General features: G+C 31.6%; 106 protein-coding genes, 3 tRNA genes, 3 rRNA genes, 2 pseudogenes and 1 riboswitch. Of the genes and pseudogenes, 30 read left to right on the forward strand and 84 right to left on the reverse strand.

Going from position 1 to position 115,343, the window contains the following annotated elements; all coding sequences use genetic code 11:
- Positions 1-494: 494 nt before the first annotated feature.
- Positions 495-1,202, reverse strand: coding sequence for a lysophospholipid acyltransferase family protein (locus ACFWTK_RS08015; protein ID WP_415875502.1), 708 nt, complete (start codon positions 1,200-1,202; stop codon positions 495-497).
- Positions 1,203-1,392: 190 nt separating this feature from the next.
- On the opposite strand from ACFWTK_RS08015, the gene ACFWTK_RS08020 reads away from it, so the two are divergent.
- Together ACFWTK_RS08020 and lgt are read left to right on the forward strand one after the other, a co-directional pair.
- Entirely contained in the window at positions 1,393-2,256 is an 864-nt protein-coding gene (locus tag ACFWTK_RS08020) for a ComEC/Rec2 family competence protein (protein WP_415875503.1), read from the forward strand.
- A gap of 5 nt (positions 2,257-2,261) precedes the next feature.
- Entirely contained in the window at positions 2,262-3,020 is a 759-nt protein-coding gene (lgt, locus tag ACFWTK_RS08025) for a prolipoprotein diacylglyceryl transferase (protein WP_415875504.1), read from the forward strand.
- 99 nt (positions 3,021-3,119) lie between these two features.
- Here lgt and ACFWTK_RS08030 read toward each other — a convergent pair whose 3' ends face one another.
- The 23 genes from ACFWTK_RS08030 to ACFWTK_RS08140 form a co-directional block, all read right to left on the reverse strand.
- A complete protein-coding gene (locus ACFWTK_RS08030; protein ID WP_415875505.1) occupies positions 3,120-5,549 on the reverse strand; it encodes an ABC transporter substrate-binding protein in 2,430 nt (809 codons plus the stop codon).
- 205 nt (positions 5,550-5,754) lie between these two features.
- Positions 5,755-5,829 (reverse strand) — tRNA-Asn (locus ACFWTK_RS08035).
- Positions 5,830-5,835: 6 nt separating this feature from the next.
- Positions 5,836-5,952, reverse strand: a 5S ribosomal RNA gene (gene rrf / locus ACFWTK_RS08040).
- A 184-nt stretch (positions 5,953-6,136) separates the two neighbouring features.
- A 23S ribosomal RNA gene (locus ACFWTK_RS08045) occupies positions 6,137-9,040 on the reverse strand.
- A 137-nt stretch (positions 9,041-9,177) separates the two neighbouring features.
- Positions 9,178-9,254, reverse strand: a tRNA-Ile gene (locus ACFWTK_RS08050).
- Between the two features lie 3 nt (positions 9,255-9,257).
- Positions 9,258-9,333, reverse strand: a tRNA-Ala gene (locus ACFWTK_RS08055).
- Between the two features lie 136 nt (positions 9,334-9,469).
- Positions 9,470-10,981 (reverse strand): 16S ribosomal RNA (locus tag ACFWTK_RS08060).
- The 16S, 23S and 5S rRNA genes sit together here with 3 tRNA genes alongside, the layout of an rRNA operon.
- Positions 10,982-11,469: 488 nt before the next feature.
- The gene (locus tag ACFWTK_RS08065) at positions 11,470-11,919 is read right to left on the reverse strand and encodes a hypothetical protein (protein ID WP_415875506.1); all 450 of its coding nucleotides are present in this window, start codon (positions 11,917-11,919) and stop codon (positions 11,470-11,472) included.
- A 133-nt stretch (positions 11,920-12,052) separates the two neighbouring features.
- A complete protein-coding gene (locus ACFWTK_RS08070) occupies positions 12,053-12,913 on the reverse strand; it encodes an undecaprenyl-diphosphate phosphatase (protein ID WP_415875507.1) in 861 nt (286 codons plus the stop codon).
- A gap of 225 nt (positions 12,914-13,138) precedes the next feature.
- Positions 13,139-14,278, reverse strand: a complete 1,140-nt coding sequence (locus ACFWTK_RS08075) for a transglutaminase domain-containing protein (protein ID WP_415875508.1) — start codon at positions 14,276-14,278, stop codon at positions 13,139-13,141.
- 323 nt (positions 14,279-14,601) lie between these two features.
- Positions 14,602-15,597 (reverse strand): LacI family DNA-binding transcriptional regulator, encoded by a 996-nt coding sequence (locus ACFWTK_RS08080; protein WP_415875509.1) that lies wholly within the window; start codon positions 15,595-15,597, stop codon positions 14,602-14,604.
- Positions 15,598-15,746: 149 nt separating this feature from the next.
- Positions 15,747-16,685 (reverse strand): ribose ABC transporter substrate-binding protein RbsB, encoded by a 939-nt coding sequence (gene rbsB / locus ACFWTK_RS08085; RefSeq protein WP_415875510.1) that lies wholly within the window; start codon positions 16,683-16,685, stop codon positions 15,747-15,749.
- 28 nt (positions 16,686-16,713) lie between these two features.
- Entirely contained in the window at positions 16,714-17,643 is a 930-nt protein-coding gene (gene rbsC, locus ACFWTK_RS08090) for a ribose ABC transporter permease (protein ID WP_415875511.1), read from the reverse strand.
- 36 nt (positions 17,644-17,679) lie between these two features.
- A complete protein-coding gene (locus tag ACFWTK_RS08095; protein WP_415875512.1) occupies positions 17,680-19,185 on the reverse strand; it encodes a sugar ABC transporter ATP-binding protein in 1,506 nt (501 codons plus the stop codon).
- An 11-nt stretch (positions 19,186-19,196) separates the two neighbouring features.
- Positions 19,197-19,592, reverse strand: coding sequence for a D-ribose pyranase (gene rbsD, locus ACFWTK_RS08100; RefSeq protein ID WP_415875513.1), 396 nt, complete (start codon positions 19,590-19,592; stop codon positions 19,197-19,199).
- Between the two features lie 2 nt (positions 19,593-19,594).
- Complete coding sequence (gene rbsK / locus ACFWTK_RS08105) at positions 19,595-20,524, reverse strand: ribokinase (RefSeq protein WP_415875514.1); 930 nt, start codon at positions 20,522-20,524, stop codon at positions 19,595-19,597.
- A 128-nt stretch (positions 20,525-20,652) separates the two neighbouring features.
- Complete coding sequence (locus ACFWTK_RS08110; RefSeq protein ID WP_415875515.1) at positions 20,653-21,759, reverse strand: GerAB/ArcD/ProY family transporter; 1,107 nt, start codon at positions 21,757-21,759, stop codon at positions 20,653-20,655.
- 32 nt (positions 21,760-21,791) lie between these two features.
- Positions 21,792-21,947 (reverse strand): hypothetical protein, encoded by a 156-nt coding sequence (locus ACFWTK_RS08115; RefSeq protein WP_156473377.1) that lies wholly within the window; start codon positions 21,945-21,947, stop codon positions 21,792-21,794.
- Between the two features lie 66 nt (positions 21,948-22,013).
- The gene (locus ACFWTK_RS08120) at positions 22,014-23,195 is read right to left on the reverse strand and encodes a Ger(x)C family spore germination protein (protein WP_415875516.1); all 1,182 of its coding nucleotides are present in this window, start codon (positions 23,193-23,195) and stop codon (positions 22,014-22,016) included.
- Position 23,196: 1 nt separating this feature from the next.
- Positions 23,197-24,837, reverse strand: a complete 1,641-nt coding sequence (locus tag ACFWTK_RS08125) for a spore germination protein (protein ID WP_415875518.1) — start codon at positions 24,835-24,837, stop codon at positions 23,197-23,199.
- 144 nt (positions 24,838-24,981) lie between these two features.
- On the reverse strand, positions 24,982-26,139 hold the full coding sequence (locus tag ACFWTK_RS08130; RefSeq protein WP_415875519.1) for an amidohydrolase: 1,158 nt from the start codon (positions 26,137-26,139) through the stop codon (positions 24,982-24,984).
- A gap of 63 nt (positions 26,140-26,202) precedes the next feature.
- Positions 26,203-26,424, reverse strand: coding sequence for a hypothetical protein (locus ACFWTK_RS08135; RefSeq protein ID WP_415875520.1), 222 nt, complete (start codon positions 26,422-26,424; stop codon positions 26,203-26,205).
- Between the two features lie 87 nt (positions 26,425-26,511).
- Positions 26,512-27,405 carry a PHP domain-containing protein gene (locus tag ACFWTK_RS08140; RefSeq protein ID WP_415875521.1) on the reverse strand — a complete coding sequence of 298 codons (894 nt, stop codon included), beginning with the start codon at positions 27,403-27,405 and terminating at the stop codon, positions 26,512-26,514.
- A gap of 277 nt (positions 27,406-27,682) precedes the next feature.
- Between ACFWTK_RS08140 and ACFWTK_RS08145 the strand changes: the two genes are divergently transcribed.
- A complete protein-coding gene (locus ACFWTK_RS08145) occupies positions 27,683-28,336 on the forward strand; it encodes an aspartate/glutamate racemase family protein (protein ID WP_061858312.1) in 654 nt (217 codons plus the stop codon).
- Positions 28,337-28,455: 119 nt separating this feature from the next.
- Here the strand turns inward: ACFWTK_RS08145 and uvsE are convergent, their stop codons facing one another.
- The 3 genes from uvsE to ACFWTK_RS08160 form a co-directional block, all read right to left on the reverse strand.
- Positions 28,456-29,415 carry a UV DNA damage repair endonuclease UvsE gene (uvsE, locus tag ACFWTK_RS08150; RefSeq protein ID WP_415875522.1) on the reverse strand — a complete coding sequence of 320 codons (960 nt, stop codon included), beginning with the start codon at positions 29,413-29,415 and terminating at the stop codon, positions 28,456-28,458.
- A 104-nt stretch (positions 29,416-29,519) separates the two neighbouring features.
- A complete protein-coding gene (locus ACFWTK_RS08155) occupies positions 29,520-29,810 on the reverse strand; it encodes a hypothetical protein (RefSeq protein WP_415875523.1) in 291 nt (96 codons plus the stop codon).
- A 111-nt stretch (positions 29,811-29,921) separates the two neighbouring features.
- Positions 29,922-31,133, reverse strand: coding sequence for a transglutaminase domain-containing protein (locus ACFWTK_RS08160; protein ID WP_415875524.1), 1,212 nt, complete (start codon positions 31,131-31,133; stop codon positions 29,922-29,924).
- Between the two features lie 217 nt (positions 31,134-31,350).
- On the opposite strand from ACFWTK_RS08160, the gene ACFWTK_RS08165 reads away from it, so the two are divergent.
- The 5 genes from ACFWTK_RS08165 to ACFWTK_RS08185 all read left to right on the forward strand — a co-directional run bounded on the left by ACFWTK_RS08165 (position 31,351) and on the right by ACFWTK_RS08185 (position 37,075).
- A complete protein-coding gene (locus tag ACFWTK_RS08165; protein WP_415875525.1) occupies positions 31,351-32,190 on the forward strand; it encodes an MBL fold metallo-hydrolase in 840 nt (279 codons plus the stop codon).
- Between the two features lie 120 nt (positions 32,191-32,310).
- Positions 32,311-32,580 (forward strand): ACT domain-containing protein, encoded by a 270-nt coding sequence (locus ACFWTK_RS08170; RefSeq protein ID WP_415875526.1) that lies wholly within the window; start codon positions 32,311-32,313, stop codon positions 32,578-32,580.
- Positions 32,581-32,593: 13 nt separating this feature from the next.
- Complete coding sequence (locus ACFWTK_RS08175; RefSeq protein WP_415875527.1) at positions 32,594-33,952, forward strand: PFL family protein; 1,359 nt, start codon at positions 32,594-32,596, stop codon at positions 33,950-33,952.
- 71 nt (positions 33,953-34,023) lie between these two features.
- The gene (locus ACFWTK_RS08180) at positions 34,024-36,279 is read left to right on the forward strand and encodes a sensor domain-containing protein (RefSeq protein WP_415875528.1); all 2,256 of its coding nucleotides are present in this window, start codon (positions 34,024-34,026) and stop codon (positions 36,277-36,279) included.
- Positions 36,280-36,430: 151 nt separating this feature from the next.
- Positions 36,431-37,075 (forward strand): undecaprenyl diphosphate synthase family protein, encoded by a 645-nt coding sequence (locus tag ACFWTK_RS08185; protein ID WP_415875529.1) that lies wholly within the window; start codon positions 36,431-36,433, stop codon positions 37,073-37,075.
- Positions 37,076-37,794: 719 nt separating this feature from the next.
- On the opposite strand, the gene ACFWTK_RS08190 is transcribed toward ACFWTK_RS08185, so the two are convergent.
- The 7 genes from ACFWTK_RS08190 to ACFWTK_RS08220 form a co-directional block, all read right to left on the reverse strand.
- Positions 37,795-38,388, reverse strand: a complete 594-nt coding sequence (locus ACFWTK_RS08190) for a protein kinase (protein ID WP_415875530.1) — start codon at positions 38,386-38,388, stop codon at positions 37,795-37,797.
- A 95-nt stretch (positions 38,389-38,483) separates the two neighbouring features.
- Positions 38,484-39,050 carry a serine/threonine protein kinase gene (locus ACFWTK_RS08195; RefSeq protein ID WP_415875531.1) on the reverse strand — a complete coding sequence of 189 codons (567 nt, stop codon included), beginning with the start codon at positions 39,048-39,050 and terminating at the stop codon, positions 38,484-38,486.
- Between the two features lie 108 nt (positions 39,051-39,158).
- Positions 39,159-39,956: an ABC transporter ATP-binding protein gene (locus ACFWTK_RS08200; protein ID WP_415875532.1), complete on the reverse strand. Its 798-nt coding sequence runs from the start codon at positions 39,954-39,956 to the stop codon at positions 39,159-39,161.
- On the reverse strand, positions 39,919-40,830 hold the full coding sequence (locus ACFWTK_RS08205) for an ABC transporter permease (protein ID WP_415875533.1): 912 nt from the start codon (positions 40,828-40,830) through the stop codon (positions 39,919-39,921). Before ACFWTK_RS08205 ends, ACFWTK_RS08200 begins: the two co-directional genes overlap by 38 nt.
- Positions 40,830-41,855 (reverse strand): ABC transporter substrate-binding protein, encoded by a 1,026-nt coding sequence (locus ACFWTK_RS08210; RefSeq protein WP_415875534.1) that lies wholly within the window; start codon positions 41,853-41,855, stop codon positions 40,830-40,832. Before ACFWTK_RS08210 ends, ACFWTK_RS08205 begins: the two co-directional genes overlap by 1 nt.
- Positions 41,856-42,351: 496 nt before the next feature.
- Positions 42,352-42,768 carry a HutP family protein gene (locus ACFWTK_RS08215; RefSeq protein WP_415875535.1) on the reverse strand — a complete coding sequence of 139 codons (417 nt, stop codon included), beginning with the start codon at positions 42,766-42,768 and terminating at the stop codon, positions 42,352-42,354.
- A 114-nt stretch (positions 42,769-42,882) separates the two neighbouring features.
- Positions 42,883-43,719, reverse strand: coding sequence for a CvfB family protein (locus tag ACFWTK_RS08220; RefSeq protein WP_415875536.1), 837 nt, complete (start codon positions 43,717-43,719; stop codon positions 42,883-42,885).
- A gap of 422 nt (positions 43,720-44,141) precedes the next feature.
- Here ACFWTK_RS08220 and ACFWTK_RS08225 point away from each other — a divergent pair, with 422 nt between their 5' ends.
- Positions 44,142-44,870 (forward strand): HAD-IB family hydrolase, encoded by a 729-nt coding sequence (locus ACFWTK_RS08225; RefSeq protein ID WP_415875537.1) that lies wholly within the window; start codon positions 44,142-44,144, stop codon positions 44,868-44,870.
- A 41-nt stretch (positions 44,871-44,911) separates the two neighbouring features.
- Here ACFWTK_RS08225 and ACFWTK_RS08230 read toward each other — a convergent pair whose 3' ends face one another.
- Complete coding sequence (locus tag ACFWTK_RS08230; protein ID WP_415875538.1) at positions 44,912-45,832, reverse strand: branched-chain amino acid transaminase; 921 nt, start codon at positions 45,830-45,832, stop codon at positions 44,912-44,914.
- Positions 45,833-46,067: 235 nt separating this feature from the next.
- Here ACFWTK_RS08230 and ACFWTK_RS08235 point away from each other — a divergent pair, with 235 nt between their 5' ends.
- Positions 46,068-46,958, forward strand: a complete 891-nt coding sequence (locus ACFWTK_RS08235; RefSeq protein WP_415875539.1) for a DMT family transporter — start codon at positions 46,068-46,070, stop codon at positions 46,956-46,958.
- Positions 46,959-47,074: 116 nt separating this feature from the next.
- On the opposite strand, the gene ACFWTK_RS08240 is transcribed toward ACFWTK_RS08235, so the two are convergent.
- From ACFWTK_RS08240 to ACFWTK_RS08255, 4 genes are all read right to left on the reverse strand, one after another.
- On the reverse strand, positions 47,075-47,902 hold the full coding sequence (locus ACFWTK_RS08240) for a MetQ/NlpA family ABC transporter substrate-binding protein (protein ID WP_415875540.1): 828 nt from the start codon (positions 47,900-47,902) through the stop codon (positions 47,075-47,077).
- 60 nt (positions 47,903-47,962) lie between these two features.
- Positions 47,963-48,601, reverse strand: a complete 639-nt coding sequence (locus ACFWTK_RS08245) for a methionine ABC transporter permease (protein ID WP_415875702.1) — start codon at positions 48,599-48,601, stop codon at positions 47,963-47,965.
- Positions 48,602-48,607: 6 nt separating this feature from the next.
- Positions 48,608-49,564, reverse strand: coding sequence for a methionine ABC transporter ATP-binding protein (locus tag ACFWTK_RS08250; RefSeq protein ID WP_415875541.1), 957 nt, complete (start codon positions 49,562-49,564; stop codon positions 48,608-48,610).
- 70 nt (positions 49,565-49,634) lie between these two features.
- A riboswitch (SAM riboswitch) is annotated at positions 49,635-49,749 on the reverse strand.
- Positions 49,750-49,866: 117 nt separating this feature from the next.
- Positions 49,867-50,619, reverse strand: coding sequence for a SprT-like domain-containing protein (locus ACFWTK_RS08255; protein WP_415875542.1), 753 nt, complete (start codon positions 50,617-50,619; stop codon positions 49,867-49,869).
- 147 nt (positions 50,620-50,766) lie between these two features.
- On the opposite strand from ACFWTK_RS08255, the gene ACFWTK_RS08260 reads away from it, so the two are divergent.
- Positions 50,767-51,012: a hypothetical protein gene (locus ACFWTK_RS08260; protein WP_415875543.1), complete on the forward strand. Its 246-nt coding sequence runs from the start codon at positions 50,767-50,769 to the stop codon at positions 51,010-51,012.
- Here ACFWTK_RS08260 and map read toward each other — a convergent pair.
- From map to ACFWTK_RS08300, 8 genes are all read right to left on the reverse strand, one after another.
- A complete protein-coding gene (map, locus tag ACFWTK_RS08265; protein WP_415875544.1) occupies positions 51,009-51,875 on the reverse strand; it encodes a type I methionyl aminopeptidase in 867 nt (288 codons plus the stop codon). The two genes, ACFWTK_RS08260 and map, sit on opposite strands and share 4 nt — an antisense overlap.
- A 126-nt stretch (positions 51,876-52,001) precedes the next feature.
- Positions 52,002-52,289 carry a hypothetical protein gene (locus tag ACFWTK_RS08270; RefSeq protein WP_415875545.1) on the reverse strand — a complete coding sequence of 96 codons (288 nt, stop codon included), beginning with the start codon at positions 52,287-52,289 and terminating at the stop codon, positions 52,002-52,004.
- 289 nt (positions 52,290-52,578) lie between these two features.
- A complete protein-coding gene (locus tag ACFWTK_RS08275; protein WP_415875546.1) occupies positions 52,579-52,725 on the reverse strand; it encodes a hypothetical protein in 147 nt (48 codons plus the stop codon).
- Between the two features lie 118 nt (positions 52,726-52,843).
- Complete coding sequence (locus ACFWTK_RS08280; RefSeq protein WP_415875547.1) at positions 52,844-54,211, reverse strand: sensor histidine kinase; 1,368 nt, start codon at positions 54,209-54,211, stop codon at positions 52,844-52,846.
- A complete protein-coding gene (locus tag ACFWTK_RS08285) occupies positions 54,212-54,901 on the reverse strand; it encodes a response regulator transcription factor (RefSeq protein ID WP_415875548.1) in 690 nt (229 codons plus the stop codon).
- A 165-nt stretch (positions 54,902-55,066) separates the two neighbouring features.
- Positions 55,067-55,330 carry a YkuS family protein gene (locus ACFWTK_RS08290; RefSeq protein ID WP_415875549.1) on the reverse strand — a complete coding sequence of 88 codons (264 nt, stop codon included), beginning with the start codon at positions 55,328-55,330 and terminating at the stop codon, positions 55,067-55,069.
- A 155-nt stretch (positions 55,331-55,485) separates the two neighbouring features.
- Positions 55,486-56,757: a uracil-xanthine permease family protein gene (locus ACFWTK_RS08295; RefSeq protein WP_415875550.1), complete on the reverse strand. Its 1,272-nt coding sequence runs from the start codon at positions 56,755-56,757 to the stop codon at positions 55,486-55,488.
- 646 nt (positions 56,758-57,403) lie between these two features.
- Positions 57,404-58,315, reverse strand: coding sequence for an AEC family transporter (locus ACFWTK_RS08300; RefSeq protein WP_415875551.1), 912 nt, complete (start codon positions 58,313-58,315; stop codon positions 57,404-57,406).
- Positions 58,316-58,469: 154 nt separating this feature from the next.
- On the opposite strand from ACFWTK_RS08300, the gene ACFWTK_RS08305 reads away from it, so the two are divergent.
- The gene (locus ACFWTK_RS08305; protein ID WP_415875552.1) at positions 58,470-58,643 is read left to right on the forward strand and encodes a YjfB family protein; all 174 of its coding nucleotides are present in this window, start codon (positions 58,470-58,472) and stop codon (positions 58,641-58,643) included.
- Positions 58,644-58,697: 54 nt separating this feature from the next.
- Here ACFWTK_RS08305 and ACFWTK_RS08310 read toward each other — a convergent pair whose 3' ends face one another.
- Together ACFWTK_RS08310 and ACFWTK_RS08315 are read right to left on the reverse strand one after the other, a co-directional pair.
- Entirely contained in the window at positions 58,698-59,060 is a 363-nt protein-coding gene (locus ACFWTK_RS08310) for a transcription factor (RefSeq protein WP_415875553.1), read from the reverse strand.
- A 131-nt stretch (positions 59,061-59,191) separates the two neighbouring features.
- Positions 59,192-59,602, reverse strand: coding sequence for an NUDIX hydrolase (locus tag ACFWTK_RS08315; RefSeq protein ID WP_415875554.1), 411 nt, complete (start codon positions 59,600-59,602; stop codon positions 59,192-59,194).
- Between the two features lie 644 nt (positions 59,603-60,246).
- Between ACFWTK_RS08315 and ACFWTK_RS08320 the strand changes: the two are divergent.
- From ACFWTK_RS08320 to ACFWTK_RS08345, 6 genes and pseudogenes are all read left to right on the forward strand, one after another.
- Positions 60,247-60,444: pseudogene (locus ACFWTK_RS08320) on the forward strand (superoxide dismutase); the annotation flags it as partial.
- 146 nt (positions 60,445-60,590) lie between these two features.
- Positions 60,591-61,184: a superoxide dismutase gene (locus ACFWTK_RS08325; protein ID WP_415875703.1), complete on the forward strand. Its 594-nt coding sequence runs from the start codon at positions 60,591-60,593 to the stop codon at positions 61,182-61,184.
- 387 nt (positions 61,185-61,571) lie between these two features.
- Positions 61,572-62,423, forward strand: a complete 852-nt coding sequence (locus ACFWTK_RS08330) for a DegV family protein (RefSeq protein WP_415875555.1) — start codon at positions 61,572-61,574, stop codon at positions 62,421-62,423.
- Positions 62,424-62,545: 122 nt separating this feature from the next.
- On the forward strand, positions 62,546-63,577 hold the full coding sequence (locus ACFWTK_RS08335) for a DUF362 domain-containing protein (protein ID WP_415875556.1): 1,032 nt from the start codon (positions 62,546-62,548) through the stop codon (positions 63,575-63,577).
- A 143-nt stretch (positions 63,578-63,720) separates the two neighbouring features.
- Positions 63,721-64,257, forward strand: coding sequence for a DUF2953 domain-containing protein (locus ACFWTK_RS08340; protein ID WP_415875557.1), 537 nt, complete (start codon positions 63,721-63,723; stop codon positions 64,255-64,257).
- A 13-nt stretch (positions 64,258-64,270) separates the two neighbouring features.
- Positions 64,271-64,858, forward strand: a complete 588-nt coding sequence (locus tag ACFWTK_RS08345) for a GerW family sporulation protein (protein WP_415875559.1) — start codon at positions 64,271-64,273, stop codon at positions 64,856-64,858.
- Between the two features lie 111 nt (positions 64,859-64,969).
- On the opposite strand, the gene ACFWTK_RS08350 is transcribed toward ACFWTK_RS08345, so the two are convergent.
- Genes ACFWTK_RS08350 through ACFWTK_RS08360 form a run of 3 tightly spaced genes read right to left on the reverse strand, consistent with a single transcriptional unit; the run spans position 64,970 to position 68,586 of the window.
- Positions 64,970-65,413 carry a GNAT family N-acetyltransferase gene (locus ACFWTK_RS08350; protein ID WP_415875560.1) on the reverse strand — a complete coding sequence of 148 codons (444 nt, stop codon included), beginning with the start codon at positions 65,411-65,413 and terminating at the stop codon, positions 64,970-64,972.
- 44 nt (positions 65,414-65,457) lie between these two features.
- Entirely contained in the window at positions 65,458-66,249 is a 792-nt protein-coding gene (locus tag ACFWTK_RS08355) for an SDR family NAD(P)-dependent oxidoreductase (protein ID WP_415875704.1), read from the reverse strand.
- 57 nt (positions 66,250-66,306) lie between these two features.
- On the reverse strand, positions 66,307-68,586 hold the full coding sequence (locus tag ACFWTK_RS08360) for an ATP-dependent Clp protease ATP-binding subunit (protein ID WP_415875561.1): 2,280 nt from the start codon (positions 68,584-68,586) through the stop codon (positions 66,307-66,309).
- Positions 68,587-68,790: 204 nt separating this feature from the next.
- Between ACFWTK_RS08360 and ACFWTK_RS08365 the strand changes: the two genes are divergently transcribed.
- On the forward strand, positions 68,791-70,137 hold the full coding sequence (locus ACFWTK_RS08365; RefSeq protein ID WP_415875562.1) for an aminotransferase class V-fold PLP-dependent enzyme: 1,347 nt from the start codon (positions 68,791-68,793) through the stop codon (positions 70,135-70,137).
- A 149-nt stretch (positions 70,138-70,286) separates the two neighbouring features.
- On the opposite strand, the gene ACFWTK_RS08370 is transcribed toward ACFWTK_RS08365, so the two are convergent.
- The 3 genes from ACFWTK_RS08370 to ACFWTK_RS08380 all read right to left on the reverse strand — a co-directional run bounded on the left by ACFWTK_RS08370 (position 70,287) and on the right by ACFWTK_RS08380 (position 76,160).
- The gene (locus tag ACFWTK_RS08370) at positions 70,287-70,757 is read right to left on the reverse strand and encodes a hypothetical protein (protein WP_415875563.1); all 471 of its coding nucleotides are present in this window, start codon (positions 70,755-70,757) and stop codon (positions 70,287-70,289) included.
- The gene (locus ACFWTK_RS08375) at positions 70,745-71,083 is read right to left on the reverse strand and encodes a YtrH family sporulation protein (RefSeq protein WP_415875564.1); all 339 of its coding nucleotides are present in this window, start codon (positions 71,081-71,083) and stop codon (positions 70,745-70,747) included. The genes ACFWTK_RS08370 and ACFWTK_RS08375 overlap by 13 nt, the downstream gene beginning before the upstream one ends.
- 61 nt (positions 71,084-71,144) lie before the next feature.
- Entirely contained in the window at positions 71,145-76,160 is a 5,016-nt protein-coding gene (locus tag ACFWTK_RS08380; protein ID WP_415875565.1) for an ATP-binding protein, read from the reverse strand.
- A 241-nt stretch (positions 76,161-76,401) separates the two neighbouring features.
- Between ACFWTK_RS08380 and ACFWTK_RS08385 the strand changes: the two genes are divergently transcribed.
- Positions 76,402-77,256 carry an SDR family oxidoreductase gene (locus ACFWTK_RS08385; RefSeq protein WP_415875566.1) on the forward strand — a complete coding sequence of 285 codons (855 nt, stop codon included), beginning with the start codon at positions 76,402-76,404 and terminating at the stop codon, positions 77,254-77,256.
- Between the two features lie 207 nt (positions 77,257-77,463).
- On the opposite strand, the gene ACFWTK_RS08390 is transcribed toward ACFWTK_RS08385, so the two are convergent.
- Positions 77,464-78,798 (reverse strand): FMN-binding glutamate synthase family protein, encoded by a 1,335-nt coding sequence (locus ACFWTK_RS08390; protein ID WP_415875567.1) that lies wholly within the window; start codon positions 78,796-78,798, stop codon positions 77,464-77,466.
- 157 nt (positions 78,799-78,955) lie between these two features.
- On the opposite strand from ACFWTK_RS08390, the gene ACFWTK_RS08395 reads away from it, so the two are divergent.
- Both ACFWTK_RS08395 and ACFWTK_RS08400 read left to right on the forward strand, forming a co-directional pair.
- A complete protein-coding gene (locus ACFWTK_RS08395; protein ID WP_415875568.1) occupies positions 78,956-79,123 on the forward strand; it encodes a CDIF630_02480 family spore surface protein in 168 nt (55 codons plus the stop codon).
- A gap of 30 nt (positions 79,124-79,153) precedes the next feature.
- Positions 79,154-79,321: a CDIF630_02480 family spore surface protein gene (locus ACFWTK_RS08400; protein WP_415875569.1), complete on the forward strand. Its 168-nt coding sequence runs from the start codon at positions 79,154-79,156 to the stop codon at positions 79,319-79,321.
- Positions 79,322-79,685: 364 nt separating this feature from the next.
- Here ACFWTK_RS08400 and nifJ read toward each other — a convergent pair whose 3' ends face one another.
- The 6 genes from nifJ to ACFWTK_RS08430 form a co-directional block, all read right to left on the reverse strand.
- Positions 79,686-83,225, reverse strand: coding sequence for a pyruvate:ferredoxin (flavodoxin) oxidoreductase (gene nifJ / locus ACFWTK_RS08405; protein ID WP_415875570.1), 3,540 nt, complete (start codon positions 83,223-83,225; stop codon positions 79,686-79,688).
- A 120-nt stretch (positions 83,226-83,345) separates the two neighbouring features.
- Complete coding sequence (locus tag ACFWTK_RS08410; protein WP_415875571.1) at positions 83,346-84,200, reverse strand: patatin-like phospholipase family protein; 855 nt, start codon at positions 84,198-84,200, stop codon at positions 83,346-83,348.
- 159 nt (positions 84,201-84,359) lie between these two features.
- The gene (locus ACFWTK_RS08415; RefSeq protein WP_415875572.1) at positions 84,360-84,758 is read right to left on the reverse strand and encodes a hypothetical protein; all 399 of its coding nucleotides are present in this window, start codon (positions 84,756-84,758) and stop codon (positions 84,360-84,362) included.
- 229 nt (positions 84,759-84,987) lie between these two features.
- Positions 84,988-85,113, reverse strand: coding sequence for a hypothetical protein (locus ACFWTK_RS08420; RefSeq protein WP_415875573.1), 126 nt, complete (start codon positions 85,111-85,113; stop codon positions 84,988-84,990).
- 88 nt (positions 85,114-85,201) lie between these two features.
- Positions 85,202-85,876, reverse strand: coding sequence for a manganese catalase family protein (locus ACFWTK_RS08425; RefSeq protein ID WP_415875574.1), 675 nt, complete (start codon positions 85,874-85,876; stop codon positions 85,202-85,204).
- Between the two features lie 241 nt (positions 85,877-86,117).
- Positions 86,118-86,780, reverse strand: coding sequence for a hypothetical protein (locus ACFWTK_RS08430; RefSeq protein ID WP_415875575.1), 663 nt, complete (start codon positions 86,778-86,780; stop codon positions 86,118-86,120).
- Positions 86,781-86,960: 180 nt separating this feature from the next.
- On the opposite strand from ACFWTK_RS08430, the gene ACFWTK_RS08435 reads away from it, so the two are divergent.
- Positions 86,961-88,355, forward strand: coding sequence for an MATE family efflux transporter (locus ACFWTK_RS08435; RefSeq protein WP_415875576.1), 1,395 nt, complete (start codon positions 86,961-86,963; stop codon positions 88,353-88,355).
- A 177-nt stretch (positions 88,356-88,532) separates the two neighbouring features.
- On the opposite strand, the gene ACFWTK_RS08440 is transcribed toward ACFWTK_RS08435, so the two are convergent.
- Both ACFWTK_RS08440 and ACFWTK_RS08445 read right to left on the reverse strand, forming a co-directional pair.
- Positions 88,533-88,748: a hypothetical protein gene (locus ACFWTK_RS08440; protein WP_415875577.1), complete on the reverse strand. Its 216-nt coding sequence runs from the start codon at positions 88,746-88,748 to the stop codon at positions 88,533-88,535.
- Between the two features lie 14 nt (positions 88,749-88,762).
- The gene (locus ACFWTK_RS08445; RefSeq protein WP_415875578.1) at positions 88,763-89,170 is read right to left on the reverse strand and encodes a hypothetical protein; all 408 of its coding nucleotides are present in this window, start codon (positions 89,168-89,170) and stop codon (positions 88,763-88,765) included.
- A 367-nt stretch (positions 89,171-89,537) separates the two neighbouring features.
- Between ACFWTK_RS08445 and ACFWTK_RS08450 the strand changes: the two genes are divergently transcribed.
- The 4 genes and pseudogenes from ACFWTK_RS08450 to ACFWTK_RS08465 all read left to right on the forward strand — a co-directional run bounded on the left by ACFWTK_RS08450 (position 89,538) and on the right by ACFWTK_RS08465 (position 91,935).
- Positions 89,538-90,098, forward strand: a complete 561-nt coding sequence (locus tag ACFWTK_RS08450) for a mechanosensitive ion channel family protein (protein WP_415875579.1) — start codon at positions 89,538-89,540, stop codon at positions 90,096-90,098.
- Entirely contained in the window at positions 90,058-90,402 is a 345-nt protein-coding gene (locus tag ACFWTK_RS08455) for a hypothetical protein (RefSeq protein ID WP_415875580.1), read from the forward strand. The genes ACFWTK_RS08450 and ACFWTK_RS08455 overlap by 41 nt, the downstream gene beginning before the upstream one ends.
- 112 nt (positions 90,403-90,514) lie before the next feature.
- A complete protein-coding gene (locus ACFWTK_RS08460; RefSeq protein WP_415875581.1) occupies positions 90,515-90,883 on the forward strand; it encodes a transposase in 369 nt (122 codons plus the stop codon).
- 99 nt (positions 90,884-90,982) lie between these two features.
- Positions 90,983-91,935: pseudogene (locus ACFWTK_RS08465) on the forward strand (IS3 family transposase).
- Positions 91,936-92,151: 216 nt separating this feature from the next.
- Here the strand turns inward: ACFWTK_RS08465 and ACFWTK_RS08470 are convergent.
- The 11 genes from ACFWTK_RS08470 to pxpB form a co-directional block, all read right to left on the reverse strand.
- Entirely contained in the window at positions 92,152-92,910 is a 759-nt protein-coding gene (locus ACFWTK_RS08470) for an IclR family transcriptional regulator (protein ID WP_415875582.1), read from the reverse strand.
- A gap of 149 nt (positions 92,911-93,059) precedes the next feature.
- On the reverse strand, positions 93,060-93,272 hold the full coding sequence (locus ACFWTK_RS08475; RefSeq protein WP_415875583.1) for a (2Fe-2S)-binding protein: 213 nt from the start codon (positions 93,270-93,272) through the stop codon (positions 93,060-93,062).
- A gap of 166 nt (positions 93,273-93,438) precedes the next feature.
- Positions 93,439-94,818 carry a citrate/2-methylcitrate synthase gene (locus ACFWTK_RS08480; RefSeq protein WP_415875584.1) on the reverse strand — a complete coding sequence of 460 codons (1,380 nt, stop codon included), beginning with the start codon at positions 94,816-94,818 and terminating at the stop codon, positions 93,439-93,441.
- A 448-nt stretch (positions 94,819-95,266) separates the two neighbouring features.
- On the reverse strand, positions 95,267-96,136 hold the full coding sequence (locus ACFWTK_RS08485; protein ID WP_415875585.1) for a DMT family transporter: 870 nt from the start codon (positions 96,134-96,136) through the stop codon (positions 95,267-95,269).
- A gap of 116 nt (positions 96,137-96,252) precedes the next feature.
- Positions 96,253-97,476, reverse strand: coding sequence for a nucleotidyl transferase AbiEii/AbiGii toxin family protein (locus ACFWTK_RS08490; RefSeq protein WP_415875586.1), 1,224 nt, complete (start codon positions 97,474-97,476; stop codon positions 96,253-96,255).
- 180 nt (positions 97,477-97,656) lie between these two features.
- Positions 97,657-99,000 carry an acetyl-CoA carboxylase biotin carboxylase subunit gene (locus tag ACFWTK_RS08495; protein WP_415875587.1) on the reverse strand — a complete coding sequence of 448 codons (1,344 nt, stop codon included), beginning with the start codon at positions 98,998-99,000 and terminating at the stop codon, positions 97,657-97,659.
- Positions 99,001-99,023: 23 nt separating this feature from the next.
- Positions 99,024-99,494: an acetyl-CoA carboxylase biotin carboxyl carrier protein gene (gene accB, locus ACFWTK_RS08500; protein WP_415875588.1), complete on the reverse strand. Its 471-nt coding sequence runs from the start codon at positions 99,492-99,494 to the stop codon at positions 99,024-99,026.
- A 183-nt stretch (positions 99,495-99,677) separates the two neighbouring features.
- Entirely contained in the window at positions 99,678-100,877 is a 1,200-nt protein-coding gene (locus tag ACFWTK_RS08505; protein WP_415875589.1) for an NRAMP family divalent metal transporter, read from the reverse strand.
- Between the two features lie 24 nt (positions 100,878-100,901).
- The gene (gene pxpA, locus ACFWTK_RS08510) at positions 100,902-101,666 is read right to left on the reverse strand and encodes a 5-oxoprolinase subunit PxpA (RefSeq protein WP_415875590.1); all 765 of its coding nucleotides are present in this window, start codon (positions 101,664-101,666) and stop codon (positions 100,902-100,904) included.
- A 4-nt stretch (positions 101,667-101,670) separates the two neighbouring features.
- Positions 101,671-102,684: a biotin-dependent carboxyltransferase family protein gene (locus ACFWTK_RS08515; RefSeq protein WP_415875591.1), complete on the reverse strand. Its 1,014-nt coding sequence runs from the start codon at positions 102,682-102,684 to the stop codon at positions 101,671-101,673.
- Positions 102,675-103,427 (reverse strand): 5-oxoprolinase subunit PxpB, encoded by a 753-nt coding sequence (gene pxpB / locus ACFWTK_RS08520; RefSeq protein ID WP_415875592.1) that lies wholly within the window; start codon positions 103,425-103,427, stop codon positions 102,675-102,677. Before pxpB ends, ACFWTK_RS08515 begins: the two co-directional genes overlap by 10 nt.
- Positions 103,428-103,822: 395 nt before the next feature.
- On the opposite strand from pxpB, the gene ACFWTK_RS08525 reads away from it, so the two are divergent.
- Together ACFWTK_RS08525 and ACFWTK_RS08530 are read left to right on the forward strand one after the other, a co-directional pair.
- Positions 103,823-104,053, forward strand: coding sequence for a hypothetical protein (locus tag ACFWTK_RS08525; RefSeq protein WP_415875593.1), 231 nt, complete (start codon positions 103,823-103,825; stop codon positions 104,051-104,053).
- 9 nt (positions 104,054-104,062) lie between these two features.
- Positions 104,063-104,302, forward strand: a complete 240-nt coding sequence (locus ACFWTK_RS08530) for a hypothetical protein (RefSeq protein WP_415875594.1) — start codon at positions 104,063-104,065, stop codon at positions 104,300-104,302.
- Between the two features lie 174 nt (positions 104,303-104,476).
- Here ACFWTK_RS08530 and ACFWTK_RS08535 read toward each other — a convergent pair whose 3' ends face one another.
- The 9 genes from ACFWTK_RS08535 to ACFWTK_RS08575 all read right to left on the reverse strand — a co-directional run bounded on the left by ACFWTK_RS08535 (position 104,477) and on the right by ACFWTK_RS08575 (position 114,348).
- Positions 104,477-105,955: a DUF1343 domain-containing protein gene (locus ACFWTK_RS08535; RefSeq protein WP_415875595.1), complete on the reverse strand. Its 1,479-nt coding sequence runs from the start codon at positions 105,953-105,955 to the stop codon at positions 104,477-104,479.
- A 156-nt stretch (positions 105,956-106,111) separates the two neighbouring features.
- On the reverse strand, positions 106,112-106,237 hold the full coding sequence (locus ACFWTK_RS08540) for a hypothetical protein (RefSeq protein WP_415875596.1): 126 nt from the start codon (positions 106,235-106,237) through the stop codon (positions 106,112-106,114).
- A 62-nt stretch (positions 106,238-106,299) separates the two neighbouring features.
- Positions 106,300-107,379: a methyl-accepting chemotaxis protein gene (locus ACFWTK_RS08545; protein ID WP_106024306.1), complete on the reverse strand. Its 1,080-nt coding sequence runs from the start codon at positions 107,377-107,379 to the stop codon at positions 106,300-106,302.
- Positions 107,380-107,431: 52 nt separating this feature from the next.
- On the reverse strand, positions 107,432-108,397 hold the full coding sequence (gene pdxA, locus ACFWTK_RS08550) for a 4-hydroxythreonine-4-phosphate dehydrogenase PdxA (protein ID WP_106024305.1): 966 nt from the start codon (positions 108,395-108,397) through the stop codon (positions 107,432-107,434).
- The gene (locus ACFWTK_RS08555) at positions 108,398-109,612 is read right to left on the reverse strand and encodes a four-carbon acid sugar kinase family protein (RefSeq protein ID WP_165815355.1); all 1,215 of its coding nucleotides are present in this window, start codon (positions 109,610-109,612) and stop codon (positions 108,398-108,400) included. It lies immediately after the preceding gene.
- Between the two features lie 109 nt (positions 109,613-109,721).
- A complete protein-coding gene (locus ACFWTK_RS08560) occupies positions 109,722-110,687 on the reverse strand; it encodes a 2-keto-3-deoxygluconate permease (RefSeq protein ID WP_415875705.1) in 966 nt (321 codons plus the stop codon).
- A 136-nt stretch (positions 110,688-110,823) separates the two neighbouring features.
- On the reverse strand, positions 110,824-111,987 hold the full coding sequence (locus ACFWTK_RS08565; RefSeq protein ID WP_106024302.1) for a UxaA family hydrolase: 1,164 nt from the start codon (positions 111,985-111,987) through the stop codon (positions 110,824-110,826).
- Entirely contained in the window at positions 111,987-112,361 is a 375-nt protein-coding gene (locus ACFWTK_RS08570) for a UxaA family hydrolase (protein ID WP_415875597.1), read from the reverse strand. Before ACFWTK_RS08570 ends, ACFWTK_RS08565 begins: the two co-directional genes overlap by 1 nt.
- Positions 112,362-112,446: 85 nt before the next feature.
- Complete coding sequence (locus tag ACFWTK_RS08575; protein ID WP_415875598.1) at positions 112,447-114,348, reverse strand: sigma 54-interacting transcriptional regulator; 1,902 nt, start codon at positions 114,346-114,348, stop codon at positions 112,447-112,449.
- 198 nt (positions 114,349-114,546) lie between these two features.
- On the opposite strand from ACFWTK_RS08575, the gene ACFWTK_RS08580 reads away from it, so the two are divergent.
- Positions 114,547-115,317 (forward strand): TSUP family transporter, encoded by a 771-nt coding sequence (locus ACFWTK_RS08580; RefSeq protein WP_415875599.1) that lies wholly within the window; start codon positions 114,547-114,549, stop codon positions 115,315-115,317.
- Positions 115,318-115,343: the final 26 nt, after the last annotated feature.

Genomic DNA, 115,343 nt, shown 5'->3' on the forward strand with positions numbered 1-115,343 from the left:
ACATAAGCTCCATTGTTTAGTGTTTCTGCTAATACTTGTGTTGGAATTACACTAAAAATAAAACAGCTTAGTAAAATCTGTGATATTAGTCTTTTGTAGTTACTCATTGGTTTCCTCCTTAGTTTAAAATATGAACTATTTATTAAAAGTATATAAAAAGTTCATAGGCTTTCTCAAGGAGTAATATATACCTTGTTAACCAGTATATATAAGTGTATCCTATTAGTTCCTTACCATACAAAAGATTAACCCTTAGCATAAGCCTGCACTTATGACTTTACAATAAAGAATGCCGAATTAAGCTTCGCTTAACTCGGCATTCTTAACTTCCTAAATTCTTTTTCCACTTTAAACTTTAATCTAACTCCCTAACTTCTAACCTTTTAACTTGTTTTCCTAACTTACCTTTCTACTTTCCGTTTTCCATTTTCCGTTTCTTTAACTCTCTAAACTTTTTCCACTTCTAAACTGCTCTTAAAGCTCCTCCACTGCATTTAAAGGTTCTTAACTATTTCCCTCTTAACTCTTTCCGCCAAGTCCTTTTGTTCTTCTGAGGTAAGTTTATCTAAGTATATAGGCTTTCCAACTGTTACTTTAATTTCTCCTTTTCTAAGCCATCCATTGTGCTCTTCAAATATTTTATAGCTTCCATCTATGGTAATTGGTACTATAGGTGCTTTGGCCTTAGTAGCCATTTTTAAGCTTCCCTTTTTAAACTCTCCTATGTTGTGTCCTTTGCTTCTTGTCCCTTCAGGAAAAATAACCATAGAGTATCCATTTTTTAAGTTTTCTGCACCTTGATTTATAGCCTTTAAAGACTCCCTAACATTGTCTCTATCTATAAATACACATCTAATATTTCTCATCCACCTCGAAATCATAGGTGTTTTCTCCATTTCCTTCTTCGCAATGAATCCCATAGGCTTATCAATAGAAGCTAATATTGCTAATATATCAAAATTGCCTTGATGATTTGACACAAAACAGCAGGCTTCCTTTGGCACATTCTCTAGTCCCTTTGCCTCTACTTTTACTCCTGCCTTTTTTAATACTTGTTTTGCCCAATAAAATACAGTCTCATGTAAGAACTTTTCTGCTTCTTCTTCTTTCCCTTGCTTCTTTAAATTGTGGTACTTGCGATCTAAGCTCAATGTACGTATTAAATTGAATACAATATATGTATATATACCTATTGATCTCATATTATTCCTTCCTTTCTTCAACTGTTTAAGCTTCTTCTATTATAGCTTTATAGAGGCATCAATTCAATAAATAGTTTATTCTTCCACTTACATAGGTTTATTTTTCTATAAAGTTGGCATCATTATATAGTATACATGTTATTTTTTATCAATATATAATTCAACTTTTATTAATACCTGAGGTAAATATATGAAAATCAATATAAAGTTTTTAAAATTTATACTAATTCCTTTATTCCTAATATCAATATTTTTTGCATATACCATATATAATTCTTCAATAAAAACTTCTTTGGTATTTCCATCAAAGGATAAACTTTTAGTTCATTTCATAGATGTGGACCAAGGTGATGCAATTTTAATTCAATTCAATGATAAAAATCTTTTAATTGATTCTGGTCCTGAAAATAAAAAAGCTTTATCCTATTTAAAAAGGCAAAAAATAAAGAAACTGGATTACGTCGTTGCCACTCATCCTCACGATGATCATATAGGCAGCATGAGCTCCATAATCAAGAACTTTAATGTAGGCAAATTCTACGCTCCAAAGGTTATAAGTAATACAGATGCATTTAAAGATATGGTTTCAACCTTAAATCAAAAGCAATTAAAAATATCTTCTATTACATCAGAAACTAAACTTTACCTAAACAAAGATCTATACTGCTATATAATACCTACTAATCTTAATTACGATAACTTAAACAACTACTCACTTATCATAAAAATTGTTTATGGAAATACTAGCTTTCTATTTTCAGGAGATGCAGAAGTCTTAAGAGAGGAAGAAATATTAAATAAAGGCTATAATATTAATGCTGACGTCATAAAGATAGGTCATCATGGCAGCAAATCTTCTACTTCTCAAAAATATTTGGATGAAGTTAATCCTAAAGTAGCTATTATCAGCTGCGGAAAAGGAAATGACTATGGCCATCCTCATAAAGAAACTTTGCTTAAATTAAAAGAAAAAGGTATAATTACATTTAGGACCGACGTACATAAAACAGTGATCTTAGAAAGCGATGGAAATAAAATTGTAAAAAGGAAGTGATATTAATGGATCCAGTAGCATTTACACTATTTGGTCTTCCAATTCGTTGGTATGGAATTTTAATAAGCATAGGTATTATGGTAGCCTATTTTATTGGCTCAAAACAAAGTAAAATTCATGATGTGGATTTTGATAAGGTAACTGATATATTTATAGTTGCACTGCCAGTATCTATATTATGTGCAAGATTATATTATGTAATGTTTGAATGGCCTTATTATAGTGCAAACCCTTCTGAAATATTAAATATTCGTGGGGGAGGCCTAGCAATTCATGGAGGCATTCTAGGTGCTATTATAAGTGGCTATATAATGTCTAGGATAAAAAAAGTAGATTTTTTAAGCTTACTAGATACAATCGCTCCATCTTTTATAATAGCTCAAGCTATCGGCCGCTGGGGAAACTTTTTCAATCAAGAAGCTCACGGTGGAGTAGTATCTCAGGAGTTTATATCATATTTTCCTAACTTTATACAAAAGGGAATGTTTATTGAAGGCGCTTACTATCATCCTACTTTTTTATATGAATCCATATGGAATGTAATTGTATTTATAATACTTATGATTTTAAGTAGAAAACATTTAAATAAAGGCTCTATCTTCTATCTATATATTATTTTGTATTCTTTAGGAAGGTTCTTTATAGAAGGATTAAGAACAGATAGTTTAATGCTTGGCCCTTTAAGAATGGCACAAGTAATAAGTATAATTTTTATATTAGTAGGGATTATCTTACTTATTAGATCAAATAAAAAGAGCTCTTAGCTTAAGATTTAGTTTCTATATCCTCTTAAGTTTAAAACTCTTCACCTAGATAAAATAATCATAAGATAGAATTTTAAAAAAGTAGCAGAAATTTTTCTGCTACTCTTTCCATATATCCCAAAGCTTTATTTGATTTAAAGCATGAACCTTTAAGCCTTTTACATTCTTTTGAAAGGCATAAGAAACACATATATTTGATATCAAAATCCAAGGAGAATCATCAATTATTTCTTTTTCTAGATTGTTTATAAGATCCCTATATTTGTATGGGTTCTTTGTCTTCTTACACTCATTCAAATATTTCATTAACGAAGATTTATTATACTTCCCTCTATTAGAAGCATTATTGATATCAATTAGAGGTTCAATAAAATTATCTGCAGTACCTGAATCTCCAAGCCATCCGTATATAAATAAATCACATTCCTTAAGATTAGCCTCTTCATAGTAACTCTTACTTTCTATTTCTACAATATTTAAATTCACTCCTATTTCCTTAAAGTTTTCCTTAACTATTTGTGCAATCTTGCCTTGGAATGGTGATTTTTTTATAATATTCATGGTTAAACTGCTGCCCTTCACTCCACTTTTATACATGATCTCTTTTGCCTTTGATATGTTCCTTTTACAATCTGAATCTCTGCGGTTTTCTAGTAAACTTGAAGGTATAGCCCCTTTAGCTTCTGTTTCAAGCCCTCCAAAAGCCTCCTTTATAATTCTTTCTTTATCAACACATAAATTTAGTGCTTGTCTACAATATCTATTTGAAATAATATCATTTCTACTTCTAAAATTAAAAGATATAAATCTCATTCCTATACATTCTGTTTTATGTATATCATATCCCATATCCTTTATTTTATCTATATTTGAGCCATTTACTGCAATATAATCTAACTCACCATTTATAAACTTTTCAGTGTCATCTTCCATATCAATAAATATTTCTATAGTATCTATTAAAGCTTCCCCTAAAGGATAACCTTCCATTTTCTCAAATATAATTTTTTTATCATCCTTACTAACAAACTTATATGGGCCTGCTCCTACAGGACTTTCATTAACACTATGTATACATTCCTTAGGTAGTATAGAACAAGAACAATGTGCCAAGTTGTTTATAAAAGAGCTATATGGATACTTTAAGATTATTTTAAGATTATAATCATTTATTACGCGGATTCCCGATACCCCTCTAGCATTTCCTTCATAGAATTCATCTGCTCCTTGAATCATTTCCAAGAACCATCTATTAGGAGAGTCTAATTCCCTACTTAACAGCCTTTCAAAAGAAAATTTAATATCTTCTGCAATAATATTTCTCCCGTTATGAAACTTCATGCCTTTTCTAATATTAAAATTCCATGTTAAGTTATCACTTTCCAAATGCCAGTTTTTAGCTATTCCGCTTATAACCTCAGTCCCTGTTCCGAATTGTACTAATCCTAAGTTTATTGGAAAGACTATGTTGGATGTACTTATATCTGTAGCATTAGCAGGGTCTAGGACATTAGAGAAAGGGGAACTCATTGTAAACTTGCTTTTAGCCATTTCTTTTAAAGTTTTATCTATACAAGCCAACTGATTTAAGTTTACTATAGTATCTTTTAGACTTATAAGCGAAGCCTTCTGCCTATCAGCATTTACTGATATATTTTCGTTAAAAGCCTCTACTTTTTCTGAAGCCTGCACCATTTCATCTATTACTGAAATCATATATTGGTTTTTTTCACTTTGTTCTTTAACAAAATTATTTATTTCATTCGAAATTTCTTTTGTTTTTTCTACAGACTTCATCATATTATCAATAGATGCTTCTGCTTCTTTAGCTACCTTATTGCTTGCTCCTACTTTTTCTACACCTTTAACTATAACTTCAAGAGTATTCTGAATAACAGCTGTTATTTCATTTATAATATTGTCGATTTCTCCTGCTGAAGATGAACTATTTTCAGCTAACTTCTTAACTTCTCCTGCTACTATTGAAAATCCTCTTCCAGCCTCGCCTGCACGAGCTGCCTCAATGTTGGCATTTAATGATAACAAATGAGTTGTCTTTGCTATACCTTTTATAGTATCTACAATGCCTTTTATTTCCTTTGCTCTATCTGATAAAGCCTTAATTACATCTTCCATGCTTTCAACAGTGCTTTGAACATCATCAATGCTATTTATCATTTGTTGCACCGATTCTTGACTTACTACTGCCTTTTTTAAGGTATCTTCTATAACAAGTATGGTTTCATCTACCCCTGAATTGACTTCTTCTGAAAAAACTCCTATATCAGTGGCTACTTGTACAGTTTTCTCTAAATATTCATTATGTTTTTCAATCTCAATATTAATATTTTTTACATTTTCTAGCAAATGAGCCGTAACATCTATAGCTTCTTCAGCCTCTCTTGCTATCTTGTTTGCCATAATACTTTGATACTTTCCTTTGTTTATTACATTTGATGGTTTTGAAGCTTGTACCTCATTTTGCATATCTTCAATAGTTTCTAGCTTTTTTCTCCTAATAAACCCCATATTTAGGCCCCCTAATTTATGCTTTCCTTAGTTTAATATATTTGTATTTACTTTTTATAGTATATTAAATTTATTAAAACTTCAACAAAATTAACATAATAAGTCAAAAAATCCATGACATTCATTTTCTTGAGCTAAAAAAATAAAGCCAATAATTAATATTATTAGCTTTATTACAATACGTTATTTTTCAAAAAATAAAAAATGGCTCCGCGAAAAGGATTCGAACCTTCAACCTATCGGTTAACAGCCGAGTGCTCCACCGTTGAGCTATCGCGGAACATTTACCTGGCGGCGACCTACTCTTCCACACCGTCTCCAGTGCAGTACCATCGGCGCTTTGAAGCTTAACCTTCGTGTTCGGTATGGGAACGGGTGTTACCTTCAAGCCATAACCACCAGATTTTTTGGGGCCTGAGTTATAAATTAGGCATCTAGATATTATTCCTTATACCTATGTTTAAACTTAGCCTTACTTTTAATCCCTAGTCTCTATTCGCTAATCCCTATCATTTTAGAGATTAGTGAATAGCTATTAGCGATTCTCTTTGAGAGTTATTCTCTCAAAATTGCACAGTGTACTTTATTTGATCAAGTCCTCGATCTATTAGTATCAGTCAGCTGAGTACATTACTGCACTTACACCTCTGACCTATCAACCTGGTAGTCTTCCAGGGATCTTACTAGTTAAACTATGGGAAATCTAATCTTGAGGTGGGCTTCACGCTTAGATGCTTTCAGCGTTTATCCCTTCCCGACATAGCTACCCAGCTGTGCTCCTGGCGGAACAACTGGTGCACCAGAGGTCAGTCCATCCCGGTCCTCTCGTACTAAGGACAGCTCCTCTCAAATTTCCTACGCCCACGGCGGATAGGGACCGAACTGTCTCACGACGTTCTGAACCCAGCTCGCGTGCCGCTTTAATGGGCGAACAGCCCAACCCTTGGGACCGACTACAGCCCCAGGATGCGACGAGCCGACATCGAGGTGCCAAACCTCCCCGTCGATGTGGACTCTTGGGGGAGATCAGCCTGTTATCCCCGAGGTAGCTTTTATCCGTTGAGCGATGGCCCTTCCATACAGAACCACCGGATCACTAAGCCCGACTTTCGTCCCTGCTCCACCTGTATGTGTCGCAGTCAGGCTCCCTTCTGCCTTTGCACTCTACGCGCGATTTCCGACCGCGCTGAGGGAACCTTTGGGCGCCTCCGTTACCTTTTAGGAGGCGACCGCCCCAGTCAAACTGCCCACCTAACAATGTCCTGTGACCAGATTCATGGCCTCCAGTTAGAATTCCAGTACTGTCAGGGTGGTATCCCAAGGGCGACTCCATAGAGACTGACGTCCCTACTTCTAAGTCTCCCACCTATCCTGTACAGACAATACCGAAATTCAATGCTAAGCTACAGTAAAGCTCTACGGGGTCTTTCCGTCCAACCGCGGGTAGCAAGCATCTTCACTTGCACTACAATTTCACCGGATTTGCTGCCGAGACAGTGCCCAAATCATTACGCCATTCGTGCGGGTCGGAACTTACCCGACAAGGAATTTCGCTACCTTAGGACCGTTATAGTTACGGCCGCCGTTTACTGGGGCTTAAGTTCATAGCTTCGCTTGTGCTAACTATTCCCCTTAACCTTCCAGCACCGGGCAGGCGTCAGCCCCTATACATCAGCTTACGCTTTAGCAGAGACCTGTGTTTTTGATAAACAGTTGCTTGGGCCTTGTCACTGCGGCCTGCTCTCGCAGGCACCCCTTCTCGCGAACTTACGGGGTCAATTTGCCGAGTTCCTTAGCAGCAATTCTTCCGACGGCCTTAGGATTCTCTCCTCATCTACCTGTGTCGGTTTGCGGTACGGGCACCACTTTGCTCCATAGAGACTTTTCTTGGCAGCATGGAATCAGATACTTCGCCAAAATAGGCTCCCCATAACACCTCAGACTTCGCGTTGAGCGGATTTGCCTGCTCAACATCCTAAGTGCTTAGACGCACATCCAATAGTGCGCACATCCTATCCTTCTGCGTCATCCCATTTGTCAAACGCATTATGGTGGTACTGGAATATCAACCAGTTGTCCATCACCTACGCTTTTCAGCCTCGGCTTAGGTCCCGACTAACCCTGGGAGGACGAGCCTTCCCCAGGAAACCTTAGATATTCGGCCAACAGGATTCTCACCTGTTTCTCGCTACTTATGCCAGCATTCTCACTTCTATACTGTCCACCGCTCCTTACGGTACAGCTTCAACCTGTATAGAAAGCTCCTCTACCACGTGTCTTACGACACATCCATAGCTTCGGTGGTAAGTTTTAGCCCCGGACATCTTCGGCGCAGGATCTCTCGACTAGTGAGCTATTACGCACTCTTTAAATGAGTGGCTGCTTCTAAGCCAACATCCTAGTTGTCTTAGAAATCCCACATCCTTTACCACTTAACTTACACTTTGGGACCTTAGCTGATGGTCTGGGCTCTTTCCCTTTTGACCACGGATCTTATCATTCGCAGTCTGACTGCCGGGGTACAAGTATATGGCATTCGGAGTTTGATAGGGTTCAGTAACTGTTGTCAGCCCCTAGCCCATTCAGTGCTCTACCTCCACTACTTAATTACCCGACGCTAGCCCTAAAGCTATTTCGAGGAGAACCAGCTATCTCCGAGTTCGATTGGAATTTCTCCGCTATCCACAGCTCATCCCATGGTTTTTCAACACCAACGTGGTTCGGACCTCCACGAAATTTTACTTTCGCTTCATCCTGGCCATGGATAGGTCACCCGGTTTCGGGTCTACGATATGCAACTAGTTGCCCTATTCAGACTCGGTTTCCCTTCGGCTCCGCACTAGAGGTGCTTAACCTTGCTGCATATCGTAACTCGCTGGCCCGTTCTACAAAAAGTACGCGGTCACACATAAAAGTGCTCCCACCGATTGTAGGCACACGGTTTCAGGTTCTATTTCACTCCCCTCCCGGGGTTCTTTTCACCTTTCCCTCACGGTACTGCTTCACTATCGGTCACTAGGTAGTATTTAGCCTTGGGAGATGGTCCTCCCTGCTTCCCACAAGGTTTCACGTGTCTCGTGGTACTCTGGAGTAGATCTGCTTCTCTTTTCTTTTTGCCTACAGGGTTATTACCTTCTGTGACTGAACTTTCCAGTTCTATTCGGCTAAGAAAATCGAAGATTTATGATCTATCCTCAACCCCAGAAACAAAGTTCCTGGTTTGGGCTCTTCCCCGTTCGCTCGCCGCTACTTAGGGAATCGATTTTTCTTTCTCTTCCTCTGGGTACTTAGATGTTTCAGTTCCCCAGGTGTACCTCTATATGCCTATGTATTCAGCATATAGTACTCAGCGTTAGCTAAGTGGGTTTCCCCATTCGGAAATCTGCGGATCACAGATTATTTGCATCTACCCGCAGCTTATCGCAGCTTATCACGTCCTTCATCGGCTCCTAGTGCCAGGGCATCCACCGTGCGCCCTTTTTAACTTGATCGTTATTCATATATTTTCATTCTTGGCTACTTAATGTTGTTTTGCTTTCGCAAAACTTTAAGTTTAATCAGCTTTACTTCTCATTGAAGTATTCTAGGTTTAATCTTCATATACACTGTGCAATTTTCAAAGAACAATTGGTGGGTCTAAATGGACTCGAACCATCGACCTCACGCTTATCAGGCGTGCGCTCTAACCAGCTGAGCTATAGACCCTAATGGTGGAGATAAAGAGATTCGAACTCTTGACCCCCTGCGTGCAAGGCAGGTGCTCTCCCAGCTGAGCTATACCCCCACATTCCATCAACAACCGACAATACCATTATGTAAAGCCCGTTATTGATTTCATATTTGTTTTGAGAGTTGGTCTCTCAAAATTAAACAGAATTAAGTATCCAGTCTATGAAAGCTTTGCTTTCATTTCTCCCTAGAAAGGAGGTGATCCAGCCGCAGGTTCTCCTACGGCTACCTTGTTACGACTTCACCCCAATCACCAATCCCACCTTCGGCCGCTGGCTCCATAAAGGTTACCTCACGGACTTCGGGTGTTACCGGCTCTCATGGTGTGACGGGCGGTGTGTACAAGACCCGGGAACGTATTCACCGCGACATGCTGATTCGCGATTACTAGCAACTCCAACTTCATGTAGGCGAGTTTCAGCCTACAATCCGAACTGGGACCGGCTTTTGAGTTTAGCTCCCCCTCACGGGATTGCATCTTGTTGTACCGGCCATTGTAGCACGTGTGTAGCCCTAGACATAAGGGGCATGATGATTTGACGTCATCCCCACCTTCCTCCACGTTAACCGCGGCAGTCTCGTTAGAGTGCTCAACTTAATGGTAGCAACTAACAATAAGGGTTGCGCTCGTTGCGGGACTTAACCCAACATCTCACGACACGAGCTGACGACAACCATGCACCACCTGTCTTCCTGCCCCGAAGGGCTTCCTCCGTTACGAGTAATTCAGGAGATGTCAAGTCTAGGTAAGGTTCTTCGCGTTGCTTCGAATTAAACCACATGCTCCGCTGCTTGTGCGGGTCCCCGTCAATTCCTTTGAGTTTTAATCTTGCGACCGTACTCCCCAGGCGGAATACTTATTGCGTTTGCTGCGGCACCGAAGGTGGTACCCTCCGACACCTAGTATTCATCGTTTACGGCGTGGACTACCAGGGTATCTAATCCTGTTTGCTCCCCACGCTTTCGTATCTCAGCGTCAGTTATGGTCCAGAAAGCCGCCTTCGCCACTGGTGTTCTTCCTAATCTCTACGCATTTCACCGCTACACTAGGAATTCCACTTTCCTCTCCCACACTCTAGATATCCAGTATCAAATGCAGCGCCCAGGTTAAGCCCGGGAATTTCACATCTGACTTAAATATCCGCCTACATACTCTTTACGCCCAGTAAATCCGGACAACGCTTGCCACCTACGTATTACCGCGGCTGCTGGCACGTAGTTAGCCGTGGCTTCCTCCTTAGGTACCGTCATTATCGTCCCTAAAGACAGAGCTTTACAATCCGAAGACCTTCATCGCTCACGCGGCGTTGCTGCGTCAGGGTTTCCCCCATTGCGCAATATTCCCCACTGCTGCCTCCCGTAGGAGTCTGGACCGTGTCTCAGTTCCAATGTGGCCGATCACCCTCTCAGGTCGGCTACGCATCGTCGCCTTGGTGAGCCCTTACCTCACCAACTAGCTAATGCGCCGCGGGCCCATCTTAGTGCGGATTACTCCTTTGATTATTCTATCATGCGGTAGAATAATGTTATGCGGTATTAATCTCCCTTTCGGGAGGCTATCCCCCTCACTAAGGCAGGTTGCCCACGTGTTACTCACCCGTCCGCCGCTAGAATCCCTCCCGAAGGAGTTCTTCTCGCTCGACTTGCATGTGTTAGGCACGCCGCCAGCGTTCGTCCTGAGCCAGGATCAAACTCTCAATTTAAAAGATTACTAGAAATCTTCGATTTCGTGTAAGCTTTTACTCCTCAGCTCTGCTGAGTGAGTTTCCTTAGCTCTACTCATAAGTTATTGACTGGCATTTATTTACCTTAATTCTGTTTAATTTTCAAAGACCAAATTCTTCACTTTATCATCATTATCTGACAACTCTTTTAGTATATCATATTCCGATTTACTTGTCAACGTTTTTCAATTTCTAATCTTTAGCTACCAATTTCTATTATATAGTGATTAGCCTCTATAATAGTGATTGTGCTTGTCATCTCTTGCGACAACGATATATATATTATCAAAATATCTTTGTTTATTTTCTAAGATACTACTAATTTATTTAAATTATCGCCATAAAAAACTAAAATATTTCATATTACTCTTTTTTTCTTATATTGACACTTGTGGATGCGTTGAAGATATTTTTCTATAAATTGTATTAGAAATTCATATAAATTACCTCTTAACAATATATGGCTTTTATAGATTAAAATATTCTTCTATTTCTTCTGAAACTTTTTCATCATAATTATTCATAAATCTTTCTATGCCTTCATGAGGTTCTACATAAAATCCTTCTTCTTCACATAACATATCCATTTCAAATAGTTTCTTAGCTGCATTTCCGCTGAATAAAACCTCCCACTCTTCACGAGTCAAGAACTCTGAATAATGTTCGTACTCATCTTCTTCTAAAACTGTATCATATTCATTATCATAAAACATAACTAATTCACTGCTATTGTTTGTTACGACTACCTTTTCAACTCTGGCAACTGCAGGTCCATTTAATTCATCTGTTACTGTAAATAACATAAGTTCTCCATTATCCTTAAAAAGCTTACAGCATTGAATTTTCCATAATCCTGTATCATTTTTTATCCATTTCCTATTATTTATAATATCTTCTATTTTCTTATTCCAATCCATTTTTAGCACCCTTTCTAAAAATTATATTTAAAAAATAAACAAAGTTATATACCTTTATTGTTACCAATAATAAAAAAATAATTATAAAAAAAAACGGATCCTTTCGAATCCGCTTGCTTTTGTATCTATAGCATTATAGGACATTTAAAAGTATCAATCCTAATAGAACAATCCCTATAAATATTCTATATATAGCAAATACCCTCATAGGTCTCTTTTGTAAAAAAGAAATGAATTTATCAACAACAATAAGAGCAACCACAAAAGATACTACAAACCCGACTACAAGAGCAACAATCTGCATATAATGCAAAGCCAGTATATTGATCTTCACAAGTTTTATTATAGATACTCCAATCATTACAGGTAGTGCTAAAAAGAATGAAAACTCGGCAGCAGCAACAGTGGATAAGCCAGCTATCCAAGCGCCTATTATAGTTGATGCTGATCTTGACATTCCAGGCCACATAGCTAAACATTGAAAAGCTCCTATAATAAATGCTTGTTTTACATTTACATCATCAATACTTTTTGTAGTAAATTTCCCTCTGTATTTTTTTTCCGCATACAACATCCATATAGCTCCTACTAATAAGGCTGCTGTTACAGTCACTGGATTAAATAATTTTTCTTCGATAATGTCATCTAATCCTAATCCAACTCCTAAAAAAGCAGCTGGTATACATGCTATACATACATTAAACCAAAATTTAAATCCTGATTTAGGTTTTTTAGGAGAAAAGTTTTTAAAAGTACTTTTTATTTTATTCCAATAAAGCACCACTATAGCTAATATAGCTCCTAATTGAATTATCATAGTGAACGCATCTATGTACTGCTTAGTATATAGTTCTTTAGGGAGTATACCTTCCTTAAACCCAATAAGATGTCCTACAATAATCATATGTCCTGTGGAGGATACCGGCAAAAACTCTGTAATTCCTTCCACAATACCTATGATTATCGCTTTAAATATAAATATTAAATTCTCCACAAACTTCCACACTCGCTTCCATATTTTTATTAGTATACATTTCGATTCATTTAGAATTATACTATTTTAAAAAAGTCTTTGTCCACTAATTTTAAGTTAGCCTTAATATTGAGACTTTAGCTAGCAAAATCATATTATTAAATTTATTTATTATTATTAAATTTATTTATTATTATTAAATTTATTTATTATAATTCAGTATTTCTAATGTATACGTGTATAACTCTACTCTATAAACTCAAAGACTACTTCTCTTATAGTGCTCTTTCCATCCTTAGATAATTTGATGCTAGTTGTACCTTCTTTTATTCCTACCTCAAAATATGTGTTTTGCAGCTTAAAAGGTTCATTATTAATACTTATGTAATATTTATTAATCATAGTACTATCTTGAAATGTCGCTCCATAAATTTCCATCTTGATGTTTGGGTCATGCTTCGTTGTATTCTTTTTTGAAAATATGAGAGTTGGTATTTCGTCTTTCTTAACCTTATTCAAATCATATTTAGGAGACATTTTAAATAAGTTCTTGTTATCAGTGTATATAATAGGTCTTTTTATACTATTTTCATTTAAAAAATTTTTATTTTCTTTATTATCTTTTATAAAACATAAATATGAATTGCTATTTTTTACACTATAAATACTATTATCTATTTTTATAACGTAATTACTAAAATACTTTTTCACCTTATCTATGTATCCTTCGTATTCTTCACTATCTTTTATACCTATTACTTTTACGTTATCCAATCCTCTTTCTATAACCTCTATTGCGCTTAAAGGTATATTATTATACTCCATATATGTTCCTCTAGTTACATCTATCATTATCCATTTATTATAAGCATTACTCCAGACTTCACAGATTATCATACTTTCTTCCTTTCTTGCAGAACTGTCTGGATCAAAACTTAATTCACCTACTCTTGACATAATTCCTGATGCAATTGCAAATTCGTTAAATACAGTGCAAATTTCTCTACTTGAATATGAACTCTTATCTTCTTTTGACAATATATCAGATGCCTCTTCTTCTGAATACTCTATCTTTTCATTATGACTCATGTTGTCTTTATTAGGCATGTTTTTATTTATCCAATCCAATAATTTTAGGCTTTTATGAAAATCATCTTTACCACCTTCAGTTATTTTTTTTAAATTATACTTTTCACTCAACTGTTTTAATAATTGTTTATTTGTACTTCCATAGTATAATCTTATATTATCACCTTTATAAAAGTTATTCCATTTTACTACTTTAAATCCTTTGTTATTGTTCATACCTTTAAATTTAAAAACGGTAATGGCTATCAATGCAATTATTATCCATATTAAAACAACAGTACTTCTTTTTCTTTTCATCTTCAATCTCCTATCTAATACTTTTTTATTAATAAAAAACTACTATATTATACAATATCGTAGTTTTTTGTTAAATAGTTAATATGGATTTATATCTTTTATGTGATAATTTACATATTTTGTATTATATTCCATTTTAAATGTGATTAAACTTATTACTACACCATATTGATCCGTATGGGCAATTAGCTTTTATAGTGCTGTGATTGTATAGCATATATATTGAATTTGTAACAACATTATTTAATGATTTATATTACCAATTGATAATACAAATTATTAATCATGGAAATCAATGCTGCTGATTGCCATGATTAACATAATCAAGTTGTTCCTCTTATAATTAGTTCTGGATTAAAATATGTCTTGCTATTAACTATCTTGCCATTTATTATATCTATCAACAATTCACAAGCCTTCCTTCCCATATCATATATAGGCTGAGCCACAGTAGTTAGCTCAGGCTCCGTAAAATTAGATATGTTTATATTATCAAATCCAACTACACTTACATCCTCTGGAACTTTAAACCCTTTTCTTAATAGAACCTTAAGTCCTCCTAAAGCCATTATATCATTGCTGTAAAATATGGAATCTATATATTTATTATCAGATAGAATTTTTTCGGTAATTTTCATACCTCCTTCAATAGTAAAGTCACTTTCAAATATTAAACTTTCACAATATATATTATGATTGCTCATAGCTTCCTTATATCCTTCTATTCTTTGTTTTGAAACATCTAAGTCTTTGTTTCCTGTTACAAAAGCTACTTTTTTCCTTCCCTTGCTTATTAAATATTCTATTCCTTTAATTACTCCTTGTTTATTTAAGCAGTACACACCACAATAATTATCCTCATCCTCAACATCTCTATCTACTAATACAAATGGAATATTATTGCTGTGCAAAATCTTTAAAGGTTCACTACTTTTTCCACCCGTTATAAATATAACACCATCTACTAGCTTACTTATAAGAAGCTTTGTATAATTTATCTCCTTGCTTATATCATTATCTGTATTACAAAATATAACATTATAACTTAATTTGCTAGCCGCATCCTCTATTGCTCTTGCTATTTCTGAGAAGAAAGGGTTAATTATATCTGGCAAAATAATTCCTATAGTTTCAGACCTATTAGTACTTAAACTTCTTGCTATACCATTAGGTATGTAGTTTAATTCTTCAGCTATTTTCAATATCCTATCTTTGGTTGCACTACTTATACTATTATCTTTCTTATTTAGCACCATAGAAACCGTAGCTTTAGATACACCTGCTTTTATAGCAATATCCTTCATAGTAACCTTCTTCATTGATTATAATTCCTCCGAATCCACATATGAACTAAACTTTATGTTATTTATTAATCATAGCATTATTTATATAAAATATAAATTATAGTAAACCCATAAATTATATAAACAAATAAAGCGCCGATGAAATCGGCGCCTATTTGCTTATCTTATTTTTTAGTTATAAGTTGAAGTTCTACTGGAATTTGTTTTTCTACAGTTTCACCTTTTGCAACTTTAGCTGCGTTTTCTACAGCTGTGCTTCCCATTAAAGATGGTTGTTGAGCTACAGTTGCAGTCATATCGCCTTTTTGTACAGCATCCTTAGCGTCGTCATTTCCGTCAAAACCTATAACCATAACATTTTTATTTGCTGTTTTTATAGCTTTAACTGCTCCTAATGCCATTTCATCATTATGAGCAAATACAACATCAAATTGTGGTTGAGCTTGAATTACGTTTTCCATTACTGTTAAACCTTTAGTTCTATCAAAATCAGCAGCTTGGCTTGCAACAACTTTTACATTAGTTTGTTTATCAATTATATTATGGAATCCTTGACCTCTTTCTCTTGCAGCTGATGTTCCAGGAGTTCCTTGTAATTCAACTACCTTTATATCACTTTTATCTTTTAGCTGTTCAAGAATATAATTAGCTGCCATTTCTCCACCTTTTACATTGTCTGATGCTATGTGGGATACAACTTCTCCTCCATTTGATTGTCTGTCTACTGTTATAACAGGTATATTAGCATCATTAGCTATTTGAATTGAGTTAGCAACTGCATCACTGTCTGTTGGATTAACTATTAGCACTGAAACCCCTTGTTGTACTAAATCTTCTACATTAGATCTTTCTTTTGCAGGGTCATTTTGTGAATCTAATACTATCAAATCATAACCCATTTCTTTAGCCTTAGCCTGAGCTCCTTCTTGCATTGAAACGAAGAAAGGATTGTTTAAGGTTGATATAACCATACCCACTTTATTTCCAGCACTTTTTTGTCCTTCTTCGCCACCTTGATTATTTTGTTGTCCACATCCTGCGAGTCCTAAAACTAGTACTCCTGCTGCTAAAACAGACATGATTTTTTTAATGTTTTTTCTCATAATGTTTTCCTCCTTTTTACCTTTAATTTTATTTATTTTTTTTATCTATTAATACAGCTAAAAGAATTACTATACCTTTAACTATTGCTTGATAATATGGAGATACATTTAGTAAATTTAATCCGTTATTTAATACTCCAATGATCAAAGCACCTATTATAGTTCCTATTACACTTCCTTCTCCTCCTGAAAGACTAGTTCCTCCAAGAACTACTGCTGCAATAGCATCTAATTCATAACCTGATCCTGCTGTAGCTGAAGCTGATCCTATTCTACTTGTAACTATTATTCCACTAATAGCTGCTGTTATTCCAGATATAACGTATACTAAAGTCTTTATTTTATCTGTATTTATACCTGATAGCCTTGCTGAATCCTCATTTCCACCTAATGCGAACACATATCTTCCATATCTTGTTTCGCTTAATACATAGAATGCTGCTAAAAATACTATTAATGTAATTAGCACAGGGAATGGAATTCCAAGTATGTCCTTATTTCCTATAGTACCAAAAGCTTTACCTAATCCAGATACAGGAGTACCATTTGTATAAACCTGAGTTGCTCCTCTAAATATAGTCATAGTAGCTAAAGTTACTATAAATGCTTGAATCTTACCTTTTGCAACAAAAACTCCATTGATTAACCCAACTAAAGCTCCTATAACTAGTGCTGCCACTACAGCTACAAACACATTACCATTGTTTTTTACTAAAGTAGCTGCAACTGCTCCACTTATAGCAAGAGTGGAACCTACTGATAGGTCTATGCCTCCAGTTAAAATTACAAAGGTCATTCCTACAGCAATAACAGCATTAACAGAAACTTGTGTAAGAACATTTCTTATGTTGGATACGGCTAAGAATCTTGGAGACAAAATAGCCATTATAATACATAAAATGACAAATCCAAATAAAGTCTTATATTTCATTAAAAACTTTTTAAAATTATTATTCATAATTTCTTCTCCTTTTCCTGTATATTTCAATTTTGTTTAGTTGTGAACTCCTACTGCATACTTCATAATTTTCTCTTGATTTGCTTCATCATGAGATAAAATTCCACTAACCTTTCCTTCGTGCATAACCATTATTCTATCACTTACTCCCATAACCTCTGGCAAGTCTGATGAAATCATTATTATAGCTTTTCCTGATGCCTTTAATTCATTTAGAACTTCATAAATTTCTTTTTTTGCTCCTACATCTATTCCTTTTGTAGGTTCATCTATTATCAATACCTTTGGAGATATCATAATCCATTTTGCAAGTATAGCTTTCTGTTGATTTCCTCCACTTAAATTCTTCATAAGCTGCTCTGGATATGGAGTTTTTACTGAAAGCTTCTTGATATATTCTTCTACATCCTTTCTTTCCTTCTTTTTATCTATTTTCTTTAATCCACCTTCATATTTTTTTAGATTAGAAATGGTCATATTCTCTCCTACTGACATTCCAAGTATCAAACCTTCCCTTTTCCTATCCTCTGATAAATAGCATATTCCATTCTCTATGCCATCCTTTGGTGAGGAGACTTTTACCTTTTTCCCATCTATATAAATTTCTCCAGCATCTTTTTTATATTCTCCAAAAATGACTTTAGCAAGTTCAGTTCTTCCTGAACCCATAAGCCCTGCTACTCCTAATATTTCTCCTGCATTGACCTCAAAAGTTACATCATTTACTTTATTCTTATACTTAATGTTTTCAGCTCTTAATATAACATCTCCAACTTTTTCTCTTCTATATGGAAATTGCTCTTCAAGCTTTCTTCCAACCATCATTGCTATTAAATCATCATTGGATACTTCGCTAGTTTTAGCATCTCCAACGTATTGTCCATCTCTAAGAACTGTAACCCTATCACATATTGTAAAAATCTCTTCCATTCTATGTGATATATAAATTACAGCTATGCCCTTTTGTTTAAGTTTCTCTATAACTTCAAAAAGTTTTTTAGTTTCTACTTCTGTTAAGGCTGTAGTAGGTTCATCCATTATTATTATCTTTGAATTCTTAGTTAGAGCTTTTGCAATTTCAATCATCTGCATTTCTCCAACGCTTACATCTTTGACTAAAGTGTCTGGATCTACTTTTGAGCCTATTTGTTCTAGAAATGCCTTACTTCTTTCTCTTAAAACAGATTTATCAATTCTTCTTGAAAATTTGCTAAACTTTTCATTTCCTAAAAATATATTTTGTCCTACTGTTAAGTTGGGAAGCACACTTAACTCCTGATGTATTATTGAGACACCTAATTTTTCAGCTTCCTTTATATTAGTAGGCTCTACTTCTTCTCCTTCTATGAAAATCTTTCCAGAATCCTTTCTATATACTCCGCTTAATATTTTCATAAGTGTAGACTTACCTGCTCCATTTTCTCCAAGTAAGGCTAGAACTTCTCCTCCATAAGCTTTAATATTTACTCCATCCAAGGCTTTTACTCCTGGAAAAGACTTTGTTATGCCTTGCATCTCTAACATAGGCTTTTTATCTTTCATTTTATCCCTCCTTAAAACACAACTCCTGATTTGAGTATTACATTAGCATAAGGAGTTTGTTCTCCTGTCCTTATTACAGCTTTGCAATTTTTTAACTCCTCTTTTAATTCTTCATGCGAAATAAATGTTATTTTAACTTCTCCAACTTCCTTTTTTATTGCTTCAAACATTTTTGGACTAAATTCTTTAGTCTCACTTGCCAAAATAACTTCTTCCACTTGTTGTTCTAATAAAACAGCTTTAAGAGTATCTATAAAACTTGGAATTCCCTTTACTAAAGCTAGATCTATTCTTCTTGTTTCTTTAGGAATTGGAAGTCCGCAATCTCCAATAGCTAAGGTATCCTTATGTCCCATTCTGGATATAACTTCAGATATGTCACTGTTTAATAATGGTGTCTTCTTCATTTTTATTCCTCCCCATACACCTTTTTAACTTCTTCTAAGCTTGGAATTGAAGGCTGTGCTCCTTCTCTTTGAACAGTTATAGATGATACTTTATTTCCAAACAATACAGCATTCTTAACATTTTCAAAAGAAATATTCTTAATATCTAATTTACTTGCTAATCCACCTATGAAACTATCTCCAGCTGCAGTTGTATCTATTGCTTTAACCTTAAAAGCAGGTATTATTTCTGCATTTTCATTATTTATTAAAGCAGCTCCTTTTGAACCTAGAGTTATAATCACATACTTAACTCCCTTTTCTAAAAGCTTCTTTGCTGCAGTTTTAGCATTCTCTAAATCCAAAACTTCTATACCTGTAAGCTCAAAAGCCTCAGTTTCGTTTGGTATTATAATATCGGTATATTTTAATAGTTCATCTGGAACTTCTTTTGCAGGAGCTGGATTTAAAATCGTTACTCTATTGCTCTTTTTTGCTATTTTAAAACCTTCTATAATAGCCTCCATAGGAACTTCAAATTGTGAAATTATAACTTCACTCTTTTCTATAGCCTCTGAAGATTTATTTATTTCTTCCTTGCTTATAGCCATATTTGCTCCAGATGCTACTATTATTGAATTGTTTGCAGATTCATCTACAGTTATTATAGCTGTACCTGTAGCTTCATTATTATCCTTAAATACATAATCTACATTGATGTTATCCTTTACAAGTTCCTTAATCAAAACCTCTCCATTTCCATCCATGCCCACTTTGGAAACCATGTAAACCTTTGCACCCATACGTGAACAGGCTACAGCTTGATTTGCTCCCTTTCCTCCAGGAATATTTTTCAAACTGTCAGCAAACATAGTTTCTCCAAGCTTAACCATTCTTTTAACATTTAAGACTACATCCATATTCATACTGCCAATAACGCAGATATTATTCATTTTAAGCCCTCCTATTACAAACCTCATGATTTATTTAATCGGTTTACTTAATCGGTTAAATATATAATAAAGTAAATTTACTTATTTGTCAACTATAAATTTAACCGTTTTCATAATCTTCTTCACATTTAATTTTTATTTCCATCAATTCCATAATTTTTTCTTCTTCTAATCTTTAGCTCTGATACTAGTAATATAATTATTGGTATCAAAACTTGAAAAGGGAAAGAATAATGCGGCCATATTTCAGCATTCCACTCTGCCATATATAAAGTGTTTTCATATAGCATTAGAGATACTGCTAACATTAATAAAGATGTAGCTGTAGCTATACTTTTATAATCTTTAATATTAAATATTTTGCTAATACCTTTGCAAGAAGCAAATAAACATGCACTTACTTCAGCAAAACTCTCTACAGCTAATTTTAATGAAATTAAAGTTTCTACTCTTTGTATGGTCTCTCCTACTTTTATTCTTCGAACAGCAATAAAAGTAGGAAAATACATATCACGATGTTCCTCACCTATAAGCATAAGATTTATGCCTATGACATTGATTAAAACTATTACTATAGCAAATAACATTCCCACAATAAAAACTTTATATATAGAAACATCTTTTTTTAAAGAATCAAATATAGTCATAAACACTATGATTTCTCCTATTGGAAATGTTATAAATGAATATACAGAACTTATAGTAGGCTTAAATCCTTTATAAAAATTAAGAAATATGTATGCTTCATCAGAACCATTTAATATCAGAAAAAATCCTAAAAACATAGCTATTGCAGTAATTCCAATTATGAGTATTCCTGCCCATTTTCCAAAACTTTCAGTTCCCTGTCTTACCATATATGAAATTATAATTTGAAATGCAACTCCTGTTATTATGATTGGAGTTCTGTTTAAACTTGTTAATCTTATGTATTCTATAAAGTTTCTTAATACTATAGCTCCCAGATGTAAAAAAAACAGAGTATACAATATTGTGGCAATCCTCCCAATGCCTTTTCCAAATACTATTTCTAATATACTATATAAATCTTCTCCTTTAAAATTTGTCATTATTCTAGAATAAGCAAGGAGTAATGGTATTGAAATTATAAATGATATAATTATTATGAACCACATATCACTACCAGCAAGTATATTAGTTATAAACACAGCTCCCCATATATATAGAGATATTAAGGCAATTCCTTCATATTGAGAAATACCTTTATCATTCATTTATACCACTCCTCTATATTTTTAATCTCATTTCAAATTATCATTCTCACTATTTTTTCAATAGCTTTAGCTGGACTTGGAACACTTATATCTAAAATAACCAATATAATCACTATTAAAGATACAGCATACATTACCATAGAAACTATTACAGATTTTATACATCTATTTTTTAAAAGAAAACTCATATCTATAAAAATTACTAATAAGTAAATAAATACCACTAGCCATATACTACATATACTAACCATAATTTATTCCCGTACCTTTATAGATTTGTTATATAGGCCACTGCCTTTTATTTGAACATTTACTTCTATTTTTGTTTCTAATTCTTTTAACATTTTATCCCAACTACTTTTTAATTCTTTCCACATATCAGGATTCTGCTGTTTCATCTTTAATCCAAGTCCTAATATATCGCAACTATATCCTTTATATGCTTTAGCTATAGCTTCTTCTATTCTTTTCTTAACTTTATCTTCTGCAGCTTCTTCTAAAATGCTTATCCCTTCCTTACTAAGATATTCAATTTCACTCTCTACCAAATCTTGAACGTCTAAATCCATATTTATATTGCATTGAGCTAATAATTTATTATTGTCAACAATGGGCTTTACCTTGCTTCTTATTTTTAAAGTTTCAAAGCTGATTCTACGCCTTCCATTGCTTTCTTCAGAGAGAGGATCATCTACTTCTACAACCATAGGAGCAAATATACTTTTTTCTTTTAAAAACATTATGCTTTGAGCTTCATACTCATTTAAATATCCAATTACTTTATCTTTTTTAAATAGTGCAGCTCCTCCAAGCACAATATTTGCATTTCCCTCTTCTTTTTCTATTCTTATTGTAGGCAGCATAGGGCAAACTCCTTCCTTTTCAAGCTCTTCTGCAAAGTTGTAAAAATGCACTAAAGGAAATTTAGCCACAAGTTTTCCATTTTTAAATGCATCTTCTATATCAAAAGATAGAACTCTTCTTTCTCCTTGAGATTCTTCTAACTTTCTATAAAATATTTCTCTTGCAGTTTTTTCCTGAGAAACAATTAAATAGATATCTTCTCTTAACTCTTCATTTCTAAATACTACATCTATAACTGGAATCATTCCTTCCTCTGCTATTTCTTTGCTTACAATTATTACTTTTGTATGATTCCAATAAGCTCTTCTTCCTTTTTCTAATATTATGTTTCTTATAGCATCAAATATAGTCTTTCCTTTTGAAGTAAGTATATAAGGAGTATTTGAAGTACCTTTCGGAGTTGGCATTGCAAATTCGACTGTTAACATATAATCACCATTTTCATCCTTATCAAGGGCATAGCCAGCTACAATCTCTAAACTATCTAACTCTCTATAATTCCAACATCCAGAAAGGGTCAAGCTTATGCTTAAAGTTAAAATAAGAGATAAAAGCTTTTTTAATATCTCCATTTTATCCTCTCTTTCTACTTTTTTTGCTGTATTGCCGTACTCTATCTTCTGTAATAAACTTATCTCTTAAATTAAGCTTCCACCAAGGTAACCTTATACACGTATCTTTCATATTTCTTAACTTTACAGCCCCTATGTTTAACATGTATGGAATTCCAAAGGACTTCATAGATACTAATCTTGTAAGCAATAGTATTAATCCAAATATATAACCATAAATACCTAGCATGGAAGTAAAAAGAAGAAGTACAGCTCTCATAGTAATGGTAGAACCTTTAATATTAGGTATAAGTAATCCTGTAATGCCTGTTGCAGCTGTAATTATGACCACAGGAGCGCTTACAATTCTAGCATCTACAGCTGCCTGCCCTAATACCAGTGCGCCAACAATGCTCACAGCTTCACCTACATGACTTGGAAGCCTAATTCCTGCTTCACGTATAACATCAAATGTAAATAATAACAAAACTAGCTCTAATAAACTTGGAAACGGAGTACCTTGTTCTGCCTGCTTTATACTTAATAAAAGTTTTGTAGGTATTAATTCTTGATGAAAGTTTACAGCAGCTATATAAATAGATGGTAGACTTATGGATGCAAAAAAGCCTAATATTCTAATCAATCTATTAAAAGAAGAAAATATGTAACCTTCATAATAATCTTCATTAACTTGAAAGTATTCAATGAATATATGAGGAATTGTTAATACCATTGGACTTCCATCACAAAATATTGCAATTCTTCCATCTAAAAGCTTTCTAGCTATCACATCTGGTCTTTCTGTAACTCCTACAGTACTAAAAGTAGTTATGGATTTGCCACTTATTAATTCCTCTATTTCCTCTGTAGAAAATACTCCATCTGTATTTATATCATCTAATTTCTTTTCGACTTCTTCAACAATTTCATCCTTAGCCATACCTTCAACATAAACTATGCATATATCAGTTTTAGATCTCACACCTATCTTCTTAAATTTAAACTTTAACCTAGACGTTCTCACTCTTCTTCTTATCATAGAAAGATTCATTCTTAGTGATTCTGTAAAACCTTCTCTTGGTCCTCTTACTATTCTTTCACCTTGAGGCTCTGTTACAGCTCTTGTATTCCATCCTTTTGTATCTATTATTAAAGCTTTATTGCTTCCTTCAGATAAAAGTATTGTATCTCCATAGGTCACAGAATCTATAATTTTGTCTATATCACTTGTAACTCTTACAGAATTTGAATCTATAACCTGATTCATTAGGTAATTTGGCATATCATTAGAATCAATATCCTTATCTAGCGAAGAATTTATTATAGGATGAACTACATTTTTATTTACAATCAGGTTATCTATCATTCCATCTACAAAGAATATGCAAAACTTCGCATCACTTTTTTTATTTTGAAAAACTCTAAACACTATGGAATCATCATCGTTAAATATTACAGTATTAAATAAATCTATATTTTCTTGAAGTGATTTTGTAAGCTTAAAACTTTCTGTTTCATTCTCTATTTGTTCAGCAGTTCTGTTTTTAGGATATTTCTTTTTCTCCTCTTTATCTTTTAAATTCTTATTAGATTCCTTATCTTTACTCAAAGTTTTGTTAGCTGAATCTTCACTAGAAGAGTTTTTTTTGCTTTCTTCAGCCATACACTCACTTCCTTATTAGCATTCTTTTATATATAAAACTATACCTAAAATTATTTTTTACAAAAGGCAACATAATATTCTTTAGAGCAAAATAAAAAATCATGGAATTTATTATTAATTCCATGACTTTTTGATTTAAAACTCTTATTCAGCTTTGTACACAATCTCTCCATTTATTATTGTATAAATAGTGTTTGTAAATACTTCTAAGGGATTGCCATCAAAGATAGCAATGTCGGCATCCTTGCCTTTTTCAATACTTCCAACTCTATTAGAAATACCACAAATTTCTGCTGCATTTATTGTTATAGCTCTTAATGCTTCCTCTATTCCTAGCCCCTCTTTTGCTGCAAGACCAGCACAAATAGGAAGATATTGAATTGGAATCACAGGATGGTCAGTCATTATAGCAACTTTTACTCCCTTTTCATGGAGTATTGCAGGCGTCTTAAAACTCTTATTCTTTAACTCTATTTTGGATCTGTCTGTAAGAGTAGGACCAACAATAGCAGCTCTTCCTGAAGCTTTTACATAGTCCGCTATTAAATGTCCTTCAGTACAGTGATCTAAAGTAATCTCCACATCAAATTCTTTAGCTATTCTAATGGCAGTGAGTATATCATCTGCCCTATGGCAGTGAGCCTTTATAGGTATTTTTTTATCAATGACTGGAATTAAAGCTTCCATTTTAAAATTTTCTTCAAAATCCTTTCCTTCTCTAATCGCTTTGTCTTTTTTTAACTTATAGCTTTTTGCCTTACTCAAAGTTTCTCTCAAAATTGCTGCTGTCGCCATCCTTGTAGTTGGGGCTTTTTTTCTATCTCTGTAGACCCTTTTGGGATTTTCTCCAAAAGCTACCTTTATAGCTGCAGGTTCTAATATAATCATATCATCAACAGAAATACCACTGGTTTTCATTGCTACAAATTGTCCACCAATTACATTAGCGCTTCCAGGTCCCGTCATTACAGTTGTAACCCCTCCCATTACAGCATCATTAAAGGCTGTATCCATTGGGTTTATTGCATCAATTGCCCTAAGTTCTGGAGTTACAGGATCTGTAGCTTCATTTACGTCCAGCCCCTCAAACCCCATATCTTGCTCATATATTCCTATATGACAATGAGCATCTATTATTCCAGGCATAATCCATCCTTTTTTAGCATCAATAACTTTTACATTATTATCTACATTTATATTTTCGGCTACCTCCACTATTTTCCCATTGTTAATAAGCACGCATCCATTTTCATAGTTTTTATCAGCCATAGTCAATATTTTTCCATTTTTTATTAAAAGCAAGCTAAAACCCCCGATCTTTTTTATCTATAGTCAGTCTTGCATATAATACTTGTACTTTTTACTTTAGTATTTTCTTCTTCTATAAAGCACTACCAGCACAACAATTATTATGAGCATTGGCAGTGAAAATACGAATTTAACTATATTAAATGCCAATGACAAAATTGCTGCAACAAATGCTATTCCTAGAGCTATTCCAGCTATAGGAAGTATAATCACCCCTATTAAGGATAAAATCCCTATTAAAACAGCTACAGTAAAGATAAAACCTATTAAAAAGCCCATTTAATTTCCCCCTTTAATAAAAAACTTAACTAATAAAATTTTTATAAATTTAGATATTATCAAAACAACTTTAAAGACTAGCTATTGCTATAGGAGTATCTTGCTATTTAGCTCTCCTAAATTGATGTCTTTAATTGCAGCCTTTGGAGTTCCCATCCTTCTCGTTTCTATGAATCCTCCGTGAAAGTCTGAACCTGATGTTATAATGACTCCTTCTTTCCTGCACCACTCCAAACAACTATTTATTATATCCTTACTATGGTTAGGATGGAAACATTCTACTCCCTCTAGTCCCATATCTATAAATATGCTTAATTTCTCTGAAACTGGGGTATCATCTTTTTCATAATATGGATGCGCAAGTACAGGTATTCCATCTGCTTTTTTTATTATCTTTACTACTTCTTCTGTAGAAGGAAATTCAGGAAATAAGATGGTCTTTTGTTTGTAAAACAACCTATTAAAATAGTCTCCTACATCCCTGCAAATTCCTTTATCTATTAGAAAACTTAGTGATTTCCAACCTCCTCTTCTTCTATCATATTCATATTTTTCATATTCGGAAAAATCTATTTCATATCCCTTCTCAATCAAGTACTTAATAGACTCATCATTTCTTTTGTTTAATAAATACTTATTATAATCTATAAGTTTAATAAGTTCTTTATTCTTATTATTTGTTCCATATGCTAGTATATGATACAATTTACCTTTAAATGTACTTGAAATTTCAATTCCTGGTAAAAAAGCTATTCCTTTATCTTTTGTCAATGATTTCATCTTTTCAATATTTTCTATTTCATCATGATCTGTTAAAGCCATAAGTTCTATACCATTCTTTAAAGCTTCTTCTATTAATTCTTCTGGAGAATGGGTTCCATCAGATGCATTACTATGAATATGTAAATCTACATAAGAATTATCTTTTAATATCACCTGTAAATCACTTCCCTTTCTTTTGTATTTCTTAATTACTATCATTTTTATATACTTAACTAAATGTCTTCTATACAGTTATCAATTTCTAACCTTGCACTTTAATATACAGCATGCTTATATTATGAAATTCTTAAATATGTTATATTAATTTATACTAATTATAGCATACAATTTTAATATATTAATATTTATGTCAAGTTTTGTTTACTATGTTACTAATTGTAATTATAATTATATTATATAGTTTTTTAATTCTTACACATAAACTCTTGAAATTTTTTAAAATAAATAACATTAATATTGAATGGGGGCTGAATTTATGAAAAATACAAAAATAGCTATAATAGCTGGTACGCCAGTAGATACTAAACTAGGTGTGAATTTTCTAATTTCTAAAGGAGTTCAAGCTTTTGGATATCCTATATCTTCTACTCCAGAAGAACAATCTGCACTTCAAATACTATCTGCTGAAACACTTACAGAACAAGTTCGAAGCAGAATTAAGGAGATAAAAAATGATGGATTTGAAACAGTAGTAATTTACTGCAACTCTATGAGTGCAGCAGTGAATATGGATAAACTATCTTCGCAAGAAGATATTAATATAATCACACCATATAATGCTTATAGACAGATTGCAAAAAAATATAACCTTATTGGATTAATGACAGCTAATAATCAAAGTGCAGCAGGCATAGAAAAAGTAATCCAAACAGAAAATCCAAACTGTAATGTACTAGGTATGTCTATTCTCCCTCTAGTTATAGAAATAGAAAAAGATACATCTTCAGATAAAATAATAGAAAAGTTTTCATTAAAGAAACTTTTAGAATTTTATATAAACAATAAAGTAGAGGCTATTTTATTAGGTTGCACACATTTCCCTTGCTTAAAAAAAGAATTAGAAAAGCTAACATGCATACCTATAATAGACCCAGCAGAACTTATGTTTAAAACCATAATTGAATTCTAGTTTTCAACACCAAAATATCTTTACATGTAAAACACCGTACCCTTGAGAATATGCGGTGTTTTTACTGAGCATCCTTTTATATATTTTGCATCATATTTAATATATAAACTTTATCACGTTTATACTTCAAAAGTAGTATTATCTATGAATTTCCACTCGCTTTTAATCCTTTTTATATCTTGTACTAATTTATACAATGCTAAATCTTTCTGCTTTGCTTCTATCATAACATCTATATCCCTTTTTAATGGCTTACACATTTCTATAAATCTTATAAAATCCTCTGCCTCTATATAATCTGCATGTTTTCTATCCTTTTCCCCATTTTTAGGGCTAGATACATGAATTTTTGGAGGAAGCTTTTCTTCATTCCAAGTATTGAATATATCCTCTATAATATCCTCCAGAGAATCTTCCTCATTATTACATAAATGATGGTGAATATCTAATACCATAGGCGCACTAACAGTTTTGCATATATGAAGTACCTCTTTTGCAGTAAATGTCTTATCATCATTCTCTAAGATAAGCTTTTCGGTTATATCCTCTGGATAATTTCTAAAATTAGTTATAAATCTATCTATTGCCTTATCTTTTCCTCCTTCCGCACTCCCAATATGCAGTACCATCTTTCCTAGATTATATCCCATATCTTTAAATAAATTTACATGAAAAAATAAATTTCTTTTAGTAGCTTCTACAACATCTTCTCTTTTACTATTTATTACGTTGAATTGATCTGGATGTGTATCTATCCTAATATTATGTTGTATTATAAACTTTCCTATCCTCTCAAAATCCTTTTTAAATATGCTTCTATAGTTCCAGTCCTTCACCTCTGGATGAGTTGCTAATGGAACTAAAGCAGAAGTTATCCTATAAAAATGTATTTGATTTTCTACATTATACTGAAGTATTTTATAAAGATCATCTAAATTTGATAGAGTTACCCTTTTTAACTTATTTAACTTTTCTTCATCTGATATAAATTTTGAGTAAGTTTTAAATGTTACCGTACTCGATGATGTAACCTTTGGAAGTTTAAGTGAAATAGCTACATACCCTAGTCGTATCCTCATTTTATTTCCTCCGATTTAGGTAAAACTAAAACCAAAAATTCTCAGATTTATTGTCTCTATAAAATAATAAGAATGGCAAAATACAATGCCATTCTTATTTTTTACTATTTGATTTCTTCATATTCTACATCAATTACTTCGGTGTCGCATCCATATTTACTACTTTTCTTATATATCTTAAATGGTGATATCCTTGCATTTTCTCTCTTCTTAAGTCTTATAAACTTTGATTTTATAAATTTTACTCCCCTATAAGCTGCATATGTCAGTATTCCTATAGGAACAAGCACAAACAATCCTTGCACTATAAATAGAGTAACAAACACGAATCCTAAGATTGCTAATATACTTTTCATTTCTTTTTTTACTCTATAACCTTTATTAAAATACTCCATTCATATCCCCTTCTTTAAAATTCAGTTTAAATCTTGAATACATTATAGCATATTTTCTAAACTACAGTACTAGATACTATTAAAAAAGTCGTTAAATTTCTATTAATAAAATTATTCTAAAATTTCTTCATATTTTTTGCTTACACATTTAGGATATTCACTTCTAGTCCATATATGATCCTTTGATAGTGTCTCATCTGTTATATTAAAATAAGTATGCCTAACTTCTCCTTTATCATTTCCATATATAATAGGATCATTCCATGTAGCATCTAGATTATAGTACTCGCCATCTATTTTAACTATATTCCATGCATGAGGGACAGTAGTGTTTTTATCAACAGCATCTCCTGTCACATATAGTGTTTCAATACCAGCAGAATTCAATAACCTATACATAGCCTTTGCATAACCATCACAAACCCCTGTACCTTTTACTAATACACCATAATCTGTATAAGATTCTTCCGGCATATCTCCATCATATAACCTTCTATCGTATTCTACATTTTCTAATAAATAATCGTGAAGAGCCAACTCTTTTTCATAGTCACTCATTCCATCTTTTACAACCTTGCTTATTATTTCCTTAACTTTATCTTGAGATGCCTTTTTCATATACTGCATAAATTCTTTACTGTAACTATAATTAAATTTAATATTCATAACAGCCTCAGTAGAATTAGCATAACTAGATACACTTCCTCGCGCGCCAATATATCCATAATCTAAATTAGGATGATCGTGCAAAATATCATTTATAATATCTAATTTGTAAATAGATTTATTATAATTCTTTATTTTAAGGACAATGCCGCTCTCAAAATTAGCTAAGGCATATGCTAAAGCATTATAAAATTCTGAAGGAGTATATATATCACTGCTTGGCTTTACAAAGTTTTCTTTTAATAAGCCAAAATTTTGTTCTTCCAGAGCCTCTGTTTTAAAATCAAACTTTATTCCCTGCAATATTGGCTTTCCATTTGATGACTTTATTCCTTTATCAATGACTAGTTCATATTCTTCATCATAATCATAACTATCTAAAGGTTGAACCACTATAGAATTGTTGTCATCATTATAACAAATGTTTACATCTATATATTCTTTACTATCTAATTCTATTAATTTTATATTATCTTTAATTGTAGATTTATCTACTGAACTACTAAACTTTATTGTCCAAGATTTATTAACTTCTACATTTTGTTGTGATTTCCATACCTTATAATCACTATCCACAGCAAATCCTACTTCAAATGTAGATAGCATAATAATAACTATAAAAGCAAAAAATATTTCTACACTCTTTTTTTTAATCAAATATTTCCCCCCAATCAATTTAATAAGATTATACTTCCATTTTTATTCTATCTTTATAATTATAGAGTTTTTACATAAATTTCTCAACTATTTTCCTTTAATTTAAGATTTTTATGGAAATGGATATACTCAGATATATAAGGTATTTTAAATCAACTTCAAAAGAGTTAGTATTATATTATATTTATTGTATAATCAATCCAAGGAGTTGATTTTTTTGAAAATAACAACTTTAATAGAAAATACTCTCGGAGACAATATCTCTCTAGTCAAAGAACACGGATTATCTATCTTCATTGAAACTGAAGAAGGCAATGTTTTATTTGATACTGGTCAAAGCAACAACTTTATTTTAAATGCTGAAAAGTTGAATATAGATTTAGATAAAGTTGACTTTATTGTTTTAAGTCACAGTCATTATGATCATGCAGGAGGAATGAAGCCGCTGCTAGATTATATTCAAACTAAACCTAAATTGTATGTAAGCCAGTATTTCTTTTCTCATAGCCAAAAATATTATCTAACAGATGCAAACAAATCTAACTTAAAATATATTGGCATAGATTTTAACGAAGACTTTACACTAGATAAAAACATTCCTATAAATTATATAAATTCTAATTCCTATGCATTGACTTCTAAAATAAGCATCGTATCAAACTTTGAAAGAAGCTGTGATTTTGAGCCTCTTAATGAGAGCATGAAAATAAAAATCAATGATAAATTATATACTGATAGCTTTGATGATGAAATTGCCCTAACTATAGACACTCCAAAAGGTTTGTTGGTCATTGTAGGCTGCTCACATCTAGGTATTGTTAATATAGTGAATAGTATCATAAAAAGAACAAATAAAAAAATATATGGCATTATAGGTGGTACTCATCTTATAGAAGCTGATACATATAGAATCAATAAAACTATACAATGTTTTAAAGATATGAATATACAATTACTCGGTGTTTCCCATTGTACAGGAAAAAGTGCTATAGAAACATTAAAAAAAGAAACGGACAAACTCTTTATAAATTGTACTGGAAAAGTAATCTATATTTAGCAGCTCAAATTTTTAAATATGATAAAAACATAGAAAACTTAAAATAGTAAGTTTCTATAATTACCTGTTAAACATAAAAAATCATATTTATTATAATTACATTATTTTAGGAGGTATACTATGAAAGCTATAGTAACTGTTTTAGGGAAAGATAAGGTAGGAATTATATCTAAAATAAGCACTATCTTAGCTGAAGCTAATATAAATATTTTAGATATAAGTCAAACTATTCTTCAAGAATACTTTACCATGATAATGTTAGTAGATTTATCTCAATCCTTAAAATCTTTTAAAGAAATTAAAGAGATTTTAGATTTAAATGCTAATAAGTTAAATCTATCTATAAAAATTCAACATGAAGATATATTTAACTCAATGCATAATGTGTAGAAGAGGTGAATTTATGATTAGTCAAGATAAAATAATGGAAACAATTAGAATGATAGAAAAAGAAAAATTGGATATTAGAACTATAACTATGGGAATTTCCTTAATGGATTGCTGTGATTCCGATGGAAAAAAAGCTCGTAATAAAATATATGATAAGATTACTAAATATGCAGAGAACTTGGTATCCGTTGGAGAAGATATAGAAAGAGAGTATGGTATTCCTATTATAAATAAAAGAGTATCTGTAACTCCTATATCTCTAGTCGCTGGATGCTGCAATGATAAAAATTATGTAGAGTTTGCAAAGACTTTAGATAAAGCTGCTAGCGCTGTTAACGTTAACTTTATAGGAGGTTTTTCAGCTCTGGTTCATAAAGGCTATTCTGCTGGTGATAAAATTCTTATTTCATCCATTCCACAAGCCTTAAGTGAAACAGAAAGAGTTTGCTCTTCCATTAATGTTGCAACTACTAAAAGTGGTATTAATATGGACGCAGTAAGAGAAATGGGACATATTATAAAAGAAACAGCAGAACTCACTGCAGACAGAGATGGTCTCGGTTGTGCAAAGCTGGTTGTATTTGCAAACGCTGTTGAAGATAATCCTTTTATGGCAGGTGCTTTTCATGGTGTTGGTGAGCCAGAATGTGTTATAAATGTTGGCATAAGCGGTCCTGGTGTTGTAAAAAATGCTTTAGAACTTGTTAAGGGTGAAAGTTTTAATATTGTTGCAGAAACCATAAAAAAAACAGCATTTAAAATTACCCGTATGGGACAGCTAGTTGCATCAGAAGCTTCAAAGCGTCTTAATGTGCCTTTTGGAATAATAGACTTATCCTTAGCTCCTACACCAGAGATTGGAGATAGTGTAGCCCACATTTTAGAAGAAATGGGACTAGAATCTTGTGGGGCTCCTGGTACTACAGCTGCTTTAGCTCTTTTAAATGACGCTGTAAAAAAAGGTGGAATAATGGCTGCTTCAAGGGTTGGAGGTCTCAGCGGTGCTTTTATTCCTGTAAGCGAAGATGCTGGAATGATTGATGCAGTATTAAAAAATGCTTTAAATATAGAAAAGTTAGAAGCTATGACTTGCGTATGCTCCGTTGGCCTTGATATGATTGCAATTCCTGGAGATACCTCTGCTGAAACTATTTCTGGCATTATTGCAGATGAAGCTGCTATAGGAGTTATAAATAATAAAACTACTGCCGTTAGAATAATACCTGCCCCTGGAAAAGGAATTGGTGATATGGTTGAATTTGGAGGACTTCTTGGAAGGGCTCCTATTATGGGTGTAAATAAGTTTAGCAGTGCTGACTTTATCAAAAGAGGAGGTCAAATTCCTGCTCCAGTGCACAGCTTTAAAAACTAAGTAAGAAGGAATTTATTATAACTTGCAGAATATGTTATTTATAATAAGTTTTTATATGGGGGTAAAAAATAATGCAGTTCAAAGATATTTCACAAGGAAGTTTAAATAAATCTAATCATTATGCTGACTTATTTGGAGATAAAAACAACTTAGATAACATCATAATGGCCAATGCTGATTTAATTGTTTTAGCATGGAAAGATCCTGGAAATCTTATAAAGTTTAATAAATATGCTCAAAAGATAACAGGTTTTAAAGAAGAAGAAATGTTGGGAAATGGTTGGTGCAATCATCTTTTTGACAACAATTTAAAATCCTTTATGACAAAAACTTTTGAAGATCCATCTAAAAGCATAATTATTGACCCTCATGAAACTTATATTTTTGATAAAGCCGGTAACAAGATAAATGTATTTCTGAAAAATTTCATACTGTATGATAAAGAAAAAAAACCATACATATTTATCAGTATAGGCATGGACATACCCAAGAGAAAAATTGATGAAGACAAGTTATCTAGTAATTATAGAGTATTGGAAATGCCTAATAATAAACTATCTTCTCCTAAAAAAGAGTTAAATAAAAGATATGAAGAATTAAAATCAAATCAAGAATATTTAAAAGAGATTGAAGAAATGTCGCGACTAGCCATTGAAGGTTCTAAAGATGGAATTTGGCATTGGAAAGTTCAAGAAAATAAGATATATCTCTCTACTAGATGTAAAATCATGCTCGGATATAAAGATGAAGAGTTAGATAATAAACTTTCATCCTGGATTAAACTTATTCATAAGGATGATATTAGAAATTTTCAACAAGCTATGAAAAAGCATTTAACTAAGCAAATTCCTTTTTTAAACATTAACGTTAGAATGAAAACTAAAGTAGGAATTTATAAATGGATATCAATAAGAGGAAAAGCACTCTTTAATGATACAAACTTTCCCATTAGAATAGCCGGATCTACTACAGACATAACTAGTCATAAAAAGAGTGAGGAAACTGTATATAAATTAGCTTATTATGATAATCTAACAAATCTACCCAATAAAACATTATTTAATCTAAAACTAAATAATGAGATAAAAAAATGTTTAAAGTATAATACTCATATTGCCTTGTTGTATATGGATTTAGATAATTTTAAATCTATTAATGATACATTTGGCCATTACTTTGGTGATAAACTTTTGTTAGAAGTTGCTAAGTCCCTTAACTATTGGTTAAGAGATAATATATCCATTTCCCGCTTAGGTGGAGATGAATTTATGATAATAATTTCAAATCTACCCAATATAGATTACGCCCGCAGCTTAGCAGAGAAAATTTTAAAATCCTTATATACACCTTTTGTAATAGACAAAACCTCAGTACTTGTAACTGCAAGTATAGGTATTGTACTTTGTCCTAGTGATGGAAGTGATATTGGCACTTTGCTTAAAAATGCTGACGCTGCTATGTATCATGCTAAATCTCTTGGAAAAAATAATTATCAATTATTCTCTAAACAGCTTAGTGATAAGTTAATGGAAAAAGTTGAGCTAGAAAAGACTTTAAGGTTTGCACTTCTAAATAAGAAAGAAAAAGAATTTATGGTTTATTATCAGCCTCAAGTAGATACTATAACTAGTCAATTAGTTGGTATGGAAGCCCTTGTAAGATGGCTTCATCCTACAAGAGGCTTTATTTCTCCAAGTCAATTTATACCTATTGCAGAAGAAACGGGACTTATAAATGAGATAGATGAACTTGTTATACGAACTACTTGTAAACAGCTAAAAAAATGGGAAAAACAAGGCTATAAGTTGGTTCCTGTCTCCGTTAATATATCTGCTAATCAATTTAAACATGAAAAAAATATATTTGACAAAGTAAAATCTATTTTACAAGAAACAGATCTTTCACCTAAATGGCTTCATATAGAAATAACAGAATCTGCCACTATAACTGATATGAACCTTACAATAAAGATACTAAATAAATTTAAAGCCATGGGAATAAAAGTCCTGCTAGATGATTTTGGTACAGGATATTCTTCTTTAAATCATCTAAAAAATTTACCTATTAATACTCTAAAAATTGATAAGTCTTTTATAGATCAAATCGCTTATAAAGAAAATGAAAGAGCAATAGCTCGTACTCTCATAGAGCTAGCTCATATTCTAAACATGGATGTTATTGCTGAAGGAGTAGAAACACAAGCACAGCTTGAAGTTCTTAAATCACAACAGTGCGATAAAATACAGGGATATCTCTTCAGCAAACCACTTTCTCCCGATAAAGCAGAGAAATTACTTTCTTATAATCGATTATGTATAAAAATCTAAAAACTTTTAATTATGGTATTATGCTTTAGAGTTATAAGCTCTAAAGCTTTGCTTTTTTATATACAAACAAAATTTCATGAGTGTAGAATATTATTCCACGACTTGGAAATAATACTACCTAGTATACTAAAAATAGGGAGCGTGATAAAATATGAGAATTCCAAATCATATAGGAATTATTCCAGATGGGAATAGGCGTTGGGCTGCAAATAAAGGACTAACTAAGGAAAAGGGATATGCATCTGGATTAAATCCAGGGTTGATTTTATTTCATCTTTGCAAGGAACTAGGTGTAAAAGAATTAACATTTTACGGCTTTACTACAGATAACACAAAAAGACCTACTGTTCAAAGAATCGCTTTCACTAAGGCATGTATTGATGCAGTAGAAATGTTAAGCAAAGAAGATGCGGAGTTATTAGTGGTTGGAAACTTTAAATCTCTTATGTTTCCACCAGAACTCTTGCCTTATACAACGCGAAAAACCTTCGGCAAAGGTGGAATCAAAGTAAACTTTTTAGTAAACTATGGATGGGAATGGGATTTAGGAGATCTTGTAAATAATAAAAGCAGCAATAGATGTGACATTACTAAATGTTTAAAGTCTAATGATATATCTAGAGTTGATCTTATAATAAGGTGGGGTGGAAGGCGAAGGTTAAGCGGATTCTTGCCAGTACAGTCCATATATTCAGACTTTTATGTAGTAGATGATTATTGGCCAGACTTTAATAAAGATCACTTTTTTCAAGCACTAAATTGGTATAACACTCAGGATGTTACTCTTGGAGGATAATAGAAATAAATTGTGACAATCTCTAATATTGAACCTCCGTATGAGATTTGCATTGTAGAAAGCGTTGAACAAGCATTAGAAGCTCTTTATTTATGGATTTAAAACACCGTAAGAACCTTCTATTGTCTGAACGATAGTGAGTTTAGAAGGTTTAGGGGTTTTAAAATCAGAAATATTAAAGCTTCTTTGCATAGTGAAGCTTCCCTAAATGCCTCTCTAATTGTATTTATCTACCTCATATAAAATTGCAGTACATTGATTAAATATTTAAACATCACGCATGGGATTTGCATTGTAGAAAGCGTTGAACAAGCATTAGAAGCTCTTTATTTATGGATTTAAAACACCGTAAGAACCTTCTATTGTCTGAACGATAGTGAGTTTAGAAGGTTTAGGGGTTTTAAAATCAGAAATATTAAAGCTTCTTTGCATAGTGAAGCTTCCCTAAATGCCTCTCTAATTGTATTTATCTACCTCATATAAAATTGCAGTACATTGATTAAATATTTAAACATCACGCATGGGATTTGCATTGTAGAAAGCGTTGAACAAGCAATTAGAAGCTCTTTTATTTCTGGGTTTAAAACACCGTAAGAACCTTCTATTGTCTGAACGTCAGTGAGTTTAGAAGGTTTAGGGGTTTTAAAGTCAGAAATATTAGAGCTTCTTTGCATAGTGAAGCTTTCATAAATGCAAATCCCATGCGTGATGTTCTTAAATTATGTTTCTTTAATTCCATTTTCTATAATCCAAGTTTTATATAGGTCCGGCCGTTCTTCCTTTAAAACTGTAAGAAATTTATCTAAATACATGTATTTTTTTAATCCTTTCATGAGATGCCTAGGATATTTTACATTCCTTGTATAACATCCTTTAGGATCAATTACCATAACAGACTCATCCTTTTGAACAAATATATCCTTACATCTAATATCAATTTTGCTGAAATTTAATCTTCTAAATTCTTCTAACAATTCTATCACATTTAAAGCTAAGGTTTTACTGAGACCATATACCTTAATATAATCTTTTAGACATTGTCCTCCTACATAATCTCTTACCATGTATATAGTGTTATACTCATAAACTTTTGGAAAGTATCTGGAACCATGTACTTTTTTTAAAATTTCATATTCTCTTTTGCAGCTTTTAATAGTAGTACATATTTTCACAACCTTACCGTCTTTTCTTAAAAATACCTTCCCATGATGCCCTTCTCCAAGGAACTTACATCCACTTAAATCTAATCCCGCATTATTTTTATAGCTTTCTAAAAGATATTTCTTATCTTTTTTTCTATGGAAATTATCCATAAATTATCTCCTTATTTACATGGTTTCTATAATTATAATATGAAAGTATCATAAGTTAGATACCCATAACTTTTAAGCTGATAATTTTCTAACATTTATAAAGTTATTCTACTTAATTTATTTATTGCCTTTATCCACTTGACAGCCAAATTTGGCCTTACTTCAAGAGCTGCTTTAATAAATTCGTCCAAAGCTCCAAGAGCTTCTAACTCTCTCAAGAGCATTCCTGGTATATCCCTCTTCTTACTGTAAGATTTTCTCGGATCTATTACCTTGATGTCTCCGCTGCTTTCTATATATACATTCTTACTTGATATATCTATTCTGGTAAATCCCAACCTACGGAATTCTTCTAATAGTTCAATTAATTTAATTCCTATATCTTTTGATAATCCATGTTTTTTTACATAATCATCTAGAGCTATACCTTCTATATACTCCCTAAGCATACACTTATCCGACACTTCTATAGCTTTTGGAAAATACTTGCTTCCTTCTACCTTCTTTAATATGTTGTATTGACTTTTACAACTATTTTTATTGTTAAAAATCTTTAATGCATATCCTTGAGGAGTCAAATATACCCTTCCTTCTCTGCCCTTGCCTAAAAACTTGCACTGCTTTATATCTATTCCAAGATACTTTCTGCTAATGTTTATCACCTCTGAATATTTCTCTACTACATACTATTAGACAGTCAGCTTTAAAGTTACTAATCACTAAAAAAGCATTTTAGAATGCCCCAAATTCTAAAATGCTTTTTCTTCGTGTTATGAAAACAATGCTCTATCACTTAGTAAATCATCTTCTTTGAAATTATTTTCAAAGTATTTTAATAGTTTTTCTATAGTAAGCCCCCTCTTTTCTTCTCCTCTAATGTCTAGAATAATCTCTCCATGATGAAGCATTATAAGTCTATTTCCTAAGTTAATAGCATGATTTAAGTTATGAGTTACCATCAATGTAGTCATTTTTTTTTCTCTTACTATGCTCTCAGTTAAATCTATTATTTTTTCAGAAGTCTTTGGATCTAAAGCTGCTGTGTGCTCATCCAAAAGCAAAATCTGTGGATTTCCCATAACCGTCATTATTATAGCCAGTGCTTGTCTTTGTCCTCCTGATAATAGCCCTACCTTAGTATTGAGTTTATCTTCAAGTCCTAGTTCTAATTTTGATAAAAGCCCCTTAAAATACTCTATATTATTTTTATCCACAGCAAAACCGAACCCAAATCTCTTTCCTTTGTTATATGCCATAGACATATTCTCTAGTATAGTCATAGATGGTGCTGTTCCCATTGCAGGATCCTGAAAAACCCTTCCTATAAATTTAGTACATTCATATTCTGGCATTCTAGATATTTCCTTATCCCCAAGTTTTATTATTCCTTCATCTGGCTTTATAGTTCCAGAAATTAAGTTTAATAAAGTAGATTTTCCTGCCCCATTACTTCCTATTATAGTTATGAAATCTCCCTCATCTGCTTTAAAGTTAAACTTGTTAAATACTACATTTTCATTTGCTGTATCTTTATTGAATACTTTGTATAGATTTTTTATTTGAAGCAACTACTGCTCCCTCCTTTCCATCTTTTCTAATTCCAATGGCAATCTTAAAGTTATTAGCTCCTAACACAACAATAACGATTAAAGCTGTCATAAGTTTTAAATCTGTAGTCTCAAGGCCAAACTTTAATGCTGCTCCTACAGCTAATTTATATAAAACCGCTCCTAGAAGCGACATGGTTGTAGCCTTTACAAACTTTAGCTTCTTTAAAAGAGAGCTTCCTAATATTACTGCTGCAAGTCCTGTTACTACAGTACCTGTTCCCATGCCTGCATCTGCATAACCTTGATGTTGTGCCATTATAGAACCTGCTAGAGCTACTAATCCATTAGAAATGCTAAGTCCCATAACTTTAATCATGTCCTTGTTTATTCCTAGGGAAGTCACTAGCTGCTCATTGTCTCCCACAGCTTTTAATAAAAATCCTATTTTTGTTTTTAGGAATATATCTAGTAATACCTTTACTATAATTGCACATATTACTATTAATATTACAGGCTTTATAAAACTTGTAACCGTGAATATGGTCTTAAAGCCAAAGAAAGGTACATTAGATTTTCCCATTATTCTTAAATTTATAGAATATAGACCTATCATAACCAATATTCCTGAAAGCAAATTTGTTATTTTAAGCTTAACATGAAGGAAACCTGTAACTATACCCCCAAGCATTCCTGCAATCATAGATAGAATGCAAGCTAAAAATGGATTTATATCCATTGAAAGACATAGGGCAGTAACTGCTGCTCCTAAAGGAAAAGTGCCATCTACAGATAAATCTGGAAAATCTAATATTTTATAGGTTATATATACTCCAAGAGATACTATAGCAAAAATTAATCCCTGTTCTAATATGCCTATTACAAAGCTTGCCATTACTCAACACCACCTTTTACTTTCTCAGCTTTAGAAAGAACTTCTTCTGGAACAGTCATATTTAGCTTTTTAACTGCATCCTCATTTATAATTAGACTAGTTTCTTTAGAAGTCGTTATAGAAACCTCTTCTGGCTTTTTTCCTTCTATAACTTCTACAGCCTTAAGTCCTGTTTCATATCCAAGCTTGTAATAATCGATACCTGCAGTTGCAACTGCTCCAGTTTTCACATGGGCTGCTTCAGCCCCTATAACAGGTACATTTTTGCTATAACATGTCTTGGTTATAGTTGATGCTGCTGAGGCTACCATATTATCTGTAGGAATATATAATACATCTATCTTATTTAATATTGAGTCTAAAGCCTGTGGTATTTCATTGCTGCTAGTTATGCCTGAAGTTATTATATTAAAGTTAAAACTTTTTGAAGCATTTTTTGCTGCTTCTATCTGAAGTTCTGAGTTAATTTCACTTGTATTATAGATAATACCTATATTTTTAGCCTTTGGTACTAGCTTTTTAATAAGTTCAAATTGTCCCTCTATGGGTACAGCATCAGAGGTTCCTGTTACATTTGTGCCAGAGTTATCTAAAGACTTTGCAAGTCCAGCCGCTACAGGATCTGTCACTGCTGTTATGACTATAGGAATATTTTTATTTGCCTTTTGAGTAGCATTAAATGCCGCTTGAGCTGAAGGTGTGGCTATTGCCGCAATTAAATTTACATCATCATTCACAAATTTTTCAGCAATAGTTTGAGTTGTTGGCATATCATTTTGTGCATTCTCAAAATCTATCTTTATATTTACTCCATCCTTGTAATTTTTATCTTTAAGAGCTGCAATAAAGCCCTCTCTTGCTGAATCTAAAGCTGGATGCTCAGCTATTTGAGTAATTCCTATCTTAATTAAGTCATTCTTTGATTCTCCTGTGCCTGCAGAAGCTGCCTTTGAGTTTGAACATCCTCCCAAAACACTTACTACTAATAAACTGCTCATTAACATTAAAATTTTCTTACCTACCATACTACTATCCTCCATATATTTTATTTTTTATAATAAAAAACTCTCCTAATAGGAGAGTTTATTTCTCAATATATAATAAAGCGTAATATAATACACCCGTAAACACACCCATCATGTACGGTATATTACATCTTGCTTCTTATTACTATATCTCCTACCATTCTACTATACTACGATTTTTAATCAACAATCTCAAGTCGCTAGTCTCTAATCTTAAACTAACAACTTCTAACCTACTTTCTATTCTTCCATACTACATTTTAAACCATTCTACTAAACTTCTAAACTGATTTTATTTTCTTTATTACTTCTATTCTACTATTTAAACTTAACTTTTGTTATAGTTTTTTGCTTAATTTATTATATTTTATATTAAGATGAGCTAACTGTCAATGCTTATCAATTTAAAATTCTTATTTAACTTAGCATCTCACTACTTACCTAACTTGCTTTCCACTTCACTTATGGATTTCATATAAACTTCTTCACTGCCTTTTTAATCATTTGGTATAGATCTATGTCCAAGGCCAATTACTATTTCATTTAGATGAAGAAGTCCTATGCTCATGAATATACAAACACTTATGTGCTCTCCACCTCTTGCTATACCTATTTTTCCCCCTACATTAAGTCCAATTGCTTTAGCTGAGACCTGCATTATGGCTTCTCTTGCAGCTCCAACAACAGCTCCATCGTGAACATGGCAATCTTTTATAATTCCTGTTCTCTTTGCAGCAACTAAAGCTCTTTCCATTATCTTAGGAATTGATTCATTAAGATTTCCACCTACATCTACGGCAGCTGTAAGTATATCTTTTTTTCTAAACTCATCTTCTAATTTTTTTTCTTCGCTTCTCTCACTAGTAGCTAATCTGATAGCAGCTTTAGCCACCTCCACACTATTAAACTTCATTCATTTCACTCCCACGTATTGACTTATAATTAATTTGTATATATTATATCATTTAATTTTATATATGTCTTAAATAAACCACATTATTAATTCTAAACTTTATTTAAAGCATATCTATTTTAACTTTATTCCTTTTTCAGTTTGCTCTATTTTTTCTTCTTTTAATAACTTACCCACTGCCCTTTTAAAGGCTGCTTTGCTTATTTTTAATCTATCCTTTATATCTTCTGGATTGCTTTTATCATTAAGAGGTAAAAATCCGTCATATCTTTCAATTTTTTTAAGAATCATTTCTGCATCACTATCTATTTGCTTATATGCAACATCTCTCACAGCTAAATCCAGTTTGCCATCTTGCCTTACTTTTGCAACTCTGCAGTTTACTTCATCCCCAACCTTTATTTCGTCATAACACTCTCTTTTAGGTATTAAGCCTTTATATTTGTTATCCACTGCAACTAAAGCTCCAATTTCATCACTGATTGAATAAACCGTTCCTTTAACCCAATCTCCATACTTATATGGACTATTAGTGTCAAGAAACTTTCCTATATATGTAGTAGCTGTTAATCTTCCGCTCTTATCTACATAAGCTGCTACTAAATACTTCTTCCCAACTTGCATCCTATATTTTTGCTCTTTAAAAGGTACAAGTAAGTCCTTTTCTAAACCCATATCTAAAAAAGCACCTATTCTTGTAGTTTCTTTTACTTCTAAAGGTGCAATTTCTCCTACTTGTATTAAAGGCTTTTTTCTTGTAGCAATAGGTCTATCTTCTGAGTCCTTGTATACAAATACCTCAATTTCATCTCCTACTTCTACTTTTTCTGGAAGCTGGTTATTAGGTAAAAGTATATTATCCTTACTATCTCCTGTTCCACCATCTAAATAAGCTCCTATTTTTGCAATATTTGCTACCTTTAAAGTTTGAATCTTGCCTATATTTATCATTAAATATTCACCCTACCTTATATTATGATTTTCTATATCTAGAATTATATTAATCCTAATGTAAATTTTATCTTGACTTCTATTTTAGTCTACAACTCTTATTATAGTCAATCTTTATCCATATTACTTACAGGATTAGCTTTATTATTTTTTTATTAATTATGCATTACCTATTTTCATTTTATCTTTATTGTGTAACCTTATATTTTTTATGGAATAATATAATATAAATATATATCTATAAAAAAGGTAATCTTAGTGATAAAGCAATCAGTAAATCCTGTAATGGTTGATATAAATCTTAAAAGGTAAAGTTTAATTACTTACAGCTTCACTTTTTTCTTCCATAATAACTATTTATAGTGTATAATCATTCAATATCATCCATAAATGATATAAAAATGTTGAAAGGAGATATATAAATGGGAAAAGTTACTGCAGCCTTTTTTGACATAGATGGAACCCTGTATAGAGAAGGAATGATAACAGAAATTTTTAAAAAATTTATAAAGTCTGATATCATAGAATCTGAACGCTGGTACAACGAAGTTAGGCAATATTATATAAAGTGGGATAAAAGGATAGGAAATTATGACGACTATCTTTTAAAAATGGCAGATATATATATAGAAGCTGTAAAAGGTCTCCACAGAACTCAAGTGGAATTTATTGCAAAGAACGTAATAAATCAAAAAGGGGACAGAGTTTATACTTATACTCGTGACAGAATCGCTTGGCATAAAAAACAAGGGCATAAAACCATAACCATATCTGGAAGTCCTATTGAACTGGTTCGTGAAATGTCTTTAAAACATGGCTTTGATGATTATATAGGAACAAAATACTTAATGGATGAAACTCACCATTATACAGGTGAAATTATTCCTATGTGGGATAGAGAAAGCAAGAAAAAGGCCATAGACTATTTTGTAGATAAATATGATATAGATTTATCTATAAGTTACGCCTATGGAGATACTGCTGGGGATTTTACAATGCTTAAATTAGTAGGAAATCCTATAGCTATAAATCCTACTCGTGAACTTATCCATGAATTAAAAAATGATGAATTCACTAGAAAAAAAGCTAAAATTATTGTAGAGAGAAAGGATATGATTTATACTCTAACTCCTGATTCTATAGAAATTTAAAGAGATTGTGACTTAACACAATCTCTTTAAATATTTTATATTTATTTTTCATATACTGGTATACAGAAATGAGCATATTTAGGATTCTTACCTGTAGTAATTTCAAAGAAAAGTTTCTTAATCTTAGCCGAAATCTCTCCAGGCTTTCCATTTCCTACAACTCTATCATCAACTTCTATAATAGGAGTAACCTCCATAGCTGTCCCACTAAAGAATAATTCATCTGCTGCATAAAGCTCTGTTCTCGTAATACTTCTTTCAACTACTTCTATACCAAGTTCATTCTTTGCAAGAAGCATTACAGTATCCCTTGTAATACCCTCCAATATATTATCTGAAGGTGGTGGTGTTATAAGCTTACCTTTTCTAACCATAAAGATATTCTCTCCTGGTCCTTCGCAAACATGCCCACTTCTTGTTAAGAATATGGCCTCATCATATCCTTTTCTAATAACCTCTAAAGAAGCTAATCCTGAATTAAGATAAGCTGCTGTAGCTTTTGTTCTTGGCGGAAGCATATTGTCTTCAACTCTTGACCAGGAAGTTACTGCAACCTTAAGTTCAGTCTTTCCTGTGTAACTTCCCAATGGCTGACAATATATAACTATTCTGTCATCGTCATCATTTAAAGTTGGTCCTATTTTGTCAGCACCTTTATAAGCTATAGGCCTTACATATGTTGTGGTTTTAAAATTATTCTTTTTTAAAAGCTCAATTGTAAATTTAATAAGATCATCTACAGTATAAGGCAATTTAATATTTATTGTTTTACAGGACTGAAGGAACCTTTCATAATGTTCTTTTAATCTAAAAGCATATAGTTGTTCACTTTCTTCATCCCAATAAGCTCTAATTCCTTCAAAACAAGCAAGTCCATAATTAAAAGCCTTACATCTTATACTGATACTTACTTCTTTTTCTTCTACTATTTTTCCTTGATAAAATACATATGATTCATTCATTAAAATAACCCCCTCGTTGCTGCATTAACCTTCGATAATAGTTACCCCTAAATATTATCGTGCAGCTTTATATTATAAATGTTTAAAGTTTATTATATCACTTTCATATTAATATCACAATTACCTTTTTTGTACAATAATTCTTTTGTTACTAAATTGTCTACAAATATTAAATTTACCTGTCCATATTTATGTTATATAATATAAATTAAAAAAATATTAGGGGGCTTAAAACATGAATTCTAGTTTTAAAATTATAATGTCTATGATTATTTGGGGTAGTTTAGGTCTTTTTGTTAAAAACATAAACTTACCTTCTATAGAAATCGCATTTTTAAGAGCAGTAATTGCTAGTACTATTTTTATTCTCTTTAATTTGTTTACTAAAAAAACTAACTTTAAAAAATATTCTAAGAAAAACTTAATTATCTTACTTATATCCGGCGTTGCTATGGGGTTTAATTGGGTACTACTTTTTCAAGCTTACAAATTCACTACAATTTCAAATTCTACTTTAAGCTACTATTTTGCACCTGTATTTGTAGTCTTACTATCTCCAATTGTGCTAAAGCAAAAGCTTACATCCAATAAACTTTTAGCAGTGATAGGAGCTATGCTTGGTTTGTTTTTAATATTAAATAATCAGAGCGATGCTTCAAACATTGATTATAACCATATTAAAGGCATTAGCTATGGACTTGGAGCTGCCTCTTTATATGCTTCTGTTATGCTATTTAATAATTATATTGAAGACCTATCAGGCTTTGAAAGGACAATTATTCAACTATCAGCTGCAGCACTTGTGCTTCTTCCTTTTATTATATCTAGACATGAACTTCATATAGATAGTTACAAAAGCCTTATATTCATATTAGTTATAGGTATAGTCCATACTGCTGCAGCTTATCTCCTATATTTTTCAGCCTTAAAAGATATAAATGTCCAGAATGCAGCTGTGTTAAGTTACTTGGATCCAATTTCTGCTCTAATCTTTAGTGCTATATTTTTACACGAATCTATGGGAGCATGGCAGATTGCTGGTGGAATTTTGATACTATTTTCAGCCTTTGCAGCTGAAAACACCAAACAAGACGATAAAAAAACAACAGAAGTAAAAAATATTTAAGATGTACAATTGGATGTACATCTTAAATATTTTTTATATTAAAATCTTTTTAAATTTAATTTTACCAGTTTATCTAATCATTTAACTTTTACTTTAGCATCGTAGCTTTTAAAATTTTAAAATGATGGTATTATTGCTCCTTTATAGTTTTCCTCTATAAACTTCTTTATTTCTGGTGAATTTATAGCTTCAACTAAAGCTTTAATGTATTCTTTGTCTTTATTTTCCTCCTTAACTGCAATAATATTAGCATATGGAGAATCCTTATCTTCAATTGCTAATGCATCTTTTGTAGGATTTAACTCTGCTGATAATGCATAATTTGTATTAATAACCGCTGCATCAACGTCCTTCAAAACTCTTGGTAATTGAGCTGCTTCTAATTCTTCAATCTTTATATTTTTAGGATTCTCAGTAATATCTAGTTTAGTTACTAAATCTCCATCTTTAAATTTTGCAATTCCTTCTTTTTCAAGAAGTCTTAAAGCTCTTGCTTCGTTAGTTGGATCATTTGGTACTGCAATAGTAGCTCCATCTTTCAATTCTTTTAAATCCTTTATTTTTTCTGAGTAAATTCCCATAGGTTCTATATGAACTTTTGCCACATAAGCTAAGTGAGTACCATGCTCTTTATTGAAGTCCTCCATGTATGGGATATGTTGGAAGAAATTTGCATCCAGTTCCCCTTGTTCAACTGATGTATTAGGAATAACATAGTCATTAAATACTTTAACATCTAATTTATATCCCTTCTCCTCTAAGATAGGTTTAACTTTCTCTAATATTTCAGCATGTGGTGTTGCACTTGCTCCAATGGTTATAGTTTTCTTTTCCTCAGTTTTTTCAGCTCCTTTTTCGGCTCCTTTGCTGCCGCATCCAGTTAATCCAAATGCTCCTAAAACTAATATACTTGCTAAAATTGTTGATAATATTCTTTTCTTCATATAAAAAGCCCCCTTAAATATTCTAATAATTTATATTTATTGATTTTGAAGTAACCTAAATTACTTATTAACTTTTCTATATATAAGATTTCCTATACTTTGGAATCCTTGAACTAAAACTATTAAAACTACAACTGTAGCTATTAGCACATCTTGCTTAAACATCTGGTATCCATAAGTTATTGCCACATTTCCAAGGCCTCCTGCCCCAATAGCACCTGCCATAGCTGAGAATCCAACTACACTTATAATTGTAAGAGTTATACCAGATATAATAGAAGGAAGTGCTTCTGGAAGCATTACTTTAAATATAATTTGCGATGTACTAGCCCCGAAAGACTTAGCAGCTTCTATTACTCCTTTATCTACTTCTCTTAAAGAGGATTCTATTATTCTTGTTACAAAAGGTGCTGAACCTATTGTTAACGGAACAATTGCTGCGGTAGTTCCTATGGACTTACCTACTATAAATCTCGTAACTGGTATAAGTATTACCATTAAGATTATAAAAGGAAGAGATCTTAAAATATTTATTATTGTGTCTAAAACTTTATATACTGTTTCATTTGGTTTTAATCCATCCTTAGCTGTAATTATCATAATAATTGCTGGTATAAATCCTACTATTACTGCTAGTGCAGTAGAAATTAAAACCATAAATAAAGTTTCACCTAAGGCTGGAAGTATAATATCTGTTATCATAATTTAAATCACCTCCCAATGAACATGTTTTTTGTCTAGGTATCTGCATATATTATCCTTATCACATTCTGATACATTTATTACTAAGCTTCCAAGTACCCCTACGCTAAACTTTTCAAGTTTTCCCCATACTATAGAAAAATCTATATTAAGCTCTCTTGCCATAGCTGTTATCACGGAATTTTCACTTAATTCCTTTGGAAAGAATAGCTTTATATTTACTCCTTCCTCTGGAAGCACCTCTTCTTCTCCTAAAAGATTCTGCAAATCCTCGCTTGGGTTTAAGAAAATCTCCTCCACTTTTCCTGATTGGATTACCCTGCCTCCATCCATTAAGGCAACTTTGGTACAGGCTTCCTTTACAACCTCCATTTGATGTGTAACCACTACTATTGTTATTCCAAGTCTTTCATTTATCTCTTTTAAGAGTTGTAGTATAGATTTAGTAGTCTTAGGATCTAAGGCTGATGTAGCCTCATCACAAAGTAGAATTTCTGGTTTAAGTGTTAAAGCTCTTGCAATAGCAACCCTTTGTTTTTGTCCTCCACTAAGTTCTTTTGGCATACTCTGTGCCTTATCTTCTAAACCTACAAGTGCTAAAAGTTCCTTTACCCTCTTATTTATATCTTCTTTACTATAACCCCAAGTTTCCATAGGAAGCGCTACATTTTTCCATACACTTTTTCTATCTAATAGACTAAAGTTTTGAAATATCATTCCTATATTTTTCCTGAATTCTCTCAGATTCTTTTCCTTAAGTTCCTTTACTTCTTTTCCTTTTACTACTACACTTCCCGAATCATACCCCTCAAGTCCATTAATGCATCTTAAAAGTGTAGATTTACCTGCTCCACTGTGTCCTACAATTCCATATATTTCTCCCTTCTCTATCTTAAGGCTTACATTATATAAAACTTGTTCTTCACCAAAAAACTTATCAACATTTTTTATTTCTATCATTGTTCTCCCCCCTTAGCTGCTTATAAAAATAAGACCTAAGGATAACCTTAGGTCTTATAAGTCCCGTTCATCCTCATCTTCCAGCTTGCGCTGCAGGAATTAGCACCATTGCATACACTATAAAAATAGCATATACCGGTTGCCGGGTTTCATCGGGCCAGTCCCTCCACCACTCTTGATAAGTTCTATTTACTTTTGATGTTTATGATTATATTCCTATTTAGAAAGGTTGTCAATATTTTTTTCAATTTTTATTATAGGTTAGATAGCTGATATATATTAGAAGTTAGACGTTAAGCTTTTCATATTTTCCTTATTTTATTTAGTGGTACATAGTATTTGCTGTACCTATTTCCTTGTCCATCTATGTAATTTCCTTTGTTATCAAGTACCATAATTGCAGCTCTTTTATTTATTCTGTTTACTATTCCATTTTTAATTTCTTCTTCATGTAAGAAACTTACTTTATCACCAATTTTAATTCCTAAGCTTTCACACGCTATTTCTCCGTTTGTTGGAAGAGAATGATATACATCTTTGTGATTAAAGATATTTTTTGCTATTGTTTTAAACCTTTTATTCTTACAGCTTGAATTTCCAAATACATAAAATTCTATAAGGTGAATAATTTCATGCTCAAAAACCATAAGTAGTGCATGAAGAGAATCTTCAGTCTTTACTCCTGCTACTATCTTCTCTCTATCTAGTTCATAATATTGAAATAGAAAATTTACTCCTATTCTTATTTCATACCTTTGTTTCTCTTCTTCTAATATTGGATTTGTTTTAGGAATAATAGTCTTACCAGCACTTCTACTCATTCTTTTAGATAAAGAAAAAGTTATATTTCCCTTAAAAAATTTATTAAAATAATAATTAAAGAAATACTTATCATATAGATTGAACAGTAATTGTAAATCTTCTACTAATATTTTCTTAATTTGACCATGATTTATATTATTAGATATATATATAAATTCATTTCTTAGAAGATGCCTTTTATTCTCTATCTCACTTTCCAAATATGTTGTCTTAATTAATTCCTTCTTTTCCATATAATATTCCTATCCGAGATTTATTAAAAAATATTTTTTTAAATTTTCGAAGTAAAAATAATTTATTATTTATTCTCATATAAAATAATAAGCGATAATGTTTACATCATGTAAAATGTTTACATAAATCCTATAAGGAGGTTTTATATGCCTAATTGCCCAATTCTAAAAAGCTGCCCATTTTTTAACAATAAACTTTCCAACATAACTCCAGATTTGAAAGCATATAAATTAGAGTGCTGCTTGAATGACAATTTAGGATGCGCTAGATTCATAATCGCTAGATTTCTAGGAGTGTATTTCATTCCATATGATTTGCTTCCAAATGAAATGGAGAAAGCTGAAAATATAATAAACAACCGCTCAAATAAACCTAGAAGGTTATCCTTCTAGGTTAAAATTTCAACTCCTTCTTCTGTAACTAATACAGTATGCTCCCATTGAGCTGTTAATTTTCCATCAGCTGTAACTGCTGTCCAACCATCTTCTAGGACTTTGCATTTATATGTTCCTTCGTTTATCATTGGCTCAATTGTAAATATCATACCTGGAACTAAAATCATACCTGTATGAGGCCTGCCGCAATGATCCACAAAAGGTTCTTCATGAAATTCCAATCCAATTCCATGTCCTCCATATTCACGAACTACAGAGTATCCTTTTCTTTCAGCATGCTTTTGAATTGCATACCCTATATCTCCTATAGTTGCAAATGGTTTAACTTCTTCAATGCCTATATAAAGGCATTCTTTCGCTGTTTCAACCAATTTAATAGCCTTTTCCGAAGCCTCTCCAATTATAAACATTCTACTAGCATCACCATAGTATCCATCTAATATACTTGTTACGTCAACATTTACTATATCTCCATTTTTTAATATTCTATCACTACTAGGTATACCGTGGCATACCACTTCATTTATAGAAATACAAACACTTTTAGGATATCCCATATAATTTAGAGGTGCTGGTTTTGCTCCAAGTTCTAGAGTATAATTGTGAACCCAAGTATTTATCTCCTCCGTAGTTATTCCTTCTTTTATTCTTTCCTCTACCATATCTAGTACTTTTCTTGTTACTTCACAGCTCTTTTTTATTCCTTCAATCTGCTCAGGAGTTTTTATAATTTCCCTTGGTGGGGCTATAAGTCCTTCATCTTCCATAAGACTTAGCTTTTCATCCATGTGAAGATGGCAGTTCTTATATTTTTTACCGCTTCCACACCAACATAAGTCATTTCTTGATAATCTATTCATTAAGTCACCTTCCATATAAGTTTTACTCTATTATATATATTATAACACTATATAAGATAATTGAGTAATAACAAAAGGTTATTTTGCCACATTTCCTATATTATACAGCTTACATAATCAACACTATTAGATTGATTCCTTATTACCAGAGTCATTACCTTCATTATCACAACAGCTGACTTTTTTACTTCCTCCCATTATCATTAGCATCATTGAAAACATCATTAATGGACATATAAATGGTGCAACTTTCCCTAGCAAACCAGCAGCACTTGGACTAATCCTAGCTATAAATGGTAGAAGCCATATAACAACTATAGGTAATCCACAACAAAGAATCATATGCAGCATATGCTTTAATGGACTGTGCTTATGATTACCTTGATTACCTCTATTATTCTCATGACATTTCATATTTTTTAATCCTCCAATAGTCTTTTATTCTAAACTAATTTTCTTTAAATGCATTTTATCTAATTCTTATGAATATGATATGAAGATCATTATTTCTCCATGATTTTTATATTTTATTTATATAATCAATCTTACAAGAAATAAATTAATCATAAAAGGAGGATTTTTATTTTATAATTTTATTCTATCTTCATATTTTCTACATAATTTTAAGTTAAAATAGAGATATAAATAAACTTTTTTATATGGGGGAGATGATTATAAAATGTTAACAATAAGTAATTCAGCCTTAAAAACAGCAAAAAGTCTTAATTGTTCTTTTGTTGTATTCATCAAAGAAAATCCTACTTGCTGTTGCTCTGGACCAGTAAAAACTCTTGCTATTAAGCTTTGTAAGAACTTCACTGATTCCAATAATATTTATTCTCTCTTTCATTATGAGGGTATAGATGTATATATTAGCAAAAGCTTAAAATTAAAAAATAACATTGAAATTTATCAAAAGTTAAATCTGCCTATTATTGGGCCCTTATTCGGAGTAAAGGGCATTCAGTTTAATGTTTATTAAAATACACTCTAAAAGTAGAACCTTCTCCTTCCTTACTTTCCACCTCTATGCTTGCGGAGTGGAGCAGCAGCGTGTTTTTAACAATGGTTAACCCTATGCCATTACCTTGGATTTCATGCCTGCTTTTGTCCCCTCTATAAAGTCGTTCAAATATAAATGATAAGTCTTCTTCCTTAATCCCTATACCATTGTCCTTCACTTCCACGATGATATTTTTATTATTATCATACACATTAACCCAAACATGTCCTTTTTCTTTAGTGAATTTAATCGCATTAGACATCAAGTTTATAAATACCTGTTTCAATTTATCCCTATCTCCATTTATCCTATAATCTCTATCTGGCTCTATATAACAATCTATTTTAATGCCTTTCTCTTCTGCAGCCATATAAAAATCCTTGCATACATCCCTAATCAATTCATCTAAAAATATAGTTTTAAAGATAAGCTTCATACTTTCCACTTCAAATTCCTTTAAAATATTTAAGTTGTTTAACAGCTTTCCAAATCTAATTACCTCCTCATTAAGATGATTCATTCTTTCAGTTGTAATAGGGAGGATACCATCTATCATTGCTTCTAAATTATTTTGCAGCACATTTAATGGTGTTCTTATTTCGTGAGAAATATCAGAAACCAACCGTCTTCTTAAAGCATCTTGGTATTTTAATTTTTCAGCTAGTATATTAGCACTGTTTCTTAAATCTTCTAATTCTTCAATATTACTATTTATATCTGATTTTATATCAAATTCCCCCTTAGATAAGTGTACAGACATATTTGCCACCTCTTTTATTGGCATGGAAAATTGCTTAGAAAAATAAAGACTAACGGCTATTATGATAATCAGTGTTAATATTCCGCTGAGGATTATGCTTTTATTTATAGATGCCTTGAAGTTTATATCCTCTTCAGTCAATAATATAGGAGAATACTGGCCAATCTCTACGTATCCAACAATTTTATTATCAGACTTAATTTCAAACTTCTTTTTAGTATACACCCCTTCATTCTTTACATTCATTTCACTAAGGTTAAGTCTATTTCTTACATCATTTGGATCCATTCCCCATATAACATTATTATCACTATCAAATAGAGTTAAGCAGTAATTTCCCATGTAGGCTTCATGCATTAATTCTATACCAGAATCTTTGCTCAATTTTCCTTCTCTCTTATAGACTTCTACTAGATAGGATACTATCCTCTCATACCTTTTGTTCTGAGTATCTACCATGTACTTATTAAACTTACTATTAATAGTTAAATTCACAAAAAACGTAATAAGCAATATGGCAGTAATTGAACATATTACAAATAAAATACTCAGTCTTTTTCTAATAGTTTGCATTTAATTATCACCACCAAACTTATATCCTACTTTAGTAATCGTAATAATATATTTGGGGTTTTTCGTATCTTTTTCTATCTTTTTACGAATATTTTTTATATATACATCAATAGTTCTATCATATCCATCAAAATCAATACCAAATACCTTATCTATAAGCTGCTCTCTTGATAAAACATTTCCTTTGTTTAGAATAAGGACACGCAATATATCAAATTCATTTGGGGTAAGGGCTACCTCTTTTCCATCAATTTTTACTAATCTTTTGTTATAATCAACATATAATCTTCCATCATTAAAGATATAATTTGATGATTTACTATTTCCTGTACTTATTCTTCTAAACAAAGCATTAACCCTGGCTGTTAGTTCTCTAGGGCTAAAGGGCTTAATTAAATATTCATCCGCACCAATATTTAGCCCCTCTATTCTGTCTTCTAAAGCACCTTTTGCTGTTAGCATAAAAATATATACATCAGAACTTTGCCTTATTATTTTGCATATTTCTTCTCCACTTATATCTGGCAGCATTAAATCAAGAATTACCAACTTAATATCTATAGATCTAAATATTTCTAAACCTTTTAATCCCCTGGCAGCACAATAAACCTTATATCCTTCCCTTTCCAAATAAGCTTTTAAAACTTCAGAAACCTTTTCTTCATCTTCAATTATTAGAATATTATTCATATAATTTCACCTCTTATTAAGCTTAATTTTCACTTATTTTATCAATACTATATCAATTTTTTTTTAAAATTTTATGAAGATTTGTGACAAATTGCTGCACAATTTAGTTCTAATACATAAAAATTAAACCTTAGAAAATATACATTTTCTAAGGTTTAATTTTTATTATCTTCTTGTAGTCATCTTATCAATTTCTTCTTTAATTTGTTCTCTTGTCATTCCTTCTGCATTTATTATTGAAGTTGAAGTTAAGGTATCTTGAAATCCCATCACATCTTCACTTAATCCACTTAATACTACAGCATCAAATTTATCAAGTTCTGAAGAATTATATTTCATATTTGTATCTAGCTCTTGTACGCTGTATCCTGCATTCTTAAGAAAATCTCCTATATTACTCAATTCTCTTTCAACAGCTATCTTCTTCATTTTGCATCACCTCTTAAGTTATTTAAGTTATTTTATATAAGTATTTCAAAACTTATTTTCTCCCTTTTTATTAAATTTATTATTTAATAAAAGATTTTTAAAACTGTATAAATTTTAGATGCAAAATTTTAAATTTTTATGAGGATATTTTTCTTTTACTTATTTGCTGCCGATCTATTAAGTATTGCATTAAGTAGTACTCCTACTATAGCAGCTAAACTTAGACCTGTTATTTTAACACTTTCAGTTACTGGTATTCCTATAGATATTCCTGCAAACTTTTCAAGATAGCTTGTTCCAAGCCCTATTACTATTATAGATGCTATTACTATTATATTTTTCACATTAAATTTTACATCATTTTCCTTTAACGTCTTAACTCCTATAAGTGATATCATACTAAAAAGCATTATACTAATTCCGCCCATTACTGGTGATGGAATACTTCTTAAAACTCCTCCTACTTTTGCAATAAACCCTAGAACTATGGCAAACACTGCTGTAATTCTAAGTATGGCTGGATTATAATTCTTTGTTATTGCAAGGACTCCTGTGTTTTCACCATAAGTGGTGTTAGCAGGTCCCCCTATAAACCCAGCAAAAGCAGTTGCAAGTCCATCTCCTAATAAAGTTCTATTTAAACCTGGATCTTCAATAAAGTTTTTTCCTACAACATTACCATTAGTAGTTATATCTCCTATATGTTCCATAAACACAGCTAAAACTGTAGGAGCTATTACAGCAATTGCTCCTAAATCAAACTTAGGAAGTGTAAAGTTTGGTATTGCAAATATAGGAGCTTCATTAATTACCTTTGTATCTACGATTCCAAATTTAAGAGATATTATATATCCTATTATTACAGCAATTAAAATTGCAAGTTGCTTAAAAAATCCTTTTCCCTTTAGCGTTATTAATAAGGCTAAAGCTAAGGTAATACCTGATATTATAAAGTTACCTGATGCCATATCAAGAGCTGTAGGTAATAATGTCATGCCTATTACTATTATCATTGGACCAACTACTTGGTCAGGCAAATATTTTCTTATATTTTCAACTCCTACCTTTTTCACTAAAAGAGACATAATTACGTATATAAGACCCGCTACTACTATACCACCTTGTGCATAGGTCAAGTCTCCATTAAATTTTTCTTTAACTGCTAATATCCCTGATATAAATGCAAATGATGAGCCTAAAAATACTGGTACTTTTCTTTTTGTGCATGCGTGAAAAATAAGAGTTCCTGCTCCTGCAGATAGAAGTGATACCGTTGGATCAAATCCTGTAAGAATTGGTACTAATACTGTAGCTCCAAACATAGCTATTAAATGTTGAAGTGCTAAAATGACTTTCTTGAATTTTTCTAAAACTACTGCACTTTCTTTTAAGTCTGATTTTTCTTTTGCTAACACATTTTCTGACATAAAAATACCTCCTTATTTTTTAATTCTAAGGAGAAAATCGCTCTTCTCCTTTTCTCAGCCTCACTGGACTGAATTAAAAAGTTTTTTAATATTTAGTTATAAAAAAACTTCTTACCAAGCTGGCAAGAAGTTATAGATATCTTTATCAAAACTACATAGCTATATTTCAATACTATGTAAAATATACTATAAATCTTGCCAGTCTCTCTGGACTGTATTAAAGATTTCTTTTTTCTAACCAATTATAACACTACTATTTATAAATGGCAATAGATAATTTTAAAAAAGTGCAATGTATTTTTTTAAGTTGAGGAGTGGAGGCCCCAATGCGCCAGTGCAGAGTGAAGAAGTTTAGAGAGTGTAGGCGCTAAAGCGCTGAGTTTAGAAAAGATCTAATCTCTAAACCAATTTCATTAGGTTAAAAATGATTACGAACTTAATATATGATATGTATGGATGTGTATGATGTTTTTAGTTTTTTTCCACTAAAATAACCTTTTTAACCAAGTGTTGATAATCTTTTTATATTGAACTAGAGTATGAGATTTGCATTGTAGAAAGCGTTGAATAAACGTTAGAAGCTTTCCTAAATGAAAATCTCATATGGAATGTTCAATATTAAGGATTGTCACAATTTATCTCAATTCTATCCTAGAAGTTTTAAAACAGCAGGTATAGTTATCACAGATAACAGTGTTGTTACGAAAACTGTCTGTGAAGCAAACTCAGGTTTTTTATTATAGGCTTGGGCAAAAATTGCAGTTAATGCTGCTGCAGGCATAGCCTCTACTATTACTAATACATTTCTTATCATAGGATCCACATGCAGCATATTTAAAATAAAGTATATTATTAAAGGAACTAATATTAACCTTATAAATGAAGCATAATATATAGAAATTTCTTTAAAAACTTTCTTAAAACTTATGTCTCCTATCATAGCTCCAATTATTATCATAGATAATGGTGTTGTAACATCTCCAACGGATTTTAAAGTGTTATATATAGGCGTTGGCAATTTTATAGAAAATACAAACAAGAAAATTCCTATAAATACTGCTAAAATTCCTGGATTAAGTAATACATTTTTTAATCCTTTAGATTCTTTATCCTTTCTAAAAAGCATTACTCCAAAGCTCCACACAAAAATAGTAGATGGTATATTAAAAATTGAAGCATATAAAATGCCTATATTACCATATATACTTCCTAAAACAGGATATCCCATAAATCCACAGTTCGAAAAAATTGTTATAAATCTTAATATATCCCTTTTATCCTTATCAAACTTAATATAAGGAAGTGCACTTATAATGATTAAAAATATATGAATCGCTGAAGAGTATATAAATATTTTTACTATGTTTATCATAATTTCACTAGAAAAAGTATAATTAAATGAAGAAACTATCATCATTGGCAAAGTTAGTTCCAGCAAAATCTTATTCAATCCTTTACTTGTCTCTTCATTTATTATATTTCTCTTTCTACCATAGTATCCTACTCCTATAATTAGAAATAATATTAGAACTTGATTAATTACAGTTGAATTCTTCAAATCTTCGCCTCCCATTTAATACTTACAATATATAATATCAGCATTTTTTATGTTAATCCATAAAAGATTTGATAAACCTAAATATTTCCTTCATATTTTTTATTTATATACGACCTTAATATTGAATAGCTTTTTTTCAAAGGGAGGTGTTTATATGGATATAGCTATGATGTCAATAGTAAATAATCAAAATAAGGTGAAAGATGCTGCAAGTTTATTGTTAATGAAAAAAATTATGAATATATCACAAACTAATGCAGCAAATATGACCGAAATGATAAAAGCCGTTGACCCTAATTTAGGTTCTAACTTTGATAAAATGGCGTAAAAAAAAGGCTATTGATTTATCTTATCAATAGCCTTTTCTGCGCTAATTTATAAATTAATATAAAAAATTAACACCTTTACATTCCAATAGTATTCTAAGATCTGCCTTTAAACTATCATCAATATCTGTACTATCTTTTACTAATTTATAAGTTTCGATAATAATGTTTTTACACATAATTTTATTAGGCACATCTATATCTTCAATAAATCGAATATATCTAGCAACATTTTTATTAGTTAGGTTTTCCTCTAATTCCATAGAATATTTCATAATTTTTTCAACAGCTCTTTTTTCTTCTTCTTGGGTTTTTATAGATTTTATTTTATCTTTAATAACTACCACTGGTATTGATAACATTCCAACTATGGTAAGGAGTCCTGTGAGTGTTTCTCTTGTGTTATATTTATGTTTCATTCAATTCCCCCCTATATTTGAAAATAAACATGCCATATTTCAAATATATTTGAAGAAAGCATAAATATGATTAAAAATTCTATTTTTTAAGTTTACTGAATATTATATGGTAATTCTATCATGCTATTTTTCTACTCTATTTGCAAAAACACATTGTTTCTATCAAAGTCTTCAACTATATTTTTCATTAATTTCTCTCTTAGCTCTTCCTTTGTAGCCCAAAGATAATCTGTATGTTCTTCTGATAACACAACCTCTGTTTCCTCACTTCTGCACAGATAAGTAATAACAACACACTGCTTTACAGAACTCATTTTAAATGTAGTAGCATATAAAAGTTTTTCAACTGTAATATTTAGTCCTACTTCTTCCTTTGCTTCTCTTATAAGAGCTTCTTCTAGTCCTTCACCAAATTCAATTTTTCCGCCTACACATTCCCAGCTTCCTGCACCAACACCGTCATAGTTTGATCTTTTTATTGTAAGTACCTTACCATTATTTAAAATTACTCCCTTAACAGCTACTATAATTTTGTTTTCCATTTACATTACCTCACTAATATACTCTATATAATTTTAAAATTATTGTATCACAATATAAGAAAAGTGCCATGCAATTTTCTTAAGTGTAGAAGTGGAGGTGCCAAAGCGCAAGCGGAGAATGGAGAAGTATAGAGAGTGTAGGCTCTAAAGCGCTAAATTTAGCCGTTAGGCTACTGAGTTTGATACATTTTTTAAGTGCATCTAAATATGAAGTTTAAATAAACGCTAATGATTGTAAGTCTAATATTAGATTTGTCTGTATGTATATTTAATTTTATAAAAACGCTTTTCTTTACTAAATGTGAATAATCTTTTTAATATTGAACTAGAGTATGAGATTTGCATTGTAGAAAGCGTTGAACAAGCGTTAGAAGCTCTTTATTTCTGGATTTAAAACACCGTAAGAACCTTTTATTGTCTGAACGGTAGTAAGTTTAGAAGGTTTAGGGGTTTTAAATCCAGAAATATTAGAGCTTCTTTGCGTAGTGAAGCTTTCCTAAATGCAAATCTCATACGGAATGTTCAATATTGAAGATTGTCACAATTTATTTCTATGGTTTGCATATTTTCTTACACTATACATAAACTTATGTGGTATAGTAAAAATATAAATATATTTTTAAATTTATTGGATGAGGTGATAAATTATGTTTACTCTACCAGAACTACCTTATGATTATAATGCATTAGAACCATATTATGATGAAGAAACAGTTAGAATTCATCATGATAAACATCATCAAGGATATGTTGACGGATTAAACAAGGCTGAAGCAAAGCTCCAAGAAGCAAGAGAAGCTGGTGACTTTGCTCTTATTAAACATTGGGAAAGAGAACTTGCTAAATGCAAATCTCATACGGAATGTTCAATATTGAAGATTGTCACAATTTATTTCTATGGTTTGCATATTTTCTTACACTATACATAAACTTATGTGGTATAGTAAAAATATAAATATATTTTTAAATTTATTGGATGAGGTGATAAATTATGTTTACTCTACCAGAACTACCTTATGATTATAATGCATTAGAACCATATTATGATGAAGAAACAGTTAGAATTCATCATGATAAACATCATCAAGGATATGTTGACGGATTAAACAAGGCTGAAGCAAAGCTCCAAGAAGCAAGAGAAGCTGGTGACTTTGCTCTTATTAAACATTGGGAAAGAGAACTTGCTTTTAACGGAGCAGGTCATGTACTTCACACTCTATTTTGGGAAAACATGACTCCTGGTGGATCTCAATTAACTGGAGAATTGGCTGAAAGAATAAATAAAGATTTTGGAAATGCAGAAAACTTCAAAAAACAATTTTCAGCTGCTGCAGCTGCAGTAGAAGGCTCTGGTTGGTGTGTTCTTGTATGGGTTAAAAATCTACAAAAGTTAGAAATACTTCAAGTTGAAAAGCATCAAGATTTGACTATTTGGGGAGCTATTCCTCTTCTAATTTTAGACGTATGGGAACATGCTTACTATTTGAAATACCAAAACAGAAGAGCAGACTTTATCTCTGCATGGTGGAATATAGTAAATTGGGATGTAGTTAATAAAAGATATAATGATGCTATAAAATAGGAAAGCTGCAACAGAACTTTCCTATAAGTCTCTAATCTCTAGTCACTAATCGTTAACATATAACGCTAATCAAAGTTTTAATGGCTAAGGTGCTAGATGCTTAAGAACACTGCTTTAATTAATTTTTTCAGTTCCTAGTATCTAGCACCTATTTTTTATTTAACCAATTCATTTTTAATTTTCTAATGAGAATCTCACTTCCAATACCCTCAATTACTGATTTTACTCTAAAGATTTGCCAGTGAAAAAATAATCTCCTATATATTAAATTTATTATAACTTATTTCTTACTTTTAGTTGATATATTTCTCACCAAATGTTATTATATTTGTATAATAATAAGTAGTTTTAGAAACTACTTATAACATTCCTTAAGGAGGGTCAATTTTGGAGAAAATAGCCTTAATCACAGATAGCACATCTGATTTAAATAAAGAACTTATAGATATGTATGATATAAAAATTCTCAATTTAAAAATAATCTATAAGGATAGAGAATATGTTGATAGGGTTGATATAACTCCTCAGCAAGTATACGATAATATGAAAAGAGAAGTACCTCATACTTCCCTTCCTTCCATTCAAGATATGCATGATCTATTTAATGAACTTAAAAATCAAGGTTATACTCATGCTATTGTCATTTGCATAAGCTCTGGATTGTCTGGTACTTATAACACTTTAAAACTTGCCGCAAGTGAACATACAGATCTTAATATAACTGTTTTCGACTCAAAATCCTTAACTCTTGGAGCTGGTGCTCTTATATTAGGCTGTGGTGAAATGTTAAAACAGAAAAAAGGCTATGATGAAATAGTTAATACTCTCCCATATATGAGAGATAAAATAAAGGTTTACTATATAGTAGATACCTTAGAATATTTGATAAAGGGCGGAAGAATTGGAAAGGTATCTGGAACTCTTGGACAACTATTAAACCTTAAACCTATAATATCTATAAATGCTGATGGAATATATTATACTTATGCTAAAGTAAGGGGAAAAAGACAGGCAAAAGCTAAACTTATGGAGATAGCACAAAATTTTTTAAGAAGCAAAAAGGCAAAAATATGGGTAATGCATGGAGGAGCTTATGAAGAAGGACAGCAATTCTATGAAAAATTAAAAGAAAATCATAATATATCTTACCTAGGATTTGGAGATATTAGTCCTGTTGCTGGAGTTCACACTGGACCCGGGCTTATAGGAATTGTTCTTATAGAAGAGCCGTTTATATAGACGTCTCTTCTATTTTTTACTTATCTTATTTTTTTACAATTATATATGGTTGACTTATAGTAATATTATATATATAATTGTATGTCAAAATCATTAATTTCCATATAAAGGAGAAGAATATTATGTCATATGTATTTTTTAAATCTATAAGTTCCTATACAGATACAGAAAATATAAACAATAGTTGTGAGGAGATTTTATCTACACTAATCAAAAAGGAAAATTTAACTTTAGAAGAATATATTTCAATAAAAGTTCATTTTGGAGAAAAAGGAAACAAAACTTATATAGAATCGAAAAATTATGAAGGAATCATAAAGTATTGTAGAGATCACAATGTAAAAAATGCCTTTATCGAAACTAATGTACTATATCGGGGACAAAGAACAACCAAAACAAATCATATGGAGCTAGCTAAAAATCATGGCTTTACTCAGCTGCCTATAATAATTGCGGACGGAGAACATGGTGAAGAATATGAATTAGTTAAGATTAAGAAAAAGCATTTTAATGAATGCAAAATAGCAAAAGAAATTGCAAAACGAAAACAACTAATTGTATGCAGTCACTTTAAAGGACACGCTCTTGCAGGGTTTGGAGGTGCCATAAAGCAGCTTGCTATGGGATGTGCTTCAAGAGGAGGAAAATTAGATCAGCATGCTAATTCAATTCCTAAAATAAATCCTTTAAAATGTAAATCATGCAGTGTTTGTGCAAAAACATGTCCTGAAAATGCTATAATTTTAAATTTAAAAGCTAAAATTGAGAAAAACAAATGCATAGGATGTGCTTCCTGTATGGCAGTATGCCCTCATAATGCCATATCTACCAATTGGTTAGGCTCTCTTTCTAAATCATTTAATGAAAGATTAGCTGAATATGCTTATGCAGCACATAAAAATAAAAATAATATTTATATTACTTTTGCTTTTAACATAACTCGAGGTTGTGACTGCGAAGGGCACAATATGAAACCTTTCATTGATGATCTAGGCATACTTGCTTCAATTGATCCTGTTGCTATAGATAAGGCTTGCCTCGACCTGCTTGATAAGCGCAAAGGAAAAAAGGTGATATCAAGAGGAAGATATACTCTTGAGTATGCGGAAAAAATTGGACTTGGTAGTCAAAAATATACCCTTGTGGAAATTTAATTCTTATTACTTATAAAAATTATATATATTTTATATTTTAAAAACTTATCAATAAATTTCATCTAATACTTTATCATTTCTTCACCAATACTATAATTGAAAACTTCTTACTCCATAATTTTAAATATTGGAGATGTGTTTGTATGTATATATTTCTATTTTTAATAATTATAGTATTGTTTATTGTATTTTTATTATATGCTGTACCTTTAAAAATTTTATTCAGTGTTAACTCTGCAGAACTACCAGATTTTCATTTTCAGGCATTCTGGTTAAGGCCCCTATTAAAAGGAGTAATAAGAGAAGAGCATAAGAAGATGGTTTTAAAAGTATATTTATTAAACAATAAAATTTTTACAAAACCATTACAGGATGATAATTCTTCCAAAAGCTTTTTAGACAAAATAAACTTTTTAAGAGAATTACATCCTGACTTTGAAAAACTAGAGGCTTCTTATGGTTTTGAAGATCCATCAATTACAGGCATGGTATATGGAGGGATCAATTTGCTCTCTCCTTATGTAAAATCAGAAACTTTTTATAATAACGCTGATTTTAGTATGCTTCAAGATTATTTTTATATTGATACTGTATTTTATATAAATGCCGTTCAATTAATTAAAGTATTATTTAAGTATAATCAAAAACCAAAGATGAAAGTCTTATATCATAGCAGATAGAGGAGGAATAATTATGGATGATAGTATAAACTTTTCACAAAATATAGATACAGTTTTTTCAGACATTCAAAACTTTGCAAAAACAGATGCAGTACTTGGATCTCCAGTTTCTGTTGGTGATAAAACATTAATTCCAGTAATGTCTGTAACTCTAGGCTATGGAAGTACCCCAGGTAAAAATTCTCAAGGATCTCAAAATGCAAACCAGATGATTCCTAATGGTGTTGGTTTAGGTGCCAGAGTTAATACAAATGCTGTAGTAGTCATAGACAAAGATTCAGTATCTATGCTTCCTACTAATGAAAAGAGCAATTTGGGACAATTAATGAATAATATTCCACAATCTGTATTAAATAGTCTTCCACAATCTGTATTAAATGCAGGACAAAATATATTACAAAAAGCTATGCCTCAATCTAACCAGACTAGTCAGCAAAGTTCTGGTCAAAACACTCAACAGAGTGCAGGAATGAATATGAGCTCTAACAATAATTCAATGCAAAATAAATCTCAGAGCCAGCAAAATAATCAGCAAAGTAGTCAACAAAATAATCAGCAAAATAAGTATCAAAGCTATCAAAATTATCAAAAGAAACAATAAAATATCTGGTAAAAAAGTACTGGTAAAAATTTTCACCAGTACTTTTTTGTAACTAAATTTAACTTTATTTTCTAAACCCAGCCTATGGGCTAAACTTATGCACTATATAAACTATTTCTCATATATCATATCAACATGTGGTATTCCATCTTCTAAATATGTTTCTGAAGATATTTTAAATCCAAAGCTTCCATAAAACTTTGTAAGATACTGTTGAGCAGCAATCTTTATTTTTTGCTCTTTCATTTCTTTTTCGGCAAATTCAATTCCTCTTCTCAATAATTCCTTTCCAAGACCTAATCCTCTATACTCCTTTTTTACTATAACTCTTCCTAGAGCCATCTCCTGAAATGATACTCCAGGAGGCAAAATTCTAAGATATGCAACTATGTCACCATTTTCTTCTGCAAACAAATGAAAACACTGAGTATCCTTACCATCAATCTCTGGATAAGGGCAATTCTGTTCTACTACAAATATATTTGTTCTTTCCTTTAATATGTTATATAACTCATTTAAAGTAAGTTCATCAAACTTTTTTATATGCCATTTCACTTTTGTTTTTCCCCCTGTTTATTTTATAGCCTAATGCCATTTATTTAATTTCCTCTAAAGCTTTCTGTAAGCCCCTGTTGAACTTTTCTAACCACTTTTGCAGAAATACTTCCAGGCAATAATTTAGACATAAATACAGCTGCTTTATTTTTAGCTCCCGGGATTATAAGTTTTTTATTCTTTTTTAATCCATCATAGGCAATTTGTGCTACGGATTTAGCATCCATAGCTATACCAAGATCAGCTTTCCCAGCTCTTCTGGAAAATTCAGTCTTGGTGGCACCAGGACACACCGTAGTTACATTTATACCATAATCCTTTAGTTCATTTGCAATAGCCTCTGAAAAAGATAAAACATAAGCCTTTGTTGCATAATATACTGCAATATATGGTCCTGGTTGGTATGAACCTGTAGAAGCTATATTTAATATTTTACCTTCTTTTCTTTCTATCATCTTTCTTGAGAATAACTTAGTTAATACAGTTAAAGCAGCTATATTCAAATTAATCATATCTATATCTCTTTTTAAATCTATCTCATGAAATAACCCATTAGCCCCAGCCCCGGCATTATTCACTAAAATATCAATATCTATATTTGAATTTTCAATTTCCTCAAATACTTCTTCAGCAGCACCTATCAAAGACAAATCCTTTTGAATAGTCTTTACATTTATATTGAATCTTTCTATTGATTCTTTAGCTAAACTATTTAATTTTTCTATATTTCTAGCTACAAGCACAAGATTATATCCATCCTCTGCAAACAGTTTACTTAATTCATACCCTATCCCACTAGAAGCACCAGTAATTAATACTGTTTTCTTTTTATGCATATTCATATATCTCATCCTTTAATAAAAATGCTCTCTTAACAGATGACGATAATTCTATTATTCTAGTTTAATTTTTCCTTCTTCTACTCTAACCTTAATGTTATCTCCATCTCTAAACTTCTTTTGAAGATATTGTTCAGCAATTTCATCTTCAATATATCTTTGAATAGCTCTTCTTAAAGGCCTAGCGCCATATTTCTTATCATATCCTTTTTCTAATATGAAATCTTTAACCTCATCAGATATTTCTAAAGTTATCTTTTTCTCTTTAACTTCATCTTTTACTTCTTGAAGCATTAGGTCCATTATCTTATAAAGTTCTTCCTTAGTTAAGGAATTAAACACTATTGTATCATCTATTCTGTTCAAGAATTCTGGTCTAAAGACTTCCTTTAAGGCTTCTTTTACCCTACTTTCTAAAGCAGTATATCCATCTTTACCAAATCCAATGCCGTCAGATTTAAAATTAGTTCCTGCGTTTGATGTCATTATTATAACTGTATTTTCAAAAGATACGGTTCGTCCTTGACTATCCGTTAATCTTCCATCTTCAAGAATTTGAAGAAGCATATTAAATACATCTGGATGAGCCTTTTCAATTTCATCTAGGAGAATTACGGAGTAAGGTTTCCTTCTTACTCTTTCTGTTAACTGACCTCCCTCATCATATCCTACATATCCTGGAGGAGCTCCTATTAATTTAGAAACAGTATGTTTTTCCATGTATTCGGACATATCTATTCTAATTAATGCTTCTTCACTTCCGAAAAGTTCACAAGCAAGAGCCTTAACAAGTTCTGTTTTTCCTACTCCAGTAGGTCCTACAAATATAAATGAAGATGGTTTTTTCTTCTTTCTAAAGCCAAGCCTATTTCTGCGTATTGCTCTAGATAGGCTGACTATGGCTTCATGCTGTCCTATAACTCTTTTATGAAGTCTCTCCTCTAAATTTAAAAGTTTTTCTCCTTCTTCTTCTGTTATTCTTTGAACAGGGATCTTGGTCCATGCTTCTATTACAAAAGCAACATCCTCAACTGTAAGTTTTACATTCTTACATGATTTTTCAATTTCATTTATTCTATTTTGAATTCTACATTCTTCAACCTTGTATTCTGCTGCTTTTGCATAATCATCATTGTCTGCAGCTTCCTGTTTTTTAGCCTGAACCTCCTTTAATTCTTCTTCTAAAGATTTTAATTCTACAAGCCCCTTATTCTTTAGATTAGCTCTAGAACTTGCCTCATCAATTACATCTATAGCTTTGTCAGGAAGGAATCTATCATTTATATATTTCTCTGATAATTTTACAGCAGCCTCAATCACTTCATCAGATATTTGCACTTCATGGTACTCCTCATAATAATTTTTGATACCTTTTAATATTTCTATTGTTTCCTCTATTGTAGGCTCCTCAACTAAAACAGGTTGAAATCTTCTCTCTAGGGCAGAGTCTTTTTCTATATGCTTTCTATATTCTTCTAAGGTAGTTGCTCCTATTACCTGTATTTCCCCTCTTGCAAGAGCAGGTTTTAAAATATTGGCTGCATTCATAGCTCCTCCTTGAGCTTCTCCTGCTCCAATTATATTGTGAACTTCATCTATTACTAGAATAATATTGCCGTTCTTTTTAGCTTCATCTATTATAGACTTCATTCTTCCTTCAAATTGACCTCTAAATTGAGTGCCTGCCACAACAGCTGTTAAATCAAGAAGATATATTTCAGTATCCAATAATTTTGGAGGTACTTCTTTCTCTGCAATTCTTACAGCTAATCCTTCTGCAATAGCTGTTTTACCCACTCCTGGCTCTCCTATCAATATAGGATTATTCTTAGTTCTTCTATTGAGGATTTGTATAACCCTATCAATCTCTCTATTTCTTCCAATAACTCTATCTACCTTTTTATCTTTAGCTTTCTTAGTTAGATTTGTACCATACATATCTAAGTACTTTCTCTTCTTTTTAAATGGACTGCTTTTAGTTTTAACATTTGACTTTTCTTCAGTGTTAAATATATCCTCGCTAAAAGGATCTTCTTTTTCTTCTCCTTCTTCGTCCTTGCCTGCTGGAAAAATTCCGTTTAAAAAATTAGTAAAAAAATTGCTGTCTCCTAATTCCTCAATATTTGAATCTTGAAGCATATTATTAACCTGTTCAGTTAAATTTTCTACGTCCTCAGGATTTACACCAACTTGTTTCATTAGTTGATCCATAATAGGAATACCCATCTTTTTTGCACATTCCAGACATACTCCTACCATTTTAGACTTTCCATCTTCAATTTTGGCTGTAAATATAGTAGCTATATTTTTTTTACAAATTGAACACATCTGCATATAAATCATCTCCGTATTCCTTTATATTAGTCAGCGTTTTTTATAATTACAGTATATCATATCTCATATGATATGTATTAGCAACTTATTTACAAAAAGAAATCACTAAAATTTATATTGCTAGTATTTTTCATATATTTATAACACCTTTTTACTCTCATATTAATAAACTATTATTAAGATTAATATTTGGGGTGTGATTATATGGATTCTGCCTTATACAGAAGTTTAGTAGTAGGCACAAATACTAGAGTTCCATTGATTAACGGAAATTATGGTCAAGCCATAAATTTTGATAATGCCGCTACAACGCCAGCCCTTATTACTGTAGTACAAGAAATCTTAAGGTTTCTTCCTCTATACTCATCTGTTCATAGGGGTTTTGGATATAAATCTCAGCTATCTACTAAATTATATGAAGATAGTAGAAATATTGTTGCAAAGTTTGTTTCTGCTGATCCAAAATATAATACAATAATATTTGTAAAAAATACTACTGAAGCAATAAATAAATTATCTAATATATTATATGAAAAATATAAAGATTATATAGTTTTATCTACGGATATGGAACATCATTCCAACGACTTACCATGGCGAAAATATAATATAGACTATGTTACTGTGGATGAATGCGGAAGACTTTCTCTTGAAGATCTAAAAGAAAAATTAGAAATGTATAATGGAAAAGTTGTATTAGTTACCATTACTGGAGCCTCAAATATTACTGGATATAAAAATCCAATTCATGAAGTTGCAAAACTTGCTCATAGATATGGAGCCAAAATTTTAGTGGATGGAGCTCAATTAGTTCCTCATTCTCCAGTTGACATGAAACCTATGGACTCTGAGGAACACATAGATTATCTAGCTTTTTCTGCTCATAAAATGTACGCTCCTTTTGGCATAGGAGTTTTAATAGGACCTAAAGAAGATTTTAAAGATGTTCCTCCTGATTATCCAGGTGGAGGAACTGTAGACATTGTAACTCATGATTATATAAAATGGTTTGATACTCCTCATAAAGATGAATCTGGCTCTCCTAATGTAGTTGGCGTAGTAGCTCTTGCATCTGCTATTGAGACTTTATCTTACCTTGGCATGGAGAATATAGAAAAGTATGAAAACACCCTAACCAGATATGCTCTCAAAGCTATGAGTAAAATTCCTTATATAAAAATTTATTGTGATGGTACAAACCTTAATGATCGTATAGGAACTATATCTTTTAATATAGAAGGAATTAACCACGAAATAGTAGCAAAGATTCTATCTTATGAAGGAGGAATAGCCGTTAGAAATGGATGCTTTTGCGCGCAGCCATATGTTCAAAAGCTTTTAAAAATGTCTAAAAAACAGATGGAAGAAAGAATTAGAACAGGCAGTCATGAACCTGGAATGGTAAGGATAAGCTTTGGAATGTACAATACTAAGCGTGAAATTGATATGTTAATATCTCTTCTTGATAAAATAGTAAGTAATAGAAAAGGATATATTGAAAAATATAAACGCATAAGTTCTGAACTCTATTTTAAACCAGAAAGCTCGTAGTAATAACCACTGTTAGATGTTAGATGTTAGAAGTTAGATTTAATTATAAAATTCTGGCCTTCTAACATTTAACTTTTAAATCCCTTTTTATTCCTTCTACACTGTTTTTTAGACGATTCTAACATAATAAAAATACCACAGCATTTTTATTATATGCCTCTCACCTCTATCCAAAATTTTATTTCTTGAGATATTATGATTTTTTCCACTTTTAACTGATACTCCTTCCCATCTAGTTTCATAATTCTCTTATCCAGCATCTGGCATAATATATCCCCATCTATCTTATCAACATCCTTTCCTATAATGCCATTAAATTTTTCCTTGATATGCTTTTCAAGAGCTATCTTCACTATATCATCCTGTTCATTTTCTGGAAAACTTAATTCAATATCTATTTCCTTTACTAAGGGCTTCTTTTTATCTATAGCCTCCTCAAGCTTTTCAAGCCTTGCCTTATATTCATCTACTGTAGTTTTTAAATACTTAATTTCTTTTATATAGCTGTCTATCCTATAGCTTACAAGAAGATTTATAAGTACAACTCCTAAAATAGCTCCTAAAAATAATCCTAATGAAAAAAAAGTGAGATACCTTGATTTATCTTCTATTTTAGCCATAGTTCACCACACTTTTGAATTAATTTAATAAATCTTAATCCTAAATTAGCTCCTATTAAAGCTGCCAATATGTATACAATCTGCTTGCATAATGAACCAAACTCTCCCTTAAAAATTCCTTCTTCAAATAATTCAAAGGATGAAAAGGTCCCCCCAAGTGCTGTAGCTACTGCCCATATTTTTATAGAATTTGCTAGATCTATCATTGTCTTTAATGGAGGCTGATTATTTATTAGGGCTCCAAGACCTGCAAAGGAGCTTGCGCCAAAAATCACTCCAAAAGCTATTAATAAACTGTATATGATATTTGATATAAAAAGAGACATCTTGGCACCTTCTTAATATAGAAATACTATTCTATATAACTTATGCCATAGATGTCTTTAATTATGAATATATATCAGAAAACTCAATCATTATTCTTTCTATATTATTAGAATCTTTCTTATCAAAGTTTGATGTGTCTATAATATCTTTATCGGAAATTCTGCAAGGTAGTTCAATTAAAAATTCACTTCCATTTCCTAAACTGCTGTTTACTGATATAGTCCCACTATGCATTTCTACTAAAGCTTTTACTATTGATAATCCGATTCCACTTCCTTCTCTATTTCTAGAAAGTGATTTATCTACTTGATTAAACCTTTCAAAAATTGCCTGTCGCTTTTCTTCTGGAATTCCTATCCCATCATCTTTTACAGATATTACTATATTATCTTCTTTCTCATACATAGTAACCTTTATATGTCCACCTTTATTAGTGAATTTTATAGAATTAGACAATAAATTTAAAATTATCCTTTCTATTTTATCTGGGTCACAAGCTATTATTTTTTCTTCTACGAATGTATCAAATATAAGTTCAATTCCTTTGCTCTCGATATATTCAGCCACAGATAAGGTAATAGATTCAACTACATTAACTATATCAGCATTAACCAAATCAACTTGAAAATACCCTGAATCAATCTTTGTAATATCTATCAAGTTATTGATTAATCTAACCAGCCTATAGCAGTTCTGTTTTATAATCCCCATATACTTTTGTATTTTGTCACCACTTTTTAAAGGCAAGTTTTCCTTTAAAAGCACCTCCATCATTTGGTGTCCTCCAAAGATTACATTTAGAGGCGTTCTAAGCTCATGAGATAGATTTGCAAAGAATTCTGTTCTCATCTCTTCGTATTTAATGCTCTCATTTAATGACTTTGTTCTTTCCTCTACCGTTTTCTCAAGTCCCTTATTTAACTCATTTATTTTCTCATACATATATGCATTTTGTATTGAGATGGCTCCTTGAAGAGCTAAAAGGTTTACTATAGTTAGTTTTTCCTCACTAAAAACCCTAGATGCAAGCCTATTATCTAAATAAATTATTCCTATGAGTTCTCCTTTTTTTATTATAGGAGCGCAAAGCAGTGATTTTACTTTGTTTCTAGAAATATAAGAATCATGAGCAAACATTTCTTCATTATAAGCATTCTTTAAAACTACACTTTGCTTTGTAGAAGCCACATAATTGACAACATGTCTAGGAACCATATGATATTTATCCATACTAACAGGTTTTGAGAACAGTGAATTTATTTTATCTACACTTCCCTCTATGTGCACCAACAATTCTTCATTCTTATTCAAAATTAGACATCCCCATATTGCTCCTGTATTTTCTATTAAAATTTTCATTAGTTTTTTCAATAAGTTTTCCAAAACAATTTCACTTGATATAGCCTGTGATGCTCTTATAGCCGCCATCATATCATAAGAACTTTTTATGCCTAATTCATAAGATATACTCTCTTTCTCATCATATTCTCTATTTTCATGATATACAAATGACCATTTATCATCTAACTTTTGAAAAACCTCTTCATACTTTTCTTCTAATTGCCTTAATTTCATTATTGCTCCCCACTTTTTATAAAAATCATAGGAAGAAATAATATAGCTTTTGTATAAATTTTTACTTCCTTTTGATTTATAGTACTCTCCTGCCAACTCATTAGCCAGAGCAGCATTATGCAATAACTGATTTTCTACAGACACCTTAATTGCCTTATCATAAAATACTTCTGCTTTATCATACATAGAGTCAACTCTATAGGTCTCTGCTTGGACAATTAAATGGTAACTAAGATAATTGCTTGGACAAGTTTGAGCCCACTTTCTTATGATGTTATTATATTCTTTTAGTTTTTTAATATAATATTTTTTATTTTCAAAGTTATCTTTATCTATAACTGCGGCTATAGAAAGTGCAGCATAAAAATAGTAGAATACTTGTACTAAGGTTCCACTTAACAGTTTTGCTTCTTTATCTCCTAAATATATATATCTTGTTGCTTCATAATAATTTCCATGAATATAATTTAATAATATAGCATAAGTATAGCTTCCATTTAAAACTTCTTTATCATTTATCAATGTATTATTATATGGCTTATAATTCATTACATGACAAGTTTCTCCCATTAAATCCTCTATAACATTTTTAAAGCGGAAAATTTGACGGCCTATTTGATTTCTAGATTTATTTGTTATCTTTATATATTTTATAATACCTTCATGTAACTTCTCTAATTCTTCCCCTTTTATATAAGAAATAGCTACTATATTACTAGCAGTATATATGCTTAATATAATTTCTCCAGATTCTATACAAGTATTATAAGCTTTTTTCAAATACTCTAATACAGTTTCAAATTTATCCACCCAAGGTAAAATAAAGTTGCTGAAACCCATAAGTGAATTGCTAAGGGCATGCTTGTTATTCTTACATGCTTCTAAGTCCATCAATCCAAATTCAAGACTTTCCTTATATCTTCCAATCAAGCTCAAAAAAATACCATACCCTATATTAGTAAAATATCTATTTTCTAAACTTCCATATTTCAATACAATATTAGTTTCCTTTAGTACAGTTAAGAAAAATAAACTTTTATTGCTTAAAAAAGTAGCAGTTCTTATATTAGATAACAATTTTTTTATTTCTATTTGATTTTCATATCTTTTATCTATTAAATCTTTTTCAAATATACTGTATATATTTTTCCCTCTTAAATTCCAATAAACCTTAACTGCCTCACTAAATATTTTAAGTGGGTGTATTTTTTCAGGAATCTTGACTCCAAATAATCTTAATCCTTCTATGCCTGTTTCCACTGCTTCTTTATACTTACCAAAATAGATATCTACATGTATTTTCATGTTATAAATTCTAGCTATCTCCACATTGGTTTTAGCATGTTCTAAAATTACCTTTATTAATCTATCTGCTCTTTGGATGTTTCCGTTCATATACTCACTTTCTGCAAGCTCCGAACTTATATCATATGCCAAGTTATAGTTAGTAGTCCAACTATCTTCTTTAAGCAGCTTATACCCTATTCTAAAATACTTTAGCGCAACTTCATAAGCTGCAGATTTTTTGGATTTTTTTCCTGCAATAAGATTAAGTCTTACTAAGTTATGAACGTCTTCGTTTTTTATTAATAATTTAAAAGCTCTATTAAGTTGACTTACAACTTGAAAAATTCTCTCCTCATCTTTACTATTTTGTAAAGCAGTACCTATAATATAATGATATTGCATTTTTTTATCTCTATTTATATGGTTATAAATCTGCTTATGTATTTGATTATGAGCAAATCTATAAATATAACTATTCTTATGCCTCAAATAGTAACTTTTTATATAGTTTATCTCTGAGACAATTATTCCTTCTTTTATAGCAGGCATAATACAGCTATAAATCTCATTTATAGTTTTATTCATAATTGAAGCTAAGATACCTAATTCAAATTCTGTACCTATACAAGATGCCATTTGTAAAGTCTTTTGAGTTTCCTTTGGAAGTCTTTCTATTTTCTTTACAATTAAATCCAATACACTATTATATATTCCTATACTCTTAATTGAATCAATATCCCAAGTCCATTGATTTATTTCATGGTTAAATTTTAATATTCCCTCTGAGTGTAAAGTATCTAATAACATTTTTATAAATAGAGGATTTCCACCCGTTCTTAAACTTATTAGTTGTGTTAGCTCAATGGTTCTCTCCTTACTGCAATATAAAGTATCGCATACTAAATCTTTTATACTTTTTTTATTTAGTGGGTTTAATCTAATGTTAGTTATATTTACAGAATTAACATCTTTGTTAAAAATACTTTGTAAATATATATTTCTTCCAGCTTCCTCTTCTCTAAAACTTCCTATTATAAGCAAATATTTATTTTCTTTATCAAATCCGTGCATAGATATAGCATTAATTGTAGCTGCATCAGCCCACTGCAAGTTATCCCAAAATATTACTACTGGATATTCCTTACATAAAAGCGACTTAAAAAACTTTCCAAAAACTCTATTGAATTTATTTTCTAATTCCGAATGAGATACAGATTCTACTGGCGGCTGTTTTCCTATAATATATTCTACCTCTGGAATTACATCAATTATAATTTGCCCATCATCACCTACAGCTTCTAGTATATTCTTCTTTATCTTTTTTAATCTTTCTTTGCTGGCCATTAATAGCTTTATAACCAACTCTCTCGTCGATTGGATTAGAGGTGCATAAGGTGAGGTATTATATTTATCGCATTTTCCAGATACAAATGTTCCTCCTTCTTTAAGCACCCTACTTCGAATTTCTTTTATTATAGTTGTTTTTCCCATACCCTCTGAACCAGTCAAATATACAACTTGCAACTCACCAGTACATGCTCTAAAATATTTATCCATTATTTCTTCTATTTCTTTATCTCTTCCATATATCTTGTTAGTAAACTTGAACTTATCAGATATGTCATTTTCGCAAATAGTAAACTCCTCTATATATCCTTTATCTAATAAGGATATACAACATTTTGATAAATCGCTTCTAATTCCATAGCTGCTTTTATATCTATCCTCTGGATCTTTTGATAAAAGCTTCATTATTATTTTAGAAACTACCACTGGTATGTTAGGATTCATTAAATGTGGTGGTATAGGATTTTTAGCAACAAGGGAATATGTAAGTTCCATTTCATTATTTCCTTTTATGGGAACAATACCTGTAATAGCTCTATAAAGAGTTACTCCAAAGGAATAGAAATCAGTTCTATAGTCTACCTCATTTCCTATCTTTCCTATTTGTTCAGGTGACATGTATAGTATATTATAACTAATGTCATTATCTATATGTTCAAAATCTAGCAACTTTACCTTATCCATATTTTTATAGATTATAATATTTTTGGGGTTAACATATCCGTAAATCACATTTCTTTTATTATATTCTTCTATTTCATCAACTACTTCTAAAGCAATTTTTAAAAACTCTTCTAACTGTAAAGACTTTTCTAATAAAATTATATCTTCCAAACTTCTATTATCCGTATCATTATAGATTTGCATGTTCTTCTCCCTGCCACTTGACAATTATATCCCTTATTTTATATTGAATTAAAATATATTTATTTATATTATACTATATATTACATATAATTTAAATATTTGTAATATATATTCAAATGTTTTTAACACTTATTTTATTTGCAGTTTACTTATTATATATGATGTATAAAAAAAGTAGCTAAAAAAAACAATAAATAGGTATAAGCATAACCACTAAATTTTAATATGGAGGTAAAAAGTTATGTATCCTATTTATTTTCAACCACAACATCAAAATACCCAACCTGGTCTTGAAACCCTAATGGATCCAAGACCTATATCTCAAAACCCTTCTTATAAAAAAAGCGGAAAGTTGTTAAACAAAGTTGCTATAATCACAGGAGGAGATAGTGGAATTGGAAAAGCTGTTGCTCTAGCTTTTGCAGATGAAGGAGCAGATATTGCTATCGCATATCTTAATGAAGATGTGGATGCAGAGGAAACCAAATACCTAATAGAAAATAAAGGTAGAAAATGTCTTCTTATAAAGGGTGATGTAGGCAATGAATCTTTTTGCGGCACTATAGTTGACAAAACCCTAAAAGAGTTTAACCGTATTGACATTTTAATAAATAATGCTGCTGTTCAATATCCTCAAAATAGTATAACTGACATAACAACTGAACAACTTCACCATACATTTAGTACAAATATATTTTCTATATTCTATCTTATAAAAGCAGCTTTGCCTCATATGAAACAAGGAAGCACTATAGTTAATACAAGTTCTGTAACAGCTTATGAAGGACATAAAACTCTCATTGATTACTCTGCAACAAAGGGAGCAATATCGACTCTAACTCGTTCCCTAGCTTTAAACTTGGCAGAGAAAGGGATAAGAGTAAATGCAGTAGCTCCTGGACCTATATGGACTCCCTTAATTCCTTCTAGCTTTTCAAAAGATGAAGTCGCAAAGTTTGGATTAGACACTCCTCTTGGTCGTGCTGGACAGCCTGCAGAACTTGCTCCAGCATATGTATATCTAGCTTCTGAAGATTCTTCTTACGTTACAGGACAAGTTATACATGTAAACGGTGGAAAAAGCACAAGCAGCTAAACATTAGAAATAAATTGTGACAATCTTTAATATTGAACATCCCGTATGAGATTTGCATTTAGGAAAGCTTCTAATGCTAGTTCAACGCTTTTTATAATGCAAATCTCATACTCCAGTTCAATATAAAAAAATCTATCAATATTTCTTAAAGAACAGCGTTTTAGTAGAAGTAAATTAAAAATTTAATGCACATCAAGGGAAATTCCATTATTCAACATATGGAAATCCTGCATATGCAATTCCTAAGCTGTCTGAAATATTCTTATCTACTGTAACTAAATCATTTATGGACAATTCTGAAAAACTTGTCTTTCCCATAGCTATAAGGGCCAATTTCATTTCTTCTACGCATGAATTTAGAAAATTATTAAGGTTATTAGCTCCTCTTTCTATATCTAAATCTTCAGTAAGTTTTCCATCATAAACCACTAGTTGAGGAGTAGGTTCTGCCGGCGTTGCATTTACTGATTGATCTTGAAGCATTGCTACTAATGCAATAGACCCAATATATACTGCATTTGCACCTAGAGCTAAAGCTTTTAAGAACTGGCCTGGAGTTCTAAGTCCACCTGCTGCTATTAAATCATATTTGTCCTTTACTCCTTTCATTTCTAAATACTTTGCAGCTCTTGCAATAGCATATAGAGTTGGAAGTCCCATATCATCTTCAAGAGTTGGAGGTGCTACTGCTGTTCCTCCTTCAGCTCCATCAATCACTATATAATCTACATTGGTTTTCAATATTACATCTAGTTCTTTTTCTATATAATGAGTAGCTGCAATCTTAATTCCCACTGGAACATCATACTTTTCTTTTAATCCATTTAATAAGTTTATTATATCCTGCGTTGTGTTCACCCCAGTAAGTCTTGCCTTTAGCACAGCATCTTCTCCTTCATTAAGATGCCAAGTACTTCTTAGGTGCTCACCAATTTTTTCTCCACTGGTTATAGATGGAACTGCTCCTCCCCAAGCACCTTGACCTAGCTGAACTTCAATTGCATCAAGCTTTGATAGCTGTTCTTCTGTATTCATCCATTCACCACGATGATATTGTCCTATTAAATATTTAGCGGCTTCTCTTTCTTCATTTGAAAGTGCTGATTCCCCTGTATTTGTACATGTGCCTGCAAGAGTTGCTCCTTTAGCTAAAGCTACTTTTGCTTTTAAACTTAAAGAGCCTCCATAGGACATACCTGTAATCATGATTGGCATGGAAAGTTCTAAAGGTACTTTTGCATTTTTACCAATAGTAACTCCTGTATTTATTGGTGTTTTATCATCTGTAGGTAATGAAAAAAGCTGAGTTGGATTTAAAAACAATTTTTCCCAAGGTGACTGCACATTAGGACTTCCATAAGCCCTTTTTAAAACTTGACCTGACTGTGCTCTCATGGATGCTTCAATAATAGCCTTTAGAGTAAGTTTTTGAGCCGCTGTAGCCATTACAAAAAGATTTTCATTATATTCATCTTTAAGCATTCTTTCCATCATCTCGTCTGATGCACTGTTTATCAAACTTCTTATTATTCCTTGAAACATATTCTTTATCTCCTTTCCTAAAAAAATGCTAAGCATTTTTTCTTATTATGTTCCCATTTTTTGAACAATAGCAAAAAATTATTCACATATAATAAATATTTAATTTTATAAATTTAGATATAGTTTGAAATACTAAATATGAAGGAGGTATATAACTATGTCTGACAATAAATATAAAGAACGTTTCATGTCAATGCCTATAGAACGCCATGAAACTGCTGCTTGGGCTAACATAGAAGAGTTCAAGCCAGTTTCTCAAGTTACTATTCCAAGTGAGTTTCAAATCTGGGAAGCTAAAGACTGGGTGGAAGAAAACGAAAAATAGCTATTTTATTTTAATGAAGGAGGTTTAGTAATGTCCGATAATAAATATAAAGAACAATCTATGTCAACGCCTATTGAGTGTCATGAAACTGCTGCTTGGGCTAACATAAAGGATATGAAACCTGTATCTCAAGTAACTCAACCAAGCGAGTTTGAAATATGGGAAGCTAAAGACTGGGTAGAAGAAAATGAAAAATAATTTCTTCTAAAATACTAATTGTTAATCTCTGATTGCTGCTAACTAAATCAAAAGAGAGTGTCGCAAAGTAACTTTTAAATAAGTTAGAAGCGGTGCTCCTTTTTTAAAGCAGCTAAGTAAAACCGAGTAAGTTGATACATTTTCATCAATTTACTCGGTTTTGCTACATTTTGACGCACTTTAATAAGGACTCAGTGAATATGGATTTTTTATGTAAGATTAATAGTAAAATGATTCGGTACTTTATTTCCTTAAAAAAGCCGCATAAAGTCTCTTTGGAGCCTACTTTTTCTATGTGCAAAAATAAAAGGTGCTGCAGCACCTTTTACCTTTTATATCTTAAACTTAAATAAGCTCTATCCTATTATAGATATCCACAATCCTCCAAAGTCTTATAAACTCTATATTTTTCTTTGGCTTGCTTTTCTGCTTCTGCATATAGGCTTTCTGCAATATCTGGGAACACATTAGCTAAAGATGTGTATCTGATTTCTCCATTTATAAAGTCTCTATAAGACTTAGTAGGTTCTTTAGATTCTAGCTTAAATGGATTCTTTCCGCTTTCCTTTAGCATAGGATTATATCTATATAGATGCCAATATCCTGTTTCTACAGCCTTTTTCTCTTCCATTATGCTAGTTCCCATACCAGTTCTTATACCATGATTAATACATGGTGCATAAGCTATTATAAGTGAAGGTCCCTTATATCTTTCTGCTTCTATTATAGCTTTTATAGTTTGATTCATATTAGCACCCATAGCTATTTGAGCCACATATACATAGCCATAAGTCATAGCCATAAGCCCAAGGTCTTTTTTCTTTATTCTCTTTCCTCCAGCTGCAAATTTTGCAACAGCACCTATAGGTGTTGATTTTGAAGCTTGACCTCCAGTATTAGAATATACTTCTGTATCCATTACAAATATATTTACATCCTCACCTAAAGCAAGAACTTCATCAAGACCTCCATATCCAATATCATAAGCCCAGCCATCTCCACCTATAATCCATTGAGATTTCTTAACCAAGTAGTCTTTATAGTCAAGAATTTGCCTAATTATTTCATTTTCTCCACCTTCGTGATCTTTGTGTTTCTTTAATACGTCTAACAATTTCGTAGATGCAACTTTTGAAGCCTCACCATCATCTTTAGATTGAAGCCATTCATGACAAGCTTCTTTTATTTCTTCATGTATATTAGCATCTATAGCTGCTTTCATTAAATCTGCTAACTTATTTCTCATTTGCTTAACTGCTAAGAACATACCATATCCATATTCTGCATTATCCTCAAATAATGAGTTACCCCAAGCTGGACCTTTTCCTTCAGCATTAGTAGTGTAAGCCATAGATGGCGCACTACCTCCCCAAATTGAAGAACATCCTGTAGCATTAGCTATCATCATTCTGTCTCCAAATAATTGAGTTAGAAGTCTAATATATGGTGTTTCACCGCATCCAGGACAAGCACCATTGAACTCAAGAAGAGGTCTTCTAAATTGACTTCCCTTTAGTGTTGTTGGATCCATAGCATCTTCTTTTGGAATTATAGTAGTTGCAAATTCCCAGTTTTCTGATTCCATTTCCATTTCATGTTCTGCAGGTTTCATTATTAAAGCCTTACCTGGAGCTGGACAAATATCTGCACAGTTTCCGCATCCAGTACAATCCATTGGAGCAACTTGAATACGGAACTGATATTTTTCTAACCCTTTACCTGTTGCTTGCTTAGTCTTAAACGTATCTGGTTTTCTATTTACTTCATCCTCATCGAGTAAAAAGGCCCTTATAGTAGCATGTGGACATATATAAGCACACTGATTACACTGAATACATTTATCTATTTGCCATTCTGGTACCATTACGGCTATACCACGTTTTTCATATGAAGTAGTTCCACTAGGGAATAATCCGTCTTCCATTCCTTTAAATGTACTTACTGGAAGCTCATCTCCCTCTAGTCTAGCCATAGGTCTTTGAATCTTTTTAACGAACTCTGGTTCATCTTTAATTGGGAATTTATTTTCTTCTTCCTCAGCATTAGCCCAAGATTCTGGAACCTTAATCTCAACAAGTCCTTCTATACCTCTGTCTATGGCAGCCTGGTTCATATCTACTATATTTTTACCCTTTTTACCATATACCTTTACTACAGATTCTTTAAGATATTTTACAGCATCTTCTACTGGTATTATATTAGCTAACTTAAAGAAAGCTGATTGCATTATCATATTTATTCTGTTTCCAAGTCCTATTTCTGATGCTATTTTTACTGCATCAATAGTATAAAATCTTATATTTTTTTGTGCAATATATTTTCTTATGGATGCTGGTATTTTTTCCTCTAACTCATCTTCTTTCCATGGACAATTAAGCACAAACACTCCATTTTGCTTTAATCCTTTTAGTATATCATAGTTATATATAAAGGCTCTGTTATGACATGCTATATAGTCCGCATCATAAACCAAGTAAGGAGATTTTATAGGCTTCTTACCAAATCTTAAGTGTGAAACAGTAGTACCACCTGACTTTTTACTGTCATAAGAGAAGTAAGCTTGAACATGTAAATCCGTATGGTCCCCAATTATCTTTACTGCTGTTTTATTTGCTCCAACGGTACCATCAGAACCTAGTCCCCAGAACTTGCAGCTTATTGTTCCTTCTGGAGTAGTATCTACTATATCTCCTTCTGGAAGTGATGTACCTGAAACATCATCTACTATACCTATAGTAAATCCATCTTTAGGCTGATCTTGTTTTAAGTTATCGAATACAGCTATAATTTGAGATGGTCTAGTATCCTTTTGACCAACTCCATATCTTCCACCAACTATTACAGGTCTGTTTTCCTTATTATTAAATAAATGAATAACATCTTGATATAGTGGCTCACCTAAAGAACCAGGTTCTTTTGTTCTATCTAAAACAGCTATCTTCTTTACGCTGCTTGGGAATACATTAAAGAAGTATTTTTCACAGAACGGTCTATATAGGTGTACCTTAATAACACCAACTTTTTCTCCTTTTTTCATCAAGTAATCTACTACTTCTTCTATTGTATCGCAAACAGATCCCATAGCTACTATTACATATTCTGCATTTTTATCTCCGTAATAATCAAATGGATGATATTCACGGCCAGTAAGATTTTTTATCTCTTTCATGTAATCTTCTACAATATCAGGAACAGCTTCATAGAATGGATTAACTGATTCTCTTAATTGGAAGTATATGTCTGGATTTTGTGTTGTTCCTCTATGCGTTGGATGTTCTGGGTTTGTTGCTCTTTGTCTAAACTTCTTTATAGCTTCATGATCTACAAGTCTAGCTAAATCTTCATAGTCTATTGCTTCTATCTTCTTATATTCGTGTGATGTCCTAAATCCATCAAAGAAATGTAAAAATGGTATCCTTGACTTTATTGCAGCCAAATGAGCTACACAAGCTAAGTCCATAGCTTCTTGAACACTTGAAGATGAAAGCATTGCAACTCCCGTCTGACGAGTAGCCATTACATCTTGATGATCTCCAAAGATTGAAAGTGCTTCTGTTGCAATAGCACGAGCACTTACATGAAGTACTCCAGGTAACAATTCTCCTGCCATCTTATACAAATTAGGTATCATCAAAAGTAATCCTTGAGATGAAGTATATGTTGTTGTTAATGCTCCTCCTGCAAGTGAGCCATGCATAGCTCCTGCTGCTCCTGCCTCTGATTGCATTTGTGTTACATTAACTACCTGCCCAAATATATTTTTTCTTCCATGGGCAGCCCATTCATCTACAGCTTCCGCCATAGGTGAAGATGGAGTTATTGGATATATAGCTGCAACTTCAGTAAAACCATAAGATGCATAAGCAGCTGCTTGGTTTCCATCCATAGTCATAATCTTTCCCATAATTTAACCTCCTTATATAAAAAAATTACTCTGTACTCTATCTATTATTTGATTTTACAAAATTACCATACATAAAATTTGCTATAAAAATTAAAATTACAATAAAAAAAGAGCAGTTTTTTACTTCTGCTCTTCCATCCATTTTTTCATTTTTTCATACATACTATTCATATCTTCATATCCAAGCTTATAAATTGCTTCTAACTTTTTAGGATTCTTTTCTAATCGACTAACCTTTAGATCTTTGCTGGGCCTTATTACAAATACCCTTCCATCATTTTCTAACCTTTCTATATAATCTAAAGTTTCATTATAGACTTTATATCTGTTTAATATGGTATCAATTAGACGAGGATACTTTTTATATTTTCTTTTTATAAGTCTTTGAAATTTCATAGGAGACTTTCTATATGATTTATCTCGTGTTAATATTATTATATTATTTTCATATCCATCTTCCATTGCTTTTTTTATTGGGATAGAATCAGATATTCCTCCATCCAAATATAAACCACCATCTATTTCAACCATTGGTGCTATTAATGGCAGGCTGCTAGACGCTCTTATGACCTTAAGTATATCCTTACAATCGTTTTTTTCAAAATATACAGGTTTTCCTGTTAAGCAATCAGTAGTTACGATAAGAAATTTTTGTGATGAGTTATTAAATGTATCATAGTCAAAAGGCTCCAATTTATTTGGTATTTCATCATAAGCAAATTTTATTCCAAAAACACTTTTCTCCCTTATAAGATTTCTAAAGCTTAAATATTTAGGATTTTTTATGTAGTTTATATTTATTCTTTTACTTCTTTCCTTCTGTTTAGAAATATAAGATGCTGCATTACAAGCTCCTGCAGAAACCCCTATGACATATGGAAAATATAATTCTTTTTCTATAAAAAAATCTAAAACCCCAGAGGTATATGTTCCTCTCATTCCTCCACCTTCGAGGACTAAACCTATATTTTCCATATTGTTCCCTCCTTTCAAGTAAAATATCACTAAATAAATATTATACAATAAAAAGATAATCTTTTATATATAAAAAATCGCTAATCTCTAGCGTTTCTAATTTTAGATATGATATCCATCCAGTAAAGACTAGTGATTAGCGATTAAATGCTGCATTAATTATTTAAATTTTAATTCATTCATTTTTTCTCTTCTGTTTTCCTGTTTTTCCTTTAAGTTTTCAATATCTTCCTTAGGCATATGATCATTATTATGCTCTAAATACCCCTCTGCATAGGCATAATTTTTCTCTAAATTATGAAGTTCATTTGTAACAGGATCCCCTTGTTTACTATCTCCATAAGCTATGATATTTTTTAAAGTCTTTATCTCTTTCTCTCTCTCTTTCTGTATTTCTCTTGCCCGATCTCTATTATCTGGATCTCCTATATGTGAGTACTGCTCTAGATGTCTTTGTGTTCTAGTATAATTGTCCACTACATTAATAAGCTGATCTACTCTATGAGCATTCTCTATCTCAGATATATCTTTTTTATTCTTATTAACAGCATCACTCATAGCAATTCCTCCTATTTATCGTACTTCTTTATTATTTTCTCTTTTAATATTATCTTTAATACTATTTAATAGTTGGGAGGACAAACTATTTATCTGATTTTTGGTGATATTATGTATTTATTTTAATTTTATAAAACAAATGGAAAGAGTCTTCATGCAAACTCTACATGAAGACTCTTTGTGGCTGAATTAAATAATTTTTAAAATTTAAATTCAACCTTTTCCAATTTTACTTGTCTTTGTTGTTTCTGTTGTCGTTTCTTTCGTTTCTTAAATCATTATTTCTGTTGTCGTTTCTGTCGTTTCTTAAATCGTTATTTCTGTTTTCATTTCTGTTATCATTTCTGTTTGCCATTTTTATTCCTCCTAAATTTATTAGAGTAATTTTCACTCTATAATTTTTACTCTATTAATTTAACCATATATCTTTTTTTTATACATTTCTAATTTACTCTTGGATTTTCAAAACTTGGTGGTGTAGGATTTGGTGATTCAAAAAATCTTCCTGGCGTAGACAAATCGAAATATAGTTTTGAATCTTCTGTTACTCCAAAACTTTTATTCGAACCACTATCCTGTACCTTATTTAGAGCCTCTCTAAATAGAGCATTATGAGCTTCTTCCCTATTTAATAAAAAATCAATAGTTTCTTTTACATATTTATCATTTATTTGCCTGTATAAGTATTCATATACTACTTTAGCTCTTTGCTCTGCTGCAATATCAGATAATAGATCAGCTACAAGGTCTCCTGTAACATTTACATAATCTGCTGTCCATGGATGTCCAGATGAATTCATTAGCATAGGACTTAATCCGCCTAACACATGACTTTCTATTTCTCCAGACATAACAGAATTTGCATTTACTTCATGACCATTTAAAAGATTAATAGTTTGTGCAACCATTTCCATATGGCTCATTTCTTCTGCAGCAATATCTAAAAATAAATCCTTTATTTCTGGATTCTTAATTCTAAAGCTTTGAGACATATATTGCATAGCTGCTTTAAGCTCTCCTTGAGGTCCTCCTAATTGCTCCTGCAATAATACTGCATATTGAGGATTAGGAGCTTCTGCCTTTACTTCTTGGAGCAAAGCTTTTTCATGCTTAAACATTGAGTCACCTCCGTTTCTCATCGTTAAAAACTATTCAGTTTAAAGTTATTTTCCATAGTATTTTGTGTGAAAGGATTTTATAATATACTCTGAACTTCATGAAGTTTATGGGATTATTATTGCTAATATGAATGCGATACTTTCAGCTTCTCTTATTCTAAAGCATGTATATTTCATTTCTGCTCTTATGTTGAAAAATGCTTACAATACAGCAATAGAGGGTAGAGATTTCCTCTACCCTTTATTGAACATATTTTTCTTTTATTTCTTTTTCCTTATTCTTTTCAGAATAACTATGCATATCCAATTTTCTTAGTACATCTCGATACCCTTTCTTAATAAATTCATTATCATATAATTCCTCATAGCATATTCTATCTATATCCACTTCTATAATATTTTTATAATTATCTCCATAAAACTTTCTCAATAGAAGTTCACAATCCATTTTTATCAGCTCATATCCATCTTTATCATTAAATCTCAATTCATTTACATGCTTATTTAATGTTTCTATAATTCCATATAGTTGATATATATAGCTCAATTCTTTTAAATCAAATTTTCCTGTTAATGATGCTACTACTCTTGAATAATCTCTATTTATAGATATTGGATATCTGCTTTCAAAATTTCCCTTATGAAAATCTTTTAAAGTTCTTATGCTCTGAAATAATGAATTACATATATCTAATCTTATAATATTTATATTTTCACAAAACTTTAAAAGCTTTTCAAGTTCTTCATTTTTTCTATTTTCTTCTACAATCTTATTTTCTACCTCTATACTTTTTATAGTAGAATGATTTGTTGTAATCCATGTGCAAGTTGCCCCAATAAGAGAGCCAACTATTACAGCTGTAGCTGAAATAATCGGAGTTATAAATTCTTGATCTATCCTCATCAAATCCCCCTAACTCTTAATAATCATTTTAAGTTTCTAACCTAACTCGTATTTTTATATTCTCCTTAAGATTTATTTTTATTCTTATATATTTACTTTTAAGTATATGATATAATAAAGCTTTAAATTGACTACATATTCTATAAAGCTATAAATTTTATATTAGAAAGGTGGTATTCTATGGATAGATCAGAAGAACTGAGATCAGAAAGTGTAGAAAAATTACTTCTAAAGTTTTCCATACCTGCTATTATAGGAATGATAGTAAATGCGCTATATAATATAGTTGATAGAATGTTTATAGGTCATATAGGACAAGGCGTGGGAGAGAAGGCTCTCACTGGAGTTGGAATAACTATGCCAATATCTACAATTATAATGGCCTTTGGAATGCTTGTAGGTATTGGAGCTTCAACTCTTATTTCCATCAAATTAGGAGAAGGAAACAAAAAAGATGCTGAAAAAATTCTTAATATAGCATTTATTTTAAGTATAATAATATCTGTAATTATATCTATATTGGGAATTATATTTCTTGATACAATTTTAAAAGCCCTTGGAGCAGATGAAGAGAGTATATTTTATGCTAAACAATACATATCAATAATAATTTTAGGAGCTATACTTCAAAATATAGGTTTTGGTCTAAATAATATCATACGTTCTGAGGGAAATCCAAAGATTGCTATGAGAACTATGCTCGTTGGTGCAATTTCAAATACTATTTTAGATCCTATCTTTATTTTTGACTTTGGATTAGGACTTGGAATTCGTGGTGCTGCTATAGCCACAATAATTTCTCAAGCAGTTAATAGTACTCTGGTAATGCACTATTTTATAAGTAAAAATAGTGGAAGCATACTTAAAATAAAAAAATCTAATTTAAAACCAAATAAAGCTATAGTATTAGAAATACTTACCATAGGCCTTTCTCCTTTTTCAATGCAGATTGCAGCTAGTGCAGTTTCAGCTCTATATAATAAAGGATTAATAGTTTATGGTGGTAATATTGCTGTAGCTGCTATGAGTATAATTTCCAGTATTTCATTATTAATTTTTATGCCTATATTTGGAATAAACCAAGGTTCTCAGCCTATTCTTGGATATAACTATGGTGCTAAATCCTATGAAAGGGTTAAAAAAACTCTTAGATTTGCTATTATTTCTGGTGTTTGTATAGCTTCTTTAGGATTTATATTAGTTCAGTTTTTTCCTCATATTTTATTTAAAGCCTTTGCTAACGATGCTCCAGAGCTTACAAAACTAGGTTCTAGAGGAATGCGAATAGACTTAATATTCCTTCCTATAGTAGGTTACCAAATAGTAGCATCAAATTATTTTCAAGCTGTAGGTAAAGCTAAGATTTCTATATTTTTAAGTTTTTTAAGACAAGTTATTGTCCTAATACCTATAATTTTAATTCTGCCTAAGTTTTTTGGCTTAGATGGAATTTGGCTTTCTCAGCCTATAGCTGATATAGTCGCAGCGCTTCTTACAAGTTTTTTCTTATTTAAAGAAATAAAACAAATAAACCGCATTGAAAAGTTTGAAAAAAATAAAAAAGAAGTTATATAACATCACCTATGAGATTTGCATTTAGGAAAGCTTCACTATGGAAAGCATTAAACAAATATTAAGCTCTAATGATTGTTCAACGCTTTCTATAATGCAAATCCCATGCATGATGTTCAAATATCTCATCAATTCAAGCGAAAAGTTAAAGTTAGAAATATTTTACGTCGTAAAATATTTCTAACTTTCCATCTTTTTTTTCATGTTTAAAGCCAAAATATCGTAGTATACATTTGTGACCGGACCAAATATAAATTCACCTAGAATGATAGCTGATACTAAATCTAAGATTACATGCTGCTTTACAAATTGAGTGGATAATATTATTAGTACTCCAATTAAGTTAGAAGAAACAAGTGTAAGTTTTCTTCTCCCAACCATATTAACTCCTCTCATTACAATATAGGTAGTTATAACATGAACACTAGGGAAGCATTATATGGTTTATCATGATTATATATTATACTTACCAACCTAGTAAAAATATCCATACCCTCAATATTTGGTCTACTTACTGTAGTTTGAAAAAAGTAAAATATCAAATAACAGATTATAAGACCTATGTTAAGACTTATGAGTGTTCTATAATAAACTTTTTTATCTTTAATGCATAAGTATACTAAAGCTATAAATATAAATGGATACCATATAATATAAGGAATAATAAACTCCTTTATAAAGGGTATTTTATCATCTATATTCATTGCTAACGTATATACGCCTCTACTGGAATTATTAAGAAGTCTGTAAAATATATTGGATATAGGAATAGATATCATCCACATAAGGGGTAATAATTTCCCTATAGCTTTTTTCATCTGATTTCTCCTTTCACAACATACATATTAATACTTATATCACTATTTTGAAAGAGCCATAGAACTTTCAATCTCCTAGAAACTCTTAATTTAATTATATCATTTATATATCAATAAACAATTTCAAATTCCTCTAAAATCTCTTAAAATTAGGGATGCTATAAATTACTTTATGTTAATGCTTAATATAGTAATTTCCTTTATCCTTCAAGATTTATAGTATGCCTTTCAAATAAGTATTGTTAATCTACAGATTTATTAACTTTATGCTATCATTCAGTATAATAAAATTTTGTAATTCTGTTTTTCCTTTTCTCTGCATATTGTTATTGGTGTGATAAATATGATCTTAAAAGGAGGAATCTTATTGAAAAATCTAATATTGGAGTTAGCTTTGAAATTTAAAAATGAGAGCATCTCATATAAATTTGCAACTACCTTAATCCTTATTTTGCTTCTTTATATTATAAAAAGAAGTCTTAGTTCATTTATACTTAAATTAAACCTAAATTCAAAGCAAACCATAAAATATAAAAAGATCCTTTCTAACCTTATTAACATAGCCTTTGGAATTTTCATTATACCCATTTGGATGTATCAGTCCCAGGATATATTTACTTTTTTAGGAATATTCTCTGCTGGTCTTGCTTTTGCATTTAGAGATATTGTGGCTAATTTTATTGGATGGATAATGATAAATACTCAAAATGTTTTTCGAGTTGGAGATAGAATCAAAATAGGAGAAAGTTTAGGAGATGTTTTAGAAATAACCTGGTTTTACACCACTATAATTGAAGTGACAAAAAATAATGATAATACATATGGACAAAGTACAGGTAGGCTTATATCTATTCCTAACACAAAAGTCCTGACAGAAGACTTAGTAAATGAGACCAATTCCTTTCCATATATTTGGGAGCGAAATTGATGTAGTATTGACTTCAAACAGCAATTGGAAGAAAGCTAAGGAATTAATGCTAAAAATTGCAGACAAAAGACTTATAAGCATTGAGGAAGAGGCTAAAGACTCCTTAAACATTGCCTGTAAAATACTTCCTATATATTACGAAAATCTTTCTCACATTATATACACATCTATTGAAAGAGAAAGTATAATATTGACTCTTAGATTTATATGCCGTTCTAGAAGTTCTAGAAATCTAAAACATATTATAGTAGAAGATATTCTTGTTGAATTTTCAAAACATGATGATATTCATTTCTCTAGTTAATTTTTCTCACTCTAATGTTTATTGTATATAAAAAAAGACTTCTAAAAATTAATTCTTGTACTGACCCCCAAAAGTTAGACCTAAAATCTAACGATTGGAGGTCAGTTGTTTTATGTCCAAATATACTTTTGAATTTAAGAAAAAGCTTGTGATGGCTTATCTAAATGGAGAAGGTGGAAAACTTTATTTAGCCCAGAAATACGGTGTTTCCGCCCCAAGCAATATAAAAAAATGGGTCGATAATTACAAATCACAAGGTGACGAAGGTTTGATGCGATCTAGAAAACAAGAAAAATACTCTTTTGAATATAAGCTTAGTGTTGTAGAATTATATCTAACAAGTGAGGTTTCATATCAAGAATTAGCTATTCGAGAAGGAATTCATAATCCTGCACAGATTTGTAAATGGGTGAATGATTTTCAGATTGCTGGGTCCAGATGCTTTGAGACCCAGGAAAAGAGGTCGGAAGAACGTGTTTGATAAGCAAAGCAATAAACATAAATCTCAGCCTATTGATACAACTCCTATAGACACTAGTGCTGAGCATGTGAAACATCTTGAAGATGAATTGTTAAAGCTATGTATAGAGAATGCTTATTTAAAAGAACTGAGGAGGCTGCGTTTAGAGGAGGAAGCTCTTCTGAAAAAACAGCGAGAATCATCCACAGCCTCCGAGGAGAGTTCAAACTAAAAGACATTCTCGCAGTTGTAGGTTTTCCAAAAGCAACATATATGTATTGGCAGAAAAGATTTGATAGAGAAAATCCAGATAAAGAGCTAGAGGACAAAATATTGGATATTCATCAGAATAATAAGGATTACGGATATCGTCGTATGTATGGAGAACTCAGAAATCAGGGATATATAGTAAACAAGAAGAAAGTCCAAAGAATTATGCAAAAACTTGGTCTCCAAGTTATGTCTTTTACTAGGAAAAGTCGTAAGTATAGCTCATATAAGGGGAAAGTTGGAACAGTTGCACCTAACAGAATTCGCAGACGTTTCAATACTCATATCCCACATCAGAAGATAACAACTGATACTACAGAGTTTAAATACTATGAGGTTGATTCCAAAGGACATATGACAATGCACAAGCTATACTTGGATCCATTTATGGATATGTGCAATGGTGAAATCATAAGTTATGGCATTGATAAGCATCCCTCTGCAAATAATGTAATGAATGCTCTTGATAAAGCTATTGAAGTAACATCCGATTGTCCTTACCGAAGAACTTTTCACTCAGATCAAGGTTGGGCTTATCAAATGAAAGCTTACTCGCATCGTCTAAAAGAAGAACGGATCTTCCAGAGTATGTCAAGAAAAGGTAACTGTCTGATAATTCAGTGATGGAGAACTTCTTTGGCTTATTAAAACAAGAGATATACTATGGTGTGGTATATTATAGTTATGAAGAATTAAAAGATAAAATCGAATGTTACATAAAGTATTATAACGAACAAAGAATCAAAGAAAAACTAGGATGGATGAGTCCTGTACAATACCGACTCAATCTCTTGGCTGCATAAAATTAGCGAGGCAGCCGAAGTTGTCTCGCTAAATAAAGTCTAACTTATTGGGGTCACATCAGGGGTCACATCATCTAGAAGTCTCTTTTTAATATTACATAGTGCTTCCTTATTCAAGGAAACAATCCTAATACATATCTCTTCTGCTTAATGAAAAGTCTTTGTAAAATATTTACTCATTTAAGATATATCCTTAATAAAAAAACTAAGCTAAATTTATTTATAGCCTAGTTCCTCAGAAATCTTTCTTGCATATTCAATTATAAGCTTTGAAAATTCCTCTAGTTTTTTGTAAGTAAAACTTATTATAGAACCAGATATGCTTACAGCCCCACAAACTTCACCCTTATGGTTAAAAACAGAAGCTGCTACACATCTTACTCCAACTTCATTTTCTTGATCATCTACTGCATATCCTTTTTGTCGAACTTCACATAAATATTTCTTTAATTGCTGAAAATCAGTTATAGTATGCTCTGTAAGTTTTTCTATATGACTCTTATTCCATATATCTTCAACTTCTTTATCCTTCATATGAGATAATATAGATTTTCCTACAGCTGTACAATAAAGAGGTCTTCTATGACCTATTCTAGAGTGAGTTCTTATAGTATTTTGAGATTCTTCTTTTGCTACATAGATAATTTCTGTACCCTCACTTACAACCAAGTGAGCTACTTCATTAGTCTTTTCAACTAGCTCCTTTAAATAAGGTCTAGCTACTGTAAGCAAATCCATATTCTCTACTCTTTTATTTCCAATTTGAAATAATCTTAAAGTTAACTTATATTTGTTATTTATATGATTCTGTTCTACATATCCCTTATATATTAATGTAGAGAGTAATCTATGTACAGTACTTTTATGTAAGCCTACTTTTTCACTTATTTCTGTAATACCAAGTCCGTCTTCATAATCAGATAATACTTCTAATATAGAAAGTGCCCTATCTACAGATTGTACTATTTCCTGCATTTTATTTCCTCCCCAGTATGCTCCATTTTATTATATCGCGGTTTTTTTTAACCTCACAATAGGCTAATACTTTAGAAAAGCTTATTTTTAATTTTAATAGAAAATTAAAAAGGTAATTGGCTTACACTCTTAGCTCAATTACCTCTCTTTTACTTCGTATTTTCTTTTATTAACTCTTCAATCTTCTCTCTGCACCTTTTCCCATTGCATGATCCCGTTCCAGCACCTGTAGCCTTTTGTACTTTTTCAAAAGTATCTGCTCCATTTTTTATTGCTTGTTTTATTTTAGCTCTATTTATGCTTTTACAAATGCATACATTTGTTATCTTATCTAAAATTTCTGGACTTATGTTTTGTTCCATACTTCTTTCTCCTTTATAGAACATTTATAATATTTTCACTAGTAGTATTATTACCCTAGCTATAATTTTTATTATGTTCTATAAAGTTATCTAAATCTTATATTTAACTCCAATCATTCATATAATGGTGTTACAGGATAGTTTGCTTTTATTTTTGGTTAAAATCTTATCTTTTATCTATAGGTATATAAGTTTCTTTATCTTTAACATTCCTATACGCTGGTCTTATAATTCTAGGCTCACTTGCTACCTGCTCTATTCTATGGGCACACCATCCTGCTATTCTTGATATTGCAAAAATAGGAGTATATAGCTCGCAAGGAATATTAAGCATATCGTATACAAATCCTGAATAGAAGTCTACATTGGCTGATATATCGATACCTTTTAATTCTTTAAAAATCTTAATTGATATATCTTCAATATTCCTATAAAAATTAAATTCTTCTATTCTTCCCTTTTCTTCAGCCAGTTTCAATGCTTTCTTTTTGAGCAGCTTAGCCCTTGGATCAGATAAAGTATAAATAGCATGACCTATACCATATATTAGTCCTGCACCATCAAAAGCTTCTTTATTCAAAATTTTCATTAGATAATTTCTTATCTCATTATGATTACCCCAATCTTTTACATTACGCTTTATATCATCCATCATCTCCATAACTTTTATGTTTGCACCGCCATGCTTTGGCCCCTTTAGAGATCCTACAGCAGCAGCTATAGCAGAATAAGTATCCGTACCTGTTGAAGATACTACATGAGTCGCAAAAGCAGAATTATTTCCACCTCCATGCTCTGCATGGATTACTAAAGCTAAATCTAATGTTTCCGCTTCTGTTTTTGTATAATGATTATCAGGTCTTATCATATAAAGTATGTTTTCTGCAGTTCCAAGATCTGGTCTTGGAGAATGAATGAATAGGCTTTGTTTATCATAGTAATGAGCTTTTGCCTGATATCCATGGGCTACCATAGTAGGCACCCTTGCAATTAATTCTATACTTTGTCTTACAATGTTTCTAATGCTTGTATCATCTGGATTATCGTCGAAAGAATATGCAGCAAGAATACTTCTTTGAAGTTTATTCATTATATTATTGCTTGGAAACTTTAATATCATATCTTCTGTGAATCCATCTGGAAGATATCTATAATTTCCTAAAACTTCTCCAAACTTCTCCAAGCTAGACTTATTAGGAAGTTCTCCAAACAGAAGAAGATAACATGTTTCTTCATATCCAAATCTATTTTCACTTTGAAATCCTTCTACCATTGTCTCTAAATCAATTCCTCTATATGTTAGCTTACCTTCATCTGGAAGTCTTTCTCCGTCTTTTACCATATATCCATGTACGTTTCCTATTCTTGTAAGACCAACCAGCACTCCTGTACCATTCTCATTTCTAAGTCCTCTTTTAACATCATATCTTTTGTAAAACTCAGGATTAATTACATTATTCTTTTCAGCTATCTTCGATAGCTCGTTTATCATATTATCAGTAAAAGCTTTATCTTCAAATATACCATGATTAAAGGTTTTAACCATAATGTCAGCCCCCCGTAATTTATTATTGACTTATAATATTTTATCATATATTTATTGTATTATATACAAAATGATGGAAAAAACAAATTTTTATACATATTCAATTTTATTACAATTAGTCCTATTTTATTGGCTAATCACTTATATTAATACGCCATCATTAATTAAAAACATTTATAATTTTGCAACAAAAATGGTTAAAATTTCAAAGTAGAAAATTGCATCGCAATTTTCGGAAACTTTGTTAACATCCTTCTAACATATAAGAGGAAAGTTTGTTCAAAATAATTATTGTTAGGAATTTAAAATAGAGTTGCTGCCAGCTGCTATTGGTAATAATATCGATAGGCTGACAACAAATCTACTCTGGCTCTGCTAGATTTAATTTTAAATTCCTAACACCAAAAGTAAAGCTATAGAATGTATATGCAATAACTCTACTTAAAAATTATATAGATAGTTCCTTGCGCTTTGTGGTTTTTACAGTCATATATACCGCTCTTAATGTTACAGCGGTTAAAACTACAGTTCCTCCTATTAATGACCATTTTCCTGGCTTCTCACCTATAAACAAAAATACCCACACTGGATTTAGTATTGGCTCAATTACTGGAATAAGTACACCTTCTAGGGCAGTTACATTTTTTATACCCTTAGTATACAATACATAAGAAAAACCTATCTGAACCGTTCCTAGTAAGATTAAGCCCGTCCATCCTTTAGCATCTGGCATAGAATTAAACATAAACGGAATGCTTATTATAAAGGTGAGAATGTTTCCCCAAAACACACCTTCAATAGGACTTTCATCCTTTTGTTTTCTTATAAAGATAACATTAAAAGCAAAGGCTATTCCACTTAAAATGCCAAGAATGTTTCCTATTAAACTTCCTCCACCTATATCATCTTTAAAAAATAAAAACATTCCTACTATTATTATTGCTATAAAAAGCCAATCTATATTTTCTGTCTTTTCATTTAGTAATACTTTTCCAAATATAGCTATATATACCGGGGCTGTATATTGAAGTAATATAGCATTTGCAGCAGTAGTATACTTATTTGCAGACACAAATAAAACTAGCATAGAAACATATGCAATTGTTCCACAAACCTTAGTTCTATTCCACTGCCATTTAGGTTTTTTTATTATAAACAGCAAAAGTAGCGATGCAATACCACTTCTCATACCAGCAATAGCAATAGGATTCCAACTTACTAATTTTATAAGTATACCTCCAAAACTCCATAAGACAGCAGTAATTAATAAAAGCACTACGGCCTTTGCATGCTCTCTATTAACGTTATTTTCTCTCATTTTAAGTTTCCTCTTTTCAGTCAAATATTTGTCTCTTATTGAATAATACCACCATAAAAGAAAAGTGTACAACATTTTTCTTTTATAATGATAATTAGTAACTAAAATAGAGAAAACTAACTTATTATATTATGTAAATAAATAAGCCTTAGTGGTTCTTCGACAAAATCATATCTAAGATCTTCTCTCACTCTTAATTTATCTATAATATTATTTAGATAATTTATCTGTTGTTTTGAGGAGAGTGTATTATAATATTCGTACTCTTTAAAAACATGGTCCATATCCTCTAGACTTCCACAGTCATCATTCATTATATATTTTTTCAATGCATAGACCCATATATAAATATAGCTAGCCATAATTCCCCATCTGTCATAGGTTAACTTATAGCTTATTCTTTTTTGAATATAGTTATCTTCAAATTTCTTAACCCTTTTTGAAATTCCTTCATATCCCTCTTTAATATCTTCTACAGATAGAATATATAGTTCTTTTAATATATCTGTTAATATATCATCTAAACTTACTTTCTCTATTCCTTTAACATAGAATTCCATATCTATATTGTCTTTTAGATAATCTCCAACTTTCTTTAAAGTGTCTATATCATTATTATTTTCAATTAAATAATATACATCGTACATATTTTTATATAATTTATCCTTTTTAAATCCTTCTATTCCAATTGTATTCACTGCAAAAACTATGAGCTTTGCTCCTATTATAGAGTAAAGAGACATACAATTTGGAGTATATTTTAACTCTAACCCTAAAACTTCTCCATTATTTATAAAATTCTTTTGAAGTCTTTTTATATCAACATGTAGAAAGTCTATTTTTAATTCAGAAGCTCCTCTTTTTCTGCTCTCTTTAAATATAAATGGTAAATTTATTATTATAGTAGTAATTGGCATGGTCTTACCATATAATCTAACACTTTTAGGTATATACTCATGAATTTTTGCTGGAATCTTACTCATATTAAAATCTTTAGCTAAATACTGCAATTCCTTTTTTAGCTTAACTGGATTTAAACTTGTATAAATATCTAGATCTTCAGTACATCTTTGAACTTCTAGAGGAAGATATAACTGAGCGCAAGCACCTCCCTTTAGAACACAGCTATTTTTTAGTCTCTTTTGAATTTGTGAATGTACTTCATATATCCATATGTGTCTTTCTAAAATACTTTTATTTTCAATTCCAAAATATTTAGATTCTATACCTATATGCTGTTCTGTGAAGTTATGATAATCATGATTTAAAAACTCAGACTTCTTAGCCTTCTTTTTCTTCATCTCACAAACCACATTCCTTCCAATTTGCGTGACTTCCATCTTATTATCATTACTATACCCTGAGTCAGCTCATGGCATGCAAAAACTATCCAAATTCCTAAAAGGTCTAAAGTTAGTACATTTGTAATGCAAATACTATATTCCTTAATATGAAAAAATAAAGGATGTATTTATAGCATTTACATCCTATTCTTAAAAATAATCTGTCCTTCTAATATATTACATACCAAATTCTTTTGCAATAAATGATGTATCAAAACTACCTTTATTAAAATTCTGATTTTTCAATATTTGAAACTGAAAATTCATATTTGTATCTACTCCATCTATTATAAACTCTGAGATAGCTCTTCTCATTTTACAAATAGCCTCTTCTCTGTCTTTGCCATGAACTATAAGCTTTGCTAGCATAGAATCATAATTTGGAGGAATAATACATCCATTATATATAAAAGTATCAATTCTCACCCCAGGACCACCAGGAAAATGTATAAAATCTATCCTTCCAGGAGATGGTATAAATCCCTTTTCGGGATTTTCTGCGTTAATACGGCACTCTATAGCATGCCCATTTATTTCTATATCATCCTGGGAAAAGCTCAAGGCTTCTCCAGAAGAAATTTTAAGCTGTTCTTTTACAATATCTATTCCAGTTACAGCCTCTGTTATGGGATGCTCAACTTGAATTCGTGTGTTCATCTCCATAAAATAGAAATTTCCATATCTATCTACTAAAAATTCTATAGTTCCTGCATTTTTATATTTTACAGCTTTTGCTGCTTTAATTGCAGCTCTACCCATTTTGTCTCTAAGTTCTTCACTTATTATAGATGATGGTGCTTCTTCTATTACTTTCTGATGTCTCCTTTGAATAGAACAATCCCTTTCTCCCAAATGCACTATATTACCATAGTTATCTCCTATAATTTGAAATTCAATATGATGAGGGTTCTCTATAAACTTTTCTATATACATAGTATCGTCTCCAAAAGCATTTTTCGCCTCAGTTCTTGCTGTATTGAAGACGCTTATTAATTCTTCTTGTGATTTAACTACTCTTATTCCTCTTCCGCCGCCACCTGCTGAGGCTTTAATCATAACTGGATATCCAATTTTACTCGCTTCATTTAAAGCCTCTTCTTCATTCTTAACGGCACCCTTAGATCCAGGAATAACTGGAACTCCAGCCTCTATCATGATTTCCCTTGCTCTAGACTTATTTCCTAGGCAATCAATGGTTTCAGCCTCTGGCCCGATAAATTCTATATTATATTCTTTACATACCTTTGCAAACTCACTATTTTCAGATAAAAATCCATATCCAGGGTGAATTGCTTCCGCTTTACTTAACTTTGCAGCGGTGATAATGCTTTCTATGTTGAGATAACTGTCTTTTGCTTGTGCCGGTCCTATACAAATAGATTCATCTGCAAGTTTTGTGTGTAAAGCTTCTCTATCAGCTTCGGAATATACTGCCACGGTTTTAATATCAAGCTCTTTACAAGCGCGTATTATCCTAACCGCAATTTCTCCTCTATTAGCAATCAATACTTTCTTAAGCATAACTTCCCCTCTCTTCAGCACGTTTAATCAGCTTTTCTAATCTTAAATAAGCTTTCACCATACTCCACCATTTCTCCATTTTGTGCCATGATTTCAACAATTTCTCCATCTACATTTGCTTCTATTTCATTCATAAGCTTCATGGCTTCTATAATGCAAAGAACATCTCCCTTTTTTACATTAGAACCTACTTCTACATATGGCTCACTTTCTGGACTAGATGCTCTATAAAATGTTCCAACTAAAGGTGATGTAACAACTTCTATATTGTTCTCGACTTTTTCTTCCTTGAATTCATGAGTAATTTCTGCTTTATCTTCCTCTACTATAAGAGACTTTTCATCCGGACTGCATTCATTCGCTTCCCTAACTTTATCTTTAGTTGAAGAATTTTTCTCCATCTTTATGTATAAGTCTCCCGTCTTAATTTCAGCAAAGCTAAGAGTAGAATCGCTTACAGATTTTATTATCTCACATATTTCCTTATAATTCATCTATACTCCCTCCATTTTATAAAATGCGATGTGTATTTATTTTTATGAAAACATTTTTCTTTAATAAATGTGGATAATCTTTTTAATATTGAACTGGAGTATGAGGTTTGCACAGTAAAGCTTTCCTAAATGCAAATCTCATACGGAATGTTCAATATTAAGAATTGTCACATTTTATTTATATTACACAAACAGTTTTGGAATCTGGCTTATAAGTGTATTTATTCCCAGGTATGCCATAATAACTACAACTATTACTCCAAAAATAGTCATCCAAATAGGATGTTTGTAATCTCCTACAATATTCTTTTTATGTGCTCCAATAATCATAGTTCCTAAGGTAATTGGAAGAATAAGTCCATTTAAAGCCCCTACCAAGATTAATATCTTAACTGGTTGACCAATAGAAGCAAATACCGCTGTAGATACAATTATAAATAATATTATTATAACTTTTTCATTTTTAGCTATTTTTTCATTAAAAGTTTTAATAAAAGATACTGAAGTGTAAGCTGAACCAATAACAGAAGTTATTGCAGCAGACCACATTACGATACCAAATATCTTATATCCTACATTACCAGCTGCTAACTTAAATACTGATGCCGGTGGATTTGATGGATCTAGAGTAAGTCCTTTAGATACCACTCCTAGTGTTGCTAAGAATAATAAAATTCTCATTAATGATGCTACTCCTATTCCTGTAAAACAGCTTTTATTCATTTTAGGAATGTCCTTTTCACCATATAATCCAGCATCTAATAATCTGTGACCGCCAGCAAAAGTTATATATCCTCCTACAGTTCCTCCTACTAGGGTTACAATGGCCATCATATCTATAGTATCAGGTGCAAATGTTTTAACTATTGCAGTGCCAACTGGAGGATTTGATGTGATAACTACATATATAGTAACAAGAATCATAATTCCTCCCATTACCTGTGCAAAACGATCCATTGCTTTTCCAGCCTCTTTTACCAAAAAGATTGCAATAGCTATAACAGCACTGATTACAGCTCCTATTTTAGCATCTACACCAAATAAAACATTTAATCCAAGACCTGCTCCTCCTACATTACCTATGTTAAACGCAAGTCCTCCCATTACAACAAGGATAGCTACAAAATATCCAAGACCTGGCATCACCATATTGGCAATTTCCTGACCTCTTTTTCTAGCAACAAGTATAATTCTCCATATATTTAATTGAGCCCCTATATCTAATATAATAGATATTAAAATTACAAAACCAAAGCTTGCTCCTAATTGGCCTGTAAATGTTGTACTTTGAGTTAAAAATCCTGGTCCTATGGCAGATGTAGCCATTAAGAAAGCCGCTCCCAAAATCACACTCCAATTAGTCTTATTTCCTTTATCTTTCATTTAAATTTTCCCCCTATTATTTATTTAACTACCATAAATGCTTTTAACTTGCACATCACTATTTTCTAAACTTTCTCTTATTTTTTTAGCAAATTCTAAAGCATTCTTTCCATCGCCGTGAATACATATAGTATCTGCTTGTATACTTATTTCTTTTCCAGCAGTTGATACAACTTTGCCCTCTTTTACCATTCTAATCACTTGATTTATAGCCTCATTTTTATTTTTAATCAACGCATTTTTTTCTTTTCTTGGAGTTAATGCTCCTTCATCTGTATAAGTTCTATCTGCAAAAACTTCATTGGCTACTTTAAGTCCTATTTTTTCTCCAGCCTTTATTAATTTACTTCCTGAAAGTCCAAACAAGATAAGTTCCGGATCTATTTTATAAACAGCTTCTGCTATAGCTTCTGCTAGTTTGCTATCCTTAGCTGCCATATTATATAAAGCTCCATGAGGCTTTACATGACTCATTTTTCCGCCTTCTGCTTTTACAAATCCATATAACGCTCCAATTTGATAAACAGTTATATCGTAGGCCTCTCTTGGAGATATATCCATGTTTCTTCTTCCAAATCCAACTAAATCCTGAAATCCTACATGAGCCCCTATAGCTACATTTTTTTCTAATGCTAATTTTACAGTTTTATTCATAATAGAAGGATCTCCTGCATGAAATCCACAAGCTATATTGGCAGAAGTTATAAAATCAAGTATTGCCTCATCATTTCCTATATTATAAGCTCCAAAGCTCTCTCCCATGTCGCAGTTTAAATCTACATGAAACATAATACTACCTCTCTCCTTTCATCTTAATTTTTAATGCTGTCTTCAGCTCTTCTATGTTTTCTTCTCTTTCAATATATAGTTTTTGAGCATATTCTAAGGAGACTTCCTGAAACTTTATATTATCCCCAGGCTTTAACTGTGCTATAATAGGTATATCTACAGATATGATTTCCGCAAACTTAGGATATCCTCCTGTGGTTTGTCTATCTGCAAGTAAAATTATAGGATTTCCATCTGGAGGTACCTGTACAGTTCCTAAAGATACTGCTTCTGATATCATCTCTAGAGGTTCTTTAAGCGTTAACGTCTTACCGCTAAGTCTATATCCCATTCTATCTGATTGAGGAGTTATCACAAACTCTTGGCTAAAAAAGCTTCTTATGCTTTCTTCATTAAAATAATTTAGTTCTCCTCCCTTAGTTACTCGCACTACTGGATTTTTACTATATTTACAATAAATCGATTTGTTTATAAACCATTTAGGATATGCAAATCCATTAGAATTAATTCTTTTTGATAGGATATTAATAAAATTAGTGATTTTAGAATGAGGCTTGTTTAATTTTATTACGTCTCCCTTTTTTAGTTTTCTTCCTTCAAATCCACCTATTTCTCCTCTTAAATATGTACTTTTACTTCCCATTATCTTTTCAATCTTAAAAGAACCAGCAAAGGCTATATATGCCCTTGCTCCATTTGCACACTTTCCAAACTTCAGTATACTTCCTCCCCTTACATAAACCGGTCTCCACATAGGGATCTTACATTCATTTATGCTTGGGCATAGGTTTCCTCCACATATAGCTATAAGAGTATCTTCTTTAATTAAAATTTCTGGGCCTAAAAGTGTTATTTCTAAAGTAGCTTCATCTTCTTTATTCCCTACAAGCAAATTTGCTATTCTATGAGCAACTTCATCCATTGCTCCGCTTACAATTACTCCATATTTTCTAAATCCATATCTTCCAAGATCTTGTACAGTAGTTAACAGCCCTGGATTTCTTATCTCTATGCCCATTTTAATTTTCCTTCTTCTTTACATTGAGCTTCTTGAATTTCATAATACTCTGCTCTTGAAATGGCTTTAAATTTAACAATATCACCGGCTCTTAGAAGACTTGGAATATCATCTTCTGGTCTAAATAGTTGAATAGGAGTTCTTCCTATAAGCTGCCATCCTCCTGGAGTAGAAATAGGGTACACTCCAGTTTGGCTTCCAGCTATACCAACGGAACCTGCTGGTATAGTAAGCCTTGGAGTTTTTCTTCTTGGCGCAGCTATTTTTTCTGACATACCTGCAAGATATGGGAAGCCAGGTGCAAACCCTATCATATAAACTCTATTTTCACAGCTTGAATGTATATCAATAACCTCTTCTACAGTTAAATTATTGTGTTCTGCTACAAACTTTAAATCTGGTCCGAACTCTCCTCCATAGCATACAGGAATTTCAACTATTCTAGGCTTATCTTCTATATTACTTCCTAAATCACATAATATATCTTCTATCTTTGCTTTAACTATATTGAAAGGAATATCATTATTATGTGGATTTTTTCTCATTATCTCTAAGGGATTATAAAAAATTGTCATTGTAGTGAACGCAGGAATATATTCTATCATTCCTTCAAAAGGTCTTTTGTCTAAATATTCAGATAATAGTTTTATTACTAAATGCGATTTCAAATTTATACTTTCGCTAAATTTTATTGTTACTGCAGAATCTCCCATAGCATTTATACTAGGTTTTACAGCATGCATAAGTCCATCCCCCTTTTCACATATATAAATAATTTTAAATGTATATATAATTTTTCCGAATTCCTATGAAAATTTTTCTATATATATTTTAACTTATCAGCGTAACTTTTGCAAGTTTATTTTTATATAATTCACATCTTCATATTGTGCATATTTTTAAACTTTCTAATTATTCTACGTAATCCAAGCTATTTCCACAGAAAACATGCATTGCAATTGTATACGTTTATACATATTTTTTGAAATAGTGAATTATGAATTTTAAATAATTCATCTTGCACTGTTTTGCTCCTCAACTGTTTTTCCTAAGCAATCTCATATATATTTAAATATAAAATAAACTGTATTTTTTCATTCCCCAAGGGAAAAATATTTTTAGAAAGGGGACAAAATCTATGGTCACTAAAAACAACAGAAATAAAGATTATGGAAAAATACACCATGTAATAGAAGATATAAATGCAAAATATGTACCAATCAGTGGTGAAGATGACGATGCTGTTTTGGAGCATACTCCTGATAGAATGGGTTACACTTATGGCTACCACAGCGGAAGTCAAACCAATCCTTTCCCGTTTAGTGAAGAAAAAGATGAATTTGCTGAACAAGCAGAATTCGGCAGATAAGAGGGTGATATGATGCAACTTTCTAGCTTTAAAGGTAAGGAAGTAACACCAGAAGAGCTTTACCATATAAGAAGAGAAAGGACTAAGGAACCCATACTTGAACAAAAAGAAAGAACTGTAATAGTTCCCACTATGATGATTATGGATAAGAATAATGAAATTCAAGAGATAGAAGTTGAATCTGCAGTAAAGCCTTTAACTGATGTTGAATATTGGGGTGGAAATAGAGTAGATAAGAAGGAGGTATAAGCTATGGCTAAAAAGGGCATGAAACGTCCTGATCCAGAAGATGCTCAAAAGAAGGGACAAAAAAGAAGAGCTCTTATAGAAAAATATGAAAATAACAATAGTAATGATAAAAAATAAAAATATGACTGCTGCGGCAGTCATCTTTTTATCATGCTTATAAAGCACTTGCCTAAATTAATTATAAATTAAGTATTTTTCTCTATCTACTTTAAACTTTTCTAAACCGCCCTTATACTGCGACTCAATTTGCTGTGGCATAAGTTTTTTCTCTAATGATTGTCCTATTAAAGCTGTTCCCATTATTTTATCAAACATTACAATATTCTTTCCACTTTTAGGAACCGTAAAATTATTCAGAGAACGAGCGTAGAATAACATATAAATTCCTGTCTTTGCTGGATTAAATTTATGATAGTCTACTATATTTAGCCTTACCCCTCCACTTGTACCTCTCTTTTCTGGCATAAATGTAACTCCTGGCAGCTTTGCCCCATTTAAAAGGCTTGCAAATTTATTAGAGTCTATCCCTTTTCCTCCAACCCATTTGAAATAATCATCTTGAAATATTCCTGTTCCTTCTCCAAGGCCTGTAGCATTATAACAAAATACAGAGGTTATATCAGGTATATAAGGTGAGCTTTGTACCCACTTTAATCCTGTGTCTTGATATATCATATCTCTATTATATCCTGTCATTGGAATTACTGTTAGGTCGGCATTTATTTTTCTATTAAAAAACTTTGCTAATTCTCCTACTGTCATTCCATAAGTCATAGGGAGGTTGTCTACTCCTACAAAAGTAATAAACTTATCCTCCATAACAGGCCCATCCATTATATTTCCTCCTAAAGGATTTGGCCTGTCTAATACTATAATTTTCTTCTTAGTCTCTACTACTGTCTTCATAGCATAATTGAGAGTAGATATATATGTATAAGAGCGCGCACCTATGTCCTGTATGTCAAAGATGATTGCATCTACATTCCTAAGCATATCTGATGTTGGCTTTCTCGTATCCCCATATAGGCTATATACAGGAATTTTTAAAGTAGGATGAGTATAGGACTTAACATATTCCCCTGCCTTAGCCTCCCCATCTATACCATGCTCTGGCCCGTATAAAGCTATAAGTTTTGTCTTTTTATAGTTTGCAAGCTTAGTAATAGTACTTACTCCATTGCTGTCCAACCCAGTTTGGTTTGTAATAAGTCCTATATTTTTTCCATCTATAAGCTTACCATATTCACTGAGCAGTCGTTCATTTCCAAGCTTAAATTCTTCTTTTTTTATAGTAAACTTCATAGAATAATCATTCTTTAACTTTTTTAAATCTCTTGATGTAATATATCTATCTATTTTTAAATAATAACTCTCCCCTTCTTTATATCCTCTTGCTAGAGGTGCTACTGTTACAATATCATTATTTACAGTTATGAAAGTATTAACTATATTCCCCTTTGAATCTTCTACTCTTATATTGCCTTTAGCCTCATCATTATCAATGATTCCATTAAACTTAATTTTCCATTCTTTAAAAGAAGGCTGGTTTAACTGCTCTTTATAAGTTATAGTTGATGCAGAAACTTTCAACGGAATAAATAACAGTGAAACACAGAATAAATAGAAACAGACAAACTTTAGCTTGTTTTTCATAATATACCTCCAATACATTTATTATCTAGCAATAGGTGACTTAAAGCTAATTTTTCATATAAACCCATTATATATTAAATATGAAAGCTTGTCTTTATAGCCTTATTATGATTTAAATAAAAGCCTTAGAAATTGCTTCTAAGACTTTTTACTAACTTATTTATTTTTATTTTTAACCTGCTTTGTTTCAGGTCTGTTATTTTCCTTATTAAAATCATGCTGAACATTCATTTTTTCTACCTTATTAAGCATTGTTAAATCTTTATTTTTAATTTGATCCACTTTTAAATCACTCCTCTCTCTGAATTATGTTTTTCCTTTGAGAGAGATTTTATTCTTATTTCCTATGATTTTCTTTCTGACATATCCATTAACTTACGACCAACATCTCTCAAATTATCAAGCATATAAGCAATATTTTGATTCGACTTTGCTTGCTCTTGAGAAATAGTATTACTCTGTTCAATATTTTGTAATACAGTTTCAACAGAACTGCGAAATTGATTCAACATATTATCTATTTTGCTAGCAGACATATTGCTTTCTTTAGCTAATTTGCGCACTTCTGTAGCAACTACAGAAAATCCTCGCCCATTTTCACCAGCCCGTGATGCTTCAATAGCAGCATTCAATCCTAATAAGTTTATCTGTTTTGCTACTCGTTGAATAATCTGTAATATTTCTGATGTATTATTTACATCTTCAAAGGCTTTAGTTGCCACATTAGCTGCTTCCTGACTTGCCGCAGCAAGTTCTTCAGAAGAAGAAGCCAATTCTTCAACAGCTGCAGCAGATTGTTCAATAGCAACATATAACTTAGCAGCATAATCACCAATCTCTTCAGCTTTTTCCCTCTCACGTAATCGCTCATCCTTCTGAGCTTTGCCTATTTTAACAGCTTCAAGCAAAGCCCGTTTAATTGAAGGTAATTTTGTATTTAATGGTTCAACTTTCAAATTATATTTTTCTGTTACTTTTAAGTCTATTGCTCCCGAAACAACCCAATGTATTCCTTTCTCTTGAAGATATGAAGCTAAATAATCTAATTCTTCTAGCTCATATGAACGCATATATATTTCAGTATTTCCTATTTTGTAATCATAGGATCCTTCACCTATCAAAAACGGTGATCCTATTACAGCAATTCTATCAATTCCAGAACTGGTTAATCTTTGCACTGGCTCAAGAATGTCCGTAGTAGAACATGTTATATATACTACAGGTTTGTTAGAAAATCGTTGTAATAATCTTGCTGTTTCACCTCGACTTATAAAAACTTCTATATCAGGACTCCTTCTTACTAAATCTTCAACCTCCTCCATTTCACTAACTATAATAGGGATATTTAAGCCCATTTCGCCACTTACTCGTCTAGCCATATCAGCCATATTTTCAGATATTGCCACAAACATTATATTTTCCATAGTCCTAATTCTCCCAACTTATCTATTTCTGGCTTATTATTTTCTTTTTCTCTTAAAACAGCTCTGCCACCTTAAGTGCCTCTATCATGCTATCTCCTTTTGCTATTCCTTTGCCAGCTATATCAAATGCTGTACCATGATCTACTGAAGTTCTGATTATTGGAAGTCCAACAGTCATATTTACTCCAGTGTCAAAGGCTAACATTTTCATAGGTATGTGTCCTTGATCGTGGTACATGGCTACAACTACGTCATACTTCCCTTTATGAGCCTTTAGGAACACTGTATCTGGTGCAATTGGTCCTTCTACAGTTAAACCTAATTTAAGTGCTTCATCAACTGCTGGTATGATTTCTTCTATTTCTTCATATCCAAACAATCCATTCTCTCCCGCATGAGGATTTAGTCCAGCTACTGCAATTCTTGGATTTTCTATCCCCATTTTCTTCAAAGTATCATTTGCTAAGTTTATAACATCTAAAATTCTTTCTTTTTTAGCTCTGTCACAAGCTTCCCTTAAGGATACATGAGTAGACACATGTATAACTCTGAAGTTATCATTTGTAAGCATCATTGCATACTTATTTGTATCTGTTAAGGTTGCAAATATCTCTGTATGGCCTGCAAAGTTATGACCACCTAAATGTAGTGCTTCTTTATTTAAAGGAGCAGTGGCTACTGCTTTTACTTCTCCTTTTTTAGCCGCTTCTATAGCCTTTTCTATATATCTATATGCAGCATCCCCACATAAAGCAGATACTTCTCCTATCTCAAAATCATCTATGTCTAAGTCAACTACATTTATTACGTTAATGACTTCTTTTTCGAATTCATTAAGATTTTGTATAACCTTTATATCTGTATTAATTTTTAATAACCCTTTATAGTAATTTAAAACTTTATAGCTTCCAAATATTACGCTCTTTTCTCTTAAGTCTTTTCTTTCATCTAAAGCTTTTAATATTATCTCAGGTCCTACTCCTGCAGGATCTCCCATGGTTATCCCTATAAGCTTCATCTAAATGTCCTCCTTTAACTTCTTTAAGCAGTATTCAACAGCGTTTACTTCTCCAAAAGCTCCTGCTTTAGTTATAACCTTTAGTCCATGACACTTTCCACCATTTAAAGTCATAAGAGGTATTCCTGTCATAACCTCTTGCTTTATATTTGACCCCTTAGCACATAATTCTTCAATAACTCCTATAGCTGTATCTCCTCCAGTTAGAAACATACCAGATATGCTTGTGTTTTCTACTATATTATCAACAATTTCTCCTAGAATCTTTTGAGTAAAAACACTAACTTCTTCTTTAGTACAGCCTAAAGTTTTTCCTACTTCTATAGTTCTTTCATAATCCTCTCTCTCATAAGAAGAAGCTATAATAACATCTGTTCCTTTATTAATCTTTTCTAAAGCTTCGTTTACTATATCTTGTATATCTCTATTTTTTAACAACTTTCCAATATCTACATTAATTAAATTAGTTCCTCTTGATACTGCATAATGAAGTTGATTTTTAGAAACTTCACTTATACTTCCAACTACTGCTATAGAAGGATCTACCCGCATATTAACCTTTAGTATACTATCTGCAAGTCCAGCAGAGCCTACCCATAATACCTTTTTATTTAAAGCTGTAATCTGATTTGATATTATCATTAGATCTTCATTCGTTTCTGCATCAAAGGTATATATTCTTCCCTTAGAAAAATCAGTTTTCACATTTCTTAGTTCTTCTAGGCATACATGAGTTACTCCTTCATCAAATCCATTTTTAAGTATAAGTTTTATGTTATCTACCTTTACTGGCTTTTTAGGATCTTTTGATATCTCCGTCTCACTAATAGGCATCCCATTAATTTTATGAATCTCATTAGTTGTAATTCTTTTATTATCCGGATAAGCAGGAGCAAATATTATAAGTTCTGCATTATAGTATTTGTCCACTGCCTTTATTTCAGAGACTATATTCCCTCTGAGAGTTGAATCTATCTTTTTATAAACATAGTCAAACCTTTGCTTAAATGCATTTTTCACTTTTCCTTCTACATCTAAGAATGCTTCTTCTTCACTAAGTCCTCTTGATTCAGTATCTATTACATATGATCTTTCATTATTATCTATTGATTTGGAATGAAAGATTACATCAGTATTTATTCCTCTTTTTTTTAGTTGAACTCCTGTATCGTTTGCTCCTGTAAAATCATCTGCTATAATTAAAAATCTGTTCAAGTCTTTCACCCCTTAGTTTATTTTGTTTCTATAATAACTTCCTCCTCTCACGAAAAGCAATTTATTAATCACCAACGTACAGAGGAGGAAATTCAAAACCGTTTTCAACTTATCTACTAAGCGCTTTTACCTCTTTTCTTGCATTTTCTATCTTATTTAGATAGTTTACAAGTAAAGGACACAATATTGCTGTAACAATAATTGTTGCAGCAATTTGAACGGTTGCTGTTGCAGCAATAGCTTGTAATGATGGATCAATTGCTGCCAGAGCTGCTGGTGTTGCTACTGCATTTCCTGCTGTTGTGCCAACCGCTGCACCAACTTCCGGATGCTTAGATTTTAAAAGTTTCATTATTAAGTATCCACCAAGACCTGTTGTCAATGTACATGCAATTCCTAGTACTATTCCTGGAAAACCAGCTTCTATAATTTGTCCAAAGTTCAAAGCTGAGCCTAATGGAAATGCAAAGAATGGTATTAAAACTACCGTTCCTGGTTCTAGAAACTTTCTTATATCTTCATCTAAATTACCTAATATAAATCCTATCACTATAGGAACAACAGTTGCAACTAATGCCATAATTGGAACTGTAGCTATTCCAGTTATTCCAAATGCCAGCATGGTAAAAAATGGTCCATCATTTATTGAAAGTATAGATATAGCTCCAACATCTGTTGAATCACCATACTCCCCTGCTAAAGCTGCATAAAGTCCTCCATTTGAGTTAGTAAATGCTGAAATTGCTGCAAGGGCTGAAATTCCTAGTACGCCCGCAGGTCCAAATGCTTTATTAATAAGCACACCTATTGCAGCCCCAATAAGGAATTTTGCAAGTGTTAAAGCTACTCCCTTTATTAACGGTGTTCCCGCCTGTTTAGCGTTTATTTGTGCTCCATTACAAAATAAAAATACTGCTAAAATTGGCATTGCACCATTCTTAAATAAATGCGATGTAAATCCGCCTATCTCTAATGCCTGCGGAAAAAAGGTATTAACTAATGCTCCTAATAAAAGCGGAACTACCATTAGTCCCCCCGGAATCTTCTTAACTGACTGCAAAATCTTCATTTTTATTCCTCCTACCATTATACAGATCCATTCATGTAATTCTGTTAATACTATGATTAAATATAATTTCAATATAAGTATAAAGGTTAAGAAGGCATGTTCTTAACCTTTATATTTACCTCTTAGCTATGTTGCTTTTTATTTAGAATGTTGATATCAGCTTATACATTCCAAATTCTCTATGATTTAAGGATTCAGCTTTTGTTTGCTTTCCATTAACTACTTCAAGCATTTCCTCAAAAACTTCTTCTCCAACTTCTTGCACAGTTTTAGTTCCATCAATTATGGTTCCAGCATTAATATCCATATTATCATTCATTTTTACAAATGTATCCGGATTTCCTGTTACTTTAATAACTGGAGCTAATGGATTACCTGTAGGGGTTCCTCTTCCTGTTGTAAATACAACTATTGTTGCTCCACCTGCTACCATACCAGTGATAGATTCAATATCTTGTCCTGGAGTATCCATTACATATAGACCTTTATTTGATGGTACTTCAGCATAATCTAATACTCCATCAATTGGTGCAGTACCACCTTTATAGATACAGCCTAAAGACTTTTCTTCTATAGTAGTTAAACCACCCTGAATGTTACCTGGCGTAGGTTGTCCGCCTCTCATGTCAACTCCCATTGTATTTGCCTTCTTTTCGCAGTTAGCAACTATTTCAAGGATCTTATCTCCAACTTCCTTAGTTATAGCTCTTCTAGCTAGTATGTGCTCAGCACCTATAAATTCTGTAGTTTCTGAGAATATTGATGTTCCTCCTAAAGAAACTAGCTTATCTGATGCATATCCAACAGCAGGATTTGATGCAAGTCCTGAAGTAGTATCAGAGCCACCGCATTCGATAGCAAGAGTAATTTCAGTAACATCGATTTCTTCTTTCTTAAGCTTTGCTGCTTCTCTAGCCATTTCTGATGCTATTCTAATACCTTCTGCTTCTGTTTTAATAGTTCCACCACATTCTTGGATTATTAAACACTCAGCTCTTTTCCCTGTATCTCTTCTAATTTCTTCCGCAATTTCTTTAGCTGGAGCTCCTTCACATCCAAGTCCTACAACTAAAACTGAAGCCACGTTAGGATTTTTACCTAAATTTTTTAATATTTGAATTGTAAGATCTAAATCTGCACCTACTTGACAGCATCCATGTTGGTTTGGCACTGATACTGCACCGTTTACATGAGCTGCAATTCTTGCTGATACTTCACTAGCACAAACTGATGCAGGAAGTATTAATACATGATTTCTTATACCTACTTTTCCATTTTCTCTTCTATATCCATATAACTTTTTCATTATTTAGACACCTCCAAGTCTCCACGTCCTCTTTCACTTACAACGTTGTGTACATGAACATAATCTCCAACCTTTATATCTTGTGTAGCTTGTCCTATAGATTCTTTGTATTTAATTATTTCTTCTCCATTTTGTATATCCTTTATAGCAAACTTGTGTCCAAAAGGAATATCCTCATTAAGCATTACCTCTATATCCTTACCAAACAAATCTATTAATACTTTTTCACCTTTTTTTAAATCTTTTACTGCTGTAGCTACATTGTCATTTGCATTAGCAACAACTGCAAGTTTTAGCATATCCATACCTCCTATGACTTTTTTTATTTTTTCACTTTTATATATAGCAAGTACCATGCCAAAATTAACTTTCACCATTTTAAAAGGTTTTCAGAAAACTTTTACTCATTTGTGTTGCTTTTCGCAATAAATACTATTTGCAAAAAGCAACAGTATTACATTATGCATCACTATTCTTTTTTCGCCATAGGGTTGTTCTATTTATATTTAGTATCTTAGAAGCTTTACTTAAATTCCCATTACAATAATCTATAACCCTATTTATATACTCATTTTCTACTTCTTTTAAAGTTTTACATGTTGCTTCTATGTTACCGATAATAGTATCTTCTCTATTAGTTAATGAATTTCTAGGTCCAATTTCTTCTACTTTAACATCTTTTAATTCTATTATGTTTGTATTGCATAAAACAATTGCTCTCTCAATTATTCCTTCAAGCTCTCTTACATTTCCCTTATAATTATAGCTATTTAAGTACTTTTGTGCTTTAGGAGAAATTTCATAAATTTTCTTGTTATATTTTTTTGAATATTTCTCTGCGAAAAACTTAGAAAGTTCCATTATATCTTCCATCCTTTGATTTAAGGATGGAATTATAAGAGTTAAAATATTTATTCTATAGTACAAGTCTCCTCTAAACTTTCCTTCTTTTATCATATCTTTCAAATTCCTATGGGTTGCTGTAATAATTCTTACATCTATAGGTATAACCTTATCATCACCTATTCTCATTACTTCTTTTTCTTGAAGTACCCTCAAAAATCTACTTTGAACATCTAATGGAAGCTCTCCTATTTCATCTAAGAATATAGTTCCTCCATGAGCAAGCTCAAATAGTCCAGCCTTTCCCCCTTTTGCAGTACCTGTAAAAGCTCCCTCTACATATCCAAATAGCTCGCTTTCTATAAGATTAGGAGGAAGTGCTGCACAATTCACTGCTACAAAAGGAGCATTTTTTCTAGAACTGCTGCTATGAATACTTTGAGCAAACAGTTCTTTGCCGACTCCAGATTTCCCTAATATTAGCACAGGAGAATCATATTTACTATACACCTTACCTTTTTCTATGCACTCTTCCATATCTATGCTTTTATGAATTATGTCTTCAAAATTATACTTTGCAATAAATCCTTTTTTTTGTAATTTAACTCTTATCTGATGCTCTAAGTCTTGTATTTTAGTAACATCTTGGAAGGTTGCTACCACTCCAGTTATCTTATCATCTACAATAATAGGAATTCTATTTGTAGCAATTTTTAACCTACCTACATCCTGTATTTCACCCAATTCTATATCGCCAGACTGAAGTACCTTGTTTAATTTAGTATGTCTTATAACTTCTTCTACATTCTTACCAATAGCTCCCTTCTGATGAATTCCAAATATCTTTTCCGCCACAGAATTAAATATGTTTATCTTCCCTTTATTATCAATTGCTATTATTCCATTATCTATAAAATTTATTATGGTTTTAAGTCTTTCAGTTCGTTCTTTCTCTAGCCTTAATCCTTTTAATATTCTTCTCGCCTCTTGTAGAGCATAAAGCACAGATTCTATACCAGATTCTATAATGTAGCTTTTACATCCTAGATTTCTAGCTGTTTGACTTCCTATAGTATCTCCTACAAATATTTTGATTCCTTGGTCAACATACTTTTCTAATAATTCTTCCGCATTATCTTCCTTTTCAATTTCTATTTTGACTATATCTAAACCTAGAACCTCTCCTATTACTTCACATCCATAAATTACGTTTTCATAACCTGCAACACCAATTTTCCCTTTGGAATTTATTAAATGTCTAAAACCTCTTAAGATATCAAAAGATGTGGTTTTAAGTTCAACTACTGGAATGTCAACAACATTCTTGATCATTGTATAAGTTCCACCTCTAGAAATGATCACCCTAGCTCCAGCTTCAATAACTTTCTTTGCAACTTCTACTCCTTCGCTCAAACCTCCTTCTACTACTTCTATATTGCTATACCTCCTTGTTTTAACAACTTCTTCACCTAAGGTCTTCAATCCCTTAAAAGGAGCTATGAATACTATATCCTTCATATTTTACCTCCCCACAATCATATTTACTATAATAGTTTAAAGTTTAAAGAGTAGAGTGTAAAGACAGCCTTTAAGAAAATTGCGATGCAATTTTCTTATATTGAACATTGTCACAATTTATTTCTAACGTACTCTTTCATTATTTAAACAAATAAAGTAAAATATTTATGTTGATTACTTTACGTTGGGAGTGCTTTTATGTTTACAACATCTATAGCTTTAAAAATTATTTTTTTATGTGGAGCAGGATTTCTAGCATCTTTCGTGGATTCTATTGCTGGAGGAGGAGGGCTTATTAGTGTTCCTGCTTTCTTAGTTGCAGGTGTGTCCCCACATCTAGCTTTAGGAACCAATAAATTTTGTTCTTCTTCTGGATCTTTCACCAGTGCATTTAAGTTTACAAAATCTAAAAAAATAAATTCTAATTTACTTAAATTTTTAATTCCTTTTGACCTTATAGGAGCAGTAGTAGGAGTTAAAGCGGTTTTAAAATTAGACGAAAGCTTTCTATATCCAATTGTTCTGGCTATGATTTTATTTGTTGGTATTTATACTATATTTTCAAAATCTATTGGAAGCGAAAATAAATTTAAAGAAATTACAAAATTAAATTTAATTTTAGGAATATTATTAGCTTTTTCTTTAGGTTTTTATGATGGATTCTTCGGTCCTGGTACAGGCTCCTTCTTAATCTTTGGACTGATAAAGATTTTTGGATTTGACTTTGTACAAGCGGCAGGAAATGCAAAATTACTTAACTTTACAAGCAATATTACTTCATTAGTTCTTTTTGCAATTCATGGACAAATAGATTATATGATAGGAATTCCAATAGCTCTAGCTATGATTTTAGGTGCAAGACTCGGAACATCTCTTGCCATAAATAAGGGTTCAAAACTAATTAAACCTATATTTATAACAATGTCTCTTGCTGTAGCTGGGAAACTAATCATACAAAGCTTTTTATAAAAATAAAGACTGTGCTTTCATATACC

Source organism: Clostridium sp. (assembly GCF_047777555.1).
In the GTDB taxonomy this organism is placed as follows: Bacteria; Bacillota; Clostridia; order Clostridiales; family Clostridiaceae; genus Clostridium_H.

Bases quoted from the DNA above. Each gene is read 5' to 3' on its own strand.
- ACFWTK_RS08065 (WP_415875506.1), bottom strand. From the start codon at position 11,919: ATGGATTGGAATAAGAAAATAGAAGATATTATAAATAATAGGAAATGG.
- ACFWTK_RS08470 (WP_415875582.1), bottom strand. From the start codon at position 92,910: ATGCAGGAAATAGTACAATCTGTAGATAGGGCACTTTCTATATTAGAA.
- ACFWTK_RS08215 (WP_415875535.1), bottom strand. From the start codon at position 42,768: ATGAAGTTTAATAGTGTGGAGGTGGCTAAAGCTGCTATCAGATTAGCT.
- ACFWTK_RS08120 (WP_415875516.1), bottom strand. From the start codon at position 23,195: ATGGAGATATTAAAAAAGCTTTTATCTCTTATTTTAACTTTAAGCATA.
- ACFWTK_RS08495 (WP_415875587.1), bottom strand. From the start codon at position 99,000: ATGCTTAAGAAAGTATTGATTGCTAATAGAGGAGAAATTGCGGTTAGG.
- ACFWTK_RS08370 (WP_415875563.1), bottom strand. From the start codon at position 70,757: ATGGCTAAAATAGAAGATAAATCAAGGTATCTCACTTTTTTTTCATTA.
- uvsE (WP_415875522.1), bottom strand. From the start codon at position 29,415: ATGAGGATACGACTAGGGTATGTAGCTATTTCACTTAAACTTCCAAAG.
- ACFWTK_RS08030 (WP_415875505.1), bottom strand. From the start codon at position 5,549: ATGGGGTTTATTAGGAGAAAAAAGCTAGAAACTATTGAAGATATGCAA.
- ACFWTK_RS08210 (WP_415875534.1), bottom strand. From the start codon at position 41,855: ATGGTAGGTAAGAAAATTTTAATGTTAATGAGCAGTTTATTAGTAGTA.
- ACFWTK_RS08220 (WP_415875536.1), bottom strand. From the start codon at position 43,719: ATGATAAATATAGGCAAGATTCAAACTTTAAAGGTAGCAAATATTGCA.
- ACFWTK_RS08170 (WP_415875526.1), top strand. From the start codon at position 32,311: ATGAAAGCTATAGTAACTGTTTTAGGGAAAGATAAGGTAGGAATTATA.
- ACFWTK_RS08095 (WP_415875512.1), bottom strand. From the start codon at position 19,185: ATGAAAGATAAAAAGCCTATGTTAGAGATGCAAGGCATAACAAAGTCT.
- ACFWTK_RS08015 (WP_415875502.1), bottom strand. From the start codon at position 1,202: ATGAGATCAATAGGTATATATACATATATTGTATTCAATTTAATACGT.
- ACFWTK_RS08175 (WP_415875527.1), top strand. From the start codon at position 32,594: ATGATTAGTCAAGATAAAATAATGGAAACAATTAGAATGATAGAAAAA.
- ACFWTK_RS08365 (WP_415875562.1), top strand. From the start codon at position 68,791: ATGGATTCTGCCTTATACAGAAGTTTAGTAGTAGGCACAAATACTAGA.
- ACFWTK_RS08180 (WP_415875528.1), top strand. From the start codon at position 34,024: ATGCAGTTCAAAGATATTTCACAAGGAAGTTTAAATAAATCTAATCAT.
- ACFWTK_RS08415 (WP_415875572.1), bottom strand. From the start codon at position 84,758: ATGAGTGATGCTGTTAATAAGAATAAAAAAGATATATCTGAGATAGAG.
- ACFWTK_RS08455 (WP_415875580.1), top strand. From the start codon at position 90,058: ATGAGACCAATTCCTTTCCATATATTTGGGAGCGAAATTGATGTAGTA.
- ACFWTK_RS08360 (WP_415875561.1), bottom strand. From the start codon at position 68,586: ATGCAGATGTGTTCAATTTGTAAAAAAAATATAGCTACTATATTTACA.
- ACFWTK_RS08250 (WP_415875541.1), bottom strand. From the start codon at position 49,564: ATGATAGAAATAAAAAATGTTGATAAGTTTTTTGGTGAAGAACAAGTT.
- ACFWTK_RS08260 (WP_415875543.1), top strand. From the start codon at position 50,767: ATGCCTAATTGCCCAATTCTAAAAAGCTGCCCATTTTTTAACAATAAA.
- ACFWTK_RS08295 (WP_415875550.1), bottom strand. From the start codon at position 56,757: ATGTCAGAAAATGTGTTAGCAAAAGAAAAATCAGACTTAAAAGAAAGT.
- pdxA (WP_106024305.1), bottom strand. From the start codon at position 108,397: ATGAAGCTTATAGGGATAACCATGGGAGATCCTGCAGGAGTAGGACCT.
- accB (WP_415875588.1), bottom strand. From the start codon at position 99,494: ATGAATTATAAGGAAATATGTGAGATAATAAAATCTGTAAGCGATTCT.
- ACFWTK_RS08515 (WP_415875591.1), bottom strand. From the start codon at position 102,684: ATGGGCATAGAGATAAGAAATCCAGGGCTGTTAACTACTGTACAAGAT.
- ACFWTK_RS08525 (WP_415875593.1), top strand. From the start codon at position 103,823: ATGGTCACTAAAAACAACAGAAATAAAGATTATGGAAAAATACACCAT.
- rbsC (WP_415875511.1), bottom strand. From the start codon at position 17,643: ATGAATAATAATTTTAAAAAGTTTTTAATGAAATATAAGACTTTATTT.
- pxpB (WP_415875592.1), bottom strand. From the start codon at position 103,427: ATGCATGCTGTAAAACCTAGTATAAATGCTATGGGAGATTCTGCAGTA.
- ACFWTK_RS08285 (WP_415875548.1), bottom strand. From the start codon at position 54,901: ATGAATAATATTCTAATAATTGAAGATGAAGAAAAGGTTTCTGAAGTT.
- ACFWTK_RS08375 (WP_415875564.1), bottom strand. From the start codon at position 71,083: ATGTCTCTTTTTATATCAAATATCATATACAGTTTATTAATAGCTTTT.
- map (WP_415875544.1), bottom strand. From the start codon at position 51,875: ATGAATAGATTATCAAGAAATGACTTATGTTGGTGTGGAAGCGGTAAA.
- ACFWTK_RS08580 (WP_415875599.1), top strand. From the start codon at position 114,547: ATGTTTACAACATCTATAGCTTTAAAAATTATTTTTTTATGTGGAGCA.
- ACFWTK_RS08110 (WP_415875515.1), bottom strand. From the start codon at position 21,759: ATGAATGATAAAGGTATTTCTCAATATGAAGGAATTGCCTTAATATCT.
- ACFWTK_RS08235 (WP_415875539.1), top strand. From the start codon at position 46,068: ATGAATTCTAGTTTTAAAATTATAATGTCTATGATTATTTGGGGTAGT.
- ACFWTK_RS08275 (WP_415875546.1), bottom strand. From the start codon at position 52,725: ATGAAAGAGAGAATAAATATTATTGGAATCAGTGAAGTTCTTACAAAG.
- ACFWTK_RS08205 (WP_415875533.1), bottom strand. From the start codon at position 40,830: ATGGCAAGCTTTGTAATAGGCATATTAGAACAGGGATTAATTTTTGCT.
- ACFWTK_RS08155 (WP_415875523.1), bottom strand. From the start codon at position 29,810: ATGGAGTATTTTAATAAAGGTTATAGAGTAAAAAAAGAAATGAAAAGT.
- ACFWTK_RS08290 (WP_415875549.1), bottom strand. From the start codon at position 55,330: ATGAAGAAGATAGCTGTTGAAAGAGAATTGAGTAATATAGGAGATTTT.
- pxpA (WP_415875590.1), bottom strand. From the start codon at position 101,666: ATGTTTCATGTAGATTTAAACTGCGACATGGGAGAGAGCTTTGGAGCT.
- ACFWTK_RS08080 (WP_415875509.1), bottom strand. From the start codon at position 15,597: ATGAAGAAGGTTACTATGAAGGATATTGCTATAAAAGCAGGTGTATCT.
- rbsK (WP_415875514.1), bottom strand. From the start codon at position 20,524: ATGAATAATATCTGCGTTATTGGCAGTATGAATATGGATGTAGTCTTA.
- ACFWTK_RS08440 (WP_415875577.1), bottom strand. From the start codon at position 88,748: ATGAGAGGAGTTAATATGGTTGGGAGAAGAAAACTTACACTTGTTTCT.
- ACFWTK_RS08355 (WP_415875704.1), bottom strand. From the start codon at position 66,249: ATGCATAAAAAGAAAACAGTATTAATTACTGGTGCTTCTAGTGGGATA.
- ACFWTK_RS08420 (WP_415875573.1), bottom strand. From the start codon at position 85,113: ATGGCAAACAGAAATGATAACAGAAATGAAAACAGAAATAACGATTTA.
- ACFWTK_RS08335 (WP_415875556.1), top strand. From the start codon at position 62,546: ATGTCATATGTATTTTTTAAATCTATAAGTTCCTATACAGATACAGAA.
- ACFWTK_RS08280 (WP_415875547.1), bottom strand. From the start codon at position 54,211: ATGCAAACTATTAGAAAAAGACTGAGTATTTTATTTGTAATATGTTCA.
- nifJ (WP_415875570.1), bottom strand. From the start codon at position 83,225: ATGGGAAAGATTATGACTATGGATGGAAACCAAGCAGCTGCTTATGCA.
- rbsB (WP_415875510.1), bottom strand. From the start codon at position 16,685: ATGAGAAAAAACATTAAAAAAATCATGTCTGTTTTAGCAGCAGGAGTA.
- ACFWTK_RS08435 (WP_415875576.1), top strand. From the start codon at position 86,961: ATGGATAGATCAGAAGAACTGAGATCAGAAAGTGTAGAAAAATTACTT.
- ACFWTK_RS08475 (WP_415875583.1), bottom strand. From the start codon at position 93,272: ATGGAACAAAACATAAGTCCAGAAATTTTAGATAAGATAACAAATGTA.
- ACFWTK_RS08490 (WP_415875586.1), bottom strand. From the start codon at position 97,476: ATGGAAGTCACGCAAATTGGAAGGAATGTGGTTTGTGAGATGAAGAAA.
- ACFWTK_RS08575 (WP_415875598.1), bottom strand. From the start codon at position 114,348: ATGAAGGATATAGTATTCATAGCTCCTTTTAAGGGATTGAAGACCTTA.
- ACFWTK_RS08340 (WP_415875557.1), top strand. From the start codon at position 63,721: ATGTATATATTTCTATTTTTAATAATTATAGTATTGTTTATTGTATTT.
- ACFWTK_RS08270 (WP_415875545.1), bottom strand. From the start codon at position 52,289: ATGAAATGTCATGAGAATAATAGAGGTAATCAAGGTAATCATAAGCAC.
- ACFWTK_RS08185 (WP_415875529.1), top strand. From the start codon at position 36,431: ATGAGAATTCCAAATCATATAGGAATTATTCCAGATGGGAATAGGCGT.
- ACFWTK_RS08480 (WP_415875584.1), bottom strand. From the start codon at position 94,818: ATGGTTAAAACCTTTAATCATGGTATATTTGAAGATAAAGCTTTTACT.
- ACFWTK_RS08305 (WP_415875552.1), top strand. From the start codon at position 58,470: ATGGATATAGCTATGATGTCAATAGTAAATAATCAAAATAAGGTGAAA.
- ACFWTK_RS08380 (WP_415875565.1), bottom strand. From the start codon at position 76,160: ATGCAAATCTATAATGATACGGATAATAGAAGTTTGGAAGATATAATT.
- ACFWTK_RS08410 (WP_415875571.1), bottom strand. From the start codon at position 84,200: ATGGAAAATATAGGTTTAGTCCTCGAAGGTGGAGGAATGAGAGGAACA.
- ACFWTK_RS08485 (WP_415875585.1), bottom strand. From the start codon at position 96,136: ATGAGAGAAAATAACGTTAATAGAGAGCATGCAAAGGCCGTAGTGCTT.
- ACFWTK_RS08430 (WP_415875575.1), bottom strand. From the start codon at position 86,780: ATGAGGATAGATCAAGAATTTATAACTCCGATTATTTCAGCTACAGCT.
- ACFWTK_RS08255 (WP_415875542.1), bottom strand. From the start codon at position 50,619: ATGGAAAAGAAGGAATTAATTAAGACAACATATTTGGAAAGTGAGATA.
- ACFWTK_RS08460 (WP_415875581.1), top strand. From the start codon at position 90,515: ATGTCCAAATATACTTTTGAATTTAAGAAAAAGCTTGTGATGGCTTAT.
- ACFWTK_RS08125 (WP_415875518.1), bottom strand. From the start codon at position 24,837: ATGGCTGAAGAAAGCAAAAAAAACTCTTCTAGTGAAGATTCAGCTAAC.
- ACFWTK_RS08445 (WP_415875578.1), bottom strand. From the start codon at position 89,170: ATGAAAAAAGCTATAGGGAAATTATTACCCCTTATGTGGATGATATCT.
- ACFWTK_RS08230 (WP_415875538.1), bottom strand. From the start codon at position 45,832: ATGAATGAATCATATGTATTTTATCAAGGAAAAATAGTAGAAGAAAAA.
- ACFWTK_RS08115 (WP_156473377.1), bottom strand. From the start codon at position 21,947: ATGAGTTTTCTTTTAAAAAATAGATGTATAAAATCTGTAATAGTTTCT.
- ACFWTK_RS08565 (WP_106024302.1), bottom strand. From the start codon at position 111,987: ATGAAAAAGTTATATGGATATAGAAGAGAAAATGGAAAAGTAGGTATA.
- ACFWTK_RS08395 (WP_415875568.1), top strand. From the start codon at position 78,956: ATGTCTGACAATAAATATAAAGAACGTTTCATGTCAATGCCTATAGAA.
- ACFWTK_RS08535 (WP_415875595.1), bottom strand. From the start codon at position 105,955: ATGAAAAACAAGCTAAAGTTTGTCTGTTTCTATTTATTCTGTGTTTCA.
- rbsD (WP_415875513.1), bottom strand. From the start codon at position 19,592: ATGAAGAAGACACCATTATTAAACAGTGACATATCTGAAGTTATATCC.
- ACFWTK_RS08310 (WP_415875553.1), bottom strand. From the start codon at position 59,060: ATGAAACATAAATATAACACAAGAGAAACACTCACAGGACTCCTTACC.
- ACFWTK_RS08145 (WP_061858312.1), top strand. From the start codon at position 27,683: ATGAAAAATACAAAAATAGCTATAATAGCTGGTACGCCAGTAGATACT.
- ACFWTK_RS08505 (WP_415875589.1), bottom strand. From the start codon at position 100,877: ATGAAAGATAAAGGAAATAAGACTAATTGGAGTGTGATTTTGGGAGCG.
- ACFWTK_RS08345 (WP_415875559.1), top strand. From the start codon at position 64,271: ATGGATGATAGTATAAACTTTTCACAAAATATAGATACAGTTTTTTCA.
- ACFWTK_RS08135 (WP_415875520.1), bottom strand. From the start codon at position 26,424: ATGGGCTTTTTAATAGGTTTTATCTTTACTGTAGCTGTTTTAATAGGG.
- ACFWTK_RS08390 (WP_415875567.1), bottom strand. From the start codon at position 78,798: ATGTTTCAAGGAATAATAAGAAGTTTGATAAACAGTGCATCAGACGAG.
- ACFWTK_RS08545 (WP_106024306.1), bottom strand. From the start codon at position 107,379: ATGGAAAATATAATGTTTGTGGCAATATCTGAAAATATGGCTGATATG.
- ACFWTK_RS08315 (WP_415875554.1), bottom strand. From the start codon at position 59,602: ATGGAAAACAAAATTATAGTAGCTGTTAAGGGAGTAATTTTAAATAAT.
- ACFWTK_RS08020 (WP_415875503.1), top strand. From the start codon at position 1,393: ATGAAAATCAATATAAAGTTTTTAAAATTTATACTAATTCCTTTATTC.
- ACFWTK_RS08530 (WP_415875594.1), top strand. From the start codon at position 104,063: ATGATGCAACTTTCTAGCTTTAAAGGTAAGGAAGTAACACCAGAAGAG.
- ACFWTK_RS08425 (WP_415875574.1), bottom strand. From the start codon at position 85,876: ATGTTTAAGCATGAAAAAGCTTTGCTCCAAGAAGTAAAGGCAGAAGCT.
- ACFWTK_RS08240 (WP_415875540.1), bottom strand. From the start codon at position 47,902: ATGAAGAAAAGAATATTATCAACAATTTTAGCAAGTATATTAGTTTTA.
- ACFWTK_RS08385 (WP_415875566.1), top strand. From the start codon at position 76,402: ATGTATCCTATTTATTTTCAACCACAACATCAAAATACCCAACCTGGT.
- ACFWTK_RS08225 (WP_415875537.1), top strand. From the start codon at position 44,142: ATGGGAAAAGTTACTGCAGCCTTTTTTGACATAGATGGAACCCTGTAT.
- ACFWTK_RS08075 (WP_415875508.1), bottom strand. From the start codon at position 14,278: ATGAAAAGAAAAAGAAGTACTGTTGTTTTAATATGGATAATAATTGCA.
- lgt (WP_415875504.1), top strand. From the start codon at position 2,262: ATGGATCCAGTAGCATTTACACTATTTGGTCTTCCAATTCGTTGGTAT.
- ACFWTK_RS08140 (WP_415875521.1), bottom strand. From the start codon at position 27,405: ATGATAGTAATTAAGAAATACAAAAGAAAGGGAAGTGATTTACAGGTG.
- ACFWTK_RS08190 (WP_415875530.1), bottom strand. From the start codon at position 38,388: ATGGATAATTTCCATAGAAAAAAAGATAAGAAATATCTTTTAGAAAGC.
- ACFWTK_RS08400 (WP_415875569.1), top strand. From the start codon at position 79,154: ATGTCCGATAATAAATATAAAGAACAATCTATGTCAACGCCTATTGAG.